Below are 111,997 nucleotides of genomic sequence, written 5' to 3' on the forward strand. Positions count from 1 at the left end.
TAGGCGACCGCCCCCTCGACGATCTGGCGCTCGCGGGCCTCCGGGGTCAGCCGCCGGCCGGTCTGGACGCTGTCTTCCCGGCCCGCCGGCCGCCTTGACGCCATCACGGATTCGCCTTCTATTGAGCGAACGATCAATAAGGGCCTCCAGCCTGTCCCATCGGGGCGGTCATGGGCAAGCCCATCGGGAGGATCAGGGCTTGAAGGCGCCCGACTTCGCCTACGCGCGGCCGGCCTCGCTCGACGCGGCGCTCGCCCTGCTCGCCGAGCACGGGGAGGACGCCGTTCCCCTCGCGGGCGGCCAGAGCCTCGTCACGGCCCTCAACATGCGGCTGTCCGCACCCGGTTTGCTCGTCGACCTCAACGCGATTCCCGAACTCGCCGGCGTCTCGGAGGACGAGGGCGTCGTGCGGATCGGCGCCATGACACGCCACCGCGACGTCGGCACGGCGGCCCTCGTCCGCGAACGCCTGCCGCTGCTCGCCGCCGCGCTGCCGCACATCGCCCATCCGGCGATCCGCAACCGCGGCACGATCGGCGGCTCGGTGGCGCTGGCCGACCCGGCCACCGAATGGCCCGCCTGCTGCCTCGCCGCCGGCGCCACGATCGTGGTGCGCGGCCCCGGGACCGAGCGGCGCATCGCGGCGGACGCCTTCTTCCTCGGCCTCTACACGACGGCGCTGGAGCCCGGCGAGATCGTCACGGCGATCGAATTTCCGGTACCGGGCGACGGCGCGGTCTGGGGCTTCGAGGAATTGTCCCGCCGCCACGGCGACTACGCCCTCGTGGGCCTCGCGGCGACCGGGCGGCGGTCCGCGGTCGGCCTGTCGGACCTGCGCCTCGCCTTCTTCGGGGTGGCCGACCGGCCGGTCCTGGCCCGCGCCGCGGCCGCGGCCATCGAGGCGGGAGACCTCACGGGCGCCCAGGCGGCGCTCGCCGACGAACTCGACCCGCCGGACGATCCGGCCACGCGGGCCGCGACGCGGCTCCACCTCGCCCGCGTCGTCCTCGGCCGCGTGGCCGGACGGATGCGCGACGGCACCGCGAAGGAGGAAACCTCCCATGGCGCCTGAGAGCCCGGACCGCGCGCACGCGGTCGCCTTCACGCTGAACGGCGAGGCCGTGCGGGCGCACGTCCCGGCCCGGATGCATCTTGGCGACCTGCTGCGCGAATCCTTCGGCCTCACGGGCGTGCATCTCGGCTGCGAGCACGGCGTGTGCGGCGCCTGCACGATCCTGGTGGACGGCCGGGCGGTGCGCGCCTGCCTGATGCTCGGCGTGCAGGCCGACGGCGCCACCGTCGAGACCGTGGAGGGCCTGACCGAGAGCGGCCGCATCCGGGATCTGCAGGACGCCTTCCATACGCGCAACGCCCTGCAATGCGGCTACTGTACCCCCGGCATGCTGGTGACGGCCACCGAGCTGCTGAACGACGCGGACGCGGCCACCTCGCGCGAGGAGATCCGCGCGGCGATCGCGGGCAATTACTGCCGCTGCACCGGCTACCACGCCATCGTCGACGCCATCGCGGCGACCGCCGAGGCGCGTCGGGATGGACCGAAGAATTCCCGCCGGGAGGCCGCCGAATGAGCGCGGACCTAAGCGGCCTCACCTTCCTCGACCGGCCGAACAGCTATATCGGCCGCTCGGTCCCGCGGCCGAACGCCCGGCGCCTTCTCGAGGGCCGAGGCGTCTACGTGGACGACGTGGCCGTCGCCCGCCTCGGCCATGTCGCCTTCCTGCGCAGCCCCCACGCCCACGCCCGCATCGTCGCGCTGGACACCGCGGACGCCAAGGCGATGCCCGGCGTGATCGCCGTGGTGACGGGGCCCGAGCTCGCCGCGGTCTGCACGCCCTGGGTCGGCGTGCTCGGCCACTTCAAAGGCCTGCGCTCGGCGCCCCAGCACGCCCTGGCCCTCGACCGGGTGACCTGGGTCGGCGAGCCGTTCTGCGCGGTCGTCGCCCGCAGCCGGGCCGAGGCCGAGGACGCGCTGGCGGCGATCATGGTCGAGTTCGACCCGCTTCCCGCCGTGGTCGACATGGAGACGGCGCTCGAGTCCGCGACGCCGCCGATCCACCCCGAACTGGGCGACAACCTCGCCTTCGAGCGCGTCCTCGACGTCGGCGACGTCGACGCGGCCTTCCGCGACGCGGCCGTGGTGGTCGAGGAGACCTTCCAGTTCGGCCGGCACACGGGCGTATGCCTGGAGCCGCGGGCGATCCTGGCGGACTGGGCGGCGGCGGACGGGATGCTCACCGTCCACCACTCCTTCCAGGCGCCGCACATGATGCAGGACATCCTGTGCAAGCACCTCGCCCTGTCGGAGGGCGCCGTGCGGGTGATCTGCAAGGATGTCGGCGGCTCCTTCGGGATCAAGGTCCACATCTACCCCGACGAGATGGCGACCTGCGCCCTGGCGCTGATGCTGAAGCGCCCGGTCAAGTTCGTCGCCGACCGGCTGGAGAGCTTCCAGAGCGACATCCACGCCCGCGACCACCGGGTCACCGCGCGGATGGCCTTCTCGGCCGAGGGCGACATCCTCGCCCTCGACATGGACGACCTCACGGGCATCGGGCCCTACTCGGTCTACCCGCGCACCAGCGCGGTCGAGGCCAACCAGGTCGTCAACCTGACCGGCGGCCCCTACCGGCATCAGCATTACCGCGCCCGCGCCCGGGTCGTCCTCCAGAACAAGGCGCCGACCTGCCAGTACCGGGCGGTGGGCCACCCGATCGCCACGATGGTCGCCGAGGGGCTCATCGATCTCGGCGCCGCCCGGCTCGGCCTCGACCCCTTCGCGGTGCGCGTGCGCAACGTCATCCCCGACGATGCCTATCCGTGCGCCGGGGTCTCGGGGATCAAGCTGGAGAAGCTGTCCCACCAGGCGGCGCTCGCCAAGCTCAGGGCGATGATGGACTACGACGGCCTGCGGGAAGAGCAGGCGCTCCTGCGCCAGCGGGGAATCCACCGGGGCATCGGGCTCGCGGCCTTCATCGAGATCACCAACCCGTCGGCGGCCTTCTACGGGGTCGGCGGCGCGCGCATCTCCGCCCAGGACGGCTGCACGATCCGGCTCGATCCCCAGGGCGGCGTCGTCGCGGCGGTCAGCGTCACCGAGCAGGGCCAGGGCACCGAGGGCATCATCGCGCAGATCGTGGCCACCGCCACGGGCGTGCCGATGGACCAAGTCCGGGTGATCTCGGGCGACACCCAGACGACCCCCTACGGCGGCGGCACCTGGGCGTCCCGCGGGGCCGGCATCGGCGGCGAGGCGGCGTGGCAGGCCGGCAAGGCCCTGCGCGGCAACGTCCTGGCGGTGGCGGGCGCGATCCTGCAGGCGGATCCCGGCAGCCTCGATATCCGTGACGGCGCCGTGGTGGACGCGGCCACCGGGACGGAGCGCATGCCGCTCTCGGAACTCGGCCGCATCGTCTACTTCCGCCCCGACACGCTGCCGCCGGGGGTGCAGCCGGAATTCGTTGCGACCCGGCACTACGTGCCGAAGGACTACCCCTTCGCGTTCACCAACGGCGTGCAGGCCTCCTACGTCGAGGTCGACACCGAGACGGGTTTCGTGCGGCTGCTCAAGCACTGGTGTGTCGAGGATTGCGGCACCGTCCTCAACCCGCTCCTCGTCGACGAGCAGATCCGCGGCGGCATTGTCCAGGGGATCGGCGGCGCCCTGTTCGAGCACTGCCTCTACGACGCGGAGGGCCAGTTGCTGAACGGGTCGATGGCCGACTACCTCGTGCCGATGGCCGGCGAGATGCCCGACATCGACGTCGCCCACGTGGTCTCGGCCACGGCCTCCTCGGAGATCGGCGCCAAGGGCGCGGGCGAGGCCGGCACGGCCGGCGCGCCGGCGGCGGTCGTCAACGCCATCAACGACGCCCTCGCGCCCCTCGGCGCGCGGGTCTCGCGCCAGCCGGTGACGCCGGACGTGGTGCTGGAGGCGCTGGGACTGATCTGAACTCGAGCACGGGCGTCTCCCCGGTCCCACCCTCGACCTCATCCTGAGGTGCGGCGGAGCCGCCTCGAAGGAGCCCTCCAGGGATCGCGCGGCCGGCTGGAAACCTCCTTCGAGGGCTCCCCGGCGCTCCGGCACCTCAGGATGCGGTTGAGGGTGGGATGGGGCGAGCACAGGTATCGACGAGAGACGGGGCACGGTCCGCTGAAGAGACCGGTCCCGACGAGGAAACGCCAACGGAGGGACGGGAATGGGAACGGTCTTCGACAGGCGCCGGCTGCTCCAGGGCAGCGCCGCCGCATCCGCGCTGGCGCTCGCCGCCCCGGCTCTCCTGCGCTCCGCCGCCGCGCAGGCCGGCCCGATCCGGATCGGCTTCCCGGTGCCGCTCACCGGCGCCTTCGGGGCCGAGGCGAACGACCAGGTGCGCGCCGCCCAGCTCGCCATCAAGGAGTTCAACGAGGCCGGCGGCTTCCAGGGCCGCAATGCCGAGCTCCTCGTGCGCGACGACAAGCTCAACCCCGGCGAGGCCGCGACCCGGACCCTCGAGCTGATCGAGAAGGACAAGGTCAACTTCCTGGTCGGCGGCCTCTCGGCGGCCGTGACCCTGTCGACCAACAACGTCGCCCGCGAGCGCGGCGTCATCTACAACTCGATCAGCCAGTCCGACGCGATCAACGAGGCCAAGGATTTCGGCCGCACCACCTTCCACGAGGCCCTGAACCCGCACATGACCGCGGGGGCGGTCGGCCGCTACGTCTTCCCGAAATCCGGCAAGCGGGTCGCCTTCCTCAGCGCCGACTACGCCTACGGCCACGAGATGATGCGTGGCTTCAGGCGCGCCGGCGAGGCCTCGGGCATCGAGGTCGTGGCCGATATCCGCCACCCGATCGGCGCCTCCGACTACGCGGCCTTCCTGCCCCGGATCGCCGCGCTCAAGCCCGACGTGCTCTGCCTGTGCAATTTCGGCCGCGACCAGGTCGTGTCGATCCAGCAGGCCACCGAATTCGGCCTGAAGCGCAACACCAAGCTGGTGGCGCCGGTCCTCCTGTTCACCGCCCGCAAGGCCGGCGGCGACGCCTTCGACGGCGTGATCGGCGGCACCTCCTATTACTGGCGCCTGGAGGACAGCGTGCCCTCCGCCAAGGCGTTCAACGACCGGTTCCGCGCCGCCTACAACGGCGCCGTGCCGTCCGATTACGGGGCGCTGGGCTATGCCGGCGTCCGCTCGGTGCTGGAGGGGGTGAAGGCCGCCGGGTCGGTCGAGACCGACAAGGTCGTGGCCGCGATGGAGAACCTGAAGGCCGATTTCTACAAGGGGCCGCAGAGCTTCCGGAAATGCGACCACCAGTCGGTCCAGTCGGTCCTGATCGTCGAGGCGAAGTCGAAGGACCTGAAGACGCCGGACGACGTGTTCACGATCCTCGGCACCGAGGGGCCCGACGAGCGCTTCCTGCGCGGCTGCGACGAACTCGGCCACAAGGCGTGAGGCGCGACCCCATGCGAGCCGGCGGGAGGGCGCGGCCTTGAGCGACATCACGATCGGCGGCTTCCCCCTCGATCTCCTCGCCCTTCAGCTCGTGACCGGCATCGCGCTGGGGGCGATCTACGTGCTCGTCGGCATCGGCCTGTCCCTGATCTTCGGGCTTATGAACGTGGTCAACTTCGCCCACGGCGCCTTCTTCATGGCCGGCGCCTATGTCGGGGTCTTCCTCTACGGCTTCACCGGCAGCTTCTGGTTGAGCCTCGTCGCGGCGCCGCTGGCGATGGGGCTGCTCGGGCTCGTCGTGGAGCGGGTGCTGGTCCGCCCGCTCTACGGGCGGGGCATCGACGATCCGCTGCTCCTCACCTTCGGCCTGTCCTACGTGATGATCGAGAGCGTGCGGATCGCCTTCGGGCTCACCGGGCTGCCCTTCGGGGCGCCGCCCGAGCTGCGGGGCGCCGTCGATATCGGCATCGGCTACTTCCCGCTCTACCGCCTGTTCCTGATCGGTTTCGCGCTGGTGGTGGTGGGCGCGCTCTGGCTGTTCATCGAGCGCACGCCCTTCGGCCTCGTGATCCGGGCCGGCGCCCGCGACCCGCAGATCGTGCAGGTGCTCGGCATCGAGATCGCGAAGGTCTGGCTCGCGGTCTTCGCCCTCGGCTGCGCGCTCGCGGGGCTCGCAGGCATCCTGGCCGCGCCCCTCCAGGGCGTCACGCCCGAGATGGGGATCCCGGTGCTGGCCGAGGCCTTCGTGGTCACGGTAGTCGGCGGGATGGGCTCGCTCGGCGGCGCCGTGCTCGCCGGGCTGCTCGTCGGCATCGTCGTGGCGATGACCTCCCTGGTGGCCCCCGACATGACCAAGATGGCGATCTTCGCCCTCATGGCCCTGGTGCTGCTGGTGCGCCCCCGCGGCCTTCTCGGACGGGCCGGAGCCCTCGGATGAGCGCCCGCGCCCAAGTCCCCGCCGTCGCGGAGGAAAGCGGCTTGCCGGCGACCTTGCCGGCGGCCCGGCCAGGTTCCGGCCGGACCGGACGCGGGCTGGCATGGTGCGGCCGGCACCGCGTCGCGCTGACGCTCGCCTTCCTCCTCGTGTTCCCCTGGATCACGCCCTACCAGGCGCTGGCCGTGAACATCCTGGTGCTCGGCCTCTACGCCCTCGGGTTCAACCTGCTGTTCGGCTATACCGGGCTCCTGTCCTTCGGCCACGCCGCCTTCCTGGGCGGTGGCGCCTACGGCTGCGGCATCGCCATCGTCCAATTCGGGCTGCACCCGGCCCTGGCGCTCGTCGCCGGCACGCTGCTCGCCACCGGGATCGCCGCCGTCATGGGCGTGCTCGCGATCCGCACCCGCGGCATCTACTTCGCGATGACGACCCTGGCGCTCTCGATGTGCGTCTACTACGCCTTCTACCGCGCGGAGGCATTCACCGGCGGCGAGAACGGCCTGCGCGGCATCAACGTGCCGTCCCTGGCCCTGCCGGGCCTTCGCCTCGACCTCCTCGACCCGACGGTGAAGTACTACGCCGTGCTGGCGGTGGTCGGGATCGCGGTCTGGCTGTTCTCGCGCCTCCTGTCCTCGCCCTTCGGGGCCGCCCTGGAGGCGATCCGCGAGAACGAGGGCCGGGCGCAGGCCTGCGGCTTCGACGTCCGCCGCATGAAGCTCGTGGCTTTCGTGATCTCCGGGGCCCTGTGCGGGCTCGCGGGGGCGCTCCAGGCCATCCACCTCTCGATCGTGCCGATCGAGACGATGCATTACGCGACCTCCGGTCAGGCCGTGATGATGGCGCTGCTCGGCGGCATGGGGACCTTCTTCGGACCCTTCGTGGGCGCCGCCACCTTCGCGCTGCTTCAGGACGGGCTCGCCACCCTGACGACCCACTGGCAGCTCTTCGTCGGCGCCATCTTCATCGCCTTCGTGCTGTTCCTGCCGCTGGGCATCTGGGGCGAGGTGCTGGCGCGCCTCCAGAGGGCCGGATGGTGAGCGCCGCCCCGGTCGCCGCCGCGCCCGCCACGGCGCCCGTCGCGACTTCGGTCGGGGGCGCGCCGATCCTCGCCACGGAGGGGCTCGGCAAGCGGTTCGGGCATTTCCGCGCCCTGTCGGACGTGACGGTCGCGTTCCCGGAAGGGGGCATCACAGCGATCATCGGGCCGAACGGGGCCGGCAAGTCGACCTTCTTCAACCTGATCTCGGGCGCCTTCCCGCCCAGCGAGGGCCGGGTGCTGTTCCGGGGGCGCGACATCACCGGATCGCCCCCGCACCACTTCGCCCGGATGGGCATCGCCAAGTCGTTCCAGATCACCAACGTCTTCCCGCACCTCACCGTGCGCGAGAACGTGCGCGTGGCCGCCCAGGCGCGGCGGGTCCGCTTCGCGGTCTTCCGGAACCGCTCCGCCTATCCCGAGCTGACCGAGCGGGCCGAGGCGCTGCTCGGCGAGGTCGGGCTCGGCGCCCGGATGGACCGCCTCGCCCGGGAACTCGCCCACGGCGAGCAGCGGGCCCTGGAGATCGCGGTGGCGCTCGCCGCCGAGCCGAGCCTCCTCCTCCTCGACGAGCCGACCGCCGGGATGAGCCCCGAGGAGACGCGCGAGATGATGGACCTCGTGCAGCGGCTCGCCGAGACGCGGACGCTGATCCTCGTCGAGCACAAGATGAAGCTCGTGATGGGATTGTGCCGCCGCCTCGTCGTCCTGCACCAGGGCCAGCTCCTCGCGGAGGGCAGCCCCGACGACATCCGCGCGCATCCCGAGGTGCGCCGCGTCTACCTGGGCAAGACCGCATGAGCGCCGCCGCCCAGCCGCTCCTGGCGGTCGAGAACCTGCGGGCGTGGTACGGCCACTCCCACATCCTGCAGGGCCTGTCGCTCGACGTCCGCCCCGGCGAGATCGTGACGCTGATCGGCCGAAACGGCGCCGGCAAGACCACGACGCTGAAGGCCATCATGGGCCTCGTGGCGAAGCGCACGGGCCGCGTGACCTTCGCGGGCGCCGACATCCTCGACCGACCGCCCCACGAGCGCTTCCACCGGGGCCTCGCCTACGTTCCGGAGGAGCGGCGCATCGTACCGGGGCTGACCGTGGAGGAGAACCTGCGCCTCGGCATCCTGGCGGCCCGCGGGGCGCGGGCGACGCGCCGCGACGAGGCGCGGCGGATCGAGGTCATCGCCGAGACCTTCCCGCGGCTGAAGCAGCGGCTGAAGCAGGAGGCGATCACCATGTCGGGCGGCGAGCAGCAGATGCTCGCCATCGCCCGCGCGCTCATGGCCGAGCCCGTGTTGGTGCTGCTGGACGAGCCCTCCGAGGGGATCATGCCGATCCTCGTCGAGGAGATGTTCGAGCAGTTCGTCGCGATGAAGCGGGCGGGCACCACCATCCTGCTGGTCGAGCAGAACGTCGAGCTCGCCCTCGCGGTGTCCGACCGCGTCTACATCGTCGACGGCGGTGCTGTCGTCTACCACGCCCCCGCGGCCGCGCTGCGGGACGATCCGGAAATCCAGGCGCGCTACTGCGCGGTCTGAGCGCCCGCCCTGGCCGTCCGGCGGCGCGGCTTCGCGAGAGGAGACGAGCATGGACATCGCCGGCGAGTACCGGATCCCCGCCGCGCGGGAGGCCGTCTGGGCGGCGCTGAACGATCCGGACGTGCTGGCCCGCTGCATCCCCGGATGCAAGGAGCTGGCGCAGGTCTCCCCGGAGGAGATGAAGGCCAAGGTCGCCCTGAAGATCGGACCGGTCTCTGCGGCCTTCATGGGGACGGTTCGCCTGGAGGACGTGCGCCCCCCGGAGGGCTACAGCCTCGTCGGGCAGGGCAACGGCGGCATGGCCGGCTTCGCCAAGGGTCGCGCCGCCGTCACGCTCGCGTCCGAGGGGGATGAGACGGTCCTGGCCTACACCGCCAAGGCCGAGGTCGGCGGCAAGATCGCGACCCTCGGCGGACGGCTCATGCAGGCAACCTCGCGCAAGCTCGCCGACGAGTTCTTCGGCAAATTCGCCGCCGAGTTCGGCGTGACCCGCGATCCGGCCGCCCCGGCACCGGCCGAAGCCTAGACCCGCACCCTCGAGCCGTCGCCTGGACGGGGCCGGGACAAGGCCGGCACAAGGCCGGAAGCGGAGGCACGGTTCGCCGGGCGGGCGGATGATGGAGCTCGTGGGCCGTGCGCCCACGGATCGCGAAGGTCGGGACGGCATCGGGTACGGCATGCCCGCCACGTCCAGGTGCATGAAGGCGGGTGGCCCTGAGCCCCCTCCGGCTCGGCCGGCACGATCATCGGCGAACAGGGCATGCGGAACGATCGCCCGCCCAAACAGATGCCCCAATGCGCACCCCGCGCAAACGGAGCTGCCCCGCATGTTCATGAAGCTCGATCGCCTTCAGGCCGAACTGCCACAGCCGAAGAAGCCAGACCCGAACGCGGCGGCCGCTCTGCAGGAGCTCCTCGGCGGCAAGTACGGCGAAATGTCCACGCTCGGGAACTACATGTTCCAGAGCTTCAACTTCCGAAACAAGACGAAGCTGCGGCCGTTCTACAGCCTCGTGTCGAGCATCTTCGCGGAGGAACTCGGTCACGTCGAGCTGGTCTCGACGGGCATCGCCATGCTCAACAACGGACCCGGCGACGACACCGAGGAGGTCGATGTCTCGAAGGCGCCGTTCCACGATATGCAGGACATCCGGCTGGCCGGCAGCTTCCTGAGCAACGGCGGCGGCGCGACACCGATCAACTCGAACGCCCAGTCGTGGAACGTCGACATGGTCACAACGACGGGCAACATCATCATCGACTTGCTGCACAACTTCCACCTGGAATGCGGCGCCCGCCTGCACAAGCTGCGCGTCTACGAGACCCTGAAGGATCCCACCGGCCGCGAGGTCTGCGGCTACCTCCTGGTACGCGGCTCGGTCCACGCGCACGCCTACGCGCTGGCGCTCAAGAAGCTCACCGGCGTCGAGATCGAGAAGATGTTGCCCACCCCGAACATCGTCCTCGACAAGCTCCCGGAGTGCCAGAAGTACCTGCAGGAGGGCTCGCACCGGCGCCTCTACCGCTTCAGCCCTGACGATTACCGGGAGGCGGCAGGCGTCTGGTCGAACGATGAGGTGGCGCTGCCAGGCGATCCCCCGGGCAATCTCGAGGTGGTCGAAGGGCTACCCGAGGGCGGCAAGATCCCGGAACTCGACGGCAATTACGGGGCCTTCGCGCCGAACTACGCGCCGGAGGAGATCTTCGAGATCGCCAGCAAACTCTACAAGAAGAGCCGCTGAGCCCTCGGGATTCCGGGTCGCGGCCGATGCGTCGGGATCCGGTTTCGCCTTTGCCTTCTCATCGCACCCGCTGCGTGATCCCGGGCTGCGCTCCCCGGGATGACGGCGTGGGTCACGCCCCCAGACCGCGCCGCCCCATCCGCCTCGGTTCCCCACCGATCTCCGGTGGCCTCAGACGACCTGCGGCCGCAGGATCATGAACTGCGCGTCCACGATCTGGCTGGGCGCGATGGCAGCCGTCACAGCGGGATCGACGAGGCGGCTGCCCGCGGTGGCTGGCTTGATCATCGAAGGCACCCGCGCTTCGGCCGCCCAGGAATGGCTGCCCCGTGAGGGCGTCTCGGCCAAGCGCGATGCCCGCACGATGGCGTCGATCGTTGCATGGGTTTCGAGGCTCCTGTCGAGGGGCCTCGTCCCGCACCGGGCCGCCGGGCCCGGCAATTCGCCCGTTCCGCCGGCGCATGACCGGCTCGGCGCCGCCGGCCAAGGGGAGGGCGTCTTCGGCTTCCGAGTGGGCGCGCCGGTCGAGCAGCTGAGTCGATCTCGATCTTGGCGGCGACGGATACCCGCCGCTCCCAGCGGGGGCGGGGATCTCCCTGGCACCCGCCCATCGGTGCGGTTGCGCGCCTACATGCCCCGCATCGAGCCGATGAGACCGGGCTCCTCGGCTTCGGGAACGCCGGGGTTCCCATCCGCGGCCGGGTCATCCGAAGGCTGAGCCGGTGGATCGTCAGCCTCGCGCCGCCGCTCGCTGCCGGCGTCCTCGCGCCCGGCGGCGTCCGAAAGGCTCCGATCGACACCGTGATTCCCGCCGGTCATCGCGTACTCCCGTGATGTAGCGGCTGGCGTCGGCGCCGCTGCGCCCGTCCGGACCGAAGCGTCCGGCAGCGTGGGACGTTCCCGGAGACAGCGGCCCCGTGCGACGACGGACCGATCTGCGTCGCGAATCCGCCTCAGGCGCGGATGAACTCCACCCGGACGCCATCGGCCCCCCGCTCGACGACCCGGCAGGGCCGCCTGATCTGAATGGACGTTGCGATCAGCAGGAACTCGTCCGGAAGGCGTTCCGGGTTGGACAGCTCGATCACGGCGCCGCGCCGGCCTTCGACCAGGACGACGCAATCGATCGTTCGGAGGGGCTCCCCGAAAGCCGCGGTGGCGATCGAGAAGCCAGCGCGCGGCTTGAGCGGATTGGCAGGCATCCATCACCGGCGCAGGACCTTCTGCCGAGACGTATCATGTCCAAGAGGGGCTGAGCCAGCACCGATTATTGCCAGTTTAGCCCGGCTCGGAATTGGAAATCGCGCAAGTCGCGGGACAGACCAGTCGAAGCGGGCGGCGTCGACATCCTCGAGTCGCGCTATGCCGGAGAGAGACGTGGATCTGCGGGGACGAATCTCAGTCCGCGCTCCCGGCCCCCGAGCCGGACGACCTCCTACCGCCGGTTGAACGACAGACCGCCGGATATCAGACGGAACGCATCCGGACGCGTTACGCCCGCCTCGACCATCTCGCCGGATCCGGCGGCCGCCCGTACGGAAACGTCCTGCTCGAGCCACCGCGCGACGCCCGCGTTCCGAGGGGACGGGGCGCAGGACCGGCCCCGGGAGGCGACCGCGCTGCACGGAGCGGACGGCATCGAGGGGACGCGTCCCGCCTCGGGATGTGCGGCCGCGCCGGGGCGCTGCAGGACCGCGCCGGCGGCATCTTCGACCGTGTCACCATCGGGCCAGAACCCGTTGCGCCGGTCTCGCGCCGACACGAGCGGCCTACAACTCCGCGGGCTCGGGCTGCTCGGTGAAGGTGAACATCACGTCCCCGGTCCGCTCGCACGAGACGCTCACCGACGTCGCGCCGGTCTGCTCGCGCTGGATCGGGAGCTGCGCCTTGGCGTGCGCGACAGCGGCTTCGAGGTCGCACGGCCAGAGCTTGGAAGAGCTGATCCGTTTGCCTCGGCGGAATGTGATCTTGTAGGCCATCGTTTCCTCCGTTTTCGCGAAGGATACACGTTTTGTTTAGGCCGACATGCTCGTGCAGGGCATAGCAACGATGCGTATTGGGCGACCGACATCCGCTTCCCTGAGGCGGGCGCACGCCGCGGATCTGTGATCGCGCCTGGGAATGCTGGCCCACCCGCGCTCCGGTCCGCATGAGGGGGCGGCTATCGACCCGCCTCCGCGTCCGGCGCCACCGGATGCCCCGACGGCGCCGGTCCGGCGCGTCCCATCACTCGGCCGACACGGCGGTGGCGACCACGCGCCGGGATTCGGCCGCGGTCGGCACGAGGCGCGGCGTCGTGACCAATTCAGAAGCCGGCCGGACGGAGGCCGTGGGGCGCGCCTGCTCGCGATAGAGCGGGGGGGTCAGGTGAACGGCCTCATCGGCCAGCGCGGGGCCGATCATGGAGCCGGCAGCGATGACGAGGAGGGCGATTGTACGAACGGTCATGATCCTCATTCCTCTCGGTCTTCCGAGCCTGTGCCCGGGGTCGAGAGATATCTACGCTGCACAGCAACATGATCCAAACAGATTGGATCGATAGCGCAAATTGATGAAATCAATTCCCCGGCTGCCCGACGCCGCGGGCGGTGAAGGATGCGCTCGAGCAGGCGTGTAGCCGTGGCGCGTTCACGATAGGCCGGCCATCCTGGGCCTAACGGTCGAGACCAGGCCGCCGACCGGCATCAAGGCCCGATCGGCGGGGCGTCCGCGACGCACGCGAGCGCCTGATCGGTCGGGCCGGCGCATCTGCGGCCCGGGCAGGCCGTGCACGAAGGTCCCGGCCGGGGCGAGGTCGGGATGGGCCGCGCGATTGGAGGCTCAGCGGCCGAGTTCCACCGGAATGCTGAGATCGGCCACCCCCGACAGGTCTAGCAGGGCGGAGGGCGGCGCGGGGAGGCGGCCAACCCCCTGGACGGCGCGGAGCGCCCGACGGTCGAGGTCCGGACTGCCCGAACTGCGCTCGACCTCAACCTGCTGCACGGCGCCGTCCGGGGTGATCCTCACGTGGACCACCACCGTACCGGTCGGCCGCGCGGAGCCTGACGGCCGTGCGGCCCGGTCCCCCGCGTCGATCCGTGTCACGAGATCCGAGAGCCACCGGCGCATCGCGCGTTCGGATCCGGCCTGCGCCGGGGCGTTCCAGGTGCCCAGGAGCAGGGCGAGCACGACGGATCCGTGGATGAGCGCTCGCGGCATGCGGGACAGGCGGATCCGTGAGCGTTGCGAGAACGACGCGGCGCCGACCGACCCGCGATCACGAGACGGACGCGGATCTCCGGGCTTTCGGACCCGCAGCGGCCAGCATGACGTCGTCGCTGCCGACTTCGAGCCCATCGTAGCCCAGCATCTCCGCGAGTTGCGTCCGGGCACGCCAGACGCGGCTCTTCACGGTGCCGATGCGGCAGTTCATGACCGCTGCGGTCTCTTCGTAGGTGAGGTTCTCGATCGCCACAAGGACCAGCGCCTGCCGCATCGACGGCGCGAGACGATCGAGGGCGGAGCGCACGTCGCTCAGGTCGAGATGTCCGCCCTGCTCGGGCAGCGAGACCATCCGCTCCGCCTGGGCGCCGTCCTCGTCCTGCACCTCGCGACCGCGCTTGCGGTGCTCGTTGTAGAACTGGTTGCGCATGATGGTGAACAGCCACGCCTCCAGGTTGGTCCCCGGCGCGAAGCTCGCGCGCGAGCGCCACGCCCGCAGGAGCGTGTTCTGCAGGAGATCGTCGGCGCCGACATGGTTGCGCAGCAGTGAGCGCGCGAAGCGCTGGAGGTTCGGCACCATCCCCAGGAGGGCCGCCTGGAACGACTTCTCGTGGCCGTCCCGCGCCCGGCCGAAGGCGGCATCCAGCAGAGCCAGGAGTTCGGCGAAGCGGTCCGCGACCGGTGGTTCGTCCAGGTCCTGGGCGTAGCTCGCCGCGAGCAGATGGCCGAGATGATACTGGACGCTGTCGGGAAGCCTGGGCGCCTGCGTGTCGATTGTACTATCGTCGAGCGAGGGTGCGAGCATGACAGCCGATCACCTGAGTGGGATGAGAGCATGGGCTCAGCTATAAGCCCCCGAATACGGAAACCTTGCCGCAACATAGATCAGCCGAAACAGCGAAGTTAAGATTGATCCATGATGCTATGCTTGGCAGTCACGAAAGATCTGCGGGCCGCGGAAATGCGCTCAACTCGCATTTCCCGATCGAATATCTGTCCACCGGCGCGCCGAAGCTGCGGCGCCCGACGCCAGACCGTCGCGCCGATGCGAGCGAGACGGCGGCGACGACACCGGAACACCCCATGGAGCACGGGACCACACGCATGAACCGACTGACGGAACTCGAAGACGACCCCGCCTTCCGGGAAGCGGTCCTCGCGGTGCGCGGCGCGGCCAGCACGCTGAGCGGGCGGGCCGTCACCGTGGAGGAGGCCCGCTTCCTGGTGGGCATCGCCCTGACGACCTTCGCGCATGCCGGCGGTCTGAACGAGCCCAGCCGCAGCCGGCTGGCCCGCTTCTCGGAGACCTTGGAGCAGGGCACCGTCGTGGCGACGCTGACGAAGCATTGAGCCCCGGAGCGCCCGGCCGTCCGGGGTACGGCCGACACTACCCGGTCTCCGCCATGGCGGCGCGCAGCACGCGCAAGAGATCCTCCATCACCGCCGCGCGATCTGCTTCGTGGCGCGCGAGGTTCAGGCCCTCGGCGACGTGCTGACCGATGATGAGGAGGCCGACCTCCCGCAGCGCGGCGGTCGCTGCCCGGATCTGCTGGATCTCGTCGAGACAATGCCGATCCGCCTCGATCATCGCGCGGAGGCCGCGGACCTGGCCCTCGATCCGCCCGAGGCGCCGGACCAGCGGTGCGCGATCCTCATCGCTTCGGATGAGGCAGACGCGGCCGTCCACGAATGTGCCCCTTGTCACCGCTCTGCGCCCCGACTGTTCGGCTCCGGCCGCCGATGACCCGGGTCGTCGGCGGCTCTGGCGAGGATCATAGGAGGCGGTACCCCGGCGTCCGACCGTGACGGCGGCGCCGGAGCACCGTCGCGTCAGCCGATCTGCTGGGACTGCGCGCCGCTGTCGGGCCGGGCCGGGCCGAGCACCGGCTCCTCACCCATCGGCTGGTTCTGCACCACGCTGAACTCGCCCTTGCCGTCGAGGGAGGGGCCCTGCGTCCAGCGGCCGGCCGGGGGCGGCGAACCGTCGGCCGACGTGGAGAAGAAGTTGTAGTTGAACTTCTGGTTCTCCTCGCTCTGCGGGAACGAGTTCGGGATCGGCAGCGTGCCCGCGGCCCCGCCGAGTTCCTCGATCACCGCCAGCCATTGCTGCTGGTGCATCGTGTCACGGGCGATGAGGAAGCTCCACATGTCGCGCATGCCGGCGTCGTTGGTGGCGTTGTAGAGGCGCACCGCCAGGGTCCGGCCGGTCGCCTCGGCGGCGACGTTGCAGTACATGTCGGCCGCGATGTTGCCGCTGGCGTAGATGTGGCTCATGTCGAAAGGCAGTCCGTCCGAATTGCCCGGGAAGGCCGCCATACCGGCGGAGAGCAGCGTCTTGTGCAGCATGCCCTCGGCGATGTGGCGCGGGTTCTCGCCGCCCATCACGGCGCCCACGATGGCATCGGCGGCGCCGGCCTCCTGCACCTTGGTCGGCGCGGTCTCGAGGTTCATCGCCACGGCGGTCGCCAACATCTCGATATGGCCGATCTCCTCGGTGGCCGTATGGAGCAGCATGTCGCGGTACTTGGTCGTCGGCGCGCGATTACCCCACGCCTGGAAGAAATACTGGAAACAAACCCGGATCTCTCCCTCGATACCGCCGATCGCCTGCTGCAGCATGCGGGCGTAGATCGGATCGGGGCTGTCGACCCGGACCGGGTACTGAAGTCGCTTGTCGTGATAGTACATGATGTCGGTTCCTCGTGAGAGGCGCGGTGCCCAGGGCTCCCGCACGATCGGCCGCCGGCTCCGTACTCCATGGGAGCATCGTGCCGCGTCTCCTGTCCAACCCGGCCTCCGGTCGGCGGTTCGGTCTCTCGACGCATTCAGGACGATCAAGACTCGCCAAACCCGAATTTTACCTGTTCATTCAATGTATAAGCGCGGGAAAAATTTTCACCTCTGCGGCCTGTAGGCACGAACGACGACGACAACACAGATCAAGACACAGCGATCTATGTTAGTCTGCCGCGCCACGGCGACCCAAGGCCGGCCCTGATCTTGGCATGCACCGTTCCGGCTCCCGCCCCGACAGGTTTGTGCGGCCAGGGCGGTGTGGGAAGCGCAGCGAGCGGACCCCGCGACGGCACGGCTGACGGACCAGGCTTTGCTGATCGTCGTCGAACCCTGACGCGGAACGAGCCCACCGCCGCGCTGGGCCCGACCTCCGTGCGCGTCAATCGGGTCCCGAAAGGCCGGTGCGACGGCCGGCTCATCCCTCTCCGGTCAGCGACGTGCGGCCCACGAGTCCCCATCGCGGAGGGCGGGGCCGAAGCCGGGTCTCGGGCAGGGCTCGGACGGGCCGTCGGGTCGGCTGCGATCCACCGCATTGCGCACCCCCGCGGGACCGCGCGCTCACAGAAGCCGGAAGTCCCGATCCGGCAGCGTTCACAGGTACCCGAGCCGCCGGGCCAGCATGATCGCGAAGGCGAGGCAGGCGGCGAGGCTGACAGCCAGCATGGCGGCATTCGTCCAGAACCGGACCGGCCGGCTGGACCCTTCGATCCCGCTGGCGCGCAGCCGCGCCCAGGGCACGTAGAGGTAGAGGCCGATCACGGTCAGGATCAGGAACGCGAAGGTGGCGTAGCGGCCGGTGGCGAGGGCGGCGACGGCCAGCACGGCCCAGCCGAGGACGAGGCCCAGCATCGTGAACAGGGCTGTGGAATTCACGTCCGCGCGTCCCCTTCAGCGGCAGCTCAGCCCGCGACAGGTTTCGTCACGAAACAGGTGGCATCGCCGGATCGCCTGTCCAATCGGAGAGATGGCTGGTGCTGCGCGAGAGGATTGAACTCGAAAGTTATCGAAGCCAACCATCAATCGCCCGTCGCGCCAAGCAAGCTCAACCATCCCTCAGGCAACCCCGCACCCGTACTGTGGGAGAGCTTTGCGCGACCGTCAATGGGAGCCTCGGAGGACAGGCCGAGCGACTGGCGGGGTGTCAGAGATGTGACGGACCTGTTGGCGCACCAAGTTCGCGGCGATGCAGTCCCGCCGCGCCACCCGTGCGATGTCAGCGATGACGAAGGGCCGCTGATCGTTCCCGAACCTGACGCTGCTGCCCGAGGAGGCCGGGCGGCGCGCGGCGGCCGCACCCGGCGTTCGAGACCCGAGAACGACGCTCGCGTCGCCCCGGGGGGGACACGGGCGCAGCCGCGGCTCGAAGCTGCACGCGGCCCAGCGCCGGCCCGGCACGTCACGCCCACCTAGGCCGATGGCCGTGACCGCGCCGACAGACGCCGTGCAGGCGGCGGCCGGGGACGGCGTGGATCCCGCCGGTGTCGATCAGGGCGGCCCGGGCGAGTGGAGAGGGGTCCATCGTTGAAGGTCGCACAGGGTTCCCAAAGGCATCAGGATGGACCCGCGCTCCCCGATACCGCCCGTGACGACGTGGCGGTCGATAGCCGTTGCCAAGTATATGCGCGGCGCGTGCGGCGTATGCCGCCAGGATATTGCATCGCCTTGCCGACCTGATGTATGAATAGTCGTATTCGTCAGGACCCGGTGAAAACCCGGGTGGCTCTTCCGGCCGCCGATCCGCCGGACCACGCAATCATCGGCGACTGTGTCACGGACCTCCGCGGAGGCCGACCCGCCGTGTTGCGCCTCCCGCATGAGTTCGCGGACGTCCTTCGTGCGGGACGACGAAAGCCCCCGATCCGTCATGAACCTCGCATCGCAGCGTGGCGACAACGCCACCCATCGCCGAAGCCGTCAGAACAATTTCGATATATTGAGATTCTTGGCGGCGTTGGCCGTGATCGTCTCGCACGCCTTCCCGATCGCCTACGGGTCCACCGTCAAGCAACCCCTCGAGGAATTCAGCAACGACCAGACCGAGCTTGGCTCTATCGCCGTGTTGGTCTTCTTCGCAATCAGCGGCTACCTGATCACACAAAGCTACGTTCGAAATCCGGATCCGATACGCTATCTTAAAGCGAGAATTTTTCGCATTATACCTGGTCTGATTGTAGTTATCGTATCGTCGGTTCTTGTCGGTTCATTGATAACAACATTTTCGCCGGCCGACTATTTTTTCCATCGCGAAACTGTTCTGTATACGATTATCAATTTATCACTGACAGGGACCCGCTTCGAGTTGCCGGGAGTCTTTACGAACAATCCAATCGGCCCAATCTTCAATGGGTCGTTGTGGAGCTTAAGTCCCGAATTCAAGCTCTATATCTGTGTCCTTTTCCTCGGTATCATTGGGTATTTGAATAGGTTCACAGTCATCGCAGTTTGGGCAGCGGCGGTACTCTTTTATTTGTTCATACAGGAGAGCAGGCAGGCGCTGCTGTTGGCCACCTTCATGGGCGGCGCCATAATCTATCTGTGGCACGATAGGATTGCCTGGAAGCAATCATACGCCATGATCAGCTTGTTGGTCTTGCTTATCTCGCTTTCGACATCGTTATTTAATGTGCTCTTCACGATCATTGGATCGTACGCGACGATATATCTGGCGATTTCTACCCGAACTTGCTTTTCGTGGGTAACCGCGAGGGGCGACTTATCGTATGGCATGTACATATATGCGTGGCCCGTTCAACAAATGGTCGTTTTATATCTCGGTGACGCGGCGACGTGGTACTCCGTCCTGCTGACGTCGCTGCCCGTGATTCTCGTTCTAGCGTGGTTTTCCTGGAACTATGTTGAGCTGACAGCCATCAGATTCAGCCAGCGCCAAATTTCCGATCCCTTAGAACGCAGTTCCACTCGGTCGAGGTAATGTTATACGCCACAGTGATTTCGATGTCCTGCTGGTGACGAGTCCGATGCGGCACCATCGTGCCTCGCTCATTCCAGCCTCTCCGAGGCGGCACCCTGATTTCTGACGCGATCCTTCGGACACTTCTTTCCCGTCCAGCGGACGCGGGCGCGTATCGAGCGTCGAATTTGGTCAGATCGCGGCCTTACACTGTGAGTGCCTGACCGTGACGCCCTTATGACCTGGGACGGTTCATGAAGGTCTTCCGTAGCTCCTGCAGATCACCCCGCCGGTCGGGACCGTGACCGACCCTTGGGGTTCCTGCTGGCCGTCCTCGCGAGAACCCGAAGGCCTCCCGTGATCGGTCTCGCCCAAGCGATTGGCGCGCTTCGGCTTCGATTGCCCTGAAGGTGCCATAGCCGCGCGGCATTCTCCGGGTCAGTCGAACACGGGGTGGCAATGTTCCGAACTACGCTGTCCATCAGTGCGGGTCTGGCAGTGCTTGCCGTCGTTCTGGCGTCACTGTGGATCGGATTCGGGCCGCGCCCGCAGGGTGGCCAGGACAAGAGGGCATCGGCCACGATGCCCATGCCCCAGGGGCAACGATCCCCTGTGGACGCGAAAGGCCAGACGATCCGCGCCATCGCGCCAGGAGCGCCATCCGGACCGGGAATGGCATCGGTTCCACCGAGCGCAGCGTCGTCCGCCGCCGGTCCGTCGGGTCAAAAGATGAACCCCGATGCATCCGCAGATCCGGGCGCTCCCGGAAGGCAGAGCGACAATCCGTCCCTCGCAGGGTTGAGAACGCAGACGGCCCCCGACGCACAATCCGCAACGCCCGGGGGCGGCGTCGACCTCAACACCGCGACGGTCGACCAGTTGAATGCGCTTGGTGCCGGAATGATAGGCAAGCGGATCATGGAGTTCCGCCCCTATTCCGCGACCGATGACCTTCTTACGCGCCGGGTCTTGAAACGAGCCGATTACGAGATCATCAGGCCTGCAATCACTGTTCGATAGTTATATGGAACAGAGCGGCTCCATGATACAATGTTCGAATGCACGCTAACACCGTCTTCGCTTCGCTGAAGAATGGTTCTCCGGATCTCTCGGAGGATCCCACGGCCTTCCTTTCACCAGCCCTCATCCAGTGCGAACGATTATGGAAGGATTGGGGTAGGCGGACGTCGTGGCCGAAAGATCAGTGGGCCTTCGTCAGGCGCACCATCGAACCTCTGCTCTACGCCAGGATCGAACCGGAGCCCGAACACTACTCCGGCGGCCTTCTGAATCCCAAAGGCGCGATCGAGGCGCAGAGTATAAGACTGTTTTCGTGCAGCTTCGAAAATGGTCCGCTCCCCACCATTTCCGGCTACGCTCAGTTTCAGATGATGTTCGACCGGGTGCTGGCGTCCACGGCCGACCTGTATGACTGGATGGAAGAGACGGATTGGCTGGATTGGGCCCTGGGCTTCGGCTTCCACTTACAGGATGGCGGCGAGTGGGACGCGACCTATGAGAACGGGGGCATCGAGTTCGAGATCGTCGCTCCGTAGCCCCCTCGCTTGATCCTGGAGCATAGGGGCGTTCCGGCGACCCCACGGCCCTCACGGGGCTTCCCAGCGCGCGATTGAGGATCCGGGGCCGGTCAGCAGACGCCAGACCCACGCACGGGCTGCCCCGAGTTCCTTGGCTCGGCCCCCGGAGGGAGCGGAAGCCTCGGGTTGGTAAAGCGCGCGCCCCGAACGGCTGCATTCTGCCCATCCCTGAACGTCCACACCCGCCGAAGAACGATCCTGGGCCCATCGGGGGTGATGCCGGCGGCCGGGTTCGTGGGCAGGAGCTGACCGGAGGCCCGCCCTACGTCCCATCGCGGGATCGAACGGCCGCGGGATCGTTCTTGTTTATCGCCCGCGGGCCGATCCCCTCCGCATCACGCCCGCTGACAAGCCAAGCGAACACGTCCCCCCGCGCAGGAAGGGGTCCCGCGCGAACCGATACGGGCCGAAGGGACGGACTTCAGTGCCATCCGTGCTCCGCGCTGCCCCCCCCCCCCGCAGGACCACCGGTCCGCGCAGTATGCCAAAAATGTTTCAGGGGGGTATCGCCCATGGCCTGACGGAGCCCGGCGGTGCTTGGTCCTTCGGTCCGCAGCGCTGCATGGACGCGAGCGCCGTCCCGCTCACCGACCGGACGCTGAATGCTCCCACCCTTCGACCGGGCGACAGGATCGGAAGGCGTATGTGGGCTTAGATGGCCCCCCATTTGGGGACCTTCCCAGGTCCGGCGGTTCGACGGGACAATGTTCGCGACCGCCGTGCAAGCGTGCGCCTATCGTCTGAGAGTCGCCTAACCCCTAGCCTACTGTCATCTCGAGGGGAATTCTGGTGCTGCGAGAGAGGATTGAACTCTCGACCTCTTCATTACCAATGAAGTGCTCTACCACTGAGCTACCGCAGCAGGTGACCCGGGCGCCCCGCAGGGGCAAGTCCGTCCGGTCGAGTGGGGCCATAACGGATCGCCGCCGCGTTGGCAACGCCGTGTTGCGCGGCGGGACGCATTACGTGCGGCAGGCGGCACGAATGATCGCGGCGAGGCCCGGCTCGGAGACCGCGTCCGCTGCCTCGGCGGGGGTGAACCAGCGCAGTTCCCGCTGGTGCGCCTCCGGAAAATGCTTGAGCTGCTTGCGCACCTTCAGCGGGAACACCTTCACCTGGCAGAGGACGGCGTCGAGGTTCTTGAGGCGCTTCTGGTACAGGTAATGGCCGATCGGGCGCTTGCGGACGGCGCCACGCAGGCCCGCCTCCTCGAAAGCCTCGCGGGCCGCAGCCTGGAACGGCTTCCGGCCCTTCATCGGCCAGCCCTTCGGGATGACCCAGCGGCGGCTCTCCCGCGACGTCACCAGCAGGATCTTGGTCTTCCCATCCCGACCGAGCCGGAACGGCAACGCGCCGACCTGTCGCCGCGGCTCGCCATCATCGTCGAGGATCATCGGGCCCGCCCCGCGCGGCGCCCGATCCGTGCCGGAGCCGACGGGTCCCGAAGCCTGTCCGGAGCATGAGCGGGTGGACGGATGGTCGTATCCTCGGTCGGCGTCTGAATACACACGCTACACGGTAGAGACGTTCCAACAAATACCGATGACCGAACCTTGTGACATGAACATAGATTTGCCGGGCTCACCATCGCCGGGGCGGGCCCGACGGCGGCGCGCCATCCGAGCCGTGCCGCTCCGCCGGACGCGCGGGCCCTGAGAGACAGGCGCGCGCCCCATCCCGCTCTCGGCAACCCGACCCTACCGCGTCGCCGGTTGGCGCAGCTCCGACAGACGGGCGGCTATCCCTTTCAGCAAGGGAGAGAAGAGCGACGCGCGAGCCGATGCGCGACCCTCGGAAGGTCGCAGGACCGGTCAGCCGGTCCTGCGCACCCCGGCGGCTTGGGAGGCCGGCAGCGCCGCGGCGGCCATCCCGGCCGAGACCGGATCGCTGCCGGATGCCTTGGCGTCGCCCGGTGCCGCCGCGGCCATCCCGGCCGAGACCGAATCGCTCCCGGATGCCTTGGGGGCGCCCGGTGCCGCAGGGACGAGGGTCGGGAGCGGCGCGACGGCGCTCGGCGCCATCGGCGGCTTGGCCGCTATGGGGGGCTGGGACGCCATCGGTGGCGTGGACGCCTCGACCGTTCTGGCCGGGACCAGGACGGGTCCGGACGCGTCGGGTTCCGGCTCCACGGCCGGCTCGGGGGCCGCCAGGGTGTTGGGCGGCTCGCGCCACACGAACGCGTCGAGGCGGCCGGTGACCGGCGAAACCGGGGCCCAGGTCTCGGAGGCGACGCCGTCGGCGATCCACAGGGGATCGCGCGGCGCGCGGGCGGCCCGGGCCAGCCACTCGCGGGCCTGCCCGGAAGCGGCACCGTGCTCGGCCTCCTCGATCGCCGCCATCAGCAGGCAGGCACGCGCGGTCGGTCGGTCGGCGAGCAGGGGCTTCGCGGCCTCGCGGGCGCGCTTGTAGTCCCGCGCGTCGAGGGCGGCCTGCCCCAGAGCGAGCCGGGATTCCGGATGCCAGACGGAGAGCTTGGCCAGGGTCTCGGCCCGGGCGAGCCGGTCGCGGACCGAATCGCCGGGGCGCAATCCGAGATACACCTTGGCGAGGTCGGGATGCGGGTTCGCCTTCCAGGCCGCCTCGACGACGCGGGACGCCTTCTTCAGGTCGCCGCGGCGGGACAGGAGACGCCCCGCGATGCAGGCCGCCGGCACGAGCTCCGGGGCGAGCTTGACCGCCTGCAGCACGCGCTCCGCCGCGAGTTCGGGCTCGCCGGCCTCGCGCTCGCCGGCGATCGCCGTCAGCAGCACGGCCCGCTGGCGGCGGGCGCTCGCCTTGTCGATCAGGCCGAGGGACGAGCGCCGCTCGATGGTCTCCAGGGCGGAACCCCAGTCGCCGTCCGCGCTCTGCGCCTCCAGGAGCGCGTCGTTGGCCCAGGTGACGCTCGGGGCGAGGCGGGCCGCCTCGCTGGCATAGGCGCGGGCGGCAGTCTCGTCCTCCCGGCGCCGGGCCTCCACGAACAGGCCGCGCAGGCCCAGCACCCGCGTCTCCGGATCGTCGACCATGCGCTGAAAGGCGCTCTCGGCGGCGTCCCGGTCGCCCGAGATCTGCGCAGCCTGCGCCTTGAGCAGGAGCGTCAGGGGCTCGGTGCCGAGGAGCCGCTCGGCATCCCCGGCGTAGCGCCGGGCCGCCAGGGGATCCCCCGAGCCCACCGCCACCATGCCGCGCGAGAGGGCCGACAGACCCTTGGCCCGGCGGCGATCCGCGGAGCCCCGGACCAGCGCTTCGGGCAGGCCGATCACGCCGCGCACGATCGCCCAGAGGAGGCCGAGGACGATCGCGGCGGCGATGACGCCGACGAGGGCGAGCGCCAGGCTGGTGCCGACTTGGTAGCCGTTCCAGACGACGGTGACGGTGCCGGGCCTGTCGGCGATCCAGACCGCCCCGAAGGCGGCGAGTGCGAGCAGGGCCAGGAAGGCGAGGGCGCGCCACATGGGGTCAGTATCTCCTGTCGGCGGCCGGCGGGCGACCGCCGCTGGGTGCGGGAGGGGCGGAGCGCCTGCGCGCCCGCCCGGAGAGGTCGCGGCCGCGCGGCGCGCGGATCGATGCCATCACGGTCTCAGCGGCCCGCGGACGCCGCGGGGGTCGGGAGGGCCTTGAAGGCGCTGTCGAGCAGCGTCCGCACGGCCTGATCGGCCTCGGCCCGGGTCTTGAGCTTGGCGCCGAAATCCCCCGCCTGCTCCTGCGCCTCGGCCGGGAGCGCCGCGAAGGCCGCGGAGGCCGCCGGCAGATCGTTGCGGTCGAGGGCGGCCTGGACCTTGTGCTCCGGATCCTCGGAGGTCTCCGAGGCCGCCGGGGCGTCGACCTTGCGGACCTGAACGAGCCCGTCCGCCATGCTGAGGAGCTTGGATCGGAAATCGCCGGTCTCGGCCGCGCTCTTGGCCCGCTGCGCCTGCCGCTTGGCGGCGATCCGCTCGGCGACCGGCCGGAGGGCGTCGGCGAGGCGGGACGCCGTCGGAGCGCCCGTGTCGGCGAAGGGGGCGAGCGCCTGGGCCTGCGCGTCCGCGCCGGGATCGAGCCGGCGCAGGGTCGCCAGCGGCTCCGCGTACGGCATGCCGGATTCCAGAGCCGCCGCCACGCGGTCGGCCACGACGACCCGGAGGGCCGCCTGGACCGTGCCGGCCTCGGCGCGCTGGGCCACGCTCTTGTCGAGGGCGGCGATCTTGTCGGCCTGCTCCTGGAGGCGCCGGTCGACCGCCTTCGCGGTCTCAGCGGCCTGGGTCTGGCCAGCCTCCGCGGCGGTGCGGCTCGCCTGCGTCGCCGCCTGCACGGCCTCGGTGGCGGCCTTCACCCGGGCGTCGAGGGCCTGCTGCAGCGAATCGAGGCGCTGACCCAGCGCTGCGTCCGCCTCGGCATTCGCCTTGGTCTTCTGCTCGACCTCGCCCTGCAGCGCGGCGATCTTCCGGGCTGCATCCTCGGCCGCGCCCTTGTCGGCGCCGCTCCCCTCGAGGGCCTTCACGCGGGCGTCGAGGTCGGCGAGCGGCCTGCCGCCGTCCTGGACCGCGTTGAGCTTGGACTCGGCCGGCTGGTCGCGGCCCGGCTCCTCCTGAAGCGCGGCCACGCGCTGATCGAGGCTGTCGAGGCGTGCGACGAGATCCGCGGGAACGGCCGTCGCCGGCGCCGAGGACGGCTGCCCGTCCGGCGACGCCGCGACCGGGACGCCGCCCTTCTCCGACGCCTGCTTGGCGGCTGCCTCTGCGGCGGCGACCCGCTTGTCGAGGGCGCCCACGGCGTCGCGGGGGGCGAGCCCGTCGAGGCGCTTGTCGAGGGACGCGATCTGACCGGTCAGCTTCTGATCGAGGGCGTTCAGGCGCGGATCGGGACCGATCCCGGCCTTCTCGGCCCCGAACAGGAGGCCCGCCCCGATCACGCCGCCGAGCAGGCCGGCGGCCGCCAGCGAGCCGAAGCCCGCGCGGGCCCGAGCGGACGGGACCGCGCCGGCCGTGGAACCGGCGGCGGCAGCCGCTGCCGGACCCGGCCCCTTCGGCGGCTCCTTCCCGCCCTTGCCCCCATCCCTGCCCGCATCCTTCCCCGCATCCTTCCCGGAGGTGGAGGTATCGGGGACGCGGCTGGCCTTCATGTCGATGATCGGCCCGGCCGTCACCGCACCGGCCGCCACCGTGCCGGCGGCACCGGAGGTCGGTCCGCCCGGACGGGTGCCCGCCTGAGGACCCGCGCTCGGCTGGCCGGCCTTCGGCGGCTCGGTCCCGACCTTCGGGCCCGCGGCCGACGCACCGGAGGCCGTCGATGCCGTCGATGACGAGGTGGCCGAGCCCGGCTTGGCGGCGGCCCCCGTCGATCCGGCGATGCCGGCCCTGGGCGGCTCCGTCTTCGTGTCGAACTTGGTGGTGTCGGCCTTCACGGCGTCGGGCCTGCCAATCGGCTGGGCGGTGGGTCCGGTCGCGGGCTTCGGCCCCGTGGCGCCGAAGCCCGGCTTGCCGGCATCAGGCTTCGCATCGGTCGAGCCCGGTTTCGCGGCCACGACCGGCTCGGTCGCCGGCCTGGGCGGCATCCCGGAGCCCTGGCTGGATCCCTGGCCGGATCCCTGCCCGGCCCCCTGCGGCGCGCTCGCGGTCGAACCCGGGGCGGCCGGCTTCACGCCACCGGTCGCCGACGACGTCGATGAGGAGGCCATCGATGCGGTGGACGCCGGGGCGGGGGTCGCCGGGGCGGGGGTCACCTTGGCATCGCCCCCGGGCGAATTCGGCTGCCCGGGCCGACCCGATCCGGCATCCGGCTTCCGGTTGCCGGATCCGGGCTTGTCGGCGTCGCTGGGTGGTGGCGTCACGGGCAGGTCCTCCAACTCTCATGCGTCGCCGTGTCCCCCTAGCACCGCGGTGACCCGGTGTGCGAGGGCGGGATACGGTGGCCCGGCCTCCCTGTCACCGCACCCTTACGGGTGCGGTCCGAGGGCGTCGAGCAGCTCCGCTTCGCGCGGTCGCGCCGCGACGAAATGGATCGGGACGCCGGCCGCTTCCAGGGGCGCGGCGACATCCGCCGATAGGCAGTAATGCCTCAGGCCGCGGAAAGCTCCGCCGTGACCCGCTCCATCCGCGAGGGCGAGGGCGACGGCGGCGCTGCGCCGCGAGTAATGGAAGGCAGCGTCGAGGTCGCCGCACGACAGGGCGCCGTCGACCGCGCCCGGCAATCCGGGCAGCGCCTCCGCCGCGTAGGCCACGTAGGTCGCCACCTGGAATCCGGCCGCCGTGAGCGTGGCCGCGGGTTCGGCCTTCCGCTCGGCGCCGGCGGCATGCAGCACGCGCGCACCCGCCGGAAGCGCCTCCGCCACCAGGGCCGCGAGCCCGGCAGCCTCCCCCGGCCCTTCCCGCACGGGACTGAGGCCGGCGCGGGCCGCCGTCGCGGCCGTGCGGGCGCCCACGACGAAGACCGGCAGTCCGCGCAGGGCCGCGGCGTCCCGCAAGGCCGGAACCGCGTTGGCACTGGTGAGCAGCAGCGCGTCGAAGGGGCCGGCCGGCGGCGCCCCGCCGATGGGCCGCACCGCCAGGACCGGCGCCACGAGGGGCGCGTGGCCGCGTGCCGCGAGCGCCGCGCCGGTCCGCGTCGCACCGGGCTCGGGGCGCGCGATCCAGACGCGCAAGGCCTCAGCTTTCCAGGGTCAGCCGGACGCCGTGGTGCGCCGCTGCGTCCGGGTCGAGGCGGCGCTGGGCGTCGCGCTCGGTGAGGTCGCCGGAGAAATCGGCCCAGTCGGCATGGCCGGTCCAGCATTCGAGCGACAGGAACGGCGCCGTCGGCTTCGTCCAGATCGCGAGGTGGGGGAAATCCGCCATGTCCATGCGGATCGTCCGATCGGGGCCCGCGAAACGCATCCGGCGGCTGCGCGCGTTCCGAATCACGAAGGCTTCGGTGAAGATCGCGGGATCGAGGGGCAGAGTCGCCCCCGTCATCGGGATCGGCTGCTCGTCGCGCAGCAGCAGTCCACCGGGCCCGACCTGGGGTGCGAACGGGCGCTCAGCCTGCTCGAACTCCACCGCGTAGCCGCCGTCCCGGGCGCGGCTGCCGCCCGCGAAGGGCCACGGGAAGGCCGGGTGGAACCCGATGGCGTAGGGCAGGGGCACGTCCCCCGTGTTGGTCACGCTCACGTCGAGGTCGAGGCCGGCCGGGCGGACCCGGGCGGCGATATCGAGCTGGAAGGCGAAGGGGTAATGCGCCCGGGTCTCCGGTCCGTCGGTGAGGCGCAGGGTCACCGCGTCGGCGCTCTGCGCCACCACCGCGAAGGGTAGGTCGCGGGCGAAGCCGTGCTGGCCCATCGGGTAGCGCGCGGACCCGACCGTCACGTGCCCGCCGGCCGAGGCGCCCACCACCGGGAACAGCCAGGGGGCGTGGCGATTCCAGTGCTCCGGATCGCCGCTCCAGAGGTATTCGTGTCCGCCGACCCGCCAGGAGACCGGTTCGGCGCCGTGAGTCGAGAGCGCGGCCGTGGTGCCGTCCGAAGCGGTCAGGTCGATGCGCGTGCTCACAGGACTCTCCCGCTGATCCTCGGAGAGCCGAGGTAACGGATGCGGCGCGGGGCGCAAGGGCCGCACCTCACGCCGCCGTACCCAGGCCCGGCAGCACCGCCTCGGGCGGGCCGGAGGCGACGAGGCGGCCGGCCTCCAGCACGTGGACCGCGTCAGCGCCCTCCAGGGTGGAGAGGCGGTGGGCGATGAGGATCAGCGTCCGCCGGCCCGACAGGGCGCGCAGCGCCCGCATCACCGCAGCCTGCGTCTCGTCGTCGAGGGCCGAGGTCGCCTCGTCGAACACGATCACGTCGGGATCATGGTAGAGCGCCCGGGCGATGCCGATGCGCTGGCGCTGGCCGCCCGACAGCCGCGCCCCGCGCTCCCCGACCCGCTCCCCGTAGCCCTGCGGCAGGGCCGCGATGAAGTCGTGGGCGCCGGCGAGCCGCGCCGCCCGCTCGACGGCGGCGAGGTCGGGTGCATCGAGGCCCAGCGCGACGTTCTCCGCCACCGTGCCGTCCACCAGGAACACCTCCTGCGGGACGTAGCCGATCCGGTTCTGCCAAGCGGGCAGGGCGCCGGCATCGACGGGGCGGCCGTCCACGGTGAGCCGCCCCGCGGTCGGGCTCAGCACGCCGAGGAGCAGGCCGGCCAGCGTCGACTTGCCGGAGCCGGTGCGGCCCGCGAGCCCGACCGTGGTGTTGACCGGGATCGTGAGGTCGATGCCGGAGAGCGCCGGCCGGCCGGTGCCGTAGTCGAAGCCGATCCCTTCGAGCCGGATCTCCCGCGCGAAAGGCAGGCGCTCCGCGGTGCGGGGCAGGGGGGTGCGCTCGTCGGCGAGCTCGTCGACGATCACCCGCACCGCCGGCAGGGTGAAGCGCATCAGCGCCACCGAGGTGAAGATGTTCTGGAAGGCCGGCAGCATGCGGTAACCCGCGAAGGCGAACAGGCCGAGCAGCGGCAGGATCCCGGCAACGTCGAGCCCCTGGGCCAGGGCGAACAGCACCACCACGATCACCCCGCCGAAGGCCAGGGCCTCGATGACGAAGCGCGGCATCTGACCGGTGAGCTGGCTCGCCGCGGTGGCGAGGGCGTAGGCGCGGGCCGGGGCATCGAACCGGGAGGCGAACGCCTCCGCCCGGCCGTAGAGCTTCAGTTCGGTGAGCGCCCCGAACGTCTCCTGCACGATGCGGAAGCGGGCCTCGTTGTCGGCCACGGTGCGGCTGCCGAGCCGGGCGAGCCGGGCGCGCATCACGAGGTAGATGCCCACGTAGAGCCCGCCGAAGCCGCCCCCGAGGATCAGCGCGAGCTGCGGCGCGTAGGCCAGCAGGAAGGCGATCACCGCCAGTGCCGAACTCGCCCGCGAGGCCAGCACGGTGGCGGGGGTCAGGGCGCCGACCACCAGCCGGTCGGTCTCGGAGAGCACGTTCTTGGCGAGTTCGGCGCTGTTGGCCCGGGCGAAGAACAGCCGCTCCCGGTCGAGGTAGCGGAACAGCAGCCGCCGGCTGAAGCCGTAGCCGGCCAGATGGGTGAACCGGAGCTGCGCGTAGGTCAGCCCGGCATTCACCAGCGCCGTGACCAGGATCGCCGCGAGCGCTGCGCCGCCGGTCACCAGCAGGAAGCTGCGCTCGTCGGCGAGCCCGAGAAACGCCCTGGTCTGGGCGAGGTAGGGGATGCGGGTCGCCGCCGACGGGTCGCCCACCAGCGTCAGGAACGGGATCACCGCGGCCACGCCCACCACCTCCAGCAGGGCAGCGACAGCGAGGCCGAGGGCGATCAGGGCGAGGCGCCGCCGGTCCGGCGCCCGCATGGCGCGGACGAGATCGGTCAGCGCGCGCATGGCGTCGGACAGGTCGGCGGGGGGGATCGCATGGCGGGCCCGGGCTTAAGGGCGCCGCCCCGGCCTGTCCACGCCGGGCTCAGCCGAGCTTCTTCAGCGTGCCCAGATCCACGTCCCCGTTCTGGCTGGAGAAGGTCAGCGACTGGCCGCTTCCATCCGCCTGCGAGACCCCCCCGATCCGGTGGTCGCCGCTGTCGTAGGTCGAGACCTGTCCGTCGCGGTCGATCAGCAGGCGGTGCTTGTCCGGGAAGAACGCGTATTTCATCCCGTTCTGCGCGCCGCTGGTCGCGGGCTGGCCCAGGTCCTTCGGCCACCAGGGCTCCATTCCCTTCATCGGTTCCATGGGCTTCATCGGTTCCATGGGCTTCATCGGCTTCATCGGTTCCACGGTGCGCAACTCCTGTCGATTCGGTGACAGGAGGACGCGGCGGGGCGGGAAGGGTTGCATGCCGCCCCGCCGCGGGCCGACCTACGGCATCGGCCGCTCGCGGACTTGGCCGTCGAAGCCGACATGGAGCTGACGCTCGCGCCCGTCCCGATCCTTGGCCGCCACCTCGATGTGGCGCGGGCCGCGGCCGGTGACGCGCACGTCGCTGTAGCCGGCGGCCTGAACCGAGGCGGTCAATGCCGGGAGGTCCGGCGTCGGCCCGAGGCCGATCCGATCCTTGGCCCAGTCGAGGCTGCCGGTCGGCGGCCCGCCCGCCGGCCCGAGTACCACCTTGCGCCCGTCGCCGTGGGTGAGGACGCTGGCGTGCAGGAAGCCCCGCTCGAACCGGCCCTGAACGGTCACGGCCTCGCCCTTGGCGACGAGGCCGCCGCCTTCGCCGGCGCGGCCGGTCTCGACGAGCGCCCGGCCGGTGCCGTCCTGGACGACGAACTTGTTGCCGAAGATCTCGGCGACGTTGCCCCTGATCGCGGTCGCGCCGGAGGGTGCCAGCGCCTGGATCGCCACGGGCTCCACCGGGGTGGGCTCGAAGGTCGTCCCCTGCGCCAGGGACAGGCCCACGGCGCCCAGGAACAGGGGCGCCGCCACCGCGCCCACCACCCAGGTCCGGCGGGGAACCGCAATCCGCCGCGAGCCGGCGGGGCCGGGGGCCGGCTCCGGGATCTCCCGCCCCGTGCCGTCGATCGTCTTGTCGCTGCTCATGATGTGTCGCCTCTGAAGGGTCCGGATCCGTTCGATCCGTGGCGCCTTCGTAAGGGGCGGCATCCAATCCGGCCTGAACCGTCCGGTTCAGGTCCGGTTAAACCGGCCGCCCTAGACCGCACCCTGGGGAACCCGTGCGGGCGCAAGGGCTTGGCGGCAGGAGCCGATGCGGGTCCGCGATGCGCGATACCGGGCGGGTGCCTGGGATCCGCCCCCGCGCTTCCGTGTGCACGGGCGACATGAGAAAACGGCTCTAAGTCTCGGCGGCGGCGTCGTTTGCGGCCGTGGGATCCGGGCGCCATGCGCGCCCGGTCTCCGAGCCGCCCCGGGGACACCGCGCCCCGCTCGCGCCGCCGGAGAGGGCGAGCGCGACCGGATGTCCCGGCGCGGACGGATCGGGCCTCGACCGGGGATCGAAGGCCAGACGGGGGAGATGGGACGGGTGAAGATCCTGCTGGTGGAGGACGACGCGGCGCTCGCCGCCGAGGTCGCCAAGGTGCTGCGCGCGGAGAACTTCGTGCTCGACCACGCCGCCACCGGCGAGGACGCCCAGCATCTCGGCGAGACCGAGGGCTACGACGCCGTCGTGCTCGATCTCGGCCTGCCGAAGGGCGACGGCGTCTCGGTGCTGCGGACTTGGCGAGCGGCCGGACGGACCCTGCCGGTGCTGGTGCTCACCGCCCGGGACGGCTGGAGCGACAAGGTCGCGGCCTTCAAGGCGGGGGCGGACGACTACCTCGTCAAGCCGGTCCGGGTGGAGGAGCTGGTGATCCGCCTGCGCGCCCTCGTGCGCCGGTCCCAGGGCGGCGGGGCGAGCCGGATCGCCTGCGGCCCCCTGAGCTTCGATCCGGGGCTCGGCGCCTTCGAGCACGAGGGCCTGCCGCTCAGGCTCACCGGCCTCGAATGGCGTGTCCTGTCCTGCCTGATGCTGAACCGCGAGGCCGTGGTGCCGCGCCCGCACCTGATCGAGCGGGTCTACGAGGGCGACGCCGACGTCGATTCGAACTCCGTCGAGGTGATCATCACGCGGCTGCGCCGGAAGATCGCGCCAGCCCGGATCGAGAGCGTGCGCGGCCACGGCTACCGCCTGCACGCGGATCCCGCCTGATGGCGGGGGCGACGCGGCGGCGCTCGCTGCGCACCCGCCTGCTCGCGGCGGCCCTGGTGCTGGTCCTGGCGGCCCTGGTGGTGGCCGGCCTCGCCATCGGGGTGATCCTGCACCGGTTCGTGCGCGGGCAGCTCGACGGACGGCTCGACGCGCAGATCACCGCCCTGCGGGCCGGGCTCGAGGCCGGGCTCCTCCCGCAGACCCTCGATGCGCCGCCCTTCGACCGGCCGGGTCCCGGCTGGGCCTGGGAGGTGCGCCGCGGCTCCGAGACGATCCGCTCCGGCTCGCTGCGGGGCGGCGACATCCGCCTGTCCGATCCAGGGCCGGACGACGACCCGGACCGGCCGCATCCGGCCTCGGCCACGGGCCCGGGCGGTGAGCCGCTCGTCGCCCGGGTGCTCACCGTGCCGGGGCCTCCGCCCGCCACGATCGTGGTGGCGGCGCCCGAGGCGGAGTTGCGCGGGCCCCTGCGCGAGGCGCTGACCAGCCTCGCCGTGGCGCTCGGCATCCTCGGCCTGTGCCTACTCGCCGGGCTGGCCGTCCAGGTGCGCCTCGGCCTCGCGCCGCTGACGCGCCTGCGGGCGGATCTCGCGGCCGTGCGGGCCGGGCGGCGCGAGCGCGTGCCGGCGGACCAGCCGGCCGAGATCGCGCCCGTGGTCGTGGAACTCAACGCGCTTCTCGACCAGAACGCACAGACCCTGGAACGGGCCCGCGGCCACGTCGCCAACCTCGCCCACGCCCTCAAGACGCCGCTGGCAACCCTGTCGATGGCGCTCGCGGAGCCCGCCCGCGACCCGGACGGCGCGCTGCGCCGGCAGGTGGACGACATGGACCGGCGGGTGCGGCATCACCTGCGCCGCGCCCGGGCCGCGGCCCTGGCCGGCTCGGCCCGGGGCCGAATGCCGCTGGCGCCGCGTCTGACCGACCTGCGCGACGCCCTCGTGCGCCTCTACGCCGAGAAGGGCGTGGCGATCGACCTCGCCGTACCGGAGGCTCTCTCCGCCGCCTGCGAGGGCCAGGATCTCGACGAGATGCTGGGCAACCTCGTGGACAATGCCTGCCGCTGGTGCCGGAGCCGCGTGCGGGTCTCCGCGGGGCTGCGCGACGGCACGGTGTCCGTGTCCGTTGAGGATGACGGGCCAGGCCTCGACCCGGCGGCGGCGGCCGCCGTCATGGCGCGGGGGCGTCGCCTCGACGAGGGCGTGCCAGGCCACGGTTTCGGGTTGCCGATCACCCTGGAACTCGCCGAACTCTACGGCGGCGGCCTCAGCCTCGGGCGGTCGGATCTCGGCGGCCTGCGGGTGGACTTGGCTCTCCCGGCCTGACCGGACGCGCTCAGCCCAGCGCCTCCCGTAGGATCGGACGGATGCGCGGATCGGCGCAATGGGCCACGTTGAAGCGCATGTAGCCGTTCCAGGCCTCCGACAGGCTGAACGAGGTGCCCGGCGCCAGCACCATGCCGCGGGCGAGCGCCCGGCGGGCGACCTCGGCCCCGTCGCGCCCGTCCGGCAGACGCATCCACAGGAAGAAGCCGCCCCGCGGCTGGGACCAGGGCTCCAGGCCGCAGCCGCGCAGCTCCGCGGAGGCCTGCACCATCGCGCCGGCGATGCGGCGCCGGGTCTCGGCGAGGTGACGCCGGTAGGCGCCCTCGCTGATGAGCGTGTGCACCAGGGCCGCCGTGACATGGCCGTTGCCGAGGCTCAGGGCCAGTTTGAGGTCGACCAGCGGCTCGACCCAGTCGGCCCGGAGCGCGATCCAGCCGCAGCGGGCGGCGGCCGAGAGGGTCTTGGAGAAGCTGCCGATCTGGATCACCCGCTCCAGACCGTCGAACCCGGCCAGCCGGGGGGCCGCGTCGGGCTCCAAGTCGCCGAAGATCTCGTCCTCGACGATGAGCGCGTCGTGCGCCTCGCACAGCTTCAGGAGCCGGTGCGCCACGGTGGGCGCGAGGCTCGCCCCCGTCGGGTTCTGCAGCGCCGCGTTGGTCAGGTAGAAGCGCGGCCTGTGCTGCTCCAGGAGCGCGGCGAGGGCCCGCAGATCCGGCCCCTCCGGCGTCATCGGCACGCCGACCACGGCGACCCGCTGGGCGCGCAGCAGTGCCAGGAAGTTGAAGTAGCAGGGGTCGTCCACCAGCACGGTGTCGCCGGGCTGCAGCAGGAAGCGGCAGACGAGGTCCAGCGCCTGCGTGGCCGATTCGACCAGCACGATCTGATCGGGCTCGGCGCCGACGCCCTTCTCGCCGACCTTGCGGGCGATCTGGTGGCGCAGGGGCTCGTAGCCGAGCGGCCGGTCGTAGTTGGTCATCTCGGCGCGGTCGGCCCGGGCCACCCGGCGCAGGCCCCGCCGGATCGCCTCGTGGGGCATCCAGGAATCGGGCAGCCAGCCCGCGCCGGGCTTGAGCTGATCGGAGCCGGCCTGCTGCGCCTGCCGGGTGATCCAGAGGGGGTCGACGATCCGGTCGAGCCGCGGTCCCATCGCCTGGAGCGAGAGCGGCCGCGTCTTGCCGGCGACGTAGAAGCCCGAGCCCGGCCGGGCCACCACGGCCCCCTCGGCGGCGAGCCGCTCGTAGGCCTCCACGACCGTCGATTTCGAGACGCCCATGGCGTCCGCGAAGGCGCGCACCGACGGGATCCGCACGCCCGGGACGAGCCGCCGCGCCGCGATCCGCTCGCGGATCTCGCCGACCACGGCGTCGACGCGGGTTCCCGGGCTTCTGGCCGCGACCGGCATCCGTACTGCTCTCCCGTCCGGACAATTCTTCTAAACCGTACCGAAGTGTTCCTGTCGCCGCCAGTCCCCAACGGCCAGGATCGCCCTGCCCCAGAGATGATGGAGGAGGGGATCATGGACCATGGCCTGACCGAGACCGCCGCAACCCCGCCATCCTGGCTCGCCCGGCTGGCCGGCGCGGTCTCGGGAGCCGCCGCGGAGATCCGGGCCGCCCTGTCGCGCACCGCGATGAACCGGCGCGTGCTGCAGCGGCTCTCGACTCTTACGGCCCGCGAGCTGAAGGATATCGGCCTGACCCCGCAGGACGTGGCGGATGCCTGCCTGCCCGGCACCGGCGACGCCATCGACCTGCTGGTCAACCGACGCGACGAGCGCCGCCACGCCCGCATGGCCCAGCGTTGGTGAAGCGCGTGGTTGCGGCATAGGATCGGGGCATGACGCTGCGCGACGGGCTCGCCGCAATCCTGGTGGTCACGATCCTCGGTCTGGCCTTCGTAGCCATCAAGGTCGGCCTGGAGACGGTCCCGCCGCTGATGCTGTGTGCCCTGCGCTTCGGCTTCGCGGCCCTGCCGGCGGCCCTGCTGATCCGGCCTCCCCGGGCCCCCGTCGCGCTGGTGGCCGGGTTCGGGATGGCCCTCGGGGTCGGCCAGTTCGGGCTGCTCATGACGGCGATCCGATTCGGGATGCCGGCCGGGCTGTCGTCGCTGCTGATCCAGGTCCAGGTGCCCTTCACCGTCGCGCTCGCCTGGGCCGTGCAGAAGGAGCGTCCGCGTGGCCTCCAGATGCTGGGGGGCGGGATTGCCCTCGTGGGCGTCGCCGCGGTGGCGCTCGGACGGGGCGGAGGCGCCCCGCTGGGCCCGCTGCTCCTGGTCGTTGGCGCGGCCCTGGCCTGGGCCAGCGCGAACGTCATCGTGAAGCGGATCGGCCGGGTCGACCGGCTGGCGCTCATGGTCTGGGGCAGCCTCGCCACCACGCCGCCGCTCCTGATCCTGTCGCTGATCATCGAGGGACCGGGCGCCCTGGCGGGGCTGACGCATCCCAGCTGGGGGGCGATCGGATCGGTCGCCTTCCAGGCCTACCCGACGACGCTCCTCGCCTTCGGGCTCTGGAGCGGGCTCCTGACCCGCTACCCGGCGGCCACCGTGACGCCCTTCGCCCTGCTGGTGCCGGTGGCGGGCATCCTGAGCACGCATCTCGTGGTGGGCGAACCGCTGAGCGCCGACATCCTCGTCGGCGGAGGCCTGATCCTGGCGGGCATCGCACTGAGCCTTCGCGGAGGCCGGACCGCGGCCGACCCCTCGGCCCGAGCGAAGGCGACCGCACCGCCGGAGGTCGCCTGATCCCCGGCGGTTCATGCGAAACGACGGAGAAGGCCGGGCACGCCGGCGGACCCGAACCGCGACAGGGCATGCCGGCTCGGATCTGCGACGGACGCGGACGTGACGCCGGGGAGGGGCCCGAACGTGCGGTGCTCAGCGTGACAGGCCGGATGGAAACGCCACCCGTCGCTGCCGGGTCGAAACAGCCGCCTTTGCGTTCACACCCGGCAGGGCCGGGATCGTCGACCACGCGGAGAGGGCCGGCCCGCGCACCATGGCCGTGCCGACGGTTGACGTTGGATCCCTGATGAGCCCTTCCCCCGGACCGCTTCAGCCTCTTCGGACCAGTCGGCGATCCTCGATCGAACGGCCCCCGCCACCGCTGCGACGATCATGGCGGATCGCTCAGCTCGGCCCGGGCCTCGTCTCGTCACTGGAACACCGACGGTAGCACGTCGTCCCGGCTGCGCAACAGAGCCCGTCAGCACCGCGTCCGGCCCGGCCGATGAAGCGAGGATCGCCCAGAGAACTTCCACAGTCTCGGAATATGTGCAACAGCTCGTCCCCGTCCGGCTTACCGTTAGCGCCAGTAGAGGCGATACGCCATGCCCTATATTGTACCCGATCTATCTGCATTTGAGCGCAAGGTACGATCACAGCTCGGCGAAGACGGTATTATAGAAAAAATATCTGAATGCCTGGGGATCAACACGGGCACGTTCTTCGAGTTCGGCATCGGACCAGCCTGGAATCACCCGATCGAGGACGGCCTGGAGGGCAATTTTGTTCACCTCAGGGAGCAGGGCTGGAAGGGCATCTTCCTCGACGGCGCACAATACCCGCCAAAATACGACGTCAGGCAAGAATTCATTACGCCACTCAACATCAATACGCTCTATAGAAAATATGGATTGCCGGACGATCTGGACTTCATGTCGATCGACGTTGACGGCCAGGAACTCTGGATCTGGCTGTCACTCCAGGCCAGACCAAAAGTTGTTATACTAGAATACAACGGCGGGATCGGGGCTGACCCGTCAATATCGATTCAATTCGATGTAACGCACAGGTGGGATGGAACAGTCTATCACGGCGCCAGCCTGCGCGCCCTGGACAAGGTCGCGAAGGACAAAGGGTATACTTTGGTTTGGTCGAACGGTGTCAACGCCGTTTTCATCCGAGACGATCGGGTGAGCAATAAGAGCGATTTCGCCTTCGAGCGGCTGTTTGTTCCTTTCACACCTCACGCGCCGGATCCCAAGAATCGCCCGTGGGTGACGATCTGACCGAACAACACGGGCGGCCAGCTTCATGAGCCGCCCGAGATCGCTCGGACAGGCAGGCCCGCCTGCAGGTCAGACGGTTCGACGTCACCGGAAGCAGGCGGACGAGGACCAGGACAGGCGGCGAAGCGCGTTCTGCCGGACGCGACCGTGTCGTCCACGCCCGCGTCCGGCACACAGGCAGGAATGCCCGGCGGGGAGCGGTCCCGGCGGCTCGAGCTTTTGCGACCCATGCCACCTCGGGCCAAGGGGGAACCGGCGGAGGCTCGTCATCCGGCGCTCGCCCGCGGCCGGTGCTAAGGGACGGGGATGCGTCACGCGACCATCACGGCCGCAAGCGCGCCCGGGTCGATCGCCGACCATGCCGGTGTGACGCGCATCTGTCGGCATGCCGATCCCGACGCCGGCACATGGCCAATCGCGTCAGATCGTCGGACACACCCCGCCGACGCGGCAGGTCGTTCGATGATGCCGGATGTGCCGGTACGGCGATTGGTGGGGATTCGAGCCGAGCGCTCGACGGGAATGGCGCGGGCGACGGGGCTCGAACCCGCGACCTCCGGCGTGACAGGCCGGCACTCTAACCAACTGAGCTACGCCCGCACGGCGTGGTCGCCTCGAAGGGGCGTTTCGCCCGGCGACGGGGCGGGGTTTATGGGCCGCTACGGGACCTGTCAAGCGCATCCGGTGCGGATTCGCCGGCCTCGGGGCTCATGAGCCTGCGCGCTTCCGTCGTGTTGCAGGCAGGCCGCCCATTCCCATCTCAGGGAAGCGCTGACAGCGCGCATTGTGCGACGCGACAAGCCATTGTCATGGGGCGGCGGCTCGACTAAGCCTCCGGCCGCGCGCATCCTGGCATAAGAACAATTCCACGGGCGAGTCCGGATCGGCGTCGCACCGCGGTTTTCTACGTCTCGCGAGGCCCTGGCATGACCGGATTGTTGGCGGATTACCTGCCGCTCATCGTGTTCATCGGCGTGGCGCTGTTCATCGCAACGGCCCTGCTGGTGGTGCCCTTCATCGTGGCCTTCAAGAATCCCGATCCGGAGAAGCTTTCGGCCTACGAATGCGGGTTCAACGCCTTCGACGACGCCCGCATGAAGTTCGACGTGCGCTTCTACCTCGTCGCGATCCTGTTCATCATCTTCGACCTTGAGGTCGCGTTCCTGTTTCCCTGGGCGATCACCTTCGGGGACCTGGGCTGGTTCGGCTTCTGGTCGATGATCGTCTTCCTCGGCGTGCTGACCGTCGGTTTCGTCTACGAGTGGCGCAAGGGCGCCCTCGAGTGGGATTGAACCCCGTCAGCCCCCGCCCGCACCGGACCCTGAGTCGCCGATGGCCCTGATCACCGATACGAACCGCGCCCCCGCGATCGCGCCCCAGCCGAAGGGGATCATCGATCCCAACACCGGCCGCCCGATCGGCGCGGACGATCCGACCTTCCTGTCGATCAGCGACGAGCTGGCCGACCGGGGCTTCCTGCTCACGACCACGGACGAGCTGATCAACTGGGCCCGCACCGGCTCGCTGATGTGGATGACCTTCGGCCTCGCCTGCTGCGCGGTCGAGATGATGCAGATGTCGATGCCGCGCTACGATTGCGAGCGGTTCGGCTTCGCGCCCCGCGGCTCGCCCCGCCAGTCCGACGTGATGATCGTGGCCGGCACGCTCACCAACAAGATGGCCCCGGCGCTGCGCAAGGTCTACGACCAGATGCCCGAGCCGCGCTACGTCATCTCGATGGGCTCCTGCGCCAACGGCGGCGGCTACTATCACTATTCCTACTCGGTGGTCCGCGGCTGCGACCGGGTGGTGCCGGTGGACATCTACGTGCCCGGCTGCCCGCCCACCGCCGAGGCGCTGCTCTACGGCGTGCTGCTGCTGCAGAAGAAGATCCGCCGGACCGGTACGATCGAGCGCTGAGGAGCGGCCATGACGAACGGCATCTCGATCCTTCCCCACACCCAGCCTGTCTACGGCGACGACGCCGTCGCGGCCCTGGCCGAGCGGGTCGTCGGCGCGCTGGGACCGGCGGTGGTGTCGCACGCCATCGCGTTCGGCGAGCTGACGCTGGTGGTCCAGGCCTCCGACATCGTCTACGCGCTGACCTACCTGCGCGACGACCCGTCCTGCGCGTTCCGCAACTTCATCGACATCTGCGGCGTGGATTATCCGCAGCGCGAGAAGCGCTTCGACGTGGTCTATCACCTGCTCTCCCTGCGTCATAACCTTCGCATCCGCGTGAAGGCGCAGACCGACGAGGTGACGCCCGTCCCCTCGGTGATCGAGGTGTTCCCGGCGGCCAACTGGTACGAGCGCGAGACCTACGACCTCTACGGGATCCTGTTCTCGGGGCATCCCGACCTGCGCCGCCTGCTCACCGATTACGGCTTCGAGGGGCACCCGCTGCGCAAGGACTTCCCGCTCACCGGCTTCGTCGAGGTCCGCTACGACCAAGATGAGGCCCGGGTGGTCTACGAGCCGGTGCAGCTCACGCAGGAATTCCGGAACTTCGATTTCCTCTCGCCCTGGGAGGGCACCGATTACGTGCTCCCGGGCGACGAGAAGAAGTCGGCCTGAGAAGGGGCCGTCCGATGACCGAACACAACATCCGCAACTTCGCGATCAACTTCGGCCCCCAGCATCCGGCGGCGCACGGCGTCCTGCGCCTCGTGCTGGAACTGGACGGCGAGGTGGTCGAGCGCGTCGATCCGCATATCGGGCTGCTCCACCGCGGCACTGAGAAGCTCATCGAGTACAAGACCTACCTGCAGGCGACCCCCTATTTCGACCGGCTCGATTACGTTTCGCCGATGAACCAGGAGCACGCCTTCTGCCTGGCGATCGAGAAGCTCGCCGGCATCGAGGTGCCGCGCCGGGCCAAGCTGATCCGCACGCTCTACTGCGAGATCGGCCGGCTCCTGTCGCACCTCCTCAACGTCACCACGCAGGCGATGGACGTCGGCGCTCTCACGCCCCCGCTCTGGGGCTTCGAGGAGCGCGAGAAGCTGATGATCTTCTACGAGCGGGCCTCCGGCGCCCGGCTCCACGCCAATTACTTCCGCCCCGGCGGCGTCCATCAGGACCTGCCGCCGAAGCTCATCGACGACATCGAGGCGTTCTGCGACCCGTTCCTGCAGGTGGTCGACGACCTCGACGCCCTCGTCATGGGCAACCGGATCTTCAAGCAGCGCAACGTCGACATCGGCATCGTGTCGGTGGACGAGGCGATGGAGTGGGGCTTCTCGGGCGTGATGGTCCGGGGCTCGGGCATTCCGTGGGACCTGCGCAAGGCGCAGCCCTACGAGTGCTACGAGGAGATGGAATTCGACATCCCTGTCGGTAAGAACGGCGACACTTACGACCGTCAGGTGATCCGCATGGAGGAGATGCGCGAGTCGGTGCGCATCATGAAGCAGTGCATCACCAAGCTGCGCGAGCCCGCCGGTCAGGGTCCGATCGCGGCGCTCGACGGCAAGTTCGCGCCGCCGCCGCGCCGGGCGATGAAGCGCTCGATGGAAGCGCTCATCCACCACTTCAAGCTCTACACCGAGGGCTTCCACGTGCCCGAGGGTGAGGTCTACGCCGCCGTGGAAGCGCCCAAGGGCGAGTTCGGCGTCTACCTGGTGTCGGACGGGACCAACAAGCCGTATCGCTGCAAGATCCGCGCGCCGGGCTTCGCGCATCTGCAGGCGATGGACTGGATGTGCCGCGGCCACCTGCTGGCCGACGTCTCCTGCGTGCTCGGCACGCTCGACATCGTGTTCGGCGAAGTGGATCGGTAAGACAAAAGCGATGGCAAACCGCAGACTCGCCCCCGCCTCGGACCAGCCCGAGAGCTTCGCGTTCTCGCCCGAGAACGCCGAATGGGCGAAGACCCAGATCGCCAAGTATCCGGAAGGACGGCAGGCCTCCGCGGTGATCCCGCTCCTGTGGAAGGCGCAGGAGCAGAACGGCGGCTGGCTGCCGCGCGCCGCCATCGAGGCCGTGGCGGCCGAACTCGGCATGCCCAACATCCGCGTGCTGGAGGTCGCCACCTTCTACACGATGTTCGCCCTGGAGCCGGTCGGGCGCTTCTGGATCCAGGTCTGCGGCACGGTCCCGTGCGATTCCTGCGGCGCGCGCGGGCTGAAGGAGATGCTCCAGGCCCGGCTCGGACCGTCGGGGCACGTCTCGGCCGACGGCAACTTCTCCTGGCTCGAGGTCGAGTGCCTCGGCGCCTGCTGCAACGCCCCGATGGTGCAGATCAACCAGGATTATTACGAGGATCTGACGCCGGAATCCCTCGGCGCGCTGATGGACGACCTCGCCGCCGGCCGGCCGGTGACGATCGGCTCGCAGACCGAGCGCGTCTCCTCAGAGCCGCTGGGCGGCGCCAACACGCTGACCGACCCGACGCTCTACGACGGGTCCCGCGTCGGCGCGTGGCGCAAGCGCTTCGAGGAGGCCGGCAAGGCCGAGGATCCGGCCGCCAAGACCAGCGAGGCGGCCTCCGCGACGCAGCAGGCCGCCGAGAACCCGAAGCCGGCGCGGCCCGATGCCGGCCGGCCGGTGGAACGGACCGTGAGTGACGCCCCGGCCCAGCGCGCGGCCGACGGGGAGACGCCCGTGAAGCCCGAGGACCGCGCCGACGCGGCCGAGCGCGGCCGTTCCACCGCCAAGCACGGCGCCGCCCGTCCGGGCGATGCGGACGTGATCGAGACGCCCGCCAAGCGCGTCGTCGAGGGCGAGCCCGCTGCCGGGGAGCAGGGACATCAGGCTGTGCCGGAGCGCGACGCGGTTCCGCAGCAGCCCGAGGCCTCGGGCGCCAGCGAGGGCGAGGTCGCCGCCGAGGCCGAGGAGGCCCGCGTTGCCGGTGCCCTCGCGGCCCTGCCGAAGGACGCGAGCCCCGAACAGAAGGCCGATGCGGTCGGCAAGCGCCCCGCCGGGCTGGATGCGGCACGCGCCGGCCAGCCGGACGACCTGACGCGCATCAGGGGCATCGGTCCCGGCAACAGCCAGCGCCTGAACGCGCTCGGCATCTACCATTTCGACCAGATCGCCGCGTGGAGCCGCGACGAAATCACCTGGGTCGGCACCTACCTCGCGTTCCCTGGTCGCATCGACCGGGAGGACTGGGTGGGGCAGGCCAAGGCCCTGTCGGCGCCGGCTCAGTGAGGACCTGACATGCTGTCGGATCAGGATCGCATCTTCACCAATCTCTACGGGCTGCAATCCCCGGGCCTGGACGCCGCCAAGAAGCGCGGCGCCTGGGACGGGACCAAGTTCCTGCTGGAGCAGGGCCGCGACTGGATCATCGAGGAGATGAAGGCCTCGGGCCTGCGCGGCCGCGGCGGCGCGGGCTTCCCGACCGGCCTGAAATGGTCGTTCATGCCCAAGAAGTCGGACGGACGCCCGCACTACCTCGTGGTCAACGCCGACGAGTCGGAGCCGGGTACCTGCAAGGACCGGGAGATCATGCGGCACGATCCGCACCTCCTGATCGAGGGCTGCATGCTGGCCTGCTTCGCGATGAACGCGCATGCCTGCTACGTCTACATCCGCGGCGAGTACGTCGCCGAGAAGCACGCCCTCCAGAAGGCCGTGGACGAGGCCTACGCGGCCCGCCTCGTCGGCCAGTCCAACGTGCACGACTACCCGTTCGACATCTACGTCCACCACGGCGCCGGGGCCTATATCTGCGGCGAGGAGACGGCCCTCATCGAGAGCCTGGAGGGCAAGAAGGGGATGCCGCGGCTCAAGCCGCCGTTCCCCGCCAATATGGGCCTCTACGGCTGTCCCACGACGGTGAACAACGTCGAGTCGATCGCGGTGGCGGGCACGATCCTGCGGCGGGGTGGGGCGTGGTTCGCGGGGCTGGGCGGCAAGAACAACACCGGCACCAAGCTCTTCTGCGTCTCCGGCCACGTCAACAAGCCGTGCAACGTCGAGGAGGAGATGGGCATCACCTTCCGCGAGCTCATCGACCGCCATTGCGGCGGCATGCGCGGCGGCTGGGACAATCTCCTGTGCTCGATCCCGGGCGGCTCCTCGGTGCCGCTGGTGCCGGCCGAGCAGATCGTCGACGCCAAGATGGACTTCGACACCCTGCGCAACCTCGGCTCCGGCCTGGGCACCGCGGCGGTGATCGTCCTCGACCGGTCCACCGACATCGTCGCGGCGATCACGCGGATCTCGTACTTCTACAAGCACGAATCCTGCGGCCAGTGCACGCCGTGCCGCGAGGGCACCGGCTGGATGTGGCGGGTGATGCAGCGCATGACCGAGGGCCGCGCGCAGAAGCGCGAGATCGACATGCTGTTCGAGGTCACCAAGCAGATCGAGGGGCACACGATCTGCGCGCTCGGCGACGCGGCGGCCTGGCCGATCCAGGGCCTGATCCGACACTTCCGCCCCGAGATCGAGAAGCGGATCGACCGCTATACGGCGAACCCGCACAGCGAGCCCGTGCCGATGGCCGCGGAGTAGAAGCGCCATGCCGTCGTCCAACCCGCAGCCTCAGCCCGAGGTGCTCGCCCCGGTGGTCCTCCGAGGAGGCCTCCGGGGACCGCGCGGCGGGCTGGACATCTCCTTCGAGGCTCGTCTGCGCCTCGCACCTCAGGATGAGGGCGTGGGTCGGATCCGGCCTCCCGCGTTTGGGCCAGTTTACGAGACGATCCGATGACAAAAATTCTCGTCGACGGCACCGAGGTCGACGTCCCCGCCGACTACACGCTGCTCCAGGCCTGCGAGGCCGCGGGGGCCGAGATCCCGCGTTTCTGCTTCCACGAGCGCCTGTCGATCGCCGGCAATTGCCGCATGTGCCTCGTCGAGCTGAAGGGCGCACCGAAGCCTGTGGCGTCCTGCGCCTACGCGGTGAAGGATTGCCGCCCCGGCCCGAACGGCGAGCCGCCGGAGGTGCTGACGCGCTCGCAGGGCACCAAGAAGGCCCGCGAGGGGGTGATGGAGTTCCTCCTCATCAACCACCCCCTCGACTGCCCGATCTGCGATCAGGGCGGCCATTGCGACCTGCAGGACCAGGCCATGGCCTACGGGGTCGACTCGACCCGCTACACGGAGAACAAGCGCGCCGTCGAGGAGAAGCACATCGGCCCGCTGGTGCGGACGGCGATGAACCGCTGCATCCACTGCACCCGCTGCGTGCGCTTCCTCGCGGAGGTCGCGGGGGTGCCCGACCTCGGCGCCATCGGCCGCGGCGAGGACATGGAGATCACCAGCTACCTTGAGCAGTCGATGGCCTCGGAGCTCCAGGGCAACGTCGCCGACCTCTGCCCGGTGGGCGCCCTCGTGCACCGGCCGCAGAGCTACAACATCCGCCCCTGGGAGCTGAACAAGACCGAGTCGGTCGACGTGATGGACGCGGTCGGCTCGTCCATCCGCATCGACACGCGGGGCCGCGAGGTCATGCAGATCGAGCCGCGGATCAGCGAGGAGATCAACGAGGAGTGGATCTCCGACAAGACTCGCTACCACATCGACGGGCTGCGGATGCAGCGCCTCGACCGACCGTACCTGCGCGAGAACGGCCGCCTGCGGCCGGCCTCCTGGGGTGAGGCCTTCCAGGCCATCGCCGCCAAGGTGAAGGGCGCGGATCCGAAGCGCTTCGGCGCGGTCGTCGGCGACCTCGCGGGCGTCGAGGAGATCTTCGCCTTGCGCGAGCTGATGCGGAGTGTCGGTTCGCCCAACCTCGACTGCCGCCAGACCGATGCCGGCCTCGACCCGGCTTTCGGCCGCGCCTCCTACATCTTCAACCCGACGATCCCCGGCATCGAGGCCGCGGACGCGATCCTGATCGTCGGCGCCAACCCGCGCACCGAAGCCTCGCTGCTGAACGTCCGCATCCGCAAGCGCTGGCGCATGGCACCGCTGGCGGTGGGCGTGATCGGCGAGCCGGTCGACCTCACCTATCCGAGCCACTACATCGGCGCCGGCCCCGATTCGCTCGCGGGCCTCGCCCGCGGCGAGCACAGCTTCCTGGAGGTGCTCAAGGAGGCCAAGGTGCCGATGGTCATCGTCGGCGCCAACGTCGCCCCCGGCATCCTGGCCGCCGCCGCGTCCCTGGCGAAGGCGATCGGCGCGGTCTCGGCCGAGTGGAACGGCTTCGGGGTGCTGCACACCGCCGCCGCCCGGGTCGGGGCGCTGGATCTCGGCTTCGTGCCGGGGGAGGGCGGCCTCACCTTCGCGCAGATGCTGGAACCGGGCGCGCTAGACGTCCTGTTCAACCTCGGGGCCGACGAGCGCGACGTGCCGCCGGGCGCCTTCATGATCTACCAGGGCACCCACGGCGACCGCGGCGCCGCCCGCGCCGACGTGATCCTGCCGGCCGCCGCCTACAGCGAGAAGTCGGCGACCTGGGTGAACACGGAAGGCCGGGTGCAGATGGGCAACCGCGCCGCCTTCCCGCCGGGGGACGCTCGGGAGGATTGGGCGATCCTGCGCGCCCTGTCGGACGTGCTGGGCCACCGCCTGCCCTTCGACTCGCTCACTGCCCTTCGTCGGGCGCTCTACGCCGCCCACCCGCACTTCGCGGCGGTCGGAGCCGTCGAGGCCGGCACCGTCGCGGAGGCGGTGGAGAAGCTCGCCGGACTCGGCGGCACGGCGGGCGGACCGGCTTTCGCGTCGCCGATCACCGACTTCTACCTGACCAACCCGATCACCCGCGCCTCGCGGATCCTCGCCGAGTGCTCGCGCCTCGCCCGCGAACGCGCCGCCGAGGCGCGGCCGCTCGCGGCGGCCGAGTAGGAGCTCCAGACCGATGACGTCGCTCGAAATCCTCGGGACCGTGCTCCTGATCGCGCTGAAGAGCTTCGTGCTCCTCGCCGCGCTCCTCGTGTTCATCGCCTACGCACTGCTCGCCGACCGGAAGATCTGGGCGGCGGTGCAGCTCCGCCGCGGCCCCAACGTGGTCGGGCCGTTCGGCCTGTTCCAGTCCTTCGCCGACCTGCTCAAGTTCGTCCTGAAGGAGCCGGTCATCCCGGCGGGCGCCAACAAGGCGATCTACCTGCTGGCGCCGCTGGTCTTCGCGATGCTGGCCCTGTCGAGCTGGGCGGTAATCCCGCTGGCCGACGGCTGGGCGATCGCCGACATCAACGTCGGCATCACCTACATCTTCGCGATCTCGTCGCTCGGCGTCTACGGCGTCATCATGGGCGGCTGGGCGTCGAACTCGAAATACGCGTTCCTCGGCGCGCTCCGCTCGGCGGCGCAGATGATTTCCTACGAGGTGTCGCTGGGCTTCGTGATCATCTGCGTGCTGCTCTGCGCCGGCTCGCTCAACCTCTCGCGCATCGTGATGGCGCAGGACACCAGCCTCGGCATCTTCGGCTGGTACTGGCTGTGGCTGTTCCCGATGTTCGTGGTGTTCTTCGTCTCGGCGCTGGCCGAGACCAACCGCCCGCCCTTCGACCTGCCGGAGGCGGAGTCGGAGCTCGTGGCCGGCTACATGGTCGAGTATTCCTCGACCCCGTACCTGCTGTTCATGCTGGGCGAGTACGTCGCCATCATGAGCATGTGCGCGCTGGGCACGATCCTGTTCATGGGCGGCTGGCTGTCGCCGATCCCATTCGCGCCCTTCACCTGGGTGCCGGGCGTGATCTGGTTCACGCTGAAGGCCAGCTTCCTGTTCTTCCTGTTCGCGATGGTGAAGTCGATCGTGCCGCGCTACCGCTACGATCAGCTCATGCGTCTCGGCTGGAAGGTCTTCCTGCCTATTTCGCTCGTCTCGGTGGTGGTCGTGGCCTTCGTGTTGAAGCTCACCGGCCTGGCCCCGGGCGCCTGACGCACGGAACCGGAGATCGCGGCATGAAGCTCGATCAGATTGCGAAAAGCCTCCTGCTGAAGGAGTTCGTGTCGGGGATGGTCCTCGGCATGCGCTACTTCTTCAAGCCGAAGGCCACGATCAACTACCCGTTCGAGATGGGCCATCGCGGTCCGCGCTTCCGCGGGGAGCATGCCCTGCGCCGTTATCCCAACGGCGAGGAGCGCTGCATCGCCTGCAAGCTCTGCGAGGCGATCTGCCCGGCCCAGGCGATCACCATCGAGGCGGGACCGCGCCGCAACGACGGCACCCGCCGCACGACGCGCTACGACATCGACATGGTGAAATGCATCTACTGCGGCATGTGCCAGGAGGCCTGCCCGGTGGACGCCATCGTGGAAGGCCCGAACTTCGAATTCTCGGTCGAGACCCGGGAGGAGCTGCTGTACGACAAGCAGAAGCTCCTGCTGAACGGCGACCGCTGGGAGCGCGAGATCGCCCGCAACATCGCGATGGACGCACCCTATCGCTGAGACATCGTCCCGACGGGCGGCCGCCGCCCCTCGAAGGAAGATGATGCAGTATCAAGGCTCTAGAGCATCGTACCGGTTCCGGTTTCCGGCGCGATGCTCTAGAGCCATGTCGGGGACGCTGTTGTGCCCCCGCCGACCGGGTTCTATAGACGGGCCGCCCGCTGCGAACCGTCTCAACGCACGGCAGAAGGGGCCGCTTCGGCGGCCGATCCCGACCAGCGCATGACCGCAGCAGCCGCATTCTTCTACCTGTTCGCGAGCATCACGGTCGCGTCGGGCTTCATGGTGATCGCCTCGCGCAATCCCGTCGCCTCGGTGCTGTTCCTGATCCTCGCCTTCGTGAACGCAGCCGGGCTCTTCGTCCTGATGGGCGCCGAGTTCCTCGCGATGATCCTCGTGGTCGTCTACGTGGGCGCGGTGGCGGTGCTGTTCCTGTTCGTGGTGATGATGCTCGACGTCGATTTCGCCGAATTGCGTCAGGGCTTCCAGCAATACCTGCCGGTTGGCGGCCTGATCGGGGCGATCTTCCTGGTCGAACTGCTGCTGGTGGTGGGCTCGTGGAGCATCGATCCGGGCCTCGTCCAGGCGCCCCTCGGCAACGTCGCGGCCGCCGAGAACCTCACCAACGCCCAGGCTCTGGGCCGGGTGATCTACACCGAATACGCCTACTTCTTTCAGCTCGCCGGCCTGATCCTGCTGGTGGCCATGATCGGCGCGATCGTGCTGACGCTCCGCGACCGGCCGGGCGTCAAGCGCCAGAACATCGCGGTCCAGAACGCCCGCACCCAGGCCATGGCGGTGGAGACCCGCAAGGTCCCGTCGCGCCAGGGTGTCGAGGTCTGATGGCCGCCGGAGGAATCGAACGATGATCGGCCTGAGCCACTACCTCACCGTCGCGGCGATCCTGTTCACGCTCGGCGTGCTCGGCATCTTCATCAACCGCAAGAACATCATCGTCATCCTGATGTCGGTCGAGCTGATCCTGCTCTCGGTCAACATCAATCTCGTCGCCTTCTCGACGCAGCTCAACGACATCACCGGACAGGTCTTCGCCCTGTTCGTGCTGACCGTCGCGGCCGCCGAATCGGCGATCGGCCTCGCCATCCTGGTGGTGTTCTTCCGCAACCGCGGCTCCATCGCGGTGGAGGACGTGAGCATGATGAAGGGCTAGGGCCTCCTTCCCCGCCGCCCCGATTCACATCCGGACGCCGCCTAAACGGCCGGCCCGGAGGACGGACTGCAAGAGAGCGATGTATCACGCGATCGTCTTCTTCCCGCTCATCGGCTTCCTGATCGCCGGCCTGTTCGGCCGGTACATCGGCGCGCGGGCCTGCGAGTACATCACCACGGCGTTCCTCGCCTTCACGGCGCTGATCGCCTGGGGGGTGTTCCTCGACGGCGGCCACGCCGAGCGGGTGCAGGTCGCCTCCTGGTTCTCGGCCGGCGACCTGCAGGTCGACTGGGCCTTCAAGGTCGACACCCTGACCCGGGTCATGCTGGTGGTGGTGACCACGGTCTCGACGCTCGTGCACCTCTACTCCGTGGGCTACATGGAGGAGGATCCGCACCGGCCGCGCTTCTTCGCCTACCTGTCGCTGTTCACCTTCGCCATGCTGATGCTGGTGACGGCCGACAATCTCGTGCAGATGTTCTTCGGCTGGGAGGGCGTGGGCCTCGCCTCCTACCTGCTGATCGGCTTCTGGTACGAGAAGCCCTCGGCCAACGCCGCCGCCATGAAGGCGTTCATCGTCAACCGGGTGGGCGATTTCGGCTTCTCGCTCGGCATCTTCCTCGTCTTCGTGCTCACCGGCTCGGTGGCGTTCGACGCGATCTTCGGCAAGGTCGACGCGATCAAGACGCTGACCTTCCACTTCCTGGGCTACGACTGGAACGCCCTGACCCTGGCCTGCCTGCTGCTGTTCATGGGCGCCATGGGCAAGTCGGCCCAGTTCCTGCTGCACACGTGGCTGCCGGACGCCATGGAGGGACCGACCCCGGTCTCGGCGCTGATCCACGCCGCCACCATGGTTACCGCCGGCGTGTTCATGGTCGCCCGCCTGTCGCCGCTCTTCGAGGAAGCCCCGAACGCGCTGATCGTGGTGACGGTGATCGGCGGCATCACGGCGTTCTTCGCGGCCACGATCGGGCTCGTGCAGAACGACATCAAGCGGGTGATCGCCTACTCGACCTGCTCGCAGCTCGGCTACATGTTCGTGGCGCTCGGCGTCGGCGCCTACTCGGCCGGCGTGTTCCACCTGTTCACCCACGCCTTCTTCAAGGCGCTGCTGTTCCTCGGGGCCGGCTCGGTCATCCACGCGATGCACCACGAGCAGGACATGCGGAACATGGGCGGCCTGCGCCGCTACATCCCCTACACCAGCGTCATGATGGCGATCGGCTCGCTGGCGCTGATCGGCTTCCCCTACACGGCCGGATACTACTCGAAGGATGCGATTATCGAGGCGGCCTACGCGTCGACGCGGCCGGGCCACACGCTCGCCTTCCTGTGCGTGGTCGTGGCGGCGTTCTTCACCTCGTTCTACTCGTGGCGCCTGTTCTTCATGACCTTCGAGGGTCCGGCCCGCTGGGGCGCCCACGCGGCGCACGACCACCACGACGCCCCCGCGGTGGCACGCTCGACCATGGCGCACGAGGCCGACGGCGCGCCCGGTCACACCGAGGGCGTCGCCCACGACGACAAGGGCCACGACATCGAACCGGCCCACACGAGCGACCTCGTCGCGGACGATCATCACGGGCACGGCCACCACGGCGATCACACGCCCCACGAGAGCCCGCTGGTGATGACGATCCCGCTGGCGATCCTCGCCTTCGGCGCCCTGTTCGCCGGATTGATCTTCCACGACCGCTTCATCGGCGAGGGGATGGACGCGTTCTGGGGCCATGCCCTGGCGCACGGCCCGAACAACCACATCATGCACGAGATCCACGAGGTCCCGGCGCTGGTGTCGTACTCGCCGCTGATCATGCTGATCCTCGGCTTCGTGCTCGCCTTCTGGATGTATATCCGCCGGCCGGAACTGCCGGGCCAGCTCGCCGCCCAGCAGCCGTCCCTCTACCGGTTCCTGCTCAACAAATGGTACTTCGACGAGATCTACGATCGGATCTTCGTCCGCCCGGCCGAGGATTTCGGTCTGTTCCTGTGGAAGCAGGGCGATGGCCGGATCATCGACGGCCTCGGGCCGAACGGCATCGCGGCGCGCGTCGTGGACGTCACCCGCGGGGTGGTCCGCCTCCAGACCGGATACCTCTACCATTACGCCTTCGTGATGCTCATCGGCGTCGCCGGCCTGATCAGCTGGTACCTGATGTCCGGCCTGCCCAAGGGGGCTCACTGACATGCTCGGCCTCGGCATCCTCTCCGGCCTGCTGATCGTGCCGCTCTGCGGCGCGGCCTTCATCCTGACTTTGAACGGCGACGAGGAATCGGTCGCCCGCAACAGCCGCTGGGCCGCGCTCGCCACCACGGTCGTCACCTTTCTCCTCTCCCTGGTGGCTTGGAACCGCTACGACGCCGCGTCAGCCAGCTTCCAGCTGGTGGAGAGCCATCCGTGGTTGGCCGAGACGATCCGGTTCAAGCTCGGCGTCGACGGCTTCTCGATGCCGCTGATCCTGCTGACCACGTTCCTGATGCCGTTCTGCATCGGCGCCTCGTGGCACTCGATCCACTTCCGGGTGAAGGAGTACTTCGTCGCCTTCCTGGTCCTTGAGACGACGATGATTGGCGTGTTCGCGTCGCTCGATCTGCTGCTGTTCTACCTGTTCTTCGAGGCCGGCCTGATCCCGATGTTCCTGATCATCGGGATCTGGGGTGGACAGCGCCGGATCTACGCGAGCTTCAAGTTCTTCCTCTACACGCTGCTCGGCTCGGTGCTGATGCTGCTCGCCGTGATGGCGATGTACTGGCAGGCCGGCACCACCGACATCCCGACCCTGCTGCAGACCCGCTTCCCGGCGCAGATGCAGACGTGGCTGTGGCTCGCCTTCTTCGCCTCCTTCGCGGTGAAGATGCCGATGTGGCCGGTCCACACTTGGCTGCCCGACGCTCACGTGGAGGCGCCCACCGCCGGCTCGGTGATCCTGGCCGGCATCCTCCTGAAGATGGGCGGCTATGGCTTCATCCGGATCTCCCTGCCGATGCTGCCGGTGGCGAGCCACGACTTCGCGCCCCTCGTCTTCGCGCTGTCGGTGATCGCGATCATCTTCACCTCGCTCACCGCGATGATGCAGACCGACATCAAGAAGCTGATCGCCTACTCGTCGGTGGCCCATATGGGCTTCGTCACGCTGGGCCTGTTCACGCTGAACGAGCAGGGCATCCAGGGCGCGCTGTTCCTGATGATCTCCCACGGCATCGTGTCGGGCGCGCTCTTCCTCTGCGTCGGCGTCGTCTACGACCGGATGCACACCCGCGAGATCGCCGCCTATGGCGGCCTCGTGAAGCGGATGCCGCTCTACGCGGTGGCCATGCTGATCTTCACCATGGCCAATGTCGGCCTGCCCGGCACCTCCGGCTTCGTCGGCGAGTTCCTGGCGATGCTGGGCGCCTTCAAGGCGAACCCGAACGTGGCGTTCTTCTCGACCTTCGGCATCATCCTGTCGGCGGGCTACGCTCTGTGGCTCTACGCGCGGGTGGTCTACGGCAAGCTGGAGAAGCCGAACCTCCAGGGCATCATGGATCTCGATACCCGCGAGAAGATCATCCTGGCGCCGCTGGTGGCCCTGACGATCTACTACGGCGTGCATCCTGCCCCCGTGCTCGACGTGTTCGCGCCCTCGACCGACGCGCTGATGACCAGCATGAAGGCCGCCCTGTCCAACACCCAGACCGCGGCCGCCGCGCTGCCGGTCCCGCGCTGAGACGGAAGACATGCCCACCGTCCACTCCGTCCTGCCCTCGTTGGCCCCGCTCCTGCCCGAGCTGATCCTCGGGATCGGCGTGATGGTCCTGATCCTCTACGGGGCTTGGCGCGGCGACCGCTCCGCCGAGACCGTGAGTGTCGGCGCCCTGATCCTGCTCCTCGTCGCCCTCTCGGTGGTGATCTCCCAGCCGGTGCACGGGCGGGTCACGACCCTGTCGGGCGCCTTCGTCTCGGATTCGTTCTCCAAGGTGATGAAGTCGCTGGTGCTGCTCGGCTCCTCGGCGACGATCCTGCTGGCGCACGACTTCTTCAAGCGCGAGCGCATCGACCGGTTCGAGTTTCCGGTGCTGATCGTGCTCTGCACCATCGGCATGATGGTGATGGTCTCAGCCAACGACCTGATCGCCCTCTATCTCGGTCTGGAGCTGCAGTCGCTCGCTGCCTACGTGATCGCGGCGTTCCACCGGGACGACGTCAAGTCCACCGAGGCGGGCCTCAAGTACTTCGTCCTCGGCGCGCTCTCGTCCGGCATGCTGCTCTACGGCGCATCGCTGGTCTACGGCTTCACCGGCACGGTCTCGTTCCCCGGCATCGTCTCGGCCCTGAACGAGAACGCGGGCCTGGGCATCGTGCTCGGGATCGTGTTCCTGGCCGCGGGCGTCTGCTTCAAGATGGCGGCGGTGCCGTTCCACATGTGGACGCCCGACGTCTACGAGGGCTCGCCCACCCCGGTGACGGCCTTCTTCGCCACCGCGCCCAAGATGGCCGCCGTGGCGATGACCGTGCGGGTGTTCATCGGCGCGATGCCGGACGTGACGGCGATCTGGCAGCAGATCTTCATCTTCGTCTCGGTCGTGTCGATGGCGCTGGGCTCGTTCGCGGCCATCGGCCAGAGCTCGATCAAGCGCCTGATGGCCTACTCGTCGATCGCCAATATCGGCTACGCGCTGATCGGCCTGGCCTGCGGCTCGGAGGAGGGCATCAGCGGGCTGGTCACCTACATGATCATTTACCTTGCGATGACGCTCGGCACCTTCGCGATCATCCTGTCGCTCCGGCGCCGGGACGTGATGTTCGAGAAGATCGAGGACCTGTCGGGCCTGTCGCGCACGCATCCGTGGCTGGCCTTCTGCCTCGCCGCGATGATGTTCTCGCTGGCCGGCATCCCGCCTCTGGCCGGGTTCTTCGCGAAGTTCTACGTCTTCGCGGCCGCCATAAAGGCCGGCCTCGTGACGCTGGCGGTGATCGGCGTCGTGACCAGCGTGGTCGGCGCCTACTACTACCTGCGGCTGGTCAAGATCATGTATTTCGACGAGCCGAAGGAGCCCTACGAGGCGATGGCGCCGGGCCTGCGCGTGGTGCTGGCCCTGTCAAGCGTCGTGGTGGTGCTGTTCTTCCTGCTGCCCGGACCGCTGGTCGGCGCCGCCGGTCGGGCCGCCCGGTCGCTGTTCTAGGACGGTCTTGAGCTACCGACTCGGACCCGGGGCACGCGCCCGGGGTCACCGCCTGCACGTCCACGACACCCTCGGCTCGACCAACTCGGAGGCGATGGCGCAGGCGCGCGCGGGCGAGACCGGGCCGCTGTGGGTGGTCACCCACCGGCAGGAGTCCGGCCGTGGCCGGCGCGGCAACGGCTGGGCCTCGCTGCCCGGCAACCTCGCGGCAAGCGTGCTCTGGCCGGTGGTCGGCGTCCCGCCCGCGCAACTCGCCGAGTTGGGCTTCGTGGCGGGCCTGGCGCTGATCGAGGCGTTGGTGGCGGCCTGCGGCACCCTGCCGGATACCGTTTCCGCCCCTGCCGCCCGATCTCTGAAGTTGAAGTGGCCGAACGACGTGCTGCGCGACGGGGGCAAGCTCGCGGGCCTGCTCCTGGAAGCCGAGATGCTGCCGGGGGGGCGACGCGCCGTCGTGGTCGGCTTCGGCGTGAACGTCGCGGCAGCTCCCGAGGTTCGCGGCGCGACGAGCTTGGCCGCGACGGGTTACGCGGCCGGCGCCGAGGCGCTACTGGAACATCTCTCGGACCGGATGGACGCGCGGGCGCGCGCCTGGGACCGGGGACGGAATTTCGCTGCCCTGCGCGCCGACTGGCTCGCGCGGGCGGCCGGTCTCGGATCGGAGATCGCGGTGCACAGCGGCGGGCACATCCTGCGGGGCGTGTTCGAGACAATCGACGAGGGGGGGCGGCTCGTGATCCTCGCCCCCGATGGGAACCGGCATACCGTGACGGCGGGCGAGGTGCATTTCGGATCGGCCGCGACGGCGGCCTGAGTTTGGACGACGACAGACATGGTTAAGGGACAGGAGGAGCTCGTCTTCCTGCCGCTCGGCGGCGTGGGCGAGATCGGGATGAATGCGGCGCTCTACGGCTTCGGGCCGGAGAAGGGCCGCAAGTGGATCATGGTCGATTGCGGCATGGGTTTCGCAAGCGAAGAGAAGATGCCGGGCGTCGACCTGATGTTTCCGGACCTCTCCTTCATCGAGGAGCGGCGCAAGGACCTGCTGGGAATCTTCATCACCCACGCGCACGAGGACCATATCGGCGCGATCTCGGAGTTGTGGCCGCGGCTGAAGGCGCCGGTCTACGCGACCCGCTTCGCCAAGAACCTGCTGGAGACGCGCCGGCTGTCCGAGCCCGGCGCCCCGAAGGTCGACCTGCGGGAGGTGAAGCCCGGCCGGCGCGTGACCGTCGGACCGTTCGAACTCGAATACGTGCCGGTCTCGCACTCGATCCCGGAATCGAACGCGATCGCGATCCGCACCGCCGCGGGCCTCGTGCTCCATACCGGCGACTGGAAGATCGATCCGACGCCGGTCGCCGGCTCAGTGACCTCGCCGGAGGCCTTCACGGCCCTGGGCGACGAGGGGATCCTCGCCATCGTCTGCGACTCGACCAACGTGGTGCGCGAGGGCTTCTCGCCCAGCGAGAAGACCGTGGCCGAGACCCTGAAGACGCTGATCGCGGACGCGCCCCACCGGGTCGCGGTGACCACCTTCGCATCGAACGTCGCCCGCATCCGCGCCGTCGCCGAGGCTGCCGTCGCCTGCGGGCGCGAGGTCATCGCGGTCGGCCGCGCCATGGACCGGGTGATCGATGTCGCCCGCGAATGCGGCTACCTCGACGGCCTGCCCGAGTTCCGCCGCGCGGATTCGTGGAAGTCGCTGCCGCGCGAGCGGGTCGTGGCCCTGCTCACCGGCTCGCAGGGCGAGCCGCGGGCGGCGCTCGCGCGGGTCTCCCGCCGCGACCATCCGGATATCAGCCTCGCCCCGGGCGACCAGGTGATCTTCTCCTCGCGGGCCATCCCCGGCAACGAGCGCGATGTCGGATCGATCATCAACGACCTGATCGAGCAGGGGGTCGAGGTGATCACCGACCGCACCGAACTCGTCCACGTCTCCGGCCACCCGCGCCGGGACGAGATGGTCGAGATGTACCGCTGGACCCGCCCCGGCACGGCCATTCCGGTCCACGGGGAGGCGCTGCACCTCGACGAGCATGCCCGTTTCGCCCGGGCGCAGGGCGTGCAGAACGTCGTCAAGGCCCGCAACGGCAGCCTCATCCGCCTGAGCCCCGGCACCCCGGCGGTGATCGACAACGTGAAGGCCGGCCGCCTGTTCAAGGACGGCGACGTCCTGATCGACGAGAAGGACCGGGCGATCCCGGAGCGGCGCAAGCTCATGCAGGCCGGCCTCGTCTCGGTGGCCATCGCCATCGACGAGGACGGCGTCGTGCTGGGCGAGCCGGCGGTGGACATCATCGGCCTGCCGAACCGGGGCCGGTCGGGTGAGCCGCTGATCGAGACGGTCGTCGACGCGGTCTCCCGGACCCTGTCGGGGATGTCGCGGGGCAAGCTCAAGGACTCGGAGAGCGTCGAGAAGACGGTCGACCGGGCGGTGCGCACCGCCGCCAACGAGGTCTGGGGCAAGAAGCCGGCCTGCCACGTGCAGGTCGTGGAAGTTTAAGGTACGAAGCCAGACGACGTATCGCGGCAGGTCCAGCACCCGTCCCCCCTCCTGAGAGGCCCGCGCGAGTGGGCCTCTCAGGCGCTCTCGGGCCGGCAGCGCAATCCCCGGACGGCTCTCGCGAGGCCTCCGCTGCGCGCCGGCACCTCCGGATGCGCGCGGGGAACGGGGACGGCGCAGCCTGCCGATCGGTGCGCGCTAGGGGAGGAACCACCATGATCGGTCGTCTCAACCACGTGGCCATCGCCGTGCAGGATCTCGACGCCGCCTGCGCGGTTTACCGCGACACGCTGGGCGCCACGATCACGCCGCCGCTTCCGCAGCCGGAGCACGGCGTGACGGTCGTGTTCGTGGAATTGCCCAACAGCAAGATCGAATTGATGTCCCCCCTCGGCGAGGGTTCACCGATCGAGGCCTTCGTGGCCCGCAATCCGGGCGGCGGCATCCATCACGTCTGCTACGAGGTGGACGACATCCTGGCCGCCCGCGACAAGCTGAAGGCTGACGGCGCGCGGGTGCTCGGGACGGGCGAGCCGCGGATCGGCGCCCACGGCAAGCCGGTCCTGTTCCTGCACCCGAAGGATTTTCTGGGCACGCTGGTCGAGCTCGAACAGGTCTGAGACGGATGATGACCACGCTCACCCGCTCGACGCCGATGACGCTCGCCGTCATCACCGCGCTGGTCGCCGCCTTCGTGGCCGCGGGGGTGAGCCTGTTCAAGCTGACGGTGGGCGGCGCGATCGCTCTCTACTTCGTGGTCTGGTGGACGCTGCTCTTCGCGGTCCTGCCGCTGCGCAACCAGCCGGAGACCCGGGCCAGCCACGTGGTGCCGGGGCAGGATCCGGGCGCGCCGGCCGCGCCGCGGCTGCGCGAGAAGGCGATCTGGACGACCCTCGTGGCCGGGGCCGCCTTCCTGATCGCCCTGGCGGTGTTCCCGCTTACCGGGCTGTAGAGCGGCTCAGAGCAGGGGCCCCGAGGGGGTCACCGTCAGGGACCTGCCCGCCCGGGCGACCAGATGGGCGAAGGCGAGGGCCGCCGCCGAGGCCTGGGCGGCCGACGGATAGGCTTGGTCCGACGCGGCGATCGGCTCGTGGGCGTCGCTGAGCAGGACCCAGGACCAGCGTTTGCCATCCTGGCGGATCTGGAAGTGCATGGCGGGCTCGCACGGGTCGTTCGCGAGCGACCATGCGCGGCCGAAGAGCCTGCCGGGTTAAGGACGGGGCCCGCACTGTCGAAATGTAGACGCCGGCATGGGTTCTGCACGCTTTGACCGCTCTCCACAGGGCGGTCGGGAGCGGCTTCGGGCGGAGGCGCTGCCGGACCGGGACCGGTGCGGACTGCCGCCAAGAATAAAAAAAGCAAGGCCGAAGGCCTTGCTTTTCAAGCTTCAGTGTATCGACCTTTGAATATCCCTCGCATTGGCTGCGGGGTGGTCGCTTTTCCTCCCAAGACTCGGACCTTGCGCCACCTCTTCCGGGCGTCGCAAACATCGCCGGACGCTTATAGGAACAACAATTCGTGTTGTCACCGGGTCTGCGAGAAAAATCTGCGCTTTCTTGCCGGCAAATGGGCAGACCGCTTCCGCGATGGGCAGCCCCCGGGCCGACATACCCCCGGCGCCACCGCTTCGCCGCGATTACGCCGCGCCTTGGTCCCGTAGTGCTTGTAATTTGCGTCTCCGGCGTGTTGTGTGCCGGCGCGCCGCGGCTCCTCCCGGCCGGATCCACTTCCAAGATTCTGACGACATGCGTCTCTCCCGCTACTTCATGCCGACCTTGCGCGAGACGCCCAAGGAAGCCGAGATCGTCTCGCACCGGCTGATGCTGCGCGCCGGCCTGGTCCGCCAGGAATCGGCCGGCATCTACGCGTGGCTGCCGCTCGGCCTCCGGGTCCTTGAGCGCGTCTGCGCGGTGATCCGCCGGGAGCAGGATCGCTCCGGTGCCATCGAGATCCTGATGCCGACGGTGCAATCCGCCGAGTTGTGGCGGGAATCCGGCCGCTACGACGCCTACGGCAAGGAGATGCTGCGCCTGAAGGACCGGCACGAGCGCGAGATGCTCTACGGGCCCACCGCCGAGGAGATGGTCACCGAGATCTTCCGGGCGAGCGTGCGCTCCTACAAGGACCTGCCCAAGAATCTCTACCAGATCTCGTGGAAGTTCCGCGACGAGGTGCGGCCGCGCTTCGGCACGATGCGCTCGCGCGAGTTCCTGATGAAGGACGCCTACTCGTTCGACTTCGACCAGGCGGGGGCGCGCCACGCCTACAACCGGATGTTCGTGGCGTACCTGCGCACCTTCGCGGGGTTGGGCCTCAAGGCGATCCCGATGCGCGCCGATACCGGTCCGATCGGCGGCGACCTGTCCCACGAGTTCATCATCCTGGCCAAGACCGGCGAGAGCGAGGTCTTCTGCGACCAGGCCTATCTCGGCTTCGACACCCCGCCCGAGACGGTCGATTTCGACGACGTCGCCGGCCTTCAGGGCATCGTCGATGCCTGGACCTCGCACTACGCCGCCACCGAGGAGATGCACGAGCCGGAGGCCTTCGCGGAGGTGCCGGAGGCGAGCCGCCTCGCGGCCCGCGGCATCGAGGTCGGGCACATCTTCTATTTCGGCACCAAGTATTCCGAGCCGATGGGCGCCAAGGTCGCGGGTCCGGACGGGATCGAGCGGCCGGTCCATATGGGGTCCTACGGCATCGGTCCCAGCCGGCTGGTGGCGGCGATCATCGAGGCCAGCCACGACGAGGCCGGCATCATCTGGCCGGATTCCGTGGCGCCCTTCGACGTGGCCCTGATCAACCTGAAGGTCGGCGATGCCGGCACCGACGCGGCCTGCGCGCAGATCCAGTCCGACTTGGAGACCGCCGGCCTGTCAGTGCTCTACGACGACCGCGACGAGCGCCCGGGCGCCAAGTTCGCCACCGCCGACCTGATCGGCCTGCCCTGGCAGGTGATCGTCGGGCCCAAGGGTCTGGCCGAGGGCAAGGTCGAGTTGAAGCGGCGCGCCGGCGGCGAGCGCGAGAGCCTCGCGACCGTCGACCTGCTGGCACGCATCCGGCGCGTCTGAGTCAATCCGATGGCGGCATCAGCGGCGCTGGATCGGGTGAAGACCTTTGCGACGTCGCTCCGCGCGGGCACCCCGCCGTTCGCGCCGTTCGAGTGGATCCTTGCCGGCCGCTACCTGCGGGCGCGCCGCCGGGGTGGCGGCGTCTCGGTGGTGGCGTTCTTCTCGGTGCTCGGCATAACGCTCGGCGTCGCCACGCTGATCATCGTCCTGTCGGTGATGAACGGCTTCCGGGCGGAGTTGCTGTCGAAGATCGTCGGCATCAACGGCCACCTGTTCGCGACGCCGATCGACCGCCCGTTCAACGACTGGACCGACCTCTCGGAGCGCCTGTCCAAGGTAGCGGGCGTGCGCGCGGCGGTGCCGCTGGTGGAGGGGCAGGCCTTCGCCTCGTCGCAGTACGGCGGCTCGGGCGTCATCATCCGCGGCGTGCGCGCCGCCGACCTCGACGCGCTGGCGGCGGTGTCTTCGTCGATCCGCGGCGGCACCCTGGAGGGCTTCGACGACGGCACCGGCGTGCTGATCGGCCGGCGGCTCGCCGATACCCTCGGCCTCCAGGCCGGGGACACGATCACGCTGGTGACGCCCAAGGGCTCGTCCACGCCCTTCGGGACGGCGCCGCGCACCAAGAGCTACACGGTCAAGGCGGTGTTCGAAGTCGGCATGACCGAGTTCGACCAGACCTTCGTGTTCATGCCGCTGGCTGAGGCGCAGGCCTTCTTCAACAAGGACGGCGACGTCAGCATGATCGAGATCTATGTCGACGATCCCGACCATGTCGGCGACATGCGCGAGCCCCTGGAGATGGCGGCCGAGCGCCCGATCCTGCTCACCGACTGGCGCCAGCGCAACCGGACCTTCTTCGGGGCGCTGGAGGTCGAGCGGAACGTGATGTTCCTGATCCTCAGCCTGATCGTCGTGGTGGCGACGCTCAACATCGTCTCAGGCCTGATCCTGCTGGTGCGCGACAAGTCGAGCGACATCGCCATCCTGCGCACCATGGGGGCGACGCCCGGCACGATCATGCGCGTGTTCCTGATCAACGGCGCGCTGATCGGTATCGTCGGCACGCTGGGCGGGCTGACCCTCGGCGTCCTGATCACGCTGAACATCAAGCCGATCCAGCACGTGCTGTTTCCGGGGGCCTGGGATCCGACCGTGCGCTTCCTCGCCGAGATCCCGGCCCAGATGAATCCGAAGGAGATCACCGCCGTGGTGATCACCTCCCTGCTGCTGTCGCTCGCGGCGACGCTCTATCCCTCTTGGCGCGCCGCCCGGCTCGATCCGGTGCAGGCCCTCCGCTACGGCTGACGGGCCACCACCCATGAGCGATCCGAGCCAGACGACCGGCGACCCGCCGGTTCCGGCCCTGTTCTTTTCCCGCGTCGAGCGGCGCTACCCTCAGGCCGAGGGCGCCCTGGAGATCCTGCGCGGCGCCGATCTCGCGATCTGGCCGGGAGAGCTCGTGGCGCTGGTCGCGCCGTCGGGCGCCGGCAAGTCGACCCTGCTGCACCTCGCCGGGCTGCTGGAACGGCCGGACGGGGGCGAGGTCTATATCGGCGGCCAGCCCACCGCCGCCATGCCGGATGCGGAACGCACCCGCCTCCGGCGCGAGGAGATGGGCTTCGTCTACCAGTTCCACCACCTGCTGCCGGAATTCTCGGCGCTGGAGAACGTGGTGATGCCGCAGCTCATCCGCGGCCTGAAGAGCGCGGAGGCGAAGGCCCGCGCCACCGAACTGCTCGGCTTCCTCGGCCTCAAGAACCGGCTGCCGCACCGCCCCGCCGAACTGTCGGGCGGCGAGCAGCAGCGCGTCGCCATCGCCCGGGCGGTCGCCAACGGTCCGCGGCTGCTGCTGGCCGACGAGCCCACCGGCAACCTCGACCCGGGCACGGCCGGCCACGTCTTCTCGGTGCTGCTCGCCCTGGTGCGGGCCTCCGGACTGGCCGCCCTGGTGGCGACCCACAACCTCGAGCTGGCCGCGCGCATGGACCGCCGGGTAACCATCCGCGACGGGCTGATCACGCCGCTCGATTAGGCTGCGACACGCCCCGGGGACCGTACCGGGCGCCGGCATCGGCCCGGCCCTCACACCAGTCCCGGACGGCGGTGCCGGCGAAGCGAGCCGATAAGGCGGCGCAATGCGCGCCGATGCCGTGCGTCCCCGATGACGGACGGGCGCCCGGCGATCGCGGGTCTCGATCGGACACCGCCTGGGGCGAAGCGCTGCTCGGGGATCCGTTCCGCGGATCTCCGGATCCCGTGTGCCGGACCGCCGTGTCCCTCCTCGATGTGGGCCGGCTCTCACCGTCGCGGCAAACCGCGTCCGGCCCCGCCACGAGGGCGCGAGACGGGCCCGAGACGCGCCCGAAACGCCGCGATTTTTAATCCATCCTGCCGCGTGCGGCGCGTCACGCCGCGAAAGACATCGGCTCACTACATTGCAATCACGCAAGACAAAACAGAGCCGAACAACCGGCCTGTACTGCGATATCTCTGGAGCCCTGCCATGAAGAACCGTATCGCCATCGCCCTCACCGCGCTTGTCCTTGGTGCCGCACCGCTCTCGTCCGCCATGGCGGAGAACCGGGGCCGCTGGACCGGCTTCGTGCCCTACGCGCCCGAGACCACCGGCGCGCTCGGCCTCGGCGCCCACGACATGCCCTTCTACGAGGGCTGCCCGATGAGTTCCGCGGCGGAGGGCAACGCCGATCAGCAGACCCGCCCGGTGAAGCAGTACGGGCAGACCACCGGCGGCTACCGCTGCTGAGCCGGGGGATCGGCGTACATGAAGCTTAAGGTTGTCTCCTACGCGATGATCGGCGCCTTCGTGAGCGGCCTGCTCGCGACGCTCATCGGCTCGGCGAGCCTCCTCCTGGGCCACTGAACCCGCGCGTCCGCACCGAGGTCGCGGCGGCGCCTTGAGACCTCGAAGGCAAACCGCCGCGGCCGATCTCCGATTGCGGCCTCCCACACCGATCTCCGACCTGAGGCAGAAACCAGGGCCCGCGACGCGGCTCCGACGTCTGCCTGTCGGCAGTTTCAGGGTGTCCGCCTGCCGCCCTCCGGGGCACGGGGATCGGGCGCGGTCCGCCCGCGCTCGTCGGCCAGCGCCTCGACCTGAGCGCAGGCCTCGGCAATGGCGTCGTGGCTCTCCGCCATGCGCGCCTTGGCCCGCGCGCAGGCACGGGTCACCGCCGCGTCGCTCAGCAGCCGCCCGATCACCCGGGCGGCGCGGGCGGGCCGGAACGCCCGGCGGCTCAGGGTGATGCCGAGGGCCCGATCCTGGAGGCGGCGGCCCTCGTCGAAATGATCGAACGCCACCGGCACGACGAGCTGCGGGATGCCGGCCGCGAGAGCCTGTGCCACCGTTCCGACGCCACCGTGGTGCACCAGGGCGGCGCTCCGCGGCAGCAGCGCGCTCAGGGGCGCGTAGGGCACGTGGATGATCCCCTCGGGAAGCGGCTTGCGGATCTGGCCTCCCTGCGGTGCGAGCAGGACGCCCCGGCGCCCCATCCGGCGGCACGTCTCTACGGCGGTCTCGAAGAAGGCCGCCCCCTGACGCATGGCCGAGCCGTAGGTGAACACGATCGGGGCATCGCCCGAGGCCAGGAAGACCTCCAGGTCCGGCGGCATGGCCGCCACGTCGCCGAACCGGTCGACCAGCGGGAAGCCGAGCTGCACCGCCTGGGCCGGCCAGTCGGCCTGCGGGGCGGCGTACCAGCCGGGGAACATCAGCAGCATGCGGGTCGGGCTGTTCCACCAGTGGCGCAGCCGGCGCACCGGATCGAGGCCGAGGTGGTGGCGCAGCGCGTTGAGCGGCGGCAGCGTGAACGGACCCACCACGACCTTGTCGATGCCCCGGTTGATGAAGGCCTGCAGGCGCGCCGGGAGCAGCCGCGGCAACGGCAATCCGGGCATCCGGGGCGGCTCGAACCGGCTCTCGATCAGGAAGGGCATCACGTGCAGCGTGGCGGTGGGTAGATCGTACAGATCCTGGGCGAACCGCGCGCCCCAGCTGAGCGGCGACGCCACCACGACGAGATCCCGGGTCCGCGCCCGGGTGGCACCCAGCCACAGACAGGTGGGTTCGGTCATCCGCAGGGCGTAGTCGAACATCGGCTTGAAGCCCCAGCGGGGGTGCCAGAGTTCCGGCGCACCGATCACCGCCTCGTAATCGGCGACCGTCCCCAGGGACTGGAAGGCGAGGCCCGCCCGCCGGGCCATCGGCTCGAACGGTGCCGGCGCGGCCAGGGCGACGCCGTGCCCGCGCGCGCGGAGGGCGTGGCCGAGCGCGATGAACGGCAGCACGTCGCCGTGTGTCCCGACAGCCACGAGCGCGACCTCGATCCGTCCGACCGTCCGTATCGCGGGAATGACCTGCTCCTCCGAACCCCCCGATCCGATGACGAATTCAGTACGCAGCGGGGGTGATGCCAGCCCGGCCGAAGCGCAGCAACGATCTTTTTACCATGCCGACGAGAAGCAGCCGACGCGCCGCGTCCAGCCCCTTCCTCTAGAACAAAACATGAACATAATGGACCGCGCACAGAGGAGGCACGGCGATGCTGAAGCGAATGGTCCTGACCGGAATGATCGAGTTCATGGCGTTCGGAATGCTGTTCGCCGCGGTGGGCGCCTGGACGGTAGCCTTGGCACCGGTTCGTTAGCCGGAATTTTCCGATCGCCGCCCGGTTCCCCCTGCGGGCGGCTTATGCACAGGCGATCGGCCCCACGATGCCGATTGTCCACAGGGGCAGCTCGAACTGGTGCTTCCAGGGCACGACCGGTGGATATCGTCCCGCCAGGGGCCTCCACACGTCGACTCAAAGCCGGCGAGCAGGGATGCTGCACGACCCCGGAACAAGGTCGGCCATGCCACGCCAGCTCAAGGAGGTCGGATTCGTCCACCTCCATGTCCACTCGTCCTATTCCCTACTCGAAGGGGCGCTGAAGGTCGGCTCCCTGATCAAGGCCGCGGTCGCCGACCGGCAGCCGGCGCTCGCGCTCACCGACACCAACAACCTGTTCGGGGCGCTCGAATTCTCCGAGAAGGCGGCCGGGGAGGGGGTGCAGCCGATCGCCGGCGTGCAGCTCTCGGTGGCATTCGAGGCGGCCGACCCGCACCAGCGCAGCGCCCCGACGAGCCATGGCGTCGTCCTCCTGGCCCAGGACGAGACCGGCTACGCCAACCTGCTGCGGCTGGCGAGCCGCGCCTATTTCGACACGGCGCTGGGCGAGGCGCCCCGCCTCGACGCCGGCGCGCTCGCGGGCGCCTCGGACGGGCTGATCGCCCTCACGGGCGGGATGTCGGGGCCGCTCGACGCGGCGTTCCGGGCCGGCCGGCCCGAACTGGCGCTGTCCCGCCTCAAGCGGCTCAAGGAGGCTTTCGGGGAGGACCGCCTCTACGTGGAGTTGCAGCGCCACGGCCTTCCGGAGGAGGGACGGATCGAGACCGCGCTCCTCGATCTCGCCGGGCGGCACGGCCTCGGGATCGTGGCGACCAACGAGCCCTTCTTCGCCAAGCCCGACGATTACGACGCCCACGATGCCCTGCTCGCCATCGCGGAGGGCCGGATCGTTTCCGACGAGCGACGCCGCCGGGTGACGCCGAGCCACGCCTTCAAGACCCGCGCCGAGATGGCCGAGCTGTTCCGCGACCTGCCGGACGCGCTCCAGGCCACCGTCGAGATCGCCATGCGCTGCGCCGTGCGGGCGCGGACCCGCAAGCCCATCCTGCCGAATTTCGGCGCCGTGGCCGCGGGCGAGACACCGCCCATGGCCGAGGCCCTGGCGGATGCTGGCGAGACGGGCGTGCAGGCGGTCTCGGCCGACGAGCCGACCGAGCTGCGCCGGCAGGCCGAGGCGGGGCTGGAACTGCGCCTCAAGCAGCACGGCACGGCACCGGGCTTCTCCGAGGAGGATTACCGCAAGCGCCTCGCCTTCGAACTCGACGTCATCGTGTCGATGAAGTTCCCGGGCTACTTCCTGATCGTCTCGGACTTCATCAAGTGGGCCAAGGACCACGACATCCCCGTGGGTCCGGGCCGCGGCTCGGGTGCCGGCTCGCTGGTGGCGTGGTCGCTGCTGATCACCGACCTCGACCCGCTGCGCTTCGGCCTGCTGTTCGAGCGCTTCCTCAACCCCGAGCGCGTCTCGATGCCGGATTTCGACATCGACTTCTGCGTCGAGGGCCGCGAGCGGGTGATTCGCTACGTGCAGCAGCGCTACGGCGAGGGCCAGGTCGGGCAGATCATCACCTTCGGCACGCTGCTCGCCCGCGGCGTCCTGCGCGACGTCGGCCGCGTCCTGGAGATGCCCTACGGGCAGGTCGACAAGCTGACCAAGCTCGTGCCGCAGAACCCGGCCAACCCCGTGACGCTGGCCCAGGCCATCGAGGGCGAGCCCAAGCTCCAGCAGGCCATGGAGGAGGAGCCGATCGTCGGCCGGCTCATCGACATCTCCAAGAAGCTGGAGGGCCTGCACCGGCACGCTTCGACTCACGCGGCCGGCGTGGTGATCGGCGATCGGCCGCTCGAGGAGCTGGTCCCGCTCTACCGCGACCCGAAGACCGGCATGCGGGTGACCCAGTTCAACATGAAGTGGGTCGAGCAGGCCGGGCTGGTGAAGTTCGACTTCCTGGGTCTGAAAACCCTCACCATGCTGCGGTGCTGCACGGATCTGCTGAAGCAGCGGGGGATCGCCATCGACCTCGCGAGCCTGCCGCTCGACGACGAGAACACCTACAAGCCCATGGGCCGCGGCGAGACGGTCGGCGTGTTCCAGGTGGAATCGGCCGGCATGCGCAAGGCGCTCTGCGAGATGCAGGCCGACCGGCTGGAGGACATCATCGCCCTGGTGGCGCTCTACCGGCCGGGCCCGATGGCCAACATCCCGGTCTATTGCGAGCGCAAGCTCGGCCGCGACGCCGGCAACGAGGCGTCCTGGTACCCGGATCCGAAGCTGGAGCCGATGCTGAAGGAGACCTTCGGCATCATCGTCTACCAGGAACAGGTGATGGAGATCGCCAAGGTGCTGGCCGGCTACTCGCTCGGCGAGGCCGACATGCTCCGGCGCGCCATGGGCAAGAAGATCCGCGCCGAGATGGACGCGCAGCGCGACCGCTTCCTGAAAGGCTGCACCGAGCGCGGCCTGACCAAGGCCAAGGCCAACGAGATCTTCGACCTCCTGGCCAAGTTCGCCGATTACGGCTTCAACAAGAGCCACGCGGCGGCCTACGCGCTGCTCACCTACCAGACGGCCTACCTGAAGGCGAACCACCCCGTCGAGTTCCTGGCCGCCGCCATGACCCTCGACATCGACAACACCGACAAGCTCGCGGAATTCCGCCAGGACGCGCAGCGCCTCAAGATCACCGTCGAGCCGCCCTCGATCAACACCTCGGGTGAGGTGTTCGAGGTGCGCGACGGCAAGATCTTCTACGCGCTCGCCGCCATCAAGGGCGTCGGCCGCGAGGCGGTGCGGGCGCTGGTCGAGGCCCGCGGCGACCGGCCGTTCAAGGACCTCGCCTGCCTCGCCCGCCGGCTGAATCCCCGGATGATCAACAAGCGCACCCTGGAGAGCCTCGTCCAGGCCGGGGCGCTCGACTGCATCGAGCCGGACCGCGCGCGGGCCTTCGCGGCGGTGGAGCCGATGATGAAGCTCGCCGCCAGCGCGGCGGAGGCCGCGTCCGCGGGCGTCACCGACATGTTCGGCGGCGTGGTGGCGGACGACGTCTCGCTCCGGATCCCGCCCCACGAGATCTGGCCGATGGCCGACACGCTCAAGCGCGAATACGCGGCGATCGGCTTCTTCGTGTCGGGGCACCCCCTCGACGAGTACGGCGACCTTCTGGACAAGCTGCGGGTGCAGAGCTGGGCGGATTTCTGCCGGGCCGTCCGCGCCGGAACCTCCAGCGTCGGCCGGGTGGCGGCCTCGGTGCTCGACCGGGCGGAGCGGCGCACCAAGACCGGCAACAAGATGGGCATCGTCACCCTGTCGGACCGGACGGCCCACTTCGAGGCGATCATCTTCTCCGAGGGACTCGGGCAGTACCGCGACATCCTCGAACCGGGCCGTCCCCTGGTGCTGCAGCTCCAGGCCAACCTGGAGGGCGAGGACGTGCGCGCCCGCATCCTCACCGCGGAGCCCCTCGACCAGGCGGTGGCCCGCCACCAGAAGGGCATCCGCATCCACCTGAGCGACCCGCGCGGGGTCGCGCCGGTGCAGCAGCGCCTGTCGATGCGGGGCGAGAGCGAGGTCTCGCTGATCCTCAAGCTCGACGGTGGCGGGCGCGAGGTGGAGATCCGGCTGCCGGGTAAGTTCCAGGCAAGCCCGGCACTGGCCGGACAGCTCCGGACCGTCCCGGGGGTGGTGCAGGTGGAGGTCAGCTAGCCTCCGCCTGCGCGCAGGACGACCATCCCGGCAGCGGGAAGCGGGAACCTGAAGCCCGGCCCCGGGGTCCGCCTGCCATCACACCAGGGCGGCTTTTCCGAACGGTGCCGGAGCGTCCGGATTGCGTGCGTGGCCTCCGGCGAGCCGCGGACAGGCGGGGCGGGCCTCACCCACGAACAGCCTTCTTCCTCGGGTCGGCGGACGCCGCGCCCGGCCGCGCGAGGCCAAGCTGTTCGACGGCACCATCGCGGCCTGACCGCGGCGGTTGGTCCGAACCGCGGCGGGTTCGACCCGATGCCGGCGCTCGACCGGTCCGGCATCGTTCCGGGCTTCCCGGTGCCGCCGCTCCTGGTGACGCCGATGACCAGCGACCGGGTCCATGCCGGGCGCGGATCGTGGGGCGGGTGCCGGACGGGATCGGCGGGCTGGCCGCCGGCGGCAACGTTCCTCGCCGCCGGCCTCGTCGCGAGGAGGCTTCCCCGAGACGTGGGCCCCTAGAACGGCGCCGTGAGGCAGCCGCCGAGGGCGGCCTTCAGTGCGGCGGCCTCGGACTCCGCGATCGGAAAGGTCGCCGTCAGGGTGGGATCGCCGGTTCGCGGGCTCGCCTGCGTCCAAATGATCTTCGTCCCGGGCTGGGTGAGCGAGCGGGCGACCCCGCGCAGGGGATCCTCGCCGCGGCGGGATCCCGTCACCGTCAGGGTAAAGCCCGAATCCGGCCCGGTCGGCACGCCCTGCACCGGCATGCGCACGGAACGGACGCTGCCGGCGCTGGAGACCAGGATCCCGGTGAGCGGTGCCGCGCCGCCCGTGCCGTCGAGCCCGGCGAAATCGAAGCGCGGCGCCAGCTCGGCGTAGCGCGGCACGATCAGCGCCGCCGCCAGGCCGATCCCGGCCGGATCGCAGGCGACGTGCAGGGTCGCCGGGCGCTGGTCCATCCCCAGGGAGGCGGTGCCGGACAGGTCGGTGCCGCCTGCGGGAGCCGGGGCACCGCCTGCCAGAAGCGGTGTCCGCCCGGTGAGGATGTCGGACAGCCGCTCCCCGCGGCTCAGCGGCCCCGCGAGGAGGGCCGCGGCCGCGATGATCACCACCGCCAGGGCCACGCCGATCCGGAGCCGCATCCCATCCTCCGCCTGTGATCGTCCGGCCGGCGGCATAGACGATCGCGCTCGGGCCGCAACCCTTCGTTCACCACGATCGCGGGAATCGCACCGCAAAAACGTCCGCGTGCATCGCAGCAACTCCGTAAAAACCGATCGATCCTATGCACGCTCGCTCAAGCTTGAGCGTCGCCATGCGCACGAAGATCCTGCTCGCCCTCACCCTCCTGGTCTACGTGACCACGGGCCGTGCCCCCGGCATCCGGGAGCCGCGCAATCCGGATGCGGAGCACGCGGGCGGCCGCGTCGTCCTCACGATGAAGCGGGCTTGGGCCTGAGCCTGAACCTTATTGGGCCTTCGGACCAAACCTCCCGGGCTGATGCAGGCTCCCGGGCATGGCGAGCGAAGCGCCGTGACCGAGGGCCGAGTGACCGTGCGGGCCCTGGTGGCGCTCCGGGTCGCCGCGCAACAGGCGCGAAGACCGCGCCGCCTCGGAGCCGCCTCGGAATGCGGTCTCACACCAGCACGCAGCTTCTGAGCCGCGCGGCCACCAGGGCCTGGAGGTTCCAGAGGTGCCGGTCGCGGATGCCCAGGCGCTCGCAGGCCTCCACGGTCCGGAACAGGTACTCGGCGCTCGGTCCCTTATGCCCGCAGGCGGCGGCGATCTTCTCGGCGATCTCGGCATCCGAGAGGCGGCCGGCGTAGCGGTCGCTGGCGCGGTTGGCCAGAAAGGTCAGGGCCGAGACCGGACCGGCCTCGGTCGCCACCGGCAGCCAGCGGGCGACGTAGCCCCGGCCGCGCATCTCGCGCCGCCAGACCGGCATCAGGGCTTCGCGGATCTCCATCCCGGGCAGGCGGAACGCGACGCCCCGGCAGAGGCCGCCGCGGTCCAGCGCCAGGACGAAACCCGGCCGCTCCGGCGTACCGCGGAAGCGGCGCTGGAGCAGGCAGAACCGGCGATGGAAGCCGCGGACCGTCCCGATCCGCCGCTCCGCCACCGGGAATTCCGGGTTCCACATCAGGGAGCCGTAGGCGAAGACCCAGAGGTCGCGGCCATCGCGCCCGGCGATGATGTCCTCCAGGCCAGGTCGCAGCTCCGCGTCCGACAGCACGGCGAGGGCGCTCGGGTCGTCGGCCACGGGGACCGCGTGGGCGCGGGCGATCAGGTCGAGGTTGAGGTCGAGGAGGCGCGTCGGAGCGGGCATGGCCCTCAACGCGGCGGCCTCACCGCGCGTTGCCCAGGGTGTCGAGTTCGGGGAACGGCCGGGTGCGGTGCCCGGTGCAGATCGCGTCGTCGTCGATCACCGTGAGCCGGTCGGTGTCGTAGCGCAGCGCCAGCTTCGGACGTTCGGGCTTGCCGAAGGTCCGGCCGTACATCCGTCCCGACACGCAGTAGATCACCCGGCCGGACTCCGCGATCGGTCCGGCGATCCGGCTGCCCTCGAAGCGCACCGGCAGCAGCGAGACCGAGCCGAACTCGACCTGTTTCAGCGCCAGCGCGGCGATCCGCCGGAGCAGGGCCGGGGAGGGCGCATCCTCGGCCGCGGGTCCTCGCATCCGCGGCGCGGCCTGCGCCCCGGACAAGGCGAGGGAAAGGATGGCGGCGAGGAAAGAGATGAGGGCGAGGGCGGCGCGGATCGGCATCGCGCATCGCTACGCGGTCAAGGCTGCCCCAGGCTGGCCAGCGCGGGCAGCGCCGGACGGCGCGACTTCCTATATGGAGGGGATCGAGCGGACCGCGCCTGCCGCGCGCCGCGCCCCTCTCACCCTGCGACCCGACGTTCGATGCAATGGTCCGACGACGCCCTGGTGCTCGGCCTGCGCCGGCACGGAGAGACCGGCGTCATCCTGGAGGCGATGACCGAAGGTCACGGGCGCCATCTCGGCCTCGTGCACGGCGGACGCTCGCGCCGCATGCAGCCCGTGCTGCAGCCCGGCAACCGGGTCCGGCTGACGTGGCGGGCCCGCCTCGACGAGGGGCTCGGATCCTACGCGGTGGAGCCCCTCGAATCCCGGGTCTCGCGCCTGATCGGATCCAGCCTGGCCCTCTACGGCATGAGTCATCTGGCCGCCCTGCTGCGGCTCCTGCCCGAGCGCGACCCGCATTCGGCCCTCTACGAGGCCGCCGGGATCCTGGTCGAGCACCTGGACGACCCGGCCATCGCGCCCCCCCTGATGGTGCGCTTCGAGTTGGCGATCCTGGCGGAACTCGGCTTCGGCCTCGACCTGACGGCCTGTGCGGCCACCGGCGGCAACGACGCCCTGGCCTACGTGTCGCCGAAGAGCGGCCGTGCGGTCAGCGCCTCGGCGGGCGAACCCTACCGGGACCGCCTGCTGGCGCTCCCGACCTTCCTGCACGCGGGTGGATCCCCGGGCCCGGACGGCGTTGCGCAAGGGTTTACCTTGACGGGGTACTTCCTCGACCGGCACGTCTGGGGTCCCCGCGGCCTCGGGATGCCCGAGGAGCGGACCCGGTTCGTTGCACTCGGCCGCGAGGCCGAGTAATGTTCGTGTTCTGTTCTTATATCCCTCGTGCGTCGGTCCAGGGCGCTGCAGGCGATCCCGGAATCCAGAATCGCCGTTCGTGCCGACGCTCGGGGCGCCGGCGGTTCTGGATTCCGGGCTCCGCTGCGCGGCCCTGGAATGACGGCGTGCGGTGAAGACGTTGAATTGAGGAGCCGTCATGGGCCAGCCCTTCGAGCCGCCGTCCGGCGACGGAATCGAGAGCGTCGAGCTGAAATCCGCCCTGGAGGAGCGCTACCTCGCCTACGCGCTCTCCACGATCATGCACCGGGCGCTGCCGGACGCCCGCGACGGGCTGAAGCCCGTGCACCGGCGCATCCTGTACGGGATGCGGCTGCTGCGGCTCGATCCGACCACCGCGCACAAGAAGTGCGCCAAGATCGTCGGCGACGTGATGGGCGACTTCCACCCGCACGGCGACCAAGCGATCTACGACGCCCTGGTGCGGCTCTCCCAGGACTTCGCCCAGCGCTACCCGCTGGTCGACGGCCAGGGCAATTTCGGCAACATCGACGGCGACGGCCCGGCCGCCTACCGCTACACCGAGGCGCGGCTCACCGAGGTCGCCCGGCTGCTCCTCGACGGGATCGACGAGGACACGGTCGATTTCCGGCCCTCCTACAACGGCGAGAAGGAGGAGCCGATCGTCCTGCCGGCGGCGTTCCCGAACCTGCTCGCCAACGGCAGCCAGGGCATCGCGGTCGGCATGGCGACCTCGATCCCGCCGCACAACGCCGCCGAGCTGTGCGACGCGGCGCTCTACCTGATCAATCACCCCGAGGCGACCTCGGCGCACCTCGCCAAGTTCGTGCAGGGTCCGGACTTCCCCACCGGCGGCATCCTGGTCGACTCGGCCGAGTCCATCGCCGAGGCCTACCGGACCGGCCGCGGCGCCTTCCGCGTCCGCGCCCGCTGGACCAAGGAGGATCTCGGCCGCGGCACCTGGAATATCGTCGTCACCGAGATCCCCTACGGCATCCCGAAGGGCCGGCTGATCGAGAAGATGGCCGAGCTCCTGCAGGAGAAGAAGCTGCCGCTCCTGGCCGACGTCCGCGACGAATCGGCTGAGGACGTGCGCGTCGTGCTGGAGCCGCGCTCGCGCACGGTGGATCCGGTCATCCTGATGGAATCGCTGTTCCGGCTGACGGAACTCGAAGCCCGGATCCCGCTCAACCTCAACGTCCTGGTCGGCGGCCTCGTGCCGAAGGTGATCGGGCTCGTGGAGTGCCTGCGGGAATGGGTCGACCACCGCCGCGTGGTGCTGCAGCGCCGCTCGCGCTACCGCCTTGGCCAGATCGACCGCCGCCTGGAGATCCTCGGCGGCCTGCTCATCGTCTATCTCGACCTCGACGAGGTGATCCGCATCATCCGCGAGGAGGACGAGCCGAAGGCCGCCCTGATGGCCCGGTTCGAGCTGACCGAACTCCAGGCCAACGCGATCCTCGACACTCGCCTGCGATCCCTGCGCAAGCTGGAGGAGATGGAGTTGAAGCGCGAGTTCGAGGCGCTCACCGCCGAGAAGGCCGAGATCGACGCCCTCCTCGCCTCTGAGCCGGCGCAGTGGAAGGCGATCCAGGCGCAGATCCGCGCCGTGAAGAAGACTTTCGGGGCCGAGACCAAGCTGGGCAAGCGCCGCACGACGCTGGCGAGCCCGCCGGATGTCGGCGGCATCGACTTCACCGCGGCCCTGGTCGAGCGCGAGCCGATCACCGTGATCGTCTCTACCAAGGGCTGGATCCGGGCGCTCAAGGGCCACGTCGCCGACCTCACGGGCGTGGCCTTCAAGGGCGACGACAGCCTGAAGATCGCCTTCCCGACGGAGACCACGCAGAAGATCCTGCTGCTCGCCACGAACGGCAAGGTGTTCACCCTCGAAGCCTCGAAGCTGCCGGGCGGGCGGGGCTTCGGCGACCCGGTGCGGCTGATGGCCGACCTCGACGACGGCACCGAGATCGTGGCGGCGCTGCCCTACCGGCCGGAAACCAAGCTGCTGATCGCGGGCTCGGACGGGCGCGGCTTCATGGCGCCGTCCGACGCGCTGGTGGCCAACACCCGCAAGGGCAAGAGCGTGCTCGGCCTCGACGGGGACGCCACCGCGGCCGTGCTGGTGCCGGCGGACGGCGACCACGTGGCGGTGGTGAACACGGAGAAGCTGCTGCTGGTCTTCCCGATCTCCGAAGTGGCCGAACTCGCCCGCGGCAAGGGCGTGCGCCTCCAGCGCTGCCGCAGCGGGACGCTGCTCGATGCACACGTGTTCAAGCTGGCCGACGGCCTGCCGTGGCAGGACGGCTCGCCGGAGGGCCGGCTCGCCAACGCATCGGTGCTGGAGAAGTGGCTCGGCCATCGCGCCGAGGTCGGGTTGATGATGGCGCGCAGCTTCCCGAAGTTCGAGCGGTTCGGGCGCTGAGGATCCTGTCGGGCGGAAGGGGTGTGGACCTGCCGGCCCACCTCCTCATCGTGGGGACCGGAGCGCAGCGCAGGCTTCGACGGAGCCCTCCAGGGACCGCGGCGCCATCTGGAGGGCTCCTCGGCGTCGGCTTCGCCGCACCTCAGGACGCATCCCAGTCCGCATGCCAGGATGAGGACGCGGGCGGCCGAGCCTGACTGCGCCGAGCGCCCGCGCGGCGCCGAACATCAGCGCGGCGCCGATCAGATGGCGTCGCTCCGCTCACCTGGGACGGCGGCGCGGTCATCGCCCCTTCACGACCGCCTCGTCCGCCGCCCAGAGATGCTGCGCCGCGTAGGCCCGATACGGGCGCCACGCCTCGGCCCGGGCGAGCAGCGCCGCCGGGCTCGGGCGTCCGGTGCCGGTCTCCAGCGCCCGCAGCAGGCCGACATCGCCGACCGGCAGGGCGTCCGGCAGCTTGAGCACCCGCATGGCGATGTACTGCGCCGTCCAGGGTCCGATCCCGCGGATGACCGTGAAGCGCAGGACGGCAGCCTCCAGCGTCTCCGCCGGAGCGAACAGGTCCGGGTCGGCGAGCGCTGCCGCCGCGAGCGCCCGGATCGCCGCCCCGCGGGCGCGCGGCATGTTGAGCACGCGCGCAACATCCGCCTCGACCAGCGCCGCCGGTGCCGGGAAGATGTGGGTCAACCCGCCGGCCGGCTCCGCCAGCGGCGTCCCGAAGGCCGCCACGAGCGTCCCGGCGAGTCCGATGGCAGCCGCCACCGAGACCTGCTGGCCGAGGATCGCCCGGCAGCCGGTCTCGAACGGGTCCCAGGCCCCCGGCAGTCGCAAGCCCGGTCGCGCCGCCACCAGCGGGGCCAGGACGGGATCCCGGGCAAGACAGGCCGCGATGGCGGTCGGGTCGGCGTCGCAGTCGAACAGGCTGCGCAGGCGTCCGGCAACCGTCGGGGCGTCGCCGGCCTCGATGCCGCGGAGCGCCGCGTGCAGGCAGCCGTCGCCGGGCTCCACCGTCAGGAAGCCGTGCCGGCCCGCGGCGCTGACCGTCCGCGCGTAGGTCGCGCCGCCGGGATCGACCATTTCGACGCCCGGGATCGCGCGCTTGGCCAGGAAGGCGCGGATCGCCGCCCAGTCGTAGGGCGGGCGGTAGGGGAGCCGGAGCACGGGCGCCTCCGCAAACGAGAAGGGCGGCCGCTCGGCCGCCCCGTCGGTCTTGTCCCGGGACAGGTCCCGCCTCAGCCGCGCTGGTCGACCGGCACGTAGTCGCGCTGGGCCGGGCCCACGTAGAGCTGCCGCGGACGGCCGATCTTCTGCGAGGGATCCTCGATCATCTCGGCCCACTGGGCGATCCAGCCGACCGTGCGGGCCACGGCGAACAGCACCGTGAACATGTCGGTGGGGAAGCCCATCGCCTTGAGGGTGATGCCCGAGTAGAAATCGATGTTCGGGTACAACTTCTTCTCGATGAAGTACTCGTCCTTGAGGGCGATCTGCTCCAGCTCCATGGCGACGTGGAGCAGCGGATCGTCGGTCTTGCCGAGCTCCTTCAGCACCTGGTGGGTGGTGCTCTGCATGATCCGGGCGCGCGGATCGTAGTTCTTGTAGACGCGGTGGCCGAAGCCCATCAGGCGGAACGGGTCGTTCTTGTCCTTGGCCTTGGCGACGTACTTGCTGACGTTCTCGGGCGTGCCGATCTCCATCAGCATCTTCAGCGCCGCCTCGTTGGCGCCGCCATGGGCCGGGCCCCAGAGGCAGGCGATGCCGGCCGCGATGCAGGCGAAGGGGTTGGCGCCCGAGGAGCCGGCGAGCCGCACCGTCGAGGTCGAGGCGTTCTGCTCGTGGTCGGCGTGCAGGATGAAGATCTTGTCCAGCGCCCGGGCGAAGACCGGGTTCACCTCGTATTCCTCGCAGGGCACCGCGTAGCACATGCGCAGGAAGTTCGAAGTGTAGTCGAGGTCGTTCTTCGGATACACGAAGGGCTGGCCGATCGAGTACTTGTAGGCCATCGCCGCCAGGGTCGGCATCTTGGCGATCATGCGGATCGAGGCGATCATCCGCTGGCTCTCGTCCGTGATGTCGGTCGAGTCGTGATAGAAGGCCGAGAGCGCACCCACCGAGGCGACCATCACGGCCATCGGGTGCGCGTCGCGGCGGAAGCCGGTGAAGAACCGGTTCATCTGGTCGTGCACCATGGTGTGGCGCGTGACCCGGTAGTCGAAATCGGCCTTCTGGGCCGCGGTCGGCAGGGCGCCGAACAGCATCAGGTAGCAGGTCTCGAGGAAGTCACCCTTCTCGGCGAGCTGCTCGATCGGGTAGCCGCGGTAGAGCAGCACGCCCTCGTCGCCGTCGATGTAGGTGATCTTCGATTCGCACGAGGCGGTCGAGGTGAAGCCCGGATCGAAGGTGAAGGCGCCGGTCTGGGCGTAGAGCTTGCCGATGTCGATCACGTCCGGACCGATCGTACCGGATTTCACCGGCAGTTCGATCGACTTGCCGTCCACGGTGATGGTGCTGGGTGCGCTCATGGATCGTGGACCCTTCTGTGGCGACGTGGCGGATACCGGCCTCGGGCTGCCCGAGCCGGTCCCGGGGGCCTGAGCACCCGCATTATGCTGCGGGTGCTCACAGGTATGGGTTACCCAAACGGCACTGCAGCAGCAACGGGGTCGGTGACAACCGGACCCCGACGCCAAGGGAATTCGCAACGCCGATTCCGCCAAGCGAAATCCGGGCCGCGATCCGCGGTTCCCCTGACCGGCCCGGATGGCGGCGTGCTCAGCCCTGCGGCACCTGATCACCGAGCCGCGCCAGGGTCTCGTCCCGGCCGAGCACCGCCATCACGTCGAACAGGGGCGGGGAGGTGGTGCGGCCGGTGAGCGCCGCCCGCAGGGGCTGGGCCACCTGCCCGAGCTTGCAGCCGGCCGCCTCGGCGTACTGGCGCACGGCGCCCTCGGTCGAGGCTGCGCTCCAGTCGGCCAGCGCCTCGAGCGCCGGCCGGACCCCGGCGAGGCGGGCGCGGCCCTCGTCGGAGAGGAGCGCACGGGCCTTGTCGTCGAGGGCCAGTGGACGCTGGGCATAGAGGTAATAGGCGCTGTCGAGGAGCTCGATCAGCGTCTTGGCCCGCTCCTTCAAGCCCGGCATGGCCTGGATGAGCTTGTCCTTCAGGTCGGCCGGAAGCGGCGCCGACAGGCCGCGCTCCGGTCCGACGCTCGGCAGGATGGTCTCGATCGCCGCCGCGAGGTCGGCATCGGCGCTGGTGCGGATGTAGAGGCCGTTGACGTTGGCGAGCTTGGCGAAGTCGAACCGCGCCGCCGAGCGCCCCACCGCGCCGAGATCGAAGGCCGCGATCATCTCGTCGGTGGTGAAGACCTCTTGGTCGCCGTGGCTCCAGCCGAGCCGCACGAGGTAGTTGCGCAGCGCCGCCGGCAGGTAGCCGAGATCCCGGTAGGCCTCGACGCCGAGCGCCCCGTGGCGCTTCGACAGCTTGGCCCCGTCGGCCCCGTGGATCAGCGGGATGTGGGCCATCTTCGGGACGTCCCAGCCGAGGGCGGAGAAGATCTGGGTCTGGCGCGCCGCGTTGGTGAGGTGGTCGTCGCCGCGGATGACCTGCGTGACGCCCATGTCGTGATCGTCGACCACGACGGCGAGCATGTAGGTCGGCGTCCCATCCGAGCGCAGCAGGACGAGGTCGTCGAGGTCCTTGTTGGCCCAGGTCACCCGGCCCTGGACGGCGTCCTCGACCACGGTCTCACCCTCGGTCGGCGCGCGCAGGCGGATCACCGGCTTGACCCCCGCGGGGGCCTCGGACGGGTCGCGGTCGCGCCAGCGGCCGTCGTAGCGCGGCGGGCGCCCCTCGGCGCGGGCGGTCTCCCGCATCTGCGCCAGTTCTTCGGCGGTGGCGTAGCAATGGTAGGCGCAGCCCGCGGCCAGCAGCGCCTCGGCCACAGCCCGGTGGCGCTCGGCGCGGGCGAACTGGAAGACCACGTCGCCGTCCCAGTCGAGGCCGAGCCAGGACAGGCCGTCGAGGATCGCGTCGATCGCGCCCTTGGTGGAGCGCTCGCGGTCGGTATCCTCGATGCGCAGCAGCATCCGGCCGCCGGTGTGGCGGGCATAGAGCCAGTTGAACAACGCCGTGCGGGCCCCGCCGATATGCAGGTAGCCGGTGGGCGAGGGCGCGAAGCGCGTGACGACGGCTGAGGACATCGGTCCGGTATGTTCGGGGAAGGGTCGCGGGAGGGCGGAGGAGCGGCGAGGGGGCTCGGCAGGGCGCCCGTAGCACGAAGCGTCGGCTGTAGCACGGGCCGGCGGATGCGTTAAGAATCGACCGCGGAATCGCCCGGCCGCCGATGAGAGGTCGCGCGCAGCGGGGCGGCGGCAATGCGGCGGATCGGCGCGAGGGGATCCGCCGGGAGGTCGAGCAGCGCCGGCTGTTCCCCTGGCTGGCGGTGGCCTTCGGAGCCGGCATCCTGGCCCAGTTCGTGGCGGCCGACGGCAGGCCGATCCTGGTCGCCCCCCTCGTCGGCGCGGCCCTCGCCCTGGCGCCGACCCCAGCCCTGGGCGCGCGGCCGGCCGCCCTGGCGCTGGCTTTGGGGATGGCGGCCGCGTTCCTCGGCTTCGCGGCGGCGACCTGGCGGGTCTCGCAGGTCGCCGCCCCGATCCTCCCACGGATCACCATCGGCCCGCTCGTCGGCATGGTCGAGGCCCTCGACGAGCGCGAGGTCGGAGCCCGGCTGTTGATCCGGGTGGAGAGTTTCGCCGGCCTCGCGGCGGAGGTACGGCCCGCCCGGGTGCGGGTGTCGTTCCGCAGGACACCGATCCCGCGGCCCGGGGACGTCGTGGCCGCCACGGCCCGGCTGCTGCCGCCGCCGGAAGCCGCCCGGCCGGGCGGCTACGATTTCGCCCGGGACGCCTATTTCCAGGGGATCGGCGCGGTGGGCTCGCTGGTCGGCGCGGTCTCGATCCGCGCGCCGACCGAGCCGCCGCCCCTGCACCTGCGTCTCGCCGCGATGCTGGACGACGCGCGCAACGCGCTGACCCGCCGGATCGCACAGGCCGAGGGCGGGCAGGCGGGAGCCGTGGCGGCGGCCCTGGTGACCGGCAAGCGGGGCCTGATCGGGCCTGAGACCAACGACGCGCTGCGCGCCGCCGGCATCTACCACGTCGTATCGATCTCCGGCCTGCACATGGTGCTGGCCGCCGGCGTGGTGTTCTGGCTGGTGCGGGCGGTCCTCGCCCTGGTGCCGTATTGCGCGCTGGTCTGGCCGATCAAGAAGATCGCGGCCGGCTTGGCCATGCTGGGCGTCACTGCTTACTGCGCCTTCTCGGGCTGGGACATCGCGGCCGAGCGCTCGCTGTTTATGACCCTGATCATGCTGGGCGCGATCCTGGTGGACCGGCCGGCGCTGTCGATGCGCAACCTCGCCCTCGCCGCCCTGGTCGCCCTGGCCCGGGAGCCGGAGGGTCTCCTCGGCCCGAGCTTCCAGATGTCGTTCGGGGCGGTGGCCGGGCTGATCGCCTGCGCACGGCTGATCGACGGCCGGCTGTTCGTGCGTCCCGGGGCAGGACGCATCGGGCGGCTCGTCGGCACCGGCCTCTCGGCGATCACCGGAACCCTGGCCACGACCCTGGTTGCCCAGGTCGCCACCGCGCCCTTCGCCACCTACCATTTCCAGACGATCCAGCCGTTCGGGCTGGTGGGCAACGCCCTGACGCTGCCGCTCGTCTCCCTGGTGGTGATGCCATCCGCGGTGATCGGGTGCCTCGCCTATCCCTTCGCCCTCGACCGGCCGATCTGGTGGCTGATGGGCCAGGCGGTGGGCGGCATGCTGGCGATCGCGCAGTGGATCGCCGGGTTCGAGCGCGCCACCCTCGTGCTGCCTGCCTTCGGGACAACGGCGCTGATCCTGCTGACCGCCGGTCTCCTGCTGGCGACGCTCCCGGTCTCGCGCCTGCGCTGGCTCGCCGCGCCGCCCATCCTGCTGGGCCTCTGGCTCGCGGCCCTGCCGGATCGCTACGACCTCTACGTCGACCGGCAGGGCGGCGGCGCTGCGGTGCGCGGACCGGACGGCCGCCTCGCGGCGCTGGGCAGCCCCTCGGGGTTCGTGTTGGAGCAGTGGCTGAAGGCGGACGGCGATGGGCGGCGCCCCGGCGCGCTGGCCGCCCCGACCGGCGGCGGGCATTGCGACCGGCTCGGATGCACCGCGCGCCTGCCGGACGGACGGGCGGTCGCGCTGATCCGGGACCGGCGCGCCTTCGCCGAGGATTGCCCCCGCGCCGCGGTGCTGATCACCGGCCTCACGGCGCCCCCGACCTGCACGGGCCCGTTCGTCATCGACCGAAAGATTTTGTCAGAACGCGGCGCCGTGGCCCTCAGGGCCGAGGCCGCGGGGTTCACCGCGCGCTATGCCCGCAGCCTCGACCGGGGCCTGCCGTGGCGACTGCGCCCGGATCCGCGGCCGACGCCGCAGCGGCCGATGACCGCCGCGGCGGACAGCAGCCGCGCGGATGACTCTGTCGCGCCCACCGACGCTGACCGGGCGGGCGCCGGAAGCGGGCCCGGCGACGCGCCGGCCGCGCCGCTTCAGTAGCGGCGGACGAGACTCACGAGACGGCCCTGGATCTGGACCCGATCCGGCCCGAGGACTCGGGTCTCGTAGGCCGGATTGGCAGCCTCGAGCGCGATGGAGGAGCCGCGGCGGCGCAGGCGCTTGAGGGTCGCCTCCTCGTCGTCGATCAGGGCCACGATGATGTCGCCGGTATTGGCGGTGTCCTGCTTGCGGATCACCACCAGATCGCCGTCGAGGATGCCGGCCTCGACCATCGAGTCGCCGCGCACCTCCAGGGCATAGTGTTCGCCGCCGGCCAGGAAGTCCGGCGACAGGGTGATGGCGTGGCTCTGGTTCTGGATCGCCGAGACCGGCGTACCGGCCGCGATCCGGCCCATGACGGGGATCGAGATGGCCCGGCCGGATTCGTCGATCATCCGGGCATTGGCGGGGAGCGGCGCCTGCTTGGACTTGCCGCCTTCCACCACGCTCGGGGTGAAGCGGCGCGGCTCGGCGGCGGGGGGCTGGACCGGAGCCGCCTGGGTCAGGCTCTCGGGAATGCGGATCACCTCGATGGCCCGCGCCCGATTCGGGAGGCGCCGGAGGAAGCCACGCTCCTCCAAGGCGGTGATCAGCCGGTGGATGCCCGACTTCGACTTCAGGTCGAGGGCGTACTTCATCTCGTCGAAGGACGGCGGGACGCCGCATTCCTGCATGCGGTTCTGGATGAAGCGCAGGAGGTCCAGCTGCTTGCGCGTGAGCATTGATGGGGCCTCGCGGCTTGTGGACCGCCTCGTGGCGGTCTCGGAAACAAATCACGAACACGTTAAACGTTCCGCAAGTGTTCCGCAAGAGAGTTATGGCCACGCTCGCGTCGCCGCGGGCGCATCCGGGCCAGAAACGCATTGACGGCGCAAGCGGAGCCGTTTCAATGCACACCGCCGCCCGCCGGAGGGGAAGAAGCCGGGGCGCGGCCGGGATCAGGCTGGGATGACGAGGATGCGACGACCCGCAGCTCTGCTGCCCCTCGGCCTGATCGCCCTAGGTCTTGCGCTCGCAGGGTGCACCACCGGGTTCTCCTACATCTCGCGGAACTACGTCGCGCTGACCCCTCAGGTGGTGACGATCGGCTGCAAGGAACCCTACGAGGTCTACGACAACCGGCAACTGCGCCGGATGCTGATCGTCTCGAACACCCTGCGCGAGTATGCCGGCTGCAACCTGAGTGAGGCGCGGATCGACCCCGAGCCGGGAGCGACCCGGGTGACGCGCTTCCGCACCGCCGCCCGCGCCTATCTCGACGAGACCGTGCGGGAGGAGTGCCGGATCACCGGCGAGACCGTGTTCGACGCGCTGAAGTCCGAATTCGCCTACGCGTGCGACGGGCCGGTCGAGAAGCGCGGCACGGTGGTCCCGCGGTTGCCGGGCCGCAATCCGGGCCTGATCCAGCGCTGATCCGGCTCAGGTCCCCGGTTTCGGAAAGGTGCGCTCGGCCGCGTCGCCAGCCGCCGCCAGCAGGGCCCGGGCGAAGGCGCGGGCCTCGGCCCGGTCCAGGATGATCGCGGCGGTGACGGGGCCGCCCCCGAGATCGGACAGCGCGAGTTCCAGGCGCACCCCGTCGGGCACGGCGCTCGCCTGCAGACTCCAGCCACCGCCCCGATCCGCGCTCTCCGCCATGGCCCTCTCCTCCCGCACGTTCCGGGAAAACGCCGCAGCCGCGCGCCGGAACTGCCCGCACCCGGGACTGTTCCCGAGCCGTGCCCAGCGCTTCCCTGCCTCGCCTGTCCGCGTTCCTCAAGGCCGCCGGCCCTGGACTGGTGGTGATGCTCGCCGATACGGATGTCGGGAGCCTGATCACCGCGGCCCAGAGCGGCGCGCGCTGGGGCTACTCGCTGTTGCTCCTCCAGATCCTGCTGGTGCCGATCCTCTACGTCGTCCAGGAACTGACGGTCCGGCTGGGGACCGCTACCGGCCGCGGCCACGGAGAGCTGATCCGGGCGCATTACGGTCCGGCCTGGGCCTGGATCTCCTACGGCGGCCTCGTGGTCGCCGGGGTCGGCGCCATCGTCACGGAATTCTCCGGCATCGCCGGGATCGGCGACCTGTTCGGCGTGCCGCGCCTCGTCAGCCTGGGGCTGCCGGCCGCTCTGCTGCTCGGTCTGGTGTTCACCGGGAGCTACCGGCGCGTCGAGGCGGTGGCGATCGCGGTGGGCCTGTTCGAACTGGTCTTCATCGGCCTCGCCGTCGCGGCACGGCCGGACGCGGGGGAGATCGTCGCCTCCTTCGGGCACATGCCGCTGGGCGACGGGCGGTACCGGGTGCTGATCGCCGCCAATATCGGCGCGGTGATCATGCCGTGGATGATCTTCTACCAGCAATCGGCGATCGTCGACAAAGGCCTCGGATGGGCGCACGCCAGGCGCCTGCGGCTCGACACCCTCGCGGGCGCGGTGATCTCGCAAGGCGTGATGGGGGCGATCCTGATCGCGGCCGCGGCCACGATCGGCAAGGCCGGGCGGGGCAGCGAGGCCGGTCTGGAGACGGTCGGCGACCTCGCGGGGGCCTTCACGCCGGCGCTGGGTCCGTGGCTTGGACAGGTGGTGTTCGGGGTGGGCATCATCGCGGCCGCCTTCGTGGCGCTGAACGTCGTGGCCCTGGCGCTGGCCTGGGGCTTCGGCGACGTGACCGGCAAGCCCCATTCCCTGGAGCAGTCCCCCCGGGAGGCGCCGGCCTTCTATGGCGCCTTCGCGCTCGTGGTCGCCGCGGGGGCGGTCGCCGTCCAGCTCGTGCCGAATCTCGTGGCGCTCAACATCGCCGTAGAGGTGATGAACGCGCTGCTCCTGCCGCTGGCGCTCGGCCTGCTGATCCTGCTGGCCACCCGCGCCCTGCCGGAGGGGCAACGCGTGGACGGGGCCTACAAGTGGGTGGTCTACACCATCTCCGGGGTGACCGTCGCGTTCGCGCTGGTCGGCGTGCTCGACGGGATCGGCCTGCTCTGAGCCGATTGACGCGGACGGCGCGATGATGTCTCCCGCGGGCTCCGATCAGGTGGAGTTCGAACATGCAAGAGATCTGGTTCCGCACGGGCGAAGCCACGGTGCTGGCGGCGGAGGGCCAGTACACCGACGCGATGCCGGAGGTGCTGATCGGCTCGGTGCGCGGGCCCGTGGGCCAGGCCTTCGCGTCGATGATGGGGCAGGTGCAGGGCCACACCCGGATGTTCGTGGTGCGCGACCTCAATCAGCTGGTGCGCCCGGCCACGATGATGACCACCAAGGCCACCATCCACACGGCCGAGTACGTCGAACTGCTCGGCGGCGTGGTCCAGGCGGCCACCGGCGATGCGATCGTCGATTGCATCATCGAGGGCGTGCTGCCGCGGGACGGGCTCGACGAGCTCTGCATGATCATCATGATCTGGCTCGACCCGCGCTGCGCCGAGGACGACAGCCTCGACCAGAAGGACCTCTACCGGACCAACTACGAGGCGACGAAGCTCGCCATCGCCCGCGCCCTCAAGGGCGAGCCGACCGTGGACGAGCTGATCGCCAACCGGAAGACCGTGAAGCACTACGCGCTCGAGGACGTGATCGAGTATTGAACGGCGCGCCGCGGCGCTCGGCGGGGGACGCCGCCCCGTCGTCGCGCGCGGCGATGCGGGACGGCGACGATCGGCGTGGGCCGTCCAGGCCGCGTCGACGGGCCCGCCGGTCGGGCGCCTAGCCCGGCGGAATCCGGCCCACCGAGCACAGGGTGCGCATCGTGGTGCTGCCCGGGTCCGTGTAGCAGGAGGCCGACCAGCCGTTCTGCTGGATGAACGACTTGCGCCGCTCCGACAGCGAGGTCCGGTAGGCGTTCGCGATGATCGGCTCGACGGTCGCGGCGGCCTCGCCGGTCAGGATCTCGGAGGCCATCGAGAGGTCGCGGAAGAAGGTCGGCGAGGGGGACGGCTCGGCGGAGGTCGCCTGCACGATCGGCTCGGCCCGGCAGGTCACGTCGAGCTTGATCGGGCCGGCCACGCGGATGTCGATGCTCGGGCCCGCGCGCTTGCCGACCTTGCCGCCGATGGCGCCCGCGATCTGGCGGGCGAGGTCGTCGCAGGTATCGGCCCCGGCTGGGAGCGCCAGCAGCGCCAGGAGCGGCAGGCCCGCGAGGGCGGCGAGGACGAGGCGCTGGACGGCGAAGCTTGACATGGGCGCACTCTACGCGGGGCGCCAAGCCTGTCGAGGGGTCAGGCCCGCATCTCGGCGAAGCTCGCCAGCCAATTCGGGGCGACGCGCATGCCCGAGGGCACCTCCGCCCCCGGGGGCGGCCGGCGCACGCAATCCTTGAGATAGGCCAGGGACGCGCCCAGCACCGTGTCGGAGAAGGGCTTGGCGATCACCGCGGTGGCGCCCTCCATGTCCTCGGGGATCGCGCGGGCGTTGGCGGTCATGAACGCGGCCGTGATGCCGCCGAGGTCGCGCACGGCATGCGCCACGTCGATGCCCGAGGAGCCGTCGCCGAGGCGCAGATCGATCAGCACCAGTTCGGGCCTGGTCTCGGGGATCAGCGCGATGGCCTCGCGGGCGGTCACGGCCGTCCCCACGACGCGGTGGCCCGCCTCCTCCAGCATCATCTCGATCTGCATCAGGATGAGGGCCTCGTCCTCGACCACGAGGATGCGCAGCGGCTCGCTCACGATGCCTCCAGACTGCCGGCCATCTCGCGCGGCAAGCGGACGTTGACGACGGTCCCCGGATCGTTGGCCTGCCAGGCGATGCTGGCGCTCAGCTGGCGGCACAGGGTGCCGATCAGCCGTTTGCCGAAGGAGCGGTGCTCCATCACTTGGACGGGCATGCCGACGCCGTCATCGGCGATCCGGATGGTGAAGTACGTGTCGTCCGGCGCCACCGTCACGGAGAGACGGCCGGCGCGGTCGTCCGGAAAGGCGTGCTTGAGGGCGTTGGTGATCAGCTCGTTCATCATCAGCGCCACCGGGGGTGCCTTGCTCACCGGGATCTCCACCGCCTCCAGGTCCAGGTGCAGGCGGATGCGGTCGGTACCCGAGCCGCGGACCAGATCGGTGGCGAGGTCGCGGGCGAACTCGGCCACGTCGAACCGCTCGACGTTGTTGGACTGATAGAGCCGGCGGTGGACCGTGCCCAGGGCCTCCACCCGGGTCAGCATGGCCTCCATGGCGGTGCGGGCGGCGGGATCGGTGATCGCCCGGGTCTGCATGGACAGGAGCGCCGCAATCATCTGGAGGTTGTTCTTGACCCGGTGATCGACCTCGTGGACCAGCATGGTCTGCGTGGCCAGGGCCTCGGTCAGGTCGCGGGTCCGGCGGGCGACCTCGGCCTCGAAGTGATCCTTCTCCTGCTGCACCCGCAGGTGCGCGTCGATGCGGTCGGTGACGTCGAGCTGCGAGGCGAAGAAGAACAGCACCTCGCCGGCCTCGTTGACAACGGGGCTGAGATACAGCGCGTTCCAGAACGGCGTCCCGTCCTTCTGGTAGTTCAGCACGTCGATCGCGATGTCGGTCCGCGCCTCGACCGCCTCGCGGATCAGCGCCACGGACCCGCGGTCGGTGTGCTCCCCCTGGAGGAAGCGGCAGTTGCGGCCGAGCACCTCGCTGCGGTCGTAGCCGGACATCCGCAGGAAGGCGTCGTTGGCGAAGACGATCGGGTTGTCGTGCAGGCGCGGATTGGTGATGATCATCGCCATACGGGTCGCGCGGACCGCGGCGGCGAACGGATCGCCCTTGCCCTGCTCGGCGTCGAGCCGGTCCGTCTGATGCCAAGCGTCGGGCTGTTCCATCGAACCTGCTCTTCCGTGCCCGGCGTTCGTCACCTCCGGAAATCGGCTTGTGGTTGCGCTTACGTGATTGGCAACTCCAACGACCGATTCACGGAATGGGTTCAGGGGCAATCGGCTTGACGGCTCGTTTTCGGTTGACAGAACGCCGCAGCGCGTGCGGCGCCGGCCCTGACGCGAGGCCCGTCGGGCCCGGGGCGAACGCCCCCGGACAGGACTCCGGAACGGCTCTTCCCGAGCCCCGCCGGCTCAGTGGAAATCCCGGCTGGGATACAGGCGCCGATCCGGGGGAACGCCGAAATCAGTGGTCTCGGGGGGCAGCTTCATCCCGGCGGCGCGCAGGTCGCGCAGCGCGTCGGTCAGATCGCGGAACCCCTCGGCCACGAGATGGACCACCCCCTCCGCCCGCTGGATCCGGCCGCGCACGGCCAGGAACCGGGCCTGCATGGCGGCCCGGCGGTTGGCCTCGAACGTGGTTTTCCAGACGATCACGTTGGCGATGCCGGTCTCGTCCTCCAGGGTCAGGAAGACCACGCCCTTGGCGGTCCCCGGCCGCTGGCGGATCAGCACGAGCCCCGCCACCGTGACCCGGGCGCCCTGGGGCAGGGCGGGATCGAGATGCGCCCGGGCCGGGATCGCGCCGATCCGGGCGAGGCGCCCCCGGAAGAAGGCGACCGGGTGCCCCTGCAGCGACAGGCCGGTGGCGGCGTAATCCTCGGCCACCGCCTCGGACGCAGCCAGGGTCGGCAGATCCACCGCCGGCTCGTGCCGGAACAGCCCGTCATCGGCGTGCCACGCGAAGAGCGGCAGGGGCGCGTCGAGGAGATGGGCCCGGCGCGCGCTCGCATCCGCCCTGGCGGCCTTGCGCGCCGAGGTCCCCTCCAGGGTCCGGACCATCCACAGGGCGGCCCGCCGGTCGAGGCCGAGGGAGCGGAACGCGTCGGCCTCGGCCAGGCGCTCCAGGGCGTTGCGGGGGAGGGCGAGGGACGCCTGCAGGCCCTCGATGCTGCCATAGCCGTTGGCCCGCAGCCGCACGAGCCGGCGCATCGCGGCCTCGGGCAGGCCCCGCACCTGCCGCAGGCCGATCCGCACGGCGTGCAAGGCGGGATCCCCGGCCGGCTCCAGGGTGCAGTCCCAGTCGCTGGCGTTGACGCAGACGCCCCGCACCTCGACCCCGTGGGCGCGGGCGTCGCGCACGAGCTGGGCCGGCTGGTAGAAGCCCATGGGCTGGGCGTTGAGGATCGCGGCCAGGAAGACGTCGGGGTGCCGGCACTTCATCCAGGCCGAGGCGTAGACGAGGAGCGCGAAGCTCGCCGCGTGGCTCTCCGGGAAGCCGTAGGTGGAGAAACCCCGGATCTGCGCGAAGCAGCGCTCGGCGAAGTCCTGCGGGTAGCCCCGGCGGGTCATGCCGCCGACGAACTTCTCCACGAAGCCGCCGATCGAGCCGACATGGCGGAAGGTCGCCATCGCCCGGCGCAGGCCGTCGGCCTCCGCCGGGGTGAAGCCCGCCGCCGTGATGGCGATCTGCATGGCGTGCTCCTGGAAGAGCGGCACCCCGTAGGTCCTCTGCAGGACCTCCTTGAGTTCGTCGGCCGGGCCGTGGTCCGAATGCGGGGCGGGGTAGTCAACCGGCTCCACCCCCGACCTCCGCCGCAGGTACGGGTGGACCATGTCGCCCTGGATCGGGCCGGGGCGCACGATCGCCACCTGCACCACGAGGTCGTAGAATTCCTTCGGCTTGAGGCGGGGCAGCATCGACATCTGCGCTCGGCTCTCGACCTGGAACACGCCGACGGAATCGGCCTTCGCCAGCATCGCGTAGGTGGCCGGGTCCTCCTGGGGCAGGTCGGCCAGGGTCTCGTAGGTGACGCCGTGGTCCCGTTCCAGGAAATCGAGGCCGCGCTTGAGGCAGGTCAGCATGCCGAGCGCCAGGACGTCGACCTTCATCAGGCCGATCGCGTCGATGTCGTCCTTGTCCCACTCGATGAAGGTGCGGTCCGCCATGGCGCCGTTGCCCACCGGCACGGTCTCGTCGAGGCGCCCGCGGGTGAGCACGAAGCCGCCGACATGCTGCGACAGGTGGCGGGGGAAGCCGATCAGCTGGTGGGCGAGGTCCAAGGCCTGCCGGATTGCGGGGTTGTCCGGATCGAGGCCGGCCTCGCGCACGTGCTGGTCCGGCATGCCGGTGCCCCACGAGCCCCAGACCGTGTCGGCGATCGCCGCGGTCACGTCCTCGGTCAGCCCGAGGACCTTGCCGACCTCGCGGATCGCCATGCGCGGGCGGTAGTGGATCACCGTGGCGCAGAGGGCGGCTCGCTCCCGGCCGTAGCGGGCGTAGAGGTGCTGGATCACCTCCTCGCGGCGCTCGTGCTCGAAATCGACGTCGATGTCGGGGGGCTCGCCCCGGTTCTCCGAGATGAAGCGGGCGAAGAGCAGCCGGTGCTTGGACGGGTCCACCGCGGTGATGCCGAGGCAGAAGCACACGGCGGAATTGGCCGCCGAGCCGCGGCCCTGGCAGAGGATGCCCTTGCCGCGGGCGAACTCGACCACGTCGAACAGGGTCAGGAAGTAGCGGGCGTAATCCATCTTGGCGATGAGCCGCAGCTCCTCGCGGAGCGTCGCCGCGACGGCGGCCGGGATGTCGCCGGCGTAGCGCCAGCGCGCCCGCTCGAAGGTTTTCTCCTCCAAGTATTCCTGCGGCGTGCGCCCGGGGGGCACCGGCTCCTCCGGATACTCGTAGTGAAGCTGCGCGAGGCTGAACTCGCAGGCCTGCGCGATCTCGCCGGTGCGGGCGAGGGCTTCCGGATGGTCGGCGAACAGCCGCGCCATCTCGGCGGGGGGCTTGAGGTGGCGCTCGGCATTGGCCTCCAGCCGGTAACCGGCCTCGCCGATCCGGCACCCCGCGCGGATGCACGCCACCACGTCCTGGAGCGGGCGCCGCTCGGGATGGTGGTAGAGCGCGTCCGAGACCGCGACCATCGGGGCGCCGACGGCCGCGCCCAGCTCGGCGAGCAGCCCGAGGCGCCGCCGCTCTTCGCCGCGCCGCGCATGGCAGGCCCCGAGGAAGGTCCGGCCGGGGGCCGCGGCGGCGAGCGCCTCCAGCCGCGCCCGGAACCCCTCCGACAGGCGCCGGGCCGGGGGCATGGCGATGAATATCTGCCCCTCTGCGGCGTCCAGCATCTCCGCGAAGGAGAAGCGGCACGCGCCCTTCCGCACGCGCCGGTTGCCCAAGGTGAGCAGCCGGCAGAGGCGGCCCCAGGCCGCCCGGTCCATCGGGTAGGTGACGGCCTCGAACCCCTCCTCGGTGACGAGGCGCACCCCCGGCAGGATCCGGATCGCCGTGCCCTCCGGTTCGAGTGCCCGCGCCGCCGCGTGCGCCCGCACCACGCCGGCCACGCTGTTGCGGTCGGCGATGCCGATCGCCGCGAGACCGTAGGCGTTGGCCTGCACGACGTATTCCTGCGGGTGCGACGCGCCGTGCAGGAAGGAGAAGTTCGTGGTGACGGCGAGCTCGGCGTAGTCGGGTCCGGGGCCGCTCACGCGAACAGCCCGTGGACGTACCACGCGGCCGGGCGGTCGGGCCCGTGCGGCCCGTCGCGGTAGAGCCAGAGCCGGTGCCCGGCCTCGCACTCGACCCGGTAATAATCGCGCTCCGCGCCGGGCTCGCGCCACCATTCGGCGGCGATCCGCTCCGGCCCCTCGGCATGGGCGACGCGATGCACCTGGGCGCGCCAGCTGAAGCGCCGGGGCGGCCCCTCGGGCACGGTGGAGAGCACGTCGAGGGCGGCCTCGCCCCGGGGGAACAGCACCAGGGGCCGGGGCGGGAGGTGGTCGGGCCAGGGTGGGGTGACCGGGTACGCGACCGGGGACGCGCTGGCACGAGCCCTCCCTCGCTTCCCTGCGGGGGAGGGAGGGAGGTACGCCGGCGCCCGGCCACCGGCCATGTCCGGCGGTGATCCCTGTCCCGGGTCTGCCATCCAGGGGCAGCTCCGGTCAGCCCGCTCCGGAAGATGGCTCGCCTCCGGCTCCAGGCGCAGCAGCACCCGCCCGAGGCGCTGCGCCAAGGCGTCGGCCAGGATCCCGACCCCGTCCCCCGCGGTCGCGGTGCCGAGATCCGTCTGGCGGGCCGGCATGGCCCCGCTCACCGTGACGGTGAGCGCCACCGTCTCGAAGCCGAACCCGGCATCGAGGCCGGACCCCAGCCTGTCGAGGCGCAAAGAGACCAGGGCGGCGACGCGCTCGGGGCAGCGCTCGGGACGCGACAGGCCGAGATCGAGGGGGCGCACCGCCCCGTCGACCCGGTGGAGGGCGAGCCGCAGGGCACAGGCGCCGAGCCCGTCCCGCTCCAGACGCGGCGCGATCTCCGCCATCAGGTCCCGGGCGGTCCGGACGATGTCCGACTGCCGCCCGATCGGGTCGAGGAAGCCGCGGGCGGCGGCATACTCGGCCTCGTCCGACAGGGGCGCCAGGGGTTCGGGCCGGCGGGCCAGGGCCTGATCGAGGCGCAGCAGCAGCGCCTCGCCGAAGCGGCGGGCGAGGGGGGCCCGCGGCAGGGCGTCGAGTTCGCCGACCCGGCGCAAGCCGAGCCGCCGCAGGCCCGCGGCCATGTCGGGATCGAGGCGCAGGGCCTCCAGGGGTAGCCCCCGCAGGGCCTCCGCGGACCCGCCCGGTGCCACGACGGTCCGGTCGGCCTCGCCGTGGCGGGCCAGGGCGAAGGCGGCACCGGGCGTGTCGGCCAGGGCGATCCGGGCCGAAATGCCCCCCCGCGCGAGCCGGGCCGCCAAGTCCGCGACGAGGTTCGTCTCGCCGCCGCGCAGGTGGCTCGCCCCGTCGACGTCGATGTATAGCCCGTCCGCCGCCTCGGCCGGACCGAACGGCGCCACGAGGGGCGCGTAGCCCGAGGCCCAGCGGCAGAGCCGGAGCAGGGCCTCCCGGTCGGCCATCGGGTCGGCGGGGTAGACTTGGAGCGGCACGCCGATCCGCGCCCGGACCCGGCCGAGGGGCTCGCCGGGGTTCAGGCCCAGGGCGCGGGCCTCCGGGTCGAGGGCCAGGAGCCGCAGGCCGCCGGGACCCTCGGCCGCCACCGCGAGCGGTCCGCCCTCAGGCGCGAGACCGGCCCGCCGCAGACGCGTCACCGGCCAGTGACTCAGGCAGATGCAGACGATGCGCGGCATGGTCCCACTCCAGAAGCCAGTCTCCGCCCCGCCCGTTGCGGCAGCGTTCGAGCCGCGCCCGCCAGCGCGGCCTGTCGAGGGTTCCGAACCGGTCCCGCGCCGCCGGGGCCGCGGCGATCCGCCAGCGGGTGGCGGCCCCGTTGGGCAACCCGCACGCGGCCGGCCGCAGGATCAGCAGCAGCGGCGGCGCCGGCCCCTCCGCGGCGAGTTGCAGGCGTCGGCCCGGCTTCAGCGGCAGGCCCTCCCGCAGGAGGCCGATCAGCACCGCGAGGCTGCCCGCATGCAGGGCCGCCTCCAGCGCGCGGAACACCTCCGCGTCGCTGCCGGCCTCCAGCAGCACCAGCCGTGTGGGATCGAGGCCGAGGCCCGCGAGGCCGTGTCCGTAGGGCAGGGGCTGGCCGGGCGCGGCGGCGATCAGCGCCGCCTCGGATGCCCGTGCGAGCTGGCGGGCGCAGAGCGCCAGGGCGAAGCCGAGGGCGGCGATCATGTCCACGGGGGTGGCCGGGGCGATCTCGTGGGGCGGCCCGAGGGCGAGACCGCCGCCCGGCAGATGTTGGTCGAGGGCCGCGAGCCCCAGCGGCAGGACAGGCCGCAGGCCCCGGCTGCTGGCCGGCGGCGCAAGGCGCGCCCGCAGGGCGTCCAGCCGAGCCCGGGGATCGCCGCGCGCGGATGCCCGCTCGGTGTCGTCCGCTGGGTCCAGCCCCATCTTCGTCGGCTCCGGTCATGCCGGACGATAGGAACATAACAGGAACACGCACAAACGGTTTCGCCGAGGTCCCGGAATCGCGCGTTGGCGCAGCGGCTTGGCCTGTGGATGGTTGTGGACGCGTGTGGAATCGGGCGGCGCCTCCGGTCCCCACGGCCACGGTTGACCGCGCTCGCGGGGCGAGACCAATGTCGCGGCGCCGCGTGCGTGACGCGGCGGATATGGACCGCGCATGCGCCCAGCCCTCACCCTGACGATCCTGATCGCCCTCTCGGGGACGGCGCTCGCCCAGCAGCCGGAAAGTCCGGGGATTGCGGCTCCGGCGCCGTCCGCCGCGCCGCGGCCGGCGCCGGCCCGGCCACGGCGCCCGCAACCGCCGAGCCAGCCGATCATGGTCTACGACGCGCGCATCGAGGCGGGCGACCTGCGGATCTCAGGCTCCGTGCGCAAGCCCGGCGCGATCGTGGTGCTGGACGAGGACATCTCGATCCAGGCCGACCGGCGCGGGCGGTTCACCTTCCGGCTGCCGTACCGGCCCTCCACCTGCGTGGTGACGCTGAAAGCGGAGCCGGACGAGCGCGAGGCGGTGGTGGCGAACTGCGCCCCCGAGGGGCCTCCGGGTCCACCCGGACCGCAGGGGGCCGGGGGGCCGCCCGGGGAGCCAGGTGCCAAGGGGGACCAGGGATCGAAGGGGGACCAGGGACCGCAGGGGGATACAGGAGCGAAGGGGGATGCGGGCCCTCGGGGCGAGGCCGGTCCGAGAGGGGAGACGGGTCCGAAGGGGGAGGCCGGCCCGCAGGGGCCAGCCGGCTCTCAGGGTGCCCCGGGCCCGAAGGGCGAGGCGGGCCCCGCGGGCCTTCAGGGCGCCCCGGGCCCGCGGGGCGGGGTTGGGCCTCAGGGCATGCCGGGACCGAAGGGGGAGGCCGGGGCCTCCTTGCGGCCGGTGCGCAGGTCCGACTGCGCGGGCGGCTGCGCCATCACCTGCGAGGCCGGGGAGATGCTGGTCACCGCCCGCTGCCTCAAGGCCGGCACGCCGGTCTACGAGGGGGAGGGCGCCGGCTGCCCGGCGGAGGCGGCCGGGATCGTCGGGTTCTGCACGCGGCCCTGAGGGCGGCCCCTCAGCCGCCGGTCTCGCGCAGCCAATCGAGCATCCCGGCGGCGGCCGCCCGGCCGCCCGCGAACGCGCCCTGGAGCAGGTAGCCGCCGGTGGGAGCCTCCCAGTCCAGCATCTCGCCGGCCAGGAACAGGCCGGGACGGGTGCGCAGCATCGCGCGTCCGTCGAGGGCGTCGAGCCGGACCCCACCCGCCGTCGAGATCGCCCGCTCGATCGGAGCGGAGGCCGTGAGGGTCAGCGGCGCGGCCTTGATCAGACCGGCCAGCGCCGCGGGATCCGTCGGGAGGACGCCGGCCGCCTCGCGCAGGAGGCCCGCCGCCACGGGGGAGAGCCCCGCGGCCTTGCGCAGCCGGGTCGCCGTCGAATCGCCGGGCCGGCCGCCGGACAGGCGGCGGGCGAGGGCGTCCCGGGTCAGATCGGGGCGCAGGTCCGCGATCAGCCGCGCGCTGCCGCGGGCGGCGATCGCGTCCCGCAGGACGCGCGAGAGGGCGTAGACCGCACCGCCCTCGATGCCGGAGTCCGTGATCACCGCCTCACCGCGCACCGTCGTTCCCGCGCAGGCGAGCGCCACCCGCTTCAGCGGCGCGCCGGAAAAGCGCTCCCGGAACCGATCGGACCACGCCGCCGCGAACCCGCCATTGGCGGGTTCCAGGGGCGTCACCGCCACGCCGAGCCCTTCGAGGAGTGGCACCCAGCGCCCGTCCGAGCCGAGCCTCGGCCAGCTCGCCCCGCCGAGCGCCAGCAGGGTCGCGCGCGGTCGGATCGCGTGCGGGCCGTCCGGGGTCTCGAAGTGCAGCGCGTCGCCGAGGGCCGTGAGCCGGTAGCGGGTGCGGATCCGGACGCCGAGGCGGTCGAGCCGGGCGAGCCAAGCCCGCAGCAGCGGCGAGGCCTTGAAGCTCTGCGGGAAGACGCGCCCGCTCGATCCGACGAAGGTCGGCTCCCCCAGATCCGCGCACCAGGCCCGCAGCGCGTCGGGCGGGAAGGCCGTGATGGCGGCGTCGAGACAACCGTGCGGGTGGTAGCGGGCGAGGAACTCGGCCCGCTCCTCGCTGTGGGTGATGTTGAGCCCGCCCCGCCCGGCGATCAGCAGCTTGCGGGCGACGGAGGGCATCCGCTCGTAGACCGTAACCCCGCGCCCGGCCTCGGCCAGCACCTCGGCGGCCGCGAGCCCGGCGGGGCCGCCGCCCACGATGGCCAACTCATCCCTGTCATCCGGCATCCGCCGGGAGAGCGACAGGCCGGCGCCGTCTGTCAAGGGCGAAGGCCGGATCGGCGCCGGGCACCATGGGCTGTCCTCCGGCGTTGCGCTAAGGACCGCCCGTGCCCGAACGCAGGGCCGCTCCGATCCCGGCCCCCGCGGATATCGGCGGCCCGGCAGGCGTCCGCGGTCCAAGCGCGCACCTCCCCAAGCCGCCCCAAGCCCCGTCCGTCCCGGATGCTCGGCAGGCACGGCCCGGATCAAAGGCTCCCCGACACGTGGCCAATCCCGTCGCCAGTCCCGTCGCCACTCCCGTCGCCCTCACCGAGATCCAGGCGCCGGCCAAGACGCAGCCGGGCGCCCCGCAGACCCGCCTCAGCGACAGCGAGATCCGCTCCATCGTCTTCGGGTTGATGACCGCGATGCTGCTCGCGGCCCTCGACCAGACCATCGTGGCGACCGCCATGCCGACGATCGGTCTCGACCTCGGCGACGCCGCCAACCTCCCCTGGATCGTCACCGCCTACCTGCTGGCCTCCACGGCGGTGACCCCGCTCTACGGAAAGCTGAGCGACATCCACGGCCGGCGGATCATGCTGCTGATCGCCATCGCGACCTTCGTGGTCGGGTCGCTCGCCTGCGCGCTCGCCCCCACGATGGTGACGCTGGCGCTCGCCCGGGGCCTCCAGGGCATCGGCGGCGGCGGGCTGATCGCCCTCGCGCAGACCATCCTGGCCGACATCATGGCGCCCAAGGAGCGGGCGCGCTACCAAGTGGTGATCGCGGGCGTGTTCGTGGCCGCCTCGGTGGCGGGACCGCTGCTCGGGGGCTTCTTCGCCCAGCACCTGCACTGGTCGCTGATCTTCTGGATCAACCTGCCGGTCGGCATCCTGGCCTTCGCGCTGACCAACGCCAACCTCAAGCGCCTGCCGCGCCACGACCGCCAGCACCGGCTGGACTGGCCCGGGGCCGCCCTGATGGTCTCGGGCTCGATCGCCCTGCTGCTGGCCCTGAGCTGGGGCGGCGTGCGCTACCCGTGGAGTTCCGCGCCGGTCCTGGGCCTCCTCGCCCTGGCGGCGTTGCTGGGGGCCGGCTTCGCGGCGCGGCTCGCCACGGCGGCCGAGCCGCTGATCCCCACCGAGGTGCTCAGGAACCAAGTGGTCTACAGCGCGACGCTGGCCGCCTGCTTCGCCATGGGCACCTTCATCGGGCTGACCATCTACGTGCCGATCTTCCTCGAAGGGGTGATCGGCCTCTCGGCGAGCGAGTCCGGCGTGGCGCTCGTGCCGCTGATGATCGGGACCGTCACGGGCGCCACCCTGTCGGGCCGGTCGATGATCCATTTCCGGCACTACAAGCGCGTGCCGCTGGCGATGATGAGCGTCAGCCTCGCCTGCTGCGCCGTGATCGCCTGGCAGGGTCGGGCCCTGCCCTTCTGGCTGATGGAGCTGCTGTTCGCGCTGCTCTCGATGGGGATCGGGACGATCCTGCCGCTCTCCACCATCGCGATCCAGAACGCGGTGGCGCGGCCCCAGCTCGGGATCGCCACCGCCTCGATGAACTTCTTCCGGTCCCTCGGGGGGGCGCTGATCGTGGCGGCCTTCGGCACAATCGTGCTCGGCGGCGCAGCGGATGGCACGGGGGGTCACGACGTGGAGAGCCTGATCCGTGGCGCCGACCCGGCGCAGCTCGCCCTGACCTTCCGGTACGTGTTCGCGGCTGCCTGCCTGGGACTCCTGGCGGCCTTCGCATTCCTGGCGCTCATGGAGGAGCGCCCGCTCGGCGAGCGCAGTTCGCCCCGGATGGACGGCGGGACCCCGGACAAGCCGGCCTGAGGGTCACGGCCAGCCGATCCGCCGCGAGGGCCAGGAGTTCCAGTCCAGGGGAGCTTGGCCCCCGATGCGCCTCAGCCGTGCTGGCCGCAGCCGCAGCCCGGCTCATGCGCGCCGCCGGCCCAGCGCGAGGCTCGGATCACGCTGCAGAAGTTCTCCCGGCGGAAGCCCGGCTCCCTGTCGGCGATGACGTCGGCCTTCACGTTGCCGAAGGTGGTGCCCGGCTTGTGCCGGACGCCGTCGTAGAAGGCCTGGATGATATCCTCCTTGAAATCCGGCGTGCGGGGGAAGGCGGAGACGACCGCCTCGCGCTCGGCGGCCGAATACCGGCCGTAGGTCAGGCCGAGCACGTCCATCTCGACGCCGGCCGTGACCAGCGCCACCACCGGATGCATGTGGACCGGGATGCCGGGCGTGGTGTGGAGCGCGATGGCCGTCCAGACGATGTCGACATCCGCCACCGGCACGCCGTGCGCCGTCAGGAAGGCGCGGGCGGCGTCGGCGCCGTCCACCTCGAAGCGCTCCTCCGCGCTGCTGTGGTCCGGCATCAGGCCGAGGTCGTGGAACATGGCGCCCGCATAGAGCAGCTCGCGGTCGAAGGTCAGGCCGCGGTGCAGACCGGCCAGCGCGCCGAACTGATAGACGCGGCTCGAATGGTTGAAGAGCAGCGCGGTCTCGGTATCGCGGACGAATTCGGTGATCGCGCGGGCGAGCGAGCTGTCTGGAACGGCGACATCGGCGGGGAGGGGCATCGTGAAGCTCCTTGGCAATAACTGCCCTTCCGGGCTACGAGGCGCCCGGCCCGTCATCAATCGCCGTGTCACGACGATTTCTGCCAACATGCCGGCAACCCCGGCCACGGAGCCCGCATGGCCTCCCGATCAGTCGCGGTCCTCGCCCTGCCCGATGTCCAGCTCCTGGACGTGGCCGGCCCCCTCGACGTCTTCGCCGAGGCGAATGCGCAGAACGGCCAGGGCGGCCAGGGCGCCTACAGCTTGACGCTCGTCGGGACGGAGCCGGGCCCGATCACCACCTCCTCGGGCCGGCGCCTGATCGCCGATGTCGTGGCTCCCGGGGAGGCGGATGCGGATTTCGACACGCTCCTCGTCGCCGGCGCCCCCCGAATCCACGAGGCGGTGATCGGGGCCGACCTGCTCGCGTGGCTCAGCCGAACGGCGGCCCGGTGCCGGCGCTACGGCTCGGTCTGCAGCGGCGCCTTTTTGCTGGGGCAGGCCGGCCTCCTCGACGGCCGGCGGGTCACGACCCACTGGGCGGTGGCGGAGCAACTTGCCGCGCGCTACCCCGCGGCCCGGGTGGAGCCCGACGCGATCTGCCTGTTCGACGGGCCGCTCCGCACCGCGGCCGGCGTGACCGCGGGGCTCGACCTCGCGCTGGCCCTCGTGGAGGAGGATCTCGGCGCCGAGGTCGCCCGCCGGGTGGCGGCCCAGCTCGTCATGTTCTTCAAGCGCGGCGGCGGCCAGATGCAGTTCAGCCGCCGGGGCGTCAGCGCGCCCGCCGGTCGCTCGGCCCTGCAGGAGGTTCAGCGATGGGTCGCCGCCCATCCGGCCGAGGACCACGCCGTCGAGCGTCTCGCCGCCCGGACCGGGATGAGCCCCCGCCACTTCGCCCGCGTGTTCCGGGCCGAGACAGGGCTGACCCCGGCCGCCTATGTCGAGACCGTCCGGATCGAGGCGGTGCGGCACCTCCTGGAGACCGGAGCCGGCGCGCTGAAGCAGGTCGCAAGCGCCTGCGGGTTCCGGGACGCCGACACGCTCCGGCGCGCCTTCGAGCGACGGGTCGGCACGACGCCGGCGGAGTACCGGCGCCGGCACGCAGGCGGCTGAGATCCGCCCCGCCCGGGGCACCGCAGCCCTGCCCTTGATTCGCCCGGATCACCCCTTACCTCGGGGCCATCGGCTGCGGGCCCCTCTGGCGGGCGCTCCTCAGCGCCCGTGATGTCGGAGCCGATGCTTTCCTTCTGGAATCAGCATCAGGTCCCGCGCATGATGGACGTTCTCACCGTCGAATGGCTCGGCAAGCCGTTGTGGATGTGGCTCGGGTTCCACGTCCTGATCGCCTGCCTGCTCGCCTTCGATCTGGGCCTGCTCCATCGCGACAAGAACCACGAGATCGGCGTCCGGGAGAGCCTGGCTCTCACCGGCTTCTACCTGTCCCTCGGCCTCGCCTTCGGTGGCTGGGTCTGGTGGTACCTCGGACCTCAGGCCGGAGAAGAGTACGTCACCGGCCTCGTGGTCGAGAAGTCGCTGTCGATGGACAACGTCTTCGTCATCGCGATGATCCTCACGGCGCTCGGCATTCCCCGCGCCGCCCAGCACCGGGTCCTGCTCTGGGGCATCCTGGCGGCGGTCCTGCTGCGCGGCCTCATGATCGGGCTCGGGGCCGCCCTGGTGCATCAGGTGCACTGGGTGCTCTCGCTCTTCGCCGCCTTCCTGATCTACGCGGGCCTTAAGATCCTGCTCTCCGGCCACGAAGACGAGGGCGATTTCCAGAACAGCGCCGTGGTGCGCTGGTTCAAGACGACTTTCCGAGTCACGCCCGACCTGCACGGCCAGCGTTTCACCGTGCGCAAGACCGATTCGAAGACCGGCCGCGTCGCCCTGTACTTCACGCCGCTGGCGCTGGCCCTCGTGCTGGTGAACGGCGCCGACGTGATCTTCGCCGTTGACAGCGTGCCGGCGATCTTCGCGATCACCACCGACACGTTCGTGGTCTACACCTCCAACATCTTCGCGATCCTCGGCCTGCGCGCCCTCTACTTCGCGCTCGCCGCCATGGTCGATCGCTTCGCCTACCTCAAGACGGCGCTCGCCTTCATCCTGATCTTCATCGGCACCAAGATCGTGGTCGCCGACACGTTCGGGCTCGTGGTCGTCCCGCCGTGGGTGTCGCTGGTCGTCACCCTGACCCTGCTGGCGGCCGGCGTCGCCTACAGCCTGTGGCGGACCCGCACCGACGAATCCGCCGCGGCGCTTCCGGAACCCGGGCACCCGCACGAGGCCCGGGCCCACCGGGCCTGACCGGGCGAGCCCTCAGGCCGCCGGCAAGGCCGCGATCAGGTCGCGCAGCGTGGTGATGGTCGAGGCGTCGGCCACGCCGTCGACCCGTGCCTGCCGGAAGTGCCGCTGGAAGGCCGTCACCACGGCGTGGGTCCGGGCGTCGAACACGCCCTGGACCGGCAGGTCGTATCCGTAGAGGGTGAACATCGCCTGCAGAGCCTCCACGGGCTGGCCGGAATCGCCCTGCGCGAAGAAGCGGCCGTCGCGCAGGGGGACCGGCGGCACCCAGTGCCCCACGCCGGCCGCCGCGAGCCGCGCCCACGGGAAGGTCTCGCCCGGATCCTCCTTGCGCTCGGGCGCCACGTCGGAATGGGCCAGCACGCGCGCGGGGGGGATCGGCCAGCGGCCGAGGATGTCCCGCGCCAGCGCGGTCACCGCGGCGACCTGCGCCTCCGGATAGGGCGGCAGCCCGCCGGCATGGCCCGGATGGACGATCTCGATCCCGATCGAGCGCGAATTGACGTCGGCCTCACCCTTCCAGGCGCCCGCGCCCGCGTGCCAGGCCCGGCGGGCCTCCGGCACCATCTGGACGATGCCGCCATCCTCGAACACGAGGTAGTGGGCCGAGACCTCGCTCAGCGGGTCGCGCAGGCGGGCCAGGGCGGAAGCCCCGCTCTCCATGCCGGTGTAGTGCAGGATCATCATGTCGACGGGCCCGGCCCGGCGTGCGCCGTGGTTCGGCGAGGGCGCGACGCGTCGGGCGAGGGGGCTGTCGGCGACGAGGCTCACCGCAGCCCGCGCTCCAGCGCGATCCGGTCGTAGGCCGCGTTGATCGCGGCGAGCCGCCGCGTGGCGATGGCCACCGCCTCCGTGGGCAGGCCCCGGGCGAGGGCGCGGTCCGGGTGGTGCTCGGCGACCAGCGCACGGTGGCGCGCCTTCACGGCGGCGTCGTCCGCCTCGCGGTCCAGCCCGAGGACGCCGTAGGGATCGTCCGGCAGCCGAACGTGCCGGGCGGCGATGCGCCGGAACGCGGCCTCGTCGAAGCCGAAGATGCCCGAGACGGCGCGGAGGTAGCGCTCCTCGGCCTCGTGGAGCGCCCCGTCGGCCCCCGCGATCTGGAAGAGCCCGTCGAGCACGTCCTCGAGGAGCGCCGGCTCCTCGCCGAAGGTCGTGGCGAGCTGGTGCGCGTAGGCCTCGAAGCCGTTCGTTGTCTTCTTGGCGAGATCGAACAGCCGCTCGACGCCCGGCCACGCGGCGGGCTCGACCTGGACGACCCGGCCGAACGCCTCGACCTCGGAGGGCAGGACCACGCCGTCGGATTTGGCCATCTTGGCGGCGAGCGCCACGAGCCCGGTGGTGAACACGACGTCCCGGGGGGTCCGGCCGAAGGGCGCGCCGATCCGATCGAGCAGGAAATGGCCCGCGACGCCGCCGACGAGCGCCCCGAGCGGACCGCCGATCGCGAGGCCGAGACCGGCCCCGCCGATCTTGCCCCAGACGCCCTGAGCCTTGGTGACCGGGGCCGTCATGGGTCGGCCGAGCCCGGCGCAAATCGTCGACTCGCTGCGGTCATCGTGGGCGGCGTGCATCCGGCACCGGGGACGCGCCCGGCCAAGCGCCGGGATACCCGCTCCTCACGCCGCGAGGAAGGGGCCGGGACGCGCCCGGCCCCGCCTCAACCGCGGCTCAGCGGCAATAGATGTTGCCGTAGGCGTCGCGGTAGGTCCCGTAGGGGCAGCGCGGCGCGGTCGAGGCGCCCACGATCGCACCCCCGGCGCCGCCGATGGCGGCACCCGCCAGGGCGCCACCCGCGCGGCCCGTAGCCGCGGCGCCGATCGCCGCGCCGGTCAGAGCGCCGAGGCCCGCACCGCCCAGAGCCCGGTCTTCCGGGGTGTTGCAGGCGCCGAGCGAGAGGGCAGCGATGGTGGCGAGGGCGGCGGCCGTCAGCTTCTTCATGGGTCTCAGAACTCCCTTGTGCATCCCGTCCGGCCGGTGGCCGTGACCACGGCGGATCGCGCCGAGCTTAGCAAGAAGGCAATCGCGACCATACGGCTAAGGTTCCATCGCTCGCGCCCGGAGTTGCGCCGGGTTCCCGTCTCGCCCTATGCCACCGGCGAGAGGCGGCGCGCCGCGAGGCGCCGCCGCGGCACCATGTCCGAGGGTTCCATGTCCGTGGGTTCCATGTCCGAGGGTACCATGCCGACCGCCACCACGATCGTCCGCCGGGCCGCCGTGCGCGCCGACCGCGTCGCCGACACCGTGAGCCTCGACCACGCGGCCCGGAGCGCCGCCGCGGGATCCCTGGTCGCCGCGGGCGGCCTCGCCTTCGCGGTGGCGCTCACCAAGGCCGCGACCCTCGAGGACGGCGACGCCCTGCGCCTCGACGACGGCCGGCTCGTGACGGTGCGGGCGGCGGCGGAGGACCTTCTGGAGGTGCGCGCCGAGAACCCGGCCCGCCTGATGCGGCTGGCCTGGCAGCTCGGGGGCAGCCACGTGCCGGCCGAGATCGCCGCGGACGCGCTCTACGTCCCGGCGAACCCCGCCACGGCGGAGCTGATCCGCGGGCAGGGCTGCCTCGCGACTCCGGTCTCCCGCGCCTTCCGCCCCGAGCACGCCGCCCACGACCACAGCACCTGCGGGCACGATCACGGGCATCACGACGATCACGATCACGGCCATCATGGGCACGATCACGGTCACGCGCATGGCCACGAACATCCCGCGCACGACCACGCGCACGACCCGGGTCATGTGCATGGGCCCGGCTGCCGCCACGACCATTAGCGACCGAACCTTCGGAGCGGACTCCGCCCCGAAACGTCGACCAAGCCAGATCCCGAAGCGGCGCCCGATCGACACCCGATCGGGCGCCGCTTCCGTTTCGCGCCACGCCGCACGACCGGCACACGATCCCCGATCCGCCCGCACACAGCAGACTCGCCCAGATCGAAACACGTCCAAAATTGAAATCTATCGTCAATCCCTATTCTAATTTTGTAATTATACCAAATATACGACGAAGTTATTGAGCAAATATGCTTTGACTTATCTGTTGCAACGCGGCAACAGACGATCGAATGAGATGGATCTATGCCGGTTCCGGGAACTTGATCTTGGAACCGACCGACATGAAGCACGTCATCCCGTCCGTGGCCGCCCTCGCAGCCCTGATCACGGCCGCCTCGGCCGCAGATCTGCCTCGCCGTGCGCTACCGCCGGCACCGATACCGTTGCCGGTCTTCACTTGGACGGGGATTTACTTCGGCATCAACGCCGGATACATCAGTTCGACCCGAGACCGTGTCAACACGGCCGGCTCATACCGGGGGAGCAACGGCGCCCAGACCGGTTCGTACACGAGCACGTTCACGCAGCACCGGAACGGCTTCACCGGCGGCGGACAGGTCGGATACAATCACCAGTTCACGCCAGGCTCGGGCTTCGTCGTGGGTGCCGAGGCCGATATGGGCTATACGGATCTGCGCCGCACCTCGCGCTTCGACTTCGTCGGCGCGAACACCTACCGCCAGTCGGGCGACTTCCTCGGAACCGTGCGCGGGCGCGTCGGCTACGCCGTCGACCGCACGCTCTTCTACGGCACCGGCGGCTTCGCCTATGCGGGCGACACGTACCGCGCCGCCGTGTCCCAGACGGCCGCCGGACCCGCCTATTTCGGCAGCCGGGCGCGGCTCGATACCGGCTACGCCGTCGGCGGCGGCGTCGAGTATGCGCTTCCCACCGAGTCCGTCCTGAACGTCTTCCACGCCAGCGCGGTGACGGTGAAGGGCGAGGCCCTCTACTACGATCTCGGCAGCCGCACGATCCCGGTCCTGCCCGTGAGGGGCGGCGCCAGTATCTTTGCCACGCGCTTCCAGAACGAGGGCGTGCTCGGCCGCGTAGGCGTGAACTACAAGTTCGGCAGCTACTGAGCGCCCGCCCGTCGCCTTCGGCTGGCCATCCCCAGCCCGATCAGACTGGTCGTCCCGTCGAAGGCTGCCCCAGGAGACCTCTCCTGGGGCGTTCTACGTTCACGCGGCCGGACCGCGTCGTCGGGCGCCGCTTCAGAGCCTCTTCGGCACCGGCCGCCGGCAGAAGGCCCGCGCGTCCTCGCTGGACAGGGCGCCCTGCACCGCGAGACACTGGTCGAGGGTCAGCCCGATGCTGGCCGCGTAGGGCTCATTGGACGACATCGCCTCGCGGGCGAGGCCGGCCAGGTAGAGCAGGAAGGCACCGGCCGCCAGCACCAGGACCAGGAGAACGGCCCGGCTCACCATCGCGTCCGGCCGCCCGGCATCGCCACGGCCCTGTCCAGATCCACCCGCTGACACGCCGCCTTGCGCGGGTCGCGTGCTCCGCCGCGGGTCAAACCCGATGCGAGCCCCGTCGCGGGACCTGATGGGACCCGGTCCGCCCCTTGGTCCGCCCCCCACGCGGCGCGTCTCGGCCACCCGCGCCCGTAATCGCCTACAGCAGGCCCCAGAGGCCCGTGGCCACGCCGAAGGTGAGCGACAGCATGGACGCGGCCACCAGGGCACGGTCGAGCAGGCGGGCGGCCCGGTCCTCCGGCTGACGTTCGATCATGGCGGCCCCTCCCTTTCCCGCGAGACAGCCCGCGCGACAGCCTGCGAGACTGCGCGAGGCCTGTTGCTGTCTCATGTCGACGCGCGGCCGCGGCACAGGTTCCGGCCGCGGCGCCCGATCGTTGGACGGGGGCGACCGCATTGGGCGCGGCGAGGCCGGGCCGGAACACCCCGGATGCCCCGCGGTTGGACCGGACATCCCACCGGAGACCACGCGTGACCACGAATCCGCTGCAGAAATATCCCCGCCCGCCGTTCGAGGCGCAGCCGCAGAGCTTCCCCGGCAAGACCGGCCGGATGGGGCCTGAACCGGATCACGGCGAGGACAGCTACGCCGGCTCGGGCAAGCTCACCGGACAGGCCGCGCTGATCACCGGCGGCGACAGCGGCATCGGCCGCGCGGTGGCGATCGCCTTCGCCCGGGAAGGCGCGGACGTCGCCATCTCCTACCTGCCGGAGGAGCAGGCGGATGCCGAGGCGGTGCGCGGCTGGATCGAGAAGGCGGGCCGGCGCGCGCTGCTCCTGCCGGGGGACCTGAAGGATCCCGCCTACGGACGCCAGATCGTCGCCCGCACCGTGGAGACCTTCGGCCGCCTCGATGTGCTCGTGAACAACGGCGCGTTCCAGCAGCCGAACCAGGACCTCGCGACGATCGACGACACCCTCTTCGAGGATCATTTCCGCACGAACGTGTTCGGGCCCTTCTACGTGACCAAGGCGGCTGTCGCCCATCTGAAGCCCGGCGCCTCGGTGATCTTCACCTCCTCGGTGAATTCCAAGCACCCGATGCCTTCGCTGATGGCCTACAGCGCCACCAAGGGCGCCCTGAGCAACATGGTGCTGAGCCTCGCCCAGCTGCTCGCCGAGAAGGGCGTGCGCGTGAACGGCGTGCTGCCCGGCCCGATCTGGACGCCGTTCATCCCGTCGGGGATGAGCCAGGATTCGGTCAAGTCGTTCGGCAGCCAGGTGCCGTTCGGCCGCCCCGGCCAGCCGGCGGAACTGGCCTCCGCCTACGTGATGCTGGCCTCCGAGGAGAGCAGTTACACGTCGGGCGCCCTCGTCACCGTGGCGGGCGCGATGCCGGTGTTCTGATCGGCCGAGCGCCCGTCGAACCCGGGCGCCCCGGCGGTCGGGGAACCGCCCGGGTTCGCCGCCCGCCGGTCAGGCGGCGCGCATATCGGCGAGGAAGCGCACCACCTCGGCCCGCAGCGCCTCGGCGCTGCGGCTCACACCGCTGGCGGCCGCGCCCACATCCTCCGCGACCCGGCGCGTCTCGTCGGCCGCCGTCGAGGCGGTGATCACGGTGTCGCTCACCGCATCCGTCCCCCGGGACGCCTCCTCGATGTTGCGCGAGATGTCGTCCGTAGCGGCGCGCTGCTGCTCCACCGCCGCCGCGATCGCGCTGGAGATCGCGTTCATCGTGCCGACCGTCCGGCCGATGGACTGAACCGCCCCCACCGCCACCGTCGTCTCGCTCTGGATCGCGCCGATCTGCGCGGTGATCTCCTCGGTCGCCTTCGCGGTCTGCCCGGCCAACCCCTTCACCTCGGCCGCCACCACCGCGAAGCCGCGGCCGGCTTCCCCGGCACGGGCCGCCTCGATGGTGGCGTTCAGCGCCAGGAGATTGGTCTGCTCGGCGATCGCAGAGATGAGCCGCACCACGTCGCCGATCTTCTCCGCCGCCCCGGCCAGGCCCCGGATCTGATGGTCGGTACGCTGGGCCTCCGTGACCGCTTGACCGGCAATCTCCGCCGACTTGATCGCCTGACCGCCGATCTCCGCGATCGAGGCGGTCAGTTCCTCGGTGGCGGCCGCCACCGTCTGCACGTTGGCCGACGCCTGCTGGACCGAGTCCGCGGCCGAGCCCGCCTGCTGGGCGGTCTCCACGGCCTTGTCCGACATTGCCCGGCAGGCCTGCTGCATTCCGGCGGCCGCGCCGACGACCTGCTGCAGGAGCGTGTTCGCGCTCTGGTCGAAGCTGCGCGTCAGGTCCTCCATCCAGCGGGCGCGTTCCTCGCGCCTGGTCTGCTCGGCCAGCTGCTCGACGGTCAGCGCCTGCTCCTTGAGCATGCTGTCGCGGAAGATCCCGGCCGCCGCGGCCATCCGCCCGATCTCGTCGTGCCGGCCGATTCCCGGGATCGCGAAGGTCAAGTCGCCACCGGCGAGGCGGCGCAGGGCCGCCGTGAAGGCGGCCAGGGGCTTGGTGATGCTCCGGACGAGCAAGATGCCGCCCGCGACGATCGCCAGGCAGAGCGGGACCAGCCAGACCAGTCTCGCCAGCATCTGCGCACGGCCCATCGCGTGAATGTCGTCCACGTAGAGGGCGGAGGACACGATCCATTGCCAGGGCTCGTAGGCCAGCGAGTAGGCGACCTTGGGCGCGGGCTCGGTCTCGCCGAGCCGCGGCCAGTTATACGCGGTGAAGCCGCCGCCCCGTCGGCCGCTCTCGATCATGCGCCCGACGAAGGTCTTCATCATCGCCACGTCGTCGCGGCTCTTGGTACCCTCGATCTTCGGGTCCGGGTGGACGATGTTGCGCCCGATGTCGCCCGGGGTCGCCCCGTAGACGAAGACGTAGTTGCCGCCGTTATAGCGGATCGCCCGCAGAGCCTCGCCGGCCTTCCGCTTCGCCTCGTCCTGCGAGATCATCCCGGCCTCGGCCTGCTTGCCGAAGGCGACGACGATGCTGTGCGCAGCCTCGACCTGGGAGCGGATCGACGTCTTGCGGCCCTCCATCATCAGATCCGTGCTGGAAAACACCTCCATTCCCAGGACAAACGTGAAAGCAAGCAAGATACCCGCGACAAGAAAAAATATCTTTGATCGTATAGTCAGGAATGAGTATTTTATCGCTTCCGTCCGCTCGTGAAGTTCGGTTCCTCGTCTCGAGAAGAATTTCGCGCTCATCGGCCTAGTTCCAACTTGATGACCTTCTTTAGACTCATTCAAGCTGCCCGACAACACGTTCGTGCGAAGAAGCACGGCAGACCTCTTTCGCACGTGAACTCAAATCCGTACAATCGACTTACACATTTGGCCCTCATTGACTTGGATTGGCCGACAATCGGCCAATCCACGCCTGACATGATACCAATCCAACCGCGAAAGACCGTAGCCTCGCAGGTCTCGCCCGTTGTGCCGTGCGCGGCTTCTGTGAACCCCGGACCGCGCTTCCGGTCGCGAGCGGACGGGGTCGAACGCGAGAGGCGTCGATCAACGGTCCGCCCGATGCCGCACCCGGCACGTGCGCCCGGCCTCGCCCCGTCGGGTCGCCGCGTCTCGGGCGACGCCGGGAGCGGGACGCCGGATTGGACGGCCCGGGCGGCAGGTCGAACACCCTCGGACGGCGCAGCGGGCGCTCACCGCCGGGCCCAAAGTCTTACCGGCCTCCCGGCCGACCGGGCGGTCGCACCCGCCGGCCCGCATCCGAACGGATGGCCGGAGGATCCGGCATTCGGCGGGATCATCCCGGCAAAGGTCGGACGGTCGGAGCGCCGTTCGGGACGTCGATGCCGGCCAAAGCCCGGGCGACGGACCGGCTTTCACGGGCGCCTCGCAATCGTCGCATCGATGTCGGGATGAAAGCGGTCCCCGGCGCGTTTACATCCTGAGAACGAGACCACCTCAGCCCCGCCGGCACCGCCGCGCGGGGCCTTTTCTTGACCTCGGCACGCCCGGTCCCCGTGGATCCGGCTCTCCGCGCCTCAGGCCCGGATGCGGCAGAGCCCGTCCGGCTCGCCGGCGCGAACCCTCCCGTGGCGCGTCGCGGGCACCTCCTCTTCACCATGCCGGATGGACGGGTGGGCCAAAGGGGCGCGGCATCCGTTCGAGGCGCATGGATACAGCGCCGCGGATGCCGAAGGACTGCATGGTTTCCAGCGGAGAGGCTCTGGCGGCCCTCCCGACTGCGGTCTTCGTGGAGCGGTGGCGCATCATCACGGGCGAACCACCGGCCGTCCTGCTGAGCTCACGGGCCGCGATGCTGGCGCTGCTCGTCGACAGCGTGCCCCTGCCGCCGCTCCTGCCGCCGGTCCCGACCTGGGATAGGCTTCCGCCCGGCGACCGCACGGACCGCTGACCGGCGCCCAGCTTCGTCCCGCTCGGGGCACCGGGTAACGGACCGGCTCATCACCGCTGAGATCGCGCGCCCCGCGGGCGGATGGGTCGGGGCCGCGCGGCGGCGCGCAGATGCGGCGGACGACCCGCGCCCTGATGACGGGTCGCGCGGTCGAGGACGTCACGCTGAGAACGTCCCCGGTCGTGGGGCGTGACTCAATCGCTCAGGCGCCGGTCAGGAACGCCGACCACGGGTCCCGGTTGGTCAGGTCATACCGGCATCAGCCGGCTCCCGTGATTTGAGAGTACCATGACCCATCGCAGCGTACAGTCCGCCCTGCTCGCCCTCGCCCTCGTCGCCGGCAGCGCCGGCATGGCCATGGCGCAGAGCACGCCCAACGGCAACACGTCCACGTCCGGCGCCCCGGCCGGCGACAGCAGCACCGGGAACGGCGCCACCGGCAGCGGCGCGGCGCCCAGCGGCAAAAACTGAGCTCTGCCCTCGCCGAAGTCGCCCGCCCGGTCCGCCGGCGCGGGCTTCTTCACGGACCGCCCTACCCGGCGCGGTGCCGCCGGTCGCGCTCAGCAGCTGAGACGACGGCCCTCGGCCATGCCGACCTTCCGGTAGTGGAACAGGCCGGATTTGACCGCTCCGCTGATGACGGCCCGGCGCACATCGGGATTGCAGCGCAGGTACTCCTGCTCGTCGAAGGCGTAGTCGCCCCGCTGGCCACGCGAGCCTCGGTCATAGTCGCGATCGTAATCGCGGCGGTCGCGGTCGCCGTAGCCCCGATCACGGGAGCCGTACTCGCCGCGGTCGTAGCCGTAATCGCGCCCGCCATAGGGTTGTGCCAGTGCCGGAGCGACTCCGCTCAGCAGCGCAAGGCCCAGCACGGTCGCTGACATCACTTTCATATCACATTCCTCTTCGTCGAGAGCAGGAAACGCGTTCGGCGCCAAGTGGTTCGACGGGGTGTGCTCTACGCGAAACCTTGCGCCCCGCCCAACCGTCCGCTCACCTGCATGCCTGCCCGCGGCACCTCCTGCGGCCGCCGCCCCCGCCCGAGCCCTTGAGGGGCCGCTTGCGTGCGTTCACCCGGCAGAAGCGCGTAGGTCTGGCCGGATGTCCGCGGCCGGCCGAGGCTGGTTGGCTGGCGTGCGCCGAGGCCTCAGCGCGTCACCGCCTCGATGTCGTCCTCGTAGATCGAGTCCGGCTGGCAGGCGTGCCAGTCCTTCTTCTCGTCGGCCTGACCCTTGCGGCCCCAGCAGTAGCCGGCCTGGGCCAAGCGCCCGCTCAGCCGGTCGCGAAGCCGGCACTGCTCCCTGATGACGGCGGGATCCCCGGATCCCTCGCAGGCCTGGACGGCCTTCGCCTCCGCCGCCAGCAGCTCTGGAACGGTCGGCCGTTGCTGTTGGGCCTGCGCGCCACCGGCAGCGACGACGAGGGCGAGGGCGAGGGCGGTCGTGCGCATCCCGGCACGATAGCGGGCGGAACGGCGCTGTCGAGTTCGATTGTCCCGTCGGCCGGGAACGCCACGGATCGTGGAACGTAGCCCTGAGGAATGGAGGCGCACATCATGGACCAAGCGGACACCCCGATGCCGGGGGAGGATCCCGGCGCACTGATCGAGGATCCCTCCCGCCTCGATGAGATCGAGCCATCGCCCAAGCCGGAGACCTCCGTGCCGGAGGAGGACGACCCCGCGGTGAAGGATACCGAGGTTCAGCCGACCTGACGGGCCGGCCGGACCGCAGAGGGCGGGGCGGTCCTGAGACCGGGCCCACCCGCGGCTGCTCGGTGGCCCGGCAGACACCTGTCCGGCCCCATCGATCGACCGGACCGTCGTGGCGCGGCTGATGCCGGTCGGAACGGCTGGCCCAGGGGGGCTGGTGAGACCGGATGCCTCCCCCACCGAGCGGATCGTCCCGCGAGCAGGTCGTGTCGGCGGGGGAGATCTCGATCAAGCCCTTGTCGTCCCGGCCATGACGGCGTGCGGCTGACCGGAACGGCTCGGAGGCCCCAGCATCTCTGCCCGGGGCCCCCGTCCTGGACCAGAACGTGGCGCCGGCGTTACGGGCAGTTGTGCCGGCGCCCATCGTTGCCGAGGTAGGTGCCGGTGCGCTGATCGTACGAGCGGAAGCGCTGGATGCAGTAGCTGACCGAACCGTCCGACGTGACCTCCGTCCCGGTCGTGCCGGCATCTGGTCCGTAACCGGCCGGCGCGTAGCCGGACCCGTAGCCGGCGGGCGCGTAGCCATACCCGGCCGGCCCGTAGTCGCCGCCGTAATAGTCGTCCCCGAAGGCGCCGTAGCCGTAGCCCAGCCCTGCGCCGGCGAGCCCGAGGCCGACACCCAGCCCCAGACCGCCGTAGCCGTAACCGCGGCGGAAGCCGCGTCCCGCGAAGCCCCGATGGCCCACGAAGCCGGCGTTGCGGAAGCCCTGATTGCCGGCGATGCCCCGGCCGGCCAACCCCGCGCCTGCCACACCGACACCGCCGACGCGCGTGCCGCCGACGCCGAGACCGCCCCCGATCCCCCGCCCGGCAAGACCGCCGCGGAATCCGCCGGCCGTAAGCCCGTTGCCGCGGACGCCACCGGCAGCACCTAGGGCGCCACCCCGGAAGCCGCCCCCGAGAGCGCCGCCACGGAAGCCGCCACCCACGCCACCTCCGTGGAAGCCGCCCCCGAAGCCGCCGCCGCGGAAGCCGCCACCGCCGAAGCCACCGCCGCCGAAGCCCCGGGCATCGGCCGCGGCCGGGATCAGCGCCAGACCGCCGATGATCGTCGCGGCCGTCAGTATTGCTCGGTTCATCACGTCCTGTCCCTTCTCAGAAAAGTCTCTGATGAGACAACACGACGGCGGCCGAGTTGGTCCTGCTTCACTCTGTCCGGGCGCGGCCGGACGCTCCTGGGATCGAGGATCGATGCGGCAGAGCCCACGTCCCTGGGTCTCCCGTCAGGGTGACGCCTCACCTCCGCCGCGGTGACGGCACGCAGCGGCACGGGGCGCCCTGCGGCGACGCGCCGATCGTCGGCCCCACCGTCCAGTCCCGACATCCGATCTTAGCCAACAGACTCGACGCCACCTGGCCGGCGTGGGCGACCGGACGCGCCCGCGTCATGATCGCGGTTGGACGGGAGAGGGGGTGCGCGATCCGACGATGTCGTGATCTTTCGCCGGAGCGAAGACCCTCGCCTGGGCGAGGGCGCCGGACGCATGGCGCGCCCGCTGTCGCGCCCTCACCCCTTTTGCGACCCCCGCACGGGCCGGA

Annotated in this window: 102 protein-coding genes, 2 tRNA genes and 1 other annotated feature (1 of these 105 cut by a window edge); of the genes, 58 read left to right on the top strand and 46 right to left on the bottom strand. The window is 70.6% G+C overall.

The window, feature by feature from the left end; genetic code table 11:
• Window positions 1-104, bottom strand: the 5' end (the start) of a protein-coding gene (locus MKK82_RS32420) for a TetR/AcrR family transcriptional regulator (RefSeq protein ID WP_238284630.1). It extends 589 nt beyond the left edge of the window; only the first 104 of its 693 coding nucleotides appear in the window; it begins with the start codon at window positions 102-104; the stop codon falls past the left edge of the window.
• 95 nt (window positions 105-199) lie between these two features.
• Here MKK82_RS32420 and MKK82_RS32425 point away from each other — a divergent pair, with 95 nt between their 5' ends.
• The 10 genes from MKK82_RS32425 to MKK82_RS32470 all read left to right on the top strand — a co-directional run bounded on the left by MKK82_RS32425 (window position 200) and on the right by MKK82_RS32470 (window position 10,703).
• The gene (locus MKK82_RS32425) at window positions 200-1,072 is read left to right on the top strand and encodes an FAD binding domain-containing protein (RefSeq protein ID WP_243988004.1); all 873 of its coding nucleotides are present in this window, start codon (window positions 200-202) and stop codon (window positions 1,070-1,072) included.
• Window positions 1,062-1,589 carry a (2Fe-2S)-binding protein gene (locus MKK82_RS32430; RefSeq protein ID WP_238284632.1) on the top strand — a complete coding sequence of 176 codons (528 nt, stop codon included), beginning with the start codon at window positions 1,062-1,064 and terminating at the stop codon, window positions 1,587-1,589. The genes MKK82_RS32425 and MKK82_RS32430 overlap by 11 nt, the downstream gene beginning before the upstream one ends.
• Window positions 1,586-3,970, top strand: coding sequence for a xanthine dehydrogenase family protein molybdopterin-binding subunit (locus MKK82_RS32435; protein WP_238284633.1), 2,385 nt, complete (start codon window positions 1,586-1,588; stop codon window positions 3,968-3,970). The genes MKK82_RS32430 and MKK82_RS32435 overlap by 4 nt, the downstream gene beginning before the upstream one ends.
• Before the next feature lie 247 nt (window positions 3,971-4,217).
• Window positions 4,218-5,453 carry an ABC transporter substrate-binding protein gene (locus tag MKK82_RS32440; protein WP_243988005.1) on the top strand — a complete coding sequence of 412 codons (1,236 nt, stop codon included), beginning with the start codon at window positions 4,218-4,220 and terminating at the stop codon, window positions 5,451-5,453.
• Window positions 5,454-5,490: 37 nt separating this feature from the next.
• Window positions 5,491-6,390 carry a branched-chain amino acid ABC transporter permease gene (locus tag MKK82_RS32445; RefSeq protein WP_238284635.1) on the top strand — a complete coding sequence of 300 codons (900 nt, stop codon included), beginning with the start codon at window positions 5,491-5,493 and terminating at the stop codon, window positions 6,388-6,390.
• Window positions 6,387-7,427, top strand: a complete 1,041-nt coding sequence (locus MKK82_RS32450) for a branched-chain amino acid ABC transporter permease (RefSeq protein WP_243988006.1) — start codon at window positions 6,387-6,389, stop codon at window positions 7,425-7,427. Before MKK82_RS32445 ends, MKK82_RS32450 begins: the two co-directional genes overlap by 4 nt.
• The gene (locus MKK82_RS32455; RefSeq protein WP_238284637.1) at window positions 7,421-8,227 is read left to right on the top strand and encodes an ABC transporter ATP-binding protein; all 807 of its coding nucleotides are present in this window, start codon (window positions 7,421-7,423) and stop codon (window positions 8,225-8,227) included. Before MKK82_RS32450 ends, MKK82_RS32455 begins: the two co-directional genes overlap by 7 nt.
• Entirely contained in the window at window positions 8,224-8,961 is a 738-nt protein-coding gene (locus tag MKK82_RS32460) for an ABC transporter ATP-binding protein (RefSeq protein ID WP_243988007.1), read from the top strand. The genes MKK82_RS32455 and MKK82_RS32460 overlap by 4 nt, the downstream gene beginning before the upstream one ends.
• 49 nt (window positions 8,962-9,010) lie before the next feature.
• A complete protein-coding gene (locus MKK82_RS32465) occupies window positions 9,011-9,487 on the top strand; it encodes a CoxG family protein (RefSeq protein WP_238284639.1) in 477 nt (158 codons plus the stop codon).
• A 301-nt stretch (window positions 9,488-9,788) separates the two neighbouring features.
• The gene (locus MKK82_RS32470; RefSeq protein WP_243988008.1) at window positions 9,789-10,703 is read left to right on the top strand and encodes a manganese catalase family protein; all 915 of its coding nucleotides are present in this window, start codon (window positions 9,789-9,791) and stop codon (window positions 10,701-10,703) included.
• A 953-nt stretch (window positions 10,704-11,656) separates the two neighbouring features.
• Here MKK82_RS32470 and MKK82_RS32475 read toward each other — a convergent pair.
• From MKK82_RS32475 to MKK82_RS32495, 5 genes are all read right to left on the bottom strand, one after another.
• On the bottom strand, window positions 11,657-11,905 hold the full coding sequence (locus tag MKK82_RS32475; protein WP_238284641.1) for a hypothetical protein: 249 nt from the start codon (window positions 11,903-11,905) through the stop codon (window positions 11,657-11,659).
• A 567-nt stretch (window positions 11,906-12,472) separates the two neighbouring features.
• Window positions 12,473-12,682 (bottom strand): hypothetical protein, encoded by a 210-nt coding sequence (locus MKK82_RS32480; protein WP_238284642.1) that lies wholly within the window; start codon window positions 12,680-12,682, stop codon window positions 12,473-12,475.
• Between the two features lie 247 nt (window positions 12,683-12,929).
• Entirely contained in the window at window positions 12,930-13,151 is a 222-nt protein-coding gene (locus tag MKK82_RS32485; RefSeq protein ID WP_238284643.1) for a hypothetical protein, read from the bottom strand.
• A 372-nt stretch (window positions 13,152-13,523) separates the two neighbouring features.
• Window positions 13,524-13,901: an energy transducer TonB gene (locus MKK82_RS32490; protein ID WP_243988010.1), complete on the bottom strand. Its 378-nt coding sequence runs from the start codon at window positions 13,899-13,901 to the stop codon at window positions 13,524-13,526.
• A 58-nt stretch (window positions 13,902-13,959) separates the two neighbouring features.
• Window positions 13,960-14,709 carry a sigma-70 family RNA polymerase sigma factor gene (locus tag MKK82_RS32495; protein ID WP_238284645.1) on the bottom strand — a complete coding sequence of 250 codons (750 nt, stop codon included), beginning with the start codon at window positions 14,707-14,709 and terminating at the stop codon, window positions 13,960-13,962.
• A 299-nt stretch (window positions 14,710-15,008) separates the two neighbouring features.
• Here MKK82_RS32495 and MKK82_RS32500 point away from each other — a divergent pair, with 299 nt between their 5' ends.
• On the top strand, window positions 15,009-15,254 hold the full coding sequence (locus MKK82_RS32500) for a hypothetical protein (protein WP_238284646.1): 246 nt from the start codon (window positions 15,009-15,011) through the stop codon (window positions 15,252-15,254).
• A 37-nt stretch (window positions 15,255-15,291) separates the two neighbouring features.
• Here MKK82_RS32500 and MKK82_RS32505 read toward each other — a convergent pair whose 3' ends face one another.
• The 3 genes from MKK82_RS32505 to MKK82_RS32515 all read right to left on the bottom strand — a co-directional run bounded on the left by MKK82_RS32505 (window position 15,292) and on the right by MKK82_RS32515 (window position 17,573).
• A complete protein-coding gene (locus MKK82_RS32505) occupies window positions 15,292-15,609 on the bottom strand; it encodes a metal-sensitive transcriptional regulator (protein WP_238284647.1) in 318 nt (105 codons plus the stop codon).
• A 125-nt stretch (window positions 15,610-15,734) separates the two neighbouring features.
• Window positions 15,735-16,592, bottom strand: a complete 858-nt coding sequence (locus tag MKK82_RS32510; protein WP_238284648.1) for a manganese catalase family protein — start codon at window positions 16,590-16,592, stop codon at window positions 15,735-15,737.
• Between the two features lie 699 nt (window positions 16,593-17,291).
• Window positions 17,292-17,573, bottom strand: a complete 282-nt coding sequence (locus MKK82_RS32515) for a hypothetical protein (RefSeq protein ID WP_238284649.1) — start codon at window positions 17,571-17,573, stop codon at window positions 17,292-17,294.
• Between the two features lie 821 nt (window positions 17,574-18,394).
• Window positions 18,395-18,450: a sequence feature (sul1 is cis-regulatory element that is thought to sense ions involved in sulfur or methionine metabolism; They are found in Alphaproteobacteria), on the top strand.
• 84 nt (window positions 18,451-18,534) lie between these two features.
• Between MKK82_RS32515 and MKK82_RS32520 the strand changes: the two genes are divergently transcribed.
• Together MKK82_RS32520 and MKK82_RS32530 are read left to right on the top strand one after the other, a co-directional pair.
• Window positions 18,535-19,632, top strand: a complete 1,098-nt coding sequence (locus MKK82_RS32520) for an acyltransferase family protein (protein WP_238284650.1) — start codon at window positions 18,535-18,537, stop codon at window positions 19,630-19,632.
• Between the two features lie 1,037 nt (window positions 19,633-20,669).
• Window positions 20,670-21,167, top strand: coding sequence for a hypothetical protein (locus MKK82_RS32530; protein WP_243988011.1), 498 nt, complete (start codon window positions 20,670-20,672; stop codon window positions 21,165-21,167).
• Window positions 21,168-21,996: 829 nt separating this feature from the next.
• On the opposite strand, the gene MKK82_RS32535 is transcribed toward MKK82_RS32530, so the two are convergent.
• From MKK82_RS32535 to MKK82_RS32575, 9 genes are all read right to left on the bottom strand, one after another.
• Window positions 21,997-22,071 (bottom strand) — tRNA-Thr (locus MKK82_RS32535).
• 100 nt (window positions 22,072-22,171) lie between these two features.
• Window positions 22,172-22,603: an NUDIX hydrolase gene (locus MKK82_RS32540; RefSeq protein ID WP_243988012.1), complete on the bottom strand. Its 432-nt coding sequence runs from the start codon at window positions 22,601-22,603 to the stop codon at window positions 22,172-22,174.
• Between the two features lie 417 nt (window positions 22,604-23,020).
• Complete coding sequence (locus tag MKK82_RS32545) at window positions 23,021-24,643, bottom strand: heme biosynthesis protein HemY (protein WP_238284685.1); 1,623 nt, start codon at window positions 24,641-24,643, stop codon at window positions 23,021-23,023.
• Window positions 24,644-24,768: 125 nt separating this feature from the next.
• Window positions 24,769-26,691, bottom strand: coding sequence for a COG4223 family protein (locus tag MKK82_RS32550; protein ID WP_243988013.1), 1,923 nt, complete (start codon window positions 26,689-26,691; stop codon window positions 24,769-24,771).
• A 411-nt stretch (window positions 26,692-27,102) separates the two neighbouring features.
• Complete coding sequence (locus MKK82_RS32555) at window positions 27,103-27,807, bottom strand: uroporphyrinogen-III synthase (RefSeq protein WP_238284687.1); 705 nt, start codon at window positions 27,805-27,807, stop codon at window positions 27,103-27,105.
• A gap of 4 nt (window positions 27,808-27,811) precedes the next feature.
• Complete coding sequence (locus tag MKK82_RS32560; RefSeq protein ID WP_238284688.1) at window positions 27,812-28,687, bottom strand: aldose 1-epimerase family protein; 876 nt, start codon at window positions 28,685-28,687, stop codon at window positions 27,812-27,814.
• 67 nt (window positions 28,688-28,754) lie between these two features.
• Window positions 28,755-30,506: an ABC transporter ATP-binding protein gene (locus tag MKK82_RS32565; protein WP_238284689.1), complete on the bottom strand. Its 1,752-nt coding sequence runs from the start codon at window positions 30,504-30,506 to the stop codon at window positions 28,755-28,757.
• A 79-nt stretch (window positions 30,507-30,585) separates the two neighbouring features.
• Complete coding sequence (locus MKK82_RS32570; protein ID WP_238284859.1) at window positions 30,586-30,885, bottom strand: hypothetical protein; 300 nt, start codon at window positions 30,883-30,885, stop codon at window positions 30,586-30,588.
• A 90-nt stretch (window positions 30,886-30,975) separates the two neighbouring features.
• Complete coding sequence (locus tag MKK82_RS32575) at window positions 30,976-31,653, bottom strand: DNA-binding protein (protein ID WP_238284690.1); 678 nt, start codon at window positions 31,651-31,653, stop codon at window positions 30,976-30,978.
• Between the two features lie 442 nt (window positions 31,654-32,095).
• Between MKK82_RS32575 and MKK82_RS32580 the strand changes: the two genes are divergently transcribed.
• Entirely contained in the window at window positions 32,096-32,761 is a 666-nt protein-coding gene (locus MKK82_RS32580; protein ID WP_243988014.1) for a response regulator transcription factor, read from the top strand.
• Window positions 32,761-34,086 (top strand): sensor histidine kinase, encoded by a 1,326-nt coding sequence (locus tag MKK82_RS32585; protein ID WP_243988015.1) that lies wholly within the window; start codon window positions 32,761-32,763, stop codon window positions 34,084-34,086. Before MKK82_RS32580 ends, MKK82_RS32585 begins: the two co-directional genes overlap by 1 nt.
• Before the next feature lie 10 nt (window positions 34,087-34,096).
• Here MKK82_RS32585 and MKK82_RS32590 read toward each other — a convergent pair whose 3' ends face one another.
• Window positions 34,097-35,488 (bottom strand): PLP-dependent aminotransferase family protein, encoded by a 1,392-nt coding sequence (locus MKK82_RS32590; RefSeq protein WP_238284693.1) that lies wholly within the window; start codon window positions 35,486-35,488, stop codon window positions 34,097-34,099.
• Window positions 35,489-35,602: 114 nt separating this feature from the next.
• Between MKK82_RS32590 and MKK82_RS32595 the strand changes: the two genes are divergently transcribed.
• The 3 genes from MKK82_RS32595 to MKK82_RS32605 all read left to right on the top strand — a co-directional run bounded on the left by MKK82_RS32595 (window position 35,603) and on the right by MKK82_RS32605 (window position 38,093).
• Window positions 35,603-35,893 carry a DUF1127 domain-containing protein gene (locus MKK82_RS32595; protein WP_238284694.1) on the top strand — a complete coding sequence of 97 codons (291 nt, stop codon included), beginning with the start codon at window positions 35,603-35,605 and terminating at the stop codon, window positions 35,891-35,893.
• A gap of 29 nt (window positions 35,894-35,922) precedes the next feature.
• Entirely contained in the window at window positions 35,923-36,828 is a 906-nt protein-coding gene (locus MKK82_RS32600; protein ID WP_238284695.1) for an EamA family transporter, read from the top strand.
• 584 nt (window positions 36,829-37,412) lie between these two features.
• A complete protein-coding gene (locus tag MKK82_RS32605; protein ID WP_238284696.1) occupies window positions 37,413-38,093 on the top strand; it encodes a hypothetical protein in 681 nt (226 codons plus the stop codon).
• 523 nt (window positions 38,094-38,616) lie between these two features.
• On the opposite strand, the gene MKK82_RS32610 is transcribed toward MKK82_RS32605, so the two are convergent.
• Window positions 38,617-38,693 (bottom strand) — tRNA-Asp (locus MKK82_RS32610).
• Between the two features lie 326 nt (window positions 38,694-39,019).
• Here MKK82_RS32610 and MKK82_RS32615 point away from each other — a divergent pair.
• The 18 genes from MKK82_RS32615 (at window position 39,020) to MKK82_RS32700 (ending at window position 58,172) form a co-directional block, all read left to right on the top strand.
• On the top strand, window positions 39,020-39,385 hold the full coding sequence (locus tag MKK82_RS32615; protein ID WP_238284697.1) for an NADH-quinone oxidoreductase subunit A: 366 nt from the start codon (window positions 39,020-39,022) through the stop codon (window positions 39,383-39,385).
• 40 nt (window positions 39,386-39,425) lie between these two features.
• On the top strand, window positions 39,426-40,013 hold the full coding sequence (locus tag MKK82_RS32620) for a NuoB/complex I 20 kDa subunit family protein (RefSeq protein WP_010686017.1): 588 nt from the start codon (window positions 39,426-39,428) through the stop codon (window positions 40,011-40,013).
• A gap of 9 nt (window positions 40,014-40,022) precedes the next feature.
• Window positions 40,023-40,670, top strand: coding sequence for an NADH-quinone oxidoreductase subunit C (locus MKK82_RS32625; protein ID WP_238284698.1), 648 nt, complete (start codon window positions 40,023-40,025; stop codon window positions 40,668-40,670).
• Window positions 40,671-40,684: 14 nt separating this feature from the next.
• Entirely contained in the window at window positions 40,685-41,875 is a 1,191-nt protein-coding gene (locus tag MKK82_RS32630) for an NADH-quinone oxidoreductase subunit D (protein WP_238284699.1), read from the top strand.
• Between the two features lie 10 nt (window positions 41,876-41,885).
• The gene (gene nuoE, locus MKK82_RS32635; protein ID WP_243988016.1) at window positions 41,886-43,247 is read left to right on the top strand and encodes an NADH-quinone oxidoreductase subunit NuoE; all 1,362 of its coding nucleotides are present in this window, start codon (window positions 41,886-41,888) and stop codon (window positions 43,245-43,247) included.
• Between the two features lie 9 nt (window positions 43,248-43,256).
• The gene (nuoF, locus tag MKK82_RS32640) at window positions 43,257-44,558 is read left to right on the top strand and encodes an NADH-quinone oxidoreductase subunit NuoF (protein ID WP_238284701.1); all 1,302 of its coding nucleotides are present in this window, start codon (window positions 43,257-43,259) and stop codon (window positions 44,556-44,558) included.
• A gap of 192 nt (window positions 44,559-44,750) precedes the next feature.
• The gene (gene nuoG / locus MKK82_RS32645) at window positions 44,751-46,832 is read left to right on the top strand and encodes an NADH-quinone oxidoreductase subunit NuoG (protein WP_238284702.1); all 2,082 of its coding nucleotides are present in this window, start codon (window positions 44,751-44,753) and stop codon (window positions 46,830-46,832) included.
• A gap of 13 nt (window positions 46,833-46,845) precedes the next feature.
• The gene (gene nuoH, locus MKK82_RS32650) at window positions 46,846-47,868 is read left to right on the top strand and encodes an NADH-quinone oxidoreductase subunit NuoH (protein ID WP_238284703.1); all 1,023 of its coding nucleotides are present in this window, start codon (window positions 46,846-46,848) and stop codon (window positions 47,866-47,868) included.
• A gap of 23 nt (window positions 47,869-47,891) precedes the next feature.
• Entirely contained in the window at window positions 47,892-48,380 is a 489-nt protein-coding gene (gene nuoI / locus MKK82_RS32655) for an NADH-quinone oxidoreductase subunit NuoI (RefSeq protein WP_238196703.1), read from the top strand.
• Window positions 48,381-48,602: 222 nt separating this feature from the next.
• Complete coding sequence (locus MKK82_RS32660) at window positions 48,603-49,223, top strand: NADH-quinone oxidoreductase subunit J (RefSeq protein WP_238284704.1); 621 nt, start codon at window positions 48,603-48,605, stop codon at window positions 49,221-49,223.
• 22 nt (window positions 49,224-49,245) lie between these two features.
• Complete coding sequence (gene nuoK / locus MKK82_RS32665) at window positions 49,246-49,551, top strand: NADH-quinone oxidoreductase subunit NuoK (protein WP_010686008.1); 306 nt, start codon at window positions 49,246-49,248, stop codon at window positions 49,549-49,551.
• 79 nt (window positions 49,552-49,630) lie between these two features.
• Window positions 49,631-51,739 (top strand): NADH-quinone oxidoreductase subunit L, encoded by a 2,109-nt coding sequence (nuoL, locus tag MKK82_RS32670; protein ID WP_243988017.1) that lies wholly within the window; start codon window positions 49,631-49,633, stop codon window positions 51,737-51,739.
• 1 nt (window position 51,740) lies between these two features.
• Window positions 51,741-53,261: an NADH-quinone oxidoreductase subunit M gene (locus MKK82_RS32675; RefSeq protein WP_238284706.1), complete on the top strand. Its 1,521-nt coding sequence runs from the start codon at window positions 51,741-51,743 to the stop codon at window positions 53,259-53,261.
• Window positions 53,262-53,271: 10 nt separating this feature from the next.
• Window positions 53,272-54,717, top strand: a complete 1,446-nt coding sequence (gene nuoN / locus MKK82_RS32680; protein ID WP_238284707.1) for an NADH-quinone oxidoreductase subunit NuoN — start codon at window positions 53,272-53,274, stop codon at window positions 54,715-54,717.
• Window positions 54,718-54,724: 7 nt separating this feature from the next.
• Window positions 54,725-55,528 carry a biotin--[acetyl-CoA-carboxylase] ligase gene (locus MKK82_RS32685; protein ID WP_238284708.1) on the top strand — a complete coding sequence of 268 codons (804 nt, stop codon included), beginning with the start codon at window positions 54,725-54,727 and terminating at the stop codon, window positions 55,526-55,528.
• Window positions 55,529-55,546: 18 nt separating this feature from the next.
• On the top strand, window positions 55,547-57,220 hold the full coding sequence (locus MKK82_RS32690) for a ribonuclease J (RefSeq protein ID WP_238284709.1): 1,674 nt from the start codon (window positions 55,547-55,549) through the stop codon (window positions 57,218-57,220).
• A gap of 215 nt (window positions 57,221-57,435) precedes the next feature.
• Window positions 57,436-57,840 carry a methylmalonyl-CoA epimerase gene (mce, locus tag MKK82_RS32695; RefSeq protein WP_238284710.1) on the top strand — a complete coding sequence of 135 codons (405 nt, stop codon included), beginning with the start codon at window positions 57,436-57,438 and terminating at the stop codon, window positions 57,838-57,840.
• A gap of 5 nt (window positions 57,841-57,845) precedes the next feature.
• Complete coding sequence (locus MKK82_RS32700; protein WP_238284711.1) at window positions 57,846-58,172, top strand: DUF1467 family protein; 327 nt, start codon at window positions 57,846-57,848, stop codon at window positions 58,170-58,172.
• A 6-nt stretch (window positions 58,173-58,178) separates the two neighbouring features.
• Here the strand turns inward: MKK82_RS32700 and MKK82_RS32705 are convergent, their stop codons facing one another.
• Window positions 58,179-58,373 carry a hypothetical protein gene (locus tag MKK82_RS32705; protein ID WP_238284712.1) on the bottom strand — a complete coding sequence of 65 codons (195 nt, stop codon included), beginning with the start codon at window positions 58,371-58,373 and terminating at the stop codon, window positions 58,179-58,181.
• Between the two features lie 592 nt (window positions 58,374-58,965).
• Between MKK82_RS32705 and proS the strand changes: the two genes are divergently transcribed.
• The 4 genes from proS (at window position 58,966) to MKK82_RS32725 (ending at window position 63,058) form a co-directional block, all read left to right on the top strand.
• Window positions 58,966-60,291, top strand: coding sequence for a proline--tRNA ligase (gene proS, locus MKK82_RS32710; RefSeq protein ID WP_243988019.1), 1,326 nt, complete (start codon window positions 58,966-58,968; stop codon window positions 60,289-60,291).
• Between the two features lie 9 nt (window positions 60,292-60,300).
• Complete coding sequence (locus MKK82_RS32715) at window positions 60,301-61,599, top strand: lipoprotein-releasing ABC transporter permease subunit (protein WP_238284714.1); 1,299 nt, start codon at window positions 60,301-60,303, stop codon at window positions 61,597-61,599.
• 13 nt (window positions 61,600-61,612) lie between these two features.
• Entirely contained in the window at window positions 61,613-62,326 is a 714-nt protein-coding gene (locus tag MKK82_RS32720; RefSeq protein WP_238284715.1) for an ABC transporter ATP-binding protein, read from the top strand.
• A 471-nt stretch (window positions 62,327-62,797) separates the two neighbouring features.
• Window positions 62,798-63,058: a hypothetical protein gene (locus MKK82_RS32725; RefSeq protein ID WP_238284716.1), complete on the top strand. Its 261-nt coding sequence runs from the start codon at window positions 62,798-62,800 to the stop codon at window positions 63,056-63,058.
• 272 nt (window positions 63,059-63,330) lie between these two features.
• Here the strand turns inward: MKK82_RS32725 and MKK82_RS32730 are convergent, their stop codons facing one another.
• Window positions 63,331-64,638 (bottom strand): glycosyltransferase, encoded by a 1,308-nt coding sequence (locus MKK82_RS32730; RefSeq protein WP_238284864.1) that lies wholly within the window; start codon window positions 64,636-64,638, stop codon window positions 63,331-63,333.
• 525 nt (window positions 64,639-65,163) lie between these two features.
• On the opposite strand from MKK82_RS32730, the gene dnaE reads away from it, so the two are divergent.
• Entirely contained in the window at window positions 65,164-68,682 is a 3,519-nt protein-coding gene (gene dnaE, locus MKK82_RS32735; protein ID WP_238284717.1) for a DNA polymerase III subunit alpha, read from the top strand.
• Between the two features lie 494 nt (window positions 68,683-69,176).
• Here the strand turns inward: dnaE and MKK82_RS32740 are convergent, their stop codons facing one another.
• Window positions 69,177-69,800, bottom strand: coding sequence for a hypothetical protein (locus tag MKK82_RS32740; protein ID WP_243988020.1), 624 nt, complete (start codon window positions 69,798-69,800; stop codon window positions 69,177-69,179).
• A 173-nt stretch (window positions 69,801-69,973) separates the two neighbouring features.
• On the opposite strand from MKK82_RS32740, the gene MKK82_RS32745 reads away from it, so the two are divergent.
• A complete protein-coding gene (locus MKK82_RS32745; RefSeq protein WP_238284719.1) occupies window positions 69,974-70,117 on the top strand; it encodes a hypothetical protein in 144 nt (47 codons plus the stop codon).
• A gap of 178 nt (window positions 70,118-70,295) precedes the next feature.
• On the opposite strand, the gene MKK82_RS32750 is transcribed toward MKK82_RS32745, so the two are convergent.
• Together MKK82_RS32750 and MKK82_RS32755 are read right to left on the bottom strand one after the other, a co-directional pair.
• Window positions 70,296-70,985, bottom strand: a complete 690-nt coding sequence (locus MKK82_RS32750; protein WP_238284720.1) for a gamma-glutamylcyclotransferase — start codon at window positions 70,983-70,985, stop codon at window positions 70,296-70,298.
• Window positions 70,986-71,004: 19 nt separating this feature from the next.
• On the bottom strand, window positions 71,005-71,424 hold the full coding sequence (locus MKK82_RS32755; RefSeq protein WP_238284721.1) for a hypothetical protein: 420 nt from the start codon (window positions 71,422-71,424) through the stop codon (window positions 71,005-71,007).
• A 141-nt stretch (window positions 71,425-71,565) separates the two neighbouring features.
• Here MKK82_RS32755 and recO point away from each other — a divergent pair, with 141 nt between their 5' ends.
• Together recO and parC are read left to right on the top strand one after the other, a co-directional pair.
• A complete protein-coding gene (gene recO / locus MKK82_RS32760) occupies window positions 71,566-72,285 on the top strand; it encodes a DNA repair protein RecO (RefSeq protein WP_238284722.1) in 720 nt (239 codons plus the stop codon).
• 178 nt (window positions 72,286-72,463) lie between these two features.
• Window positions 72,464-74,710 (top strand): DNA topoisomerase IV subunit A, encoded by a 2,247-nt coding sequence (parC, locus tag MKK82_RS32765; RefSeq protein ID WP_238284723.1) that lies wholly within the window; start codon window positions 72,464-72,466, stop codon window positions 74,708-74,710.
• A gap of 282 nt (window positions 74,711-74,992) precedes the next feature.
• On the opposite strand, the gene MKK82_RS32770 is transcribed toward parC, so the two are convergent.
• From MKK82_RS32770 to gltX, 3 genes are all read right to left on the bottom strand, one after another.
• On the bottom strand, window positions 74,993-75,871 hold the full coding sequence (locus tag MKK82_RS32770) for a DNA-3-methyladenine glycosylase family protein (protein ID WP_238284724.1): 879 nt from the start codon (window positions 75,869-75,871) through the stop codon (window positions 74,993-74,995).
• A 71-nt stretch (window positions 75,872-75,942) separates the two neighbouring features.
• On the bottom strand, window positions 75,943-77,232 hold the full coding sequence (gene gltA / locus MKK82_RS32775; protein ID WP_238284725.1) for a citrate synthase: 1,290 nt from the start codon (window positions 77,230-77,232) through the stop codon (window positions 75,943-75,945).
• 250 nt (window positions 77,233-77,482) lie between these two features.
• Complete coding sequence (gltX, locus tag MKK82_RS32780; RefSeq protein ID WP_238284726.1) at window positions 77,483-78,910, bottom strand: glutamate--tRNA ligase; 1,428 nt, start codon at window positions 78,908-78,910, stop codon at window positions 77,483-77,485.
• A 143-nt stretch (window positions 78,911-79,053) separates the two neighbouring features.
• Here gltX and MKK82_RS32785 point away from each other — a divergent pair, with 143 nt between their 5' ends.
• Window positions 79,054-81,294 carry a ComEC/Rec2 family competence protein gene (locus tag MKK82_RS32785; RefSeq protein WP_243988022.1) on the top strand — a complete coding sequence of 747 codons (2,241 nt, stop codon included), beginning with the start codon at window positions 79,054-79,056 and terminating at the stop codon, window positions 81,292-81,294.
• Here the strand turns inward: MKK82_RS32785 and lexA are convergent.
• Window positions 81,288-82,016: a transcriptional repressor LexA gene (gene lexA / locus MKK82_RS32790; RefSeq protein ID WP_243988024.1), complete on the bottom strand. Its 729-nt coding sequence runs from the start codon at window positions 82,014-82,016 to the stop codon at window positions 81,288-81,290. The two genes, MKK82_RS32785 and lexA, sit on opposite strands and share 7 nt — an antisense overlap.
• Window positions 82,017-82,251: 235 nt before the next feature.
• Here lexA and MKK82_RS32795 point away from each other — a divergent pair, with 235 nt between their 5' ends.
• Window positions 82,252-82,707 (top strand): hypothetical protein, encoded by a 456-nt coding sequence (locus MKK82_RS32795; RefSeq protein ID WP_238284728.1) that lies wholly within the window; start codon window positions 82,252-82,254, stop codon window positions 82,705-82,707.
• A gap of 6 nt (window positions 82,708-82,713) precedes the next feature.
• Here MKK82_RS32795 and MKK82_RS32800 read toward each other — a convergent pair whose 3' ends face one another.
• The gene (locus MKK82_RS32800; protein ID WP_238284729.1) at window positions 82,714-82,929 is read right to left on the bottom strand and encodes a hypothetical protein; all 216 of its coding nucleotides are present in this window, start codon (window positions 82,927-82,929) and stop codon (window positions 82,714-82,716) included.
• Between the two features lie 80 nt (window positions 82,930-83,009).
• Here MKK82_RS32800 and MKK82_RS32805 point away from each other — a divergent pair, with 80 nt between their 5' ends.
• Together MKK82_RS32805 and fae are read left to right on the top strand one after the other, a co-directional pair.
• Window positions 83,010-84,251, top strand: a complete 1,242-nt coding sequence (locus tag MKK82_RS32805) for an NRAMP family divalent metal transporter (RefSeq protein ID WP_238284730.1) — start codon at window positions 83,010-83,012, stop codon at window positions 84,249-84,251.
• Between the two features lie 62 nt (window positions 84,252-84,313).
• Complete coding sequence (gene fae / locus MKK82_RS32810; protein ID WP_238284731.1) at window positions 84,314-84,853, top strand: formaldehyde-activating enzyme; 540 nt, start codon at window positions 84,314-84,316, stop codon at window positions 84,851-84,853.
• Between the two features lie 118 nt (window positions 84,854-84,971).
• On the opposite strand, the gene MKK82_RS32815 is transcribed toward fae, so the two are convergent.
• The 6 genes from MKK82_RS32815 to MKK82_RS32840 all read right to left on the bottom strand — a co-directional run bounded on the left by MKK82_RS32815 (window position 84,972) and on the right by MKK82_RS32840 (window position 92,928).
• Window positions 84,972-85,445: a hypothetical protein gene (locus tag MKK82_RS32815; protein ID WP_238284732.1), complete on the bottom strand. Its 474-nt coding sequence runs from the start codon at window positions 85,443-85,445 to the stop codon at window positions 84,972-84,974.
• Between the two features lie 38 nt (window positions 85,446-85,483).
• Window positions 85,484-85,933 carry a response regulator gene (locus MKK82_RS32820; RefSeq protein WP_238284733.1) on the bottom strand — a complete coding sequence of 150 codons (450 nt, stop codon included), beginning with the start codon at window positions 85,931-85,933 and terminating at the stop codon, window positions 85,484-85,486.
• On the bottom strand, window positions 85,930-87,051 hold the full coding sequence (locus MKK82_RS32825) for a histidine kinase dimerization/phosphoacceptor domain -containing protein (protein WP_238284734.1): 1,122 nt from the start codon (window positions 87,049-87,051) through the stop codon (window positions 85,930-85,932). Before MKK82_RS32825 ends, MKK82_RS32820 begins: the two co-directional genes overlap by 4 nt.
• Window positions 87,052-87,297: 246 nt before the next feature.
• Entirely contained in the window at window positions 87,298-90,588 is a 3,291-nt protein-coding gene (locus tag MKK82_RS32830) for an error-prone DNA polymerase (protein ID WP_243988026.1), read from the bottom strand.
• Window positions 90,585-92,222: a DNA polymerase Y family protein gene (locus MKK82_RS32835; RefSeq protein WP_238284736.1), complete on the bottom strand. Its 1,638-nt coding sequence runs from the start codon at window positions 92,220-92,222 to the stop codon at window positions 90,585-90,587. The genes MKK82_RS32830 and MKK82_RS32835 overlap by 4 nt, the downstream gene beginning before the upstream one ends.
• Window positions 92,149-92,928 carry an ImuA family protein gene (locus tag MKK82_RS32840; RefSeq protein WP_238284737.1) on the bottom strand — a complete coding sequence of 260 codons (780 nt, stop codon included), beginning with the start codon at window positions 92,926-92,928 and terminating at the stop codon, window positions 92,149-92,151. The genes MKK82_RS32835 and MKK82_RS32840 overlap by 74 nt, the downstream gene beginning before the upstream one ends.
• A gap of 232 nt (window positions 92,929-93,160) precedes the next feature.
• Here MKK82_RS32840 and MKK82_RS32845 point away from each other — a divergent pair, with 232 nt between their 5' ends.
• Window positions 93,161-94,036 (top strand): collagen-like protein, encoded by an 876-nt coding sequence (locus MKK82_RS32845; protein ID WP_243988027.1) that lies wholly within the window; start codon window positions 93,161-93,163, stop codon window positions 94,034-94,036.
• A gap of 10 nt (window positions 94,037-94,046) precedes the next feature.
• Here the strand turns inward: MKK82_RS32845 and MKK82_RS32850 are convergent, their stop codons facing one another.
• Entirely contained in the window at window positions 94,047-95,261 is a 1,215-nt protein-coding gene (locus tag MKK82_RS32850) for a TIGR03862 family flavoprotein (protein WP_238284866.1), read from the bottom strand.
• Window positions 95,262-95,653: 392 nt separating this feature from the next.
• Here MKK82_RS32850 and MKK82_RS32855 point away from each other — a divergent pair, with 392 nt between their 5' ends.
• The gene (locus tag MKK82_RS32855) at window positions 95,654-97,075 is read left to right on the top strand and encodes an MDR family MFS transporter (protein WP_243988055.1); all 1,422 of its coding nucleotides are present in this window, start codon (window positions 95,654-95,656) and stop codon (window positions 97,073-97,075) included.
• A gap of 71 nt (window positions 97,076-97,146) precedes the next feature.
• On the opposite strand, the gene MKK82_RS32860 is transcribed toward MKK82_RS32855, so the two are convergent.
• Complete coding sequence (locus MKK82_RS32860) at window positions 97,147-97,824, bottom strand: HD domain-containing protein (protein ID WP_238284739.1); 678 nt, start codon at window positions 97,822-97,824, stop codon at window positions 97,147-97,149.
• 117 nt (window positions 97,825-97,941) lie between these two features.
• Between MKK82_RS32860 and MKK82_RS32865 the strand changes: the two genes are divergently transcribed.
• Together MKK82_RS32865 and MKK82_RS32870 are read left to right on the top strand one after the other, a co-directional pair.
• The gene (locus tag MKK82_RS32865) at window positions 97,942-98,916 is read left to right on the top strand and encodes a GlxA family transcriptional regulator (protein ID WP_238284740.1); all 975 of its coding nucleotides are present in this window, start codon (window positions 97,942-97,944) and stop codon (window positions 98,914-98,916) included.
• 159 nt (window positions 98,917-99,075) lie between these two features.
• On the top strand, window positions 99,076-100,110 hold the full coding sequence (locus MKK82_RS32870; protein WP_238284741.1) for a TerC family protein: 1,035 nt from the start codon (window positions 99,076-99,078) through the stop codon (window positions 100,108-100,110).
• A gap of 12 nt (window positions 100,111-100,122) precedes the next feature.
• On the opposite strand, the gene MKK82_RS32875 is transcribed toward MKK82_RS32870, so the two are convergent.
• From MKK82_RS32875 to MKK82_RS32885, 3 genes are all read right to left on the bottom strand, one after another.
• Window positions 100,123-100,878, bottom strand: a complete 756-nt coding sequence (locus MKK82_RS32875) for an N-acetylmuramoyl-L-alanine amidase (protein WP_238284742.1) — start codon at window positions 100,876-100,878, stop codon at window positions 100,123-100,125.
• The gene (locus MKK82_RS32880; RefSeq protein WP_238284743.1) at window positions 100,875-101,618 is read right to left on the bottom strand and encodes a TerB family tellurite resistance protein; all 744 of its coding nucleotides are present in this window, start codon (window positions 101,616-101,618) and stop codon (window positions 100,875-100,877) included. The genes MKK82_RS32875 and MKK82_RS32880 overlap by 4 nt, the downstream gene beginning before the upstream one ends.
• Before the next feature lie 157 nt (window positions 101,619-101,775).
• Window positions 101,776-102,045: a hypothetical protein gene (locus MKK82_RS32885; RefSeq protein WP_007560631.1), complete on the bottom strand. Its 270-nt coding sequence runs from the start codon at window positions 102,043-102,045 to the stop codon at window positions 101,776-101,778.
• Window positions 102,046-102,285: 240 nt separating this feature from the next.
• Between MKK82_RS32885 and MKK82_RS32890 the strand changes: the two genes are divergently transcribed.
• Both MKK82_RS32890 and MKK82_RS32895 read left to right on the top strand, forming a co-directional pair.
• Window positions 102,286-102,873, top strand: coding sequence for an urease accessory protein UreE (locus tag MKK82_RS32890; protein WP_238284869.1), 588 nt, complete (start codon window positions 102,286-102,288; stop codon window positions 102,871-102,873).
• Window positions 102,874-103,217: 344 nt separating this feature from the next.
• The gene (locus tag MKK82_RS32895) at window positions 103,218-104,018 is read left to right on the top strand and encodes an outer membrane protein (protein WP_243988028.1); all 801 of its coding nucleotides are present in this window, start codon (window positions 103,218-103,220) and stop codon (window positions 104,016-104,018) included.
• Window positions 104,019-104,150: 132 nt separating this feature from the next.
• Here the strand turns inward: MKK82_RS32895 and MKK82_RS32900 are convergent, their stop codons facing one another.
• Entirely contained in the window at window positions 104,151-104,363 is a 213-nt protein-coding gene (locus MKK82_RS32900) for a hypothetical protein (protein ID WP_238284745.1), read from the bottom strand.
• A 522-nt stretch (window positions 104,364-104,885) separates the two neighbouring features.
• On the opposite strand from MKK82_RS32900, the gene MKK82_RS32905 reads away from it, so the two are divergent.
• Window positions 104,886-105,761, top strand: a complete 876-nt coding sequence (locus MKK82_RS32905; protein WP_238284746.1) for an SDR family oxidoreductase — start codon at window positions 104,886-104,888, stop codon at window positions 105,759-105,761.
• 69 nt (window positions 105,762-105,830) lie between these two features.
• Here MKK82_RS32905 and MKK82_RS32910 read toward each other — a convergent pair whose 3' ends face one another.
• A complete protein-coding gene (locus tag MKK82_RS32910) occupies window positions 105,831-107,435 on the bottom strand; it encodes a methyl-accepting chemotaxis protein (protein ID WP_373323244.1) in 1,605 nt (534 codons plus the stop codon).
• Between the two features lie 1,087 nt (window positions 107,436-108,522).
• Here MKK82_RS32910 and MKK82_RS32915 point away from each other — a divergent pair.
• Complete coding sequence (locus MKK82_RS32915) at window positions 108,523-108,747, top strand: hypothetical protein (RefSeq protein WP_243988029.1); 225 nt, start codon at window positions 108,523-108,525, stop codon at window positions 108,745-108,747.
• A 288-nt stretch (window positions 108,748-109,035) separates the two neighbouring features.
• Window positions 109,036-109,218, top strand: a complete 183-nt coding sequence (locus MKK82_RS32920) for a hypothetical protein (protein WP_238284749.1) — start codon at window positions 109,036-109,038, stop codon at window positions 109,216-109,218.
• An 89-nt stretch (window positions 109,219-109,307) separates the two neighbouring features.
• Here MKK82_RS32920 and MKK82_RS32925 read toward each other — a convergent pair whose 3' ends face one another.
• Both MKK82_RS32925 and MKK82_RS32930 read right to left on the bottom strand, forming a co-directional pair.
• Window positions 109,308-109,640: a hypothetical protein gene (locus tag MKK82_RS32925; RefSeq protein ID WP_238284750.1), complete on the bottom strand. Its 333-nt coding sequence runs from the start codon at window positions 109,638-109,640 to the stop codon at window positions 109,308-109,310.
• A gap of 254 nt (window positions 109,641-109,894) precedes the next feature.
• Window positions 109,895-110,197 carry a hypothetical protein gene (locus tag MKK82_RS32930; RefSeq protein ID WP_238284751.1) on the bottom strand — a complete coding sequence of 101 codons (303 nt, stop codon included), beginning with the start codon at window positions 110,195-110,197 and terminating at the stop codon, window positions 109,895-109,897.
• Window positions 110,198-110,302: 105 nt separating this feature from the next.
• Here MKK82_RS32930 and MKK82_RS32935 point away from each other — a divergent pair, with 105 nt between their 5' ends.
• Window positions 110,303-110,461 (top strand): hypothetical protein, encoded by a 159-nt coding sequence (locus MKK82_RS32935; RefSeq protein ID WP_238284752.1) that lies wholly within the window; start codon window positions 110,303-110,305, stop codon window positions 110,459-110,461.
• 335 nt (window positions 110,462-110,796) lie between these two features.
• On the opposite strand, the gene MKK82_RS32940 is transcribed toward MKK82_RS32935, so the two are convergent.
• On the bottom strand, window positions 110,797-111,537 hold the full coding sequence (locus MKK82_RS32940) for a BA14K family protein (protein ID WP_238284881.1): 741 nt from the start codon (window positions 111,535-111,537) through the stop codon (window positions 110,797-110,799).
• Window positions 111,538-111,997: the final 460 nt, after the last annotated feature.

This window comes from Methylobacterium sp. E-046, assembly GCF_022829625.1.
Classification (GTDB): Bacteria; Pseudomonadota; Alphaproteobacteria; order Rhizobiales; family Beijerinckiaceae; genus Methylobacterium; species Methylobacterium longum.

What these genes read in the sequence shown, in the direction of transcription:
- MKK82_RS32740 (WP_243988020.1), bottom strand. Translation starts at nt 69,800, where the DNA reads ATGCGGCTCCGGATCGGCGTGGCCCTGGCGGTGGTGATCATCGCGGCC.
- MKK82_RS32900 (WP_238284745.1), bottom strand. Translation starts at nt 104,363, where the DNA reads ATGGTGAGCCGGGCCGTTCTCCTGGTCCTGGTGCTGGCGGCCGGTGCC.
- fae (WP_238284731.1), top strand. Translation starts at nt 84,314, where the DNA reads ATGCAAGAGATCTGGTTCCGCACGGGCGAAGCCACGGTGCTGGCGGCG.
- MKK82_RS32545 (WP_238284685.1), bottom strand. Translation starts at nt 24,643, where the DNA reads ATGTGGCGCGCCCTCGCCTTCCTGGCCCTGCTCGCACTCGCCGCCTTC.
- MKK82_RS32725 (WP_238284716.1), top strand. Translation starts at nt 62,798, where the DNA reads ATGAAGAACCGTATCGCCATCGCCCTCACCGCGCTTGTCCTTGGTGCC.
- MKK82_RS32460 (WP_243988007.1), top strand. Translation starts at nt 8,224, where the DNA reads ATGAGCGCCGCCGCCCAGCCGCTCCTGGCGGTCGAGAACCTGCGGGCG.
- MKK82_RS32870 (WP_238284741.1), top strand. Translation starts at nt 99,076, where the DNA reads ATGATGGACGTTCTCACCGTCGAATGGCTCGGCAAGCCGTTGTGGATG.
- MKK82_RS32455 (WP_238284637.1), top strand. Translation starts at nt 7,421, where the DNA reads ATGGTGAGCGCCGCCCCGGTCGCCGCCGCGCCCGCCACGGCGCCCGTC.
- MKK82_RS32595 (WP_238284694.1), top strand. Translation starts at nt 35,603, where the DNA reads ATGGACCATGGCCTGACCGAGACCGCCGCAACCCCGCCATCCTGGCTC.
- gltX (WP_238284726.1), bottom strand. Translation starts at nt 78,910, where the DNA reads ATGTCCTCAGCCGTCGTCACGCGCTTCGCGCCCTCGCCCACCGGCTAC.
- nuoF (WP_238284701.1), top strand. Translation starts at nt 43,257, where the DNA reads ATGCTGTCGGATCAGGATCGCATCTTCACCAATCTCTACGGGCTGCAA.
- MKK82_RS32585 (WP_243988015.1), top strand. Translation starts at nt 32,761, where the DNA reads ATGGCGGGGGCGACGCGGCGGCGCTCGCTGCGCACCCGCCTGCTCGCG.
- MKK82_RS32480 (WP_238284642.1), bottom strand. Translation starts at nt 12,682, where the DNA reads ATGGCCTACAAGATCACATTCCGCCGAGGCAAACGGATCAGCTCTTCC.
- MKK82_RS32705 (WP_238284712.1), bottom strand. Translation starts at nt 58,373, where the DNA reads ATGCACTTCCAGATCCGCCAGGATGGCAAACGCTGGTCCTGGGTCCTG.
- lexA (WP_243988024.1), bottom strand. Translation starts at nt 82,016, where the DNA reads ATGCTCACGCGCAAGCAGCTGGACCTCCTGCGCTTCATCCAGAACCGC.
- MKK82_RS32615 (WP_238284697.1), top strand. Translation starts at nt 39,020, where the DNA reads ATGACCGGATTGTTGGCGGATTACCTGCCGCTCATCGTGTTCATCGGC.
- MKK82_RS32795 (WP_238284728.1), top strand. Translation starts at nt 82,252, where the DNA reads ATGCGACGACCCGCAGCTCTGCTGCCCCTCGGCCTGATCGCCCTAGGT.
- MKK82_RS32940 (WP_238284881.1), bottom strand. Translation starts at nt 111,537, where the DNA reads ATGAACCGAGCAATACTGACGGCCGCGACGATCATCGGCGGTCTGGCG.
- MKK82_RS32925 (WP_238284750.1), bottom strand. Translation starts at nt 109,640, where the DNA reads ATGAAAGTGATGTCAGCGACCGTGCTGGGCCTTGCGCTGCTGAGCGGA.
- MKK82_RS32835 (WP_238284736.1), bottom strand. Translation starts at nt 92,222, where the DNA reads ATGCCGCGCATCGTCTGCATCTGCCTGAGTCACTGGCCGGTGACGCGT.
- MKK82_RS32475 (WP_238284641.1), bottom strand. Translation starts at nt 11,905, where the DNA reads ATGCCTGCCAATCCGCTCAAGCCGCGCGCTGGCTTCTCGATCGCCACC.
- MKK82_RS32675 (WP_238284706.1), top strand. Translation starts at nt 51,741, where the DNA reads ATGCTCGGCCTCGGCATCCTCTCCGGCCTGCTGATCGTGCCGCTCTGC.
- MKK82_RS32590 (WP_238284693.1), bottom strand. Translation starts at nt 35,488, where the DNA reads ATGCCGGTCGCGGCCAGAAGCCCGGGAACCCGCGTCGACGCCGTGGTC.
- MKK82_RS32470 (WP_243988008.1), top strand. Translation starts at nt 9,789, where the DNA reads ATGTTCATGAAGCTCGATCGCCTTCAGGCCGAACTGCCACAGCCGAAG.
- nuoH (WP_238284703.1), top strand. Translation starts at nt 46,846, where the DNA reads ATGACGTCGCTCGAAATCCTCGGGACCGTGCTCCTGATCGCGCTGAAG.
- MKK82_RS32440 (WP_243988005.1), top strand. Translation starts at nt 4,218, where the DNA reads ATGGGAACGGTCTTCGACAGGCGCCGGCTGCTCCAGGGCAGCGCCGCC.
- nuoI (WP_238196703.1), top strand. Translation starts at nt 47,892, where the DNA reads ATGAAGCTCGATCAGATTGCGAAAAGCCTCCTGCTGAAGGAGTTCGTG.
- MKK82_RS32935 (WP_238284752.1), top strand. Translation starts at nt 110,303, where the DNA reads ATGGACCAAGCGGACACCCCGATGCCGGGGGAGGATCCCGGCGCACTG.
- MKK82_RS32915 (WP_243988029.1), top strand. Translation starts at nt 108,523, where the DNA reads ATGCCGAAGGACTGCATGGTTTCCAGCGGAGAGGCTCTGGCGGCCCTC.
- MKK82_RS32600 (WP_238284695.1), top strand. Translation starts at nt 35,923, where the DNA reads ATGACGCTGCGCGACGGGCTCGCCGCAATCCTGGTGGTCACGATCCTC.
- nuoK (WP_010686008.1), top strand. Translation starts at nt 49,246, where the DNA reads ATGATCGGCCTGAGCCACTACCTCACCGTCGCGGCGATCCTGTTCACG.
- nuoE (WP_243988016.1), top strand. Translation starts at nt 41,886, where the DNA reads ATGGCAAACCGCAGACTCGCCCCCGCCTCGGACCAGCCCGAGAGCTTC.
- MKK82_RS32430 (WP_238284632.1), top strand. Translation starts at nt 1,062, where the DNA reads ATGGCGCCTGAGAGCCCGGACCGCGCGCACGCGGTCGCCTTCACGCTG.
- MKK82_RS32880 (WP_238284743.1), bottom strand. Translation starts at nt 101,618, where the DNA reads ATGACGGCCCCGGTCACCAAGGCTCAGGGCGTCTGGGGCAAGATCGGC.
- MKK82_RS32690 (WP_238284709.1), top strand. Translation starts at nt 55,547, where the DNA reads ATGGTTAAGGGACAGGAGGAGCTCGTCTTCCTGCCGCTCGGCGGCGTG.
- MKK82_RS32855 (WP_243988055.1), top strand. Translation starts at nt 95,654, where the DNA reads ATGACCGCGATGCTGCTCGCGGCCCTCGACCAGACCATCGTGGCGACC.
- MKK82_RS32700 (WP_238284711.1), top strand. Translation starts at nt 57,846, where the DNA reads ATGATGACCACGCTCACCCGCTCGACGCCGATGACGCTCGCCGTCATC.
- MKK82_RS32575 (WP_238284690.1), bottom strand. Translation starts at nt 31,653, where the DNA reads ATGAGCAGCGACAAGACGATCGACGGCACGGGGCGGGAGATCCCGGAG.
- MKK82_RS32860 (WP_238284739.1), bottom strand. Translation starts at nt 97,824, where the DNA reads ATGCCCCTCCCCGCCGATGTCGCCGTTCCAGACAGCTCGCTCGCCCGC.
- dnaE (WP_238284717.1), top strand. Translation starts at nt 65,164, where the DNA reads ATGCCACGCCAGCTCAAGGAGGTCGGATTCGTCCACCTCCATGTCCAC.
- MKK82_RS32800 (WP_238284729.1), bottom strand. Translation starts at nt 82,929, where the DNA reads ATGGCGGAGAGCGCGGATCGGGGCGGTGGCTGGAGTCTGCAGGCGAGC.
- MKK82_RS32530 (WP_243988011.1), top strand. Translation starts at nt 20,670, where the DNA reads ATGCACGCTAACACCGTCTTCGCTTCGCTGAAGAATGGTTCTCCGGAT.
- parC (WP_238284723.1), top strand. Translation starts at nt 72,464, where the DNA reads ATGGGCCAGCCCTTCGAGCCGCCGTCCGGCGACGGAATCGAGAGCGTC.
- MKK82_RS32720 (WP_238284715.1), top strand. Translation starts at nt 61,613, where the DNA reads ATGAGCGATCCGAGCCAGACGACCGGCGACCCGCCGGTTCCGGCCCTG.
- MKK82_RS32745 (WP_238284719.1), top strand. Translation starts at nt 69,974, where the DNA reads ATGCGCACGAAGATCCTGCTCGCCCTCACCCTCCTGGTCTACGTGACC.
- mce (WP_238284710.1), top strand. Translation starts at nt 57,436, where the DNA reads ATGATCGGTCGTCTCAACCACGTGGCCATCGCCGTGCAGGATCTCGAC.
- MKK82_RS32620 (WP_010686017.1), top strand. Translation starts at nt 39,426, where the DNA reads ATGGCCCTGATCACCGATACGAACCGCGCCCCCGCGATCGCGCCCCAG.
- MKK82_RS32890 (WP_238284869.1), top strand. Translation starts at nt 102,286, where the DNA reads ATGCCGACCGCCACCACGATCGTCCGCCGGGCCGCCGTGCGCGCCGAC.
- MKK82_RS32755 (WP_238284721.1), bottom strand. Translation starts at nt 71,424, where the DNA reads ATGCCGATCCGCGCCGCCCTCGCCCTCATCTCTTTCCTCGCCGCCATC.
- MKK82_RS32630 (WP_238284699.1), top strand. Translation starts at nt 40,685, where the DNA reads ATGACCGAACACAACATCCGCAACTTCGCGATCAACTTCGGCCCCCAG.
- MKK82_RS32885 (WP_007560631.1), bottom strand. Translation starts at nt 102,045, where the DNA reads ATGAAGAAGCTGACGGCCGCCGCCCTCGCCACCATCGCTGCCCTCTCG.
- MKK82_RS32660 (WP_238284704.1), top strand. Translation starts at nt 48,603, where the DNA reads ATGACCGCAGCAGCCGCATTCTTCTACCTGTTCGCGAGCATCACGGTC.
- MKK82_RS32930 (WP_238284751.1), bottom strand. Translation starts at nt 110,197, where the DNA reads ATGCGCACGACCGCCCTCGCCCTCGCCCTCGTCGTCGCTGCCGGTGGC.
- nuoL (WP_243988017.1), top strand. Translation starts at nt 49,631, where the DNA reads ATGTATCACGCGATCGTCTTCTTCCCGCTCATCGGCTTCCTGATCGCC.
- MKK82_RS32605 (WP_238284696.1), top strand. Translation starts at nt 37,413, where the DNA reads ATGCCCTATATTGTACCCGATCTATCTGCATTTGAGCGCAAGGTACGA.
- MKK82_RS32435 (WP_238284633.1), top strand. Translation starts at nt 1,586, where the DNA reads ATGAGCGCGGACCTAAGCGGCCTCACCTTCCTCGACCGGCCGAACAGC.
- MKK82_RS32465 (WP_238284639.1), top strand. Translation starts at nt 9,011, where the DNA reads ATGGACATCGCCGGCGAGTACCGGATCCCCGCCGCGCGGGAGGCCGTC.
- MKK82_RS32910 (WP_373323244.1), bottom strand. Translation starts at nt 107,435, where the DNA reads ATGGAGGTGTTTTCCAGCACGGATCTGATGATGGAGGGCCGCAAGACG.
- MKK82_RS32815 (WP_238284732.1), bottom strand. Translation starts at nt 85,445, where the DNA reads ATGTCAAGCTTCGCCGTCCAGCGCCTCGTCCTCGCCGCCCTCGCGGGC.
- MKK82_RS32565 (WP_238284689.1), bottom strand. Translation starts at nt 30,506, where the DNA reads ATGCGCGCGCTGACCGATCTCGTCCGCGCCATGCGGGCGCCGGACCGG.
- MKK82_RS32920 (WP_238284749.1), top strand. Translation starts at nt 109,036, where the DNA reads ATGACCCATCGCAGCGTACAGTCCGCCCTGCTCGCCCTCGCCCTCGTC.
- MKK82_RS32850 (WP_238284866.1), bottom strand. Translation starts at nt 95,261, where the DNA reads ATGCCGGATGACAGGGATGAGTTGGCCATCGTGGGCGGCGGCCCCGCC.
- MKK82_RS32825 (WP_238284734.1), bottom strand. Translation starts at nt 87,051, where the DNA reads ATGGAACAGCCCGACGCTTGGCATCAGACGGACCGGCTCGACGCCGAG.
- recO (WP_238284722.1), top strand. Translation starts at nt 71,566, where the DNA reads ATGCAATGGTCCGACGACGCCCTGGTGCTCGGCCTGCGCCGGCACGGA.
- MKK82_RS32785 (WP_243988022.1), top strand. Translation starts at nt 79,054, where the DNA reads ATGAGAGGTCGCGCGCAGCGGGGCGGCGGCAATGCGGCGGATCGGCGC.
- nuoN (WP_238284707.1), top strand. Translation starts at nt 53,272, where the DNA reads ATGCCCACCGTCCACTCCGTCCTGCCCTCGTTGGCCCCGCTCCTGCCC.
- nuoG (WP_238284702.1), top strand. Translation starts at nt 44,751, where the DNA reads ATGACAAAAATTCTCGTCGACGGCACCGAGGTCGACGTCCCCGCCGAC.
- MKK82_RS32715 (WP_238284714.1), top strand. Translation starts at nt 60,301, where the DNA reads ATGGCGGCATCAGCGGCGCTGGATCGGGTGAAGACCTTTGCGACGTCG.
- MKK82_RS32625 (WP_238284698.1), top strand. Translation starts at nt 40,023, where the DNA reads ATGACGAACGGCATCTCGATCCTTCCCCACACCCAGCCTGTCTACGGC.
- MKK82_RS32510 (WP_238284648.1), bottom strand. Translation starts at nt 16,592, where the DNA reads ATGTACTATCACGACAAGCGACTTCAGTACCCGGTCCGGGTCGACAGC.
- MKK82_RS32840 (WP_238284737.1), bottom strand. Translation starts at nt 92,928, where the DNA reads ATGGGGCTGGACCCAGCGGACGACACCGAGCGGGCATCCGCGCGCGGC.
- MKK82_RS32540 (WP_243988012.1), bottom strand. Translation starts at nt 22,603, where the DNA reads ATGATCCTCGACGATGATGGCGAGCCGCGGCGACAGGTCGGCGCGTTG.
- MKK82_RS32570 (WP_238284859.1), bottom strand. Translation starts at nt 30,885, where the DNA reads ATGAAGCCGATGAAGCCCATGGAACCGATGAAGCCCATGGAACCGATG.
- MKK82_RS32500 (WP_238284646.1), top strand. Translation starts at nt 15,009, where the DNA reads ATGAACCGACTGACGGAACTCGAAGACGACCCCGCCTTCCGGGAAGCG.
- MKK82_RS32865 (WP_238284740.1), top strand. Translation starts at nt 97,942, where the DNA reads ATGGCCTCCCGATCAGTCGCGGTCCTCGCCCTGCCCGATGTCCAGCTC.
- MKK82_RS32495 (WP_238284645.1), bottom strand. Translation starts at nt 14,709, where the DNA reads ATGCTCGCACCCTCGCTCGACGATAGTACAATCGACACGCAGGCGCCC.
- MKK82_RS32450 (WP_243988006.1), top strand. Translation starts at nt 6,387, where the DNA reads ATGAGCGCCCGCGCCCAAGTCCCCGCCGTCGCGGAGGAAAGCGGCTTG.
- proS (WP_243988019.1), top strand. Translation starts at nt 58,966, where the DNA reads ATGCGTCTCTCCCGCTACTTCATGCCGACCTTGCGCGAGACGCCCAAG.
- MKK82_RS32490 (WP_243988010.1), bottom strand. Translation starts at nt 13,901, where the DNA reads ATGCCGCGAGCGCTCATCCACGGATCCGTCGTGCTCGCCCTGCTCCTG.
- MKK82_RS32895 (WP_243988028.1), top strand. Translation starts at nt 103,218, where the DNA reads ATGAAGCACGTCATCCCGTCCGTGGCCGCCCTCGCAGCCCTGATCACG.
- MKK82_RS32485 (WP_238284643.1), bottom strand. Translation starts at nt 13,151, where the DNA reads ATGACCGTTCGTACAATCGCCCTCCTCGTCATCGCTGCCGGCTCCATG.
- MKK82_RS32845 (WP_243988027.1), top strand. Translation starts at nt 93,161, where the DNA reads ATGCGCCCAGCCCTCACCCTGACGATCCTGATCGCCCTCTCGGGGACG.
- gltA (WP_238284725.1), bottom strand. Translation starts at nt 77,232, where the DNA reads ATGAGCGCACCCAGCACCATCACCGTGGACGGCAAGTCGATCGAACTG.
- MKK82_RS32750 (WP_238284720.1), bottom strand. Translation starts at nt 70,985, where the DNA reads ATGCCCGCTCCGACGCGCCTCCTCGACCTCAACCTCGACCTGATCGCC.